Genomic DNA, 107,708 nt, shown 5'->3' with positions numbered 1-107,708 from the left:
CGCTATCTCTCCGCATCAGCGGCGGCGACTCGAACTACTTTACACACCAACCCGACCCCAAACAAATCGGCCCCCCTGGCACGAAGATCCGCGGAAAGACGGGCCTAAACTGGCCGCCAACGCCCTTACCGGGGCAGCCGGCGTCGAATGTTGGCGTGTGTGCTCCGTCACCGCAGCGCCTCCGATGAAAGCCGCACGGCGGGCACGGCGCTTAACGCGAGAAGGGCCGGCACCCAAACGGGTGCCGGCCCTTCTTCAAGCCACTGGATTCAGGAGTGCTGAATTACCAGGAAGACTTCGTGATGCCCGGGAGCTCACCGCGGTGAGCCATGTCGCGGAAGCGAACACGGGAGATACCGAACTTCTGGAACGTACCGCGGGGGCGGCCGTCGATGATGTCGCGGTTACGCAGGCGGACCGGCGAGGCGTTGCGGGGCAGCTTCTGCAGGCCGAGGCGTGCGGCTTCGCGTGCTTCATCGGTTGAGTTGGGGTCAACCAGAGCCTTCTTCAGTTCGAGGCGCTTTGCAGCGTAACGCTCGACGATGACTTTACGCTGTTCGTTCTTAGCGATCATTGACTTCTTAGCCATGTGTTTAGCGCTCCTCTCGGAATTCGACGTGCTGGCGGATTTTGGGATCGTACTTCCGCAGGACCATACGGTCCGGGTCGTTACGACGGTTCTTGCGCGTCACGTAGGTGTAACCCGTGCCCGCGGTCGACTTGAGCTTGATGATCGGACGTACGTCCTTGTCCTTTGCCACTAGAGCTTCACTCCTCGTGCCAGGATGGCGGCGACGACTACGTCGATGCCGCGTACGTCGATGGTCTTGATGCCACGTGCAGAGACCTGCAGGGTGACATTACGGCGCAGGGACGGAACCCAGTAGCGCTTCTTCTGGATGTTCGGGTCGAACCGGCGCTTGTTGCGGCGGTGCGAGTGCGAAATGCTGTGTCCAAAGCCCGGCTCGGCTCCGGTCACCTGGCAGTGTGCTGCCATGACGACTCTCCTCGTGAAAATAAAATGAAACGGTCGGCGGAGTTCCGCGTAACCGTGCGATCGGCAGCGTCCGTATCCAGCTCCCACATGCGTCCGGCGGTGCTGCGGCAGCCGGCTGAACCGGTTGCAGTCATCACTGCGGCGACGATTGTGGGTCTCGGGCACGGGGCGGAGGAAACCTTTGAGGTAGCCACCGCGGAGTGCCCGGAAACTGGGCGAATACAGGAGTGCACGCAACTTGAGCCCCTAACTACCGGCCACCGGAAGAGCCTGATTTCGCAGACTTTCCCGCCAACCGGAGCAATTGCACACGCTCCGCGCCACCTAGCGCCTACCAAGTCTACGAGTTTGGCGAATTAAAGACCAATCCGGGTCTCCGGGGTGTATAAGCGGCGGCGGCCCCCGCAGCGAAGTCATAACAGGGGCGCAGTCCTTTCACAGCAAAATGATAGGCACCGGGCAGAGTCTTGGATGCATGAACACATCAACCCAGACCGCCGTGCGCCCCGCGGTCCGACGGGCCCCCGGTAACGCTTTCAAGGGACAACACCGCCGGCGGATGATTCAAGCAGACCTCCTGACGGTGATTGCCTGGACCTCCGTGGCCGGGGCCGTGGCCTTGTGGCTCGCCGACGGCAGTGCCGCGGGCTTCTCAAGCGTTGCCGGAGCCATCACGGCACCGGGGATCGTGGCCGGTCTCGCCGGGATGGACCTGGTCCTGCTGATGCTGCTCCTCGCGGCCCGCCTGCCGATCATCGACGGCGCCGTGGGCCATGACCGCGCCCTTGAATTCCACCGCAAACTCGGAAAACCCTCCCTCTACCTCCTGCTGGCACACGGCGTCCTGCTCGCGACCGGCTACGGACTGGCCGAAGGGCTCGACCCGGTCAGCGAAGCGGTGGCCCTGTGGGTCCTCGTGCCCGACATGTGGCTCGCGTTCGTTTCGCTGGCGTTGTTCATCGCCGTCGTCGTGACCTCGCTGGTGGCCGTCCGCCGTCGTTTTCCCTATGAGTTCTGGTACGCCGTCCACCTGCTGACCTACGCCGCGGTGCTGACGTCACTGCCCCACCAGTTCAGCGTCGGCGGCCTCTTTGCCGAGGGCACCTGGCAGCGCTGGTACTGGCTTGCGGTCTGCATCGGCACCGGGGCGGCGCTGGTGCACTACCGGGTCCTCGAGCCGGTCGTGGCCACGCTCCGGCACCAGCTGCGCGTCAGCCGGGTGGTGGCCGTGGGCCATGGGGCGGTCAGCATCGAAATGGCGGGCCGGCACCTCGACGAGCTGTCCGGCAGCGGCGGCCGGTTCTTTATTTGGCGGTTCCTGGCCCCCGGGCAGTGGTGGCACCCGCATCCGTTCAGCCTCTCCGCGGAGCCGCTGCAGGTGGACGCCGACGGCGGCGGGCGGTTGCGGATCACGGTCCGCAACCTCGGCCAGGGCTCGGCGGCGCTGGCGAGGCTGAAGCCCGGCACCCGGGTTGCGGTCGAAGGACCCTACGGGCTGTTCAGCACCGCGGCCCGCAGCCGCCGGCACGTGGTCATGATCGGCGCCGGCATCGGCATCACCCCCATCCGCGCCCTGCTGGAGCGGACTCCGTTCGAGCCGGGGGACGCCACCGTCATTCTCCGCGGCCACAGCACGTCCGGGCTGTACCTCGGCGACGAGATCCTCGAGCTCTGCCAGCGCCGCGGCGCCACCTTGTTCCACCTGACCGGGCGCCGGCCCCGGGGAGCGCAGACCTGGCTGCCGGAGAGCGAGGCGCGCGCCGGCTACCGGCTGGCAAGCTACGCGCCCAACCTGGCCGACGCCGACGTCTACGTCTGCGGGCCGGCCGGATGGGCCCGCAACGTCCTCGATGACGCACGCCGGGCCGGCGTGCGGGAAGAGCAACTCCACTACGAAAGGTTCGACTGGTGAGAATCCGCGCAATAGTTTCAGCAACCCTGGCCTCCGCCGGGATCCTGGTGGCCGGCTGGCAGTCGGGAACCCACGTGGCGGACACGGCCAGCGCAACCGGCACCACGGCCGGCCCCGCCGGGGCCACTGGCACCGGGACCACCGGCACCACGGGGTCGGGATCCGGGTCAAGCAGCAAGGGCTCGAGCGGGTCGGCGGGGAGTTCCGCAGCTGCCTCCGGGTCCACCGGCTCGTCCGGTTCCTCGGGCACCGGCTCGAACGCGGCCGGTACCTTTGCCGGCAAGGTTGTACAGACCCGCTTCGGCGCGGTGCAGGTGCAGATCAGTGTCAGCGCCGGCACCATTACCGACGTCACCGCCCTGCAGCTCACCGATGACGACCGGAAGTCGGTGCAGATCAGCAACCGCGCCGCGCCGCTGCTGCGCGCGGCGGTCCTCAAGGCCCAATCGGCCAAGGTCCAGACCATCAGCGGCGCCACCGTCACCAGCTCCGCCTATCTGACCTCGCTCCAGGCAGCCCTTGATGCAGCCCACCTCTGACCTTGAGGTCCCGCAGCTGAAGGCAAAGACCTTCCGCTGCATGGGAACCGTCATCAGCCTCACCGTGCCGGTTGCTCCGGGCGAGCGGTCAGCTGCGGCAGAGGAGGCACTCACGGACGCCACCGGCGCCGTCGAACGGCTGTTCCAGGAACTCGACGCACGTTTCAGCCTGTACCGGACGGAATCCGAGGCCAGCAGGCTTGCCCGCAGGGAATTGACGCTGCGGGCGGCCTCACAGGACTTCCGGGACCGCTATGCCGAGGCCGCCCAATGGCGGCTCCTGACCGAGGGCGCCTTCACGCCGGAACGGCCGGACGGCGTTCCGGACCTGTCCGGGCTGGTCAAGGGCTTCGCGATCAAAGAAGCCGGAGCCGCCCTGCAGTCGCTGGGGCTCGGCGACTGGTGCCTGAACGCCGGCGGCGATGTCCTCGCTACCGGTTCGCCCATCGCCGGCAGCCGGGCCTCCTGGCAGGCCGGGATCGTCGACCCGGAGGACCGCACGACCTTGATCGCCGCCTACCCGCTCGGCGGCGGCACGGGCGTGGGGGCGCTGGCCACCTCAGGTTCCGCCGAGCGCGGCGACCACATCTGGACCAGCGGCGCCGGGGTCAGCGCATTCCGGCAGGTCTCGGTCGCCGCGGCGGACATCGTCACCGCCGATGTGCTCGCGACGGCCGTCGTGGCTGGCGGGGTTCCCATGCTCAACCGGGCCACCAGCGGCTGGGACGTTGAGGTTCTTGCCATCCGGAACGACGGCGGCATCCTCGCGACGCAGGGATTCCGCGCCTAGGCTGATTCGTCCATCGCCGTCAGGGCGTTGGACGCGGCGACGCGGGAGTACCACAGGCCGCTGGCCTTCGGGATGCGGCGCTGGGTGTCGTAGTCCACCCGGACCAGCCCGAAGCGCTGGTGGTAGCCGAAGGCCCATTCGAAGTTGTCCAGCAGGGACCAGGCGAAGTAGCCACGGACGTCCACGCCGTCGGCCAACGACGCGTGCAGGGCCCGCAGATGCTCGTCGAAGAAGGCAAGCCGCGCCTGGTCATCGACAAATCCCGCGGCATCCGGAACGTCCTCGAAGGCGGCGCCGTTTTCCGTGATGTAGATCGGGATGCCGGCCGGGCCGGTGTACTCGCGCTGCAGCCGGTTCAGCAGCCGGCGGAGGCCCTCGGGCTGCACCTCCCAGCCCATCCCGGTGACGGGCAGGCCGCGCGGCACCTGCCGGACGCCGTCGGCCGCAACCAGCGGGGACGCCGGCTGCGCCGGCCGCGGCTCGGGGTCGGTGGTGAAGGCGTCCCCGTGGTAGTAATTGACGCCCAGCACGTCGACGGGTGCCGAAATCACGTCGAGGTCCCCCGGCCGGACGACGTCGGCCATGCCGAGGTGCGCGACGTCGGCCAGCACGTCCGCCGGGTATTCGCCGCGGAAGATCGGGTCCAGGAACAGCCGGTTCGACTGTCCGTCCACCCTGCGGGCCGCGTCCACGTCCCCCTCCCGGTCCGGATCGGCAGGATCGGCCACCGTCAGGTTCAAGGTGATGCCCAGCGTCGCCTCCGGATCCCGCCGGCGGAGCTCGCGGACGGCCAGTCCGTGGCCCAGCAGCAGGTGGTGGACAGCTGCGAGCGCCGCGGCGGGCTCCCGACGTCCCGGGGCGTGGATGCCTGCGGCGTAACCCAGGAACGCGGAGACCCAGGGTTCGTTGAGGGTGGTCCAGATCCGCACCCGGTCCCCGAGCGCCTCGTGCATGAGAGCGGCGTAGGCGGCAAAACGCTCGGCGGTTTCCCGTGACGCCCAGCCGCCCTTGTCTTCCAGCGCCTGCGGCAGGTCCCAGTGGTACAGGGTGACCCAGGGTGTGATGCCGGCGTCGAGCAGCTGATCGACCAGGCGCGAGTAGAACGCGATGCCTTCGGGATTCGGCGTCACGCCGTCGGGCATGCAGCGGGCCCAGGAGATCGAGAACCGGTAGGCGGCCAGGTTCAGGTCCTTCATCAGCGCGATGTCCTCGGCCGTGCGGTGGTAGTGGTCGCAGGCGACACCGCCATTCTGGGCATCCGCGACGGCCCCCGGCACCCGGCAAAAGACGTCCCAGATGGATTCCCCGCGGCCTCCCTCCCGTGCGGCGCCCTCGATCTGGTAAGCGGCGGTGGCGGCTCCCCACAGGAAACCGGCCGGGAAGCTGAGGGCGCTGCGGGTCATCCTGTTGCTCCTTGCGTTGCTAAAGACGGGTGAGCTGAGGATACCGCGGCGACAGCCCGTCGCCGGAGGACTTTCCCGTGACGCGGCGCACCACCCACGGGCCAGCGAATTCGCGCACCCAGCGGGCGTTCGCGCGGATCGCCTCGGAGCGGCTGAGTTCCGGGACCGGCGTCATCGGCGGGACGTCGATCGAGTGCTCGTGCTCCAGCACGGTGAGGACCCGCTTGGCCATGTTGGCGTGGCCGGCGGCGGACATGTGCATCCGGTCGGTGGCCCACATGCCCCAGTCGTAGTACTCGCTGAACCGCCAGTAGTCCACCAGCAGGGCACCGTGATCGCCGGCGATGCCGCGGACCAGTTCGTTGTAGATCGCGGTCCGGCCGCGCATGGTCCCAAAAACCTTGGAGCCGCGGGCGTCGAAGCCGGTGAACATCACCACGGTGGCGCCGGTGGCCTTCAGTTTGCGGATGCCCGCATCGTATTCCACCAGAAGGTCATCGATGTCGATTTTGGGACGGAGGATGTCATTCGCACCGGCGTAGATGGTCACCAGAGTGGGGTTCAGCGCGACGGCGGCGTCCACCTGCTCGGCCATGATCTGGCGGAGTTTCCGCCCGCGGATGGCGAGGTTGGCGTAGCCGAAGCCCGGGTCGGCCGCGCCCAACTGCTCGGCGACGCGGTCCGCCCAGCCGCGTACCCCGTTGGGGCGGGCCGGATCATCGTCGCCGACTCCTTCCGTGAAGGAGTCTCCGAGTGCAACGTAGCGGGCAGTGAAATCCATGGACCCCAGTTTGCCATCTGTTGCTGAGAGCAACCAAGGGACCGTGCGGGCTGCCCTAGGCGGGGGGAAGCGTGTTGTCGCGCAGGATCCAGTGGTCGGTGTCGAGCCGGGACACGATCTTCTCGCCGATCCGGGCCAGGGCCGCGACGTCGTCCGGATCGAGGGCGTCCAGGAAGAGCGACCGGACGGCCTCCACATGGCCCGGCGCGAGCCCCGCAATGGTGGCCATGCCGGCGTCGGTGAGGTGTGCCGTGGTGACGCGGGCGTCGCCGGGGTGCGGCCGGCGCTCCAGCCAGCCGCGGTTTTGGAGTTTGGTCACCACGTGCGAGAGCCGCGACAGCGAGGCACTGGTGCGTGCCGCGAGTTCGCTCATGGGCAGGTAGCGCCCCTCCGCCTCGGACAGCATGGCCAGGACGTTGTAGTCGAACAGCGAGAGCTTTCCGGCCGCGTGCAGCTGCGTGTCCAGCGCGGCGGGCAGCAGCGTGTTGATGCTCAGCTGGGCCAGCCAGGCACGGCGTTCGTCGGCGTTAAGCCAGCGCGGTTCGGTCATGGCACCATTCTAGGAGACTCGAAGCTTGAGGGTTCAACCAGGCGCGGCACGGGCGGCCAAAGTACCCTCCGGGCCGCCCCGCGCAGGCGGTAGGCTGACGCTATGTACGTAGTCTCCCTGACCTACAAGGTGCCTGAAGAGATCGTCGACTTCCACCTGCCGGCGCATGTCGCCTGGCTGCAGGATGCCTTCGACCGCGGAGTCTTTATGGTGGCGGGCCGCAAGATCCCGCGCACCGGCGCCCTCCTGCTCTCCAACGCGGACCGCGCCGACCTGGACGCTGCGCTGGAACAAGACCCCTTCTACGTCAACGGCGTGGCGGAATTCGACGTCGAGGAGTTCCACGCCAGCCGCGTCGCACCGGGGTACGAAAACCTGCTGGACAGCTAGCTCACCCCGGCAGCAGCTTCTTCAGCCCGCCCTTGCGGGGGACCTTCACAGGTTGGGGCCACCGCGGGTTGAGCTGGTCTCCCAGCGTGACGCCGCGAAGTTTGCGGCCAAAGAGGGGCAGCACCCAGTCGTGCACCCAGCGGCGCTGCCGCCGCTCCCAATCCCGCAGGCCGAGCCTGGCCGGCGGCTCCCATTCTTTGGGGCTGATGTTGTGCGGCACGCCCAGATGGTCCAGCACCTGCGCGGCCAGGTACTTGTGGCCGGCCTTGGACATGTGCAGCCGGTCCGTATCCCACATTCGCGGATCGTGGAAAGCCTCAAAGCACCAGTAGTCGACCAGCACCGCGCCGTACCAGTGGGCCAGCTCGCGGACGCGCCGGTTGTAGAGGGTGTTGCGCCTCTTCAACGGTTCGAGCAGGACCGAGACCTTGACGTCGAAGCCCGTGAACAGCACCACGGTGGCCCCGCTGGCGGCGAGCCTTGAGACGAGGTACTCGTAGTCATCCATCAGGTCTTCTATGTCCGTGCCGAAGTCCAGGATGTCGTTCCCGCCGGCGTAAAGGGTAACCAGGGTCGGTTCCATGGCCAAGGCCGGTTCCAGCTGCTCCGCGATGATGTGGCGCAGGCGCTTGCTGCGGATGGCGAGATTGGCGTACTCCCACCCCGGGTCCGCCTTCGCCAGTTTCTCGGCCACGCGGTCGGCCCAGCCGCGGACCCCGTTGGGCAGCCTGTTGCTGCGGTCGCCCACACCCTCGGTGAAGGAGTCCCCGAGGGCAACAAAGACCCGCCGCCCGTTCGGACCCGGAGTCAGGAGATTCTCGGCCATGGCGCCACGGTAGCGCCGCCGGACGACGTCGGGGTTAACGTCCGGGGCACAAGTGGTGCGGCGGTTCCGCGGGAAACGGCCTAGAGCTCCGCCTTCCCCTGCCGCCAGTACCCCATGAACGCAACCTGCTTCCTGTCGATCCCCACGTCCCGCACAAGGTAGCGGCGCAGGTCCTTGACGGTGCCAGCTTCGCCCGCGATCCACGCGTAGAACGGGAGGGCGCCGGCCGGTTTGCCCGGGTTGCGGCCGGTGCGGAGCGCCGCCGCATCCAGCCGTGCCGGGGTGTCCCAGAGGATGTCCAGGTCCACGTTGACGTCCTCGGGTTCCGGGCCGGCGGAGGGATCCGGTGCGGTGACGCCCACCCAGCCCGGCGGCGGTACGNCCGTGCCGGGGTGTCCCAGAGGATGTCCAGGTCCACGTTGACGTCCTCGGGTTCCGGGCCGGCGGAGGGATCCGGTGCGGTGACGCCCACCCAGCCCGGCGGCGGTACGGCCGCGCGGACGGCCGCCTGGAGGCGCTCGCCGCGCGGCCGGGTCCCGTTCGCCGTACTGCGGGCCAGCCAGGTGACGGCGACGTCGGCGGGCGAGCCGAGGTCCTGGAAGTCGGCGGGCGAGGGGACCTCCAGCAGCGCCTGGCCGTTCAGGTACGGCGGGAGGCATTCGAGGATGGCGCCGATGGCGGGAACCGCTGTTTCATCGCCGGCCAGGAGCACCCTTTGGGCCAGGCCCGGCCGCCATTCGATGCCGGCGTAGCTTTCCGCCGTGACGCAGTGCGCTGCCCGGTTGTTGGGCCCGATCAGGACCAGCCCGTCGCCCGGCCGGGCACGGGCCGCCCAGTCGGCGGCGGGGCCGCCCTTGCCGGCTGCGTCGAAGTGCAGCACGAAGTCGACGTCGATCTCCGGATAGACGGAGTCGAGGCGCGCCTGCCGCACGGTGTAGGTGCGCATGGCGCCCCGGACAGCCGGGTCCAGGGCCAGCCATTCGCTGTACCAGGCGGGCTTTTCGGTCCGGAATTCGGGCAGCGGGAGGCCGGTGCCGTCGGCGGCCCGGGAGGGGATCATGAGCTTGATCCGCAGGTCCAGGGTGTTTCCGTGCACGCCGAAGTGGCGCAGCGAGTAGCCGCCGAAGGTGATCCGGCGGAAATTCGGGCTGAGCTGTTCCACGGCCGTGACGCGGACGTCGAATGCCCTGGTCATGGGCTCGGCGGCGGGCAGTGCCGTCACCGCCGCGGGAGCCGGGGACGGGGGACGCGTTGCGGTCATGGGATCAGCTCCAGCTGCGGGTTCGGTACGGAGGCGGGCGATGCATGGGCGGGCGCGGTGTGGTGGCGGCCGAGCGGGACAATCAGCGGGGTGCCGGAGACAGGGTCGGACACCACCCTGGACTCGAGCCCGAAGACGTCGCGGACCAAGGACTCCGTGATGACCGTCCCGGCGTCGCCCTCGGCGGCGATGCGGCCGTTCTTCATGGCGATGATGTGGTCCGCGTAGCGAGCGGCCAGATTGAGGTCGTGCAGCACGATCGCCACCGTGGTGCCCCGCCGGCGGTTCAGGTCCGTCAGCAGGTCCAGGACTTCCACCTGGTGCGCGAGGTCAAGGTAGGTGGTGGGTTCATCGAGCAGCAGCACCTCGGTTTCCTGGGCCAGGGCCATCGCGATCCATACACGCTGCCGCTGCCCGCCGGAGAGCTGATCGACGGTACGGTCGGCGATTCCCAGGGTGTCGGTAGCGGACATGGCCTCGTGCACGGCGCGCTCATCCTGCAGCGATGCTCCGCCGGACCAGCCGCGGAAGAAGCTCTGGTGCGGGAAGCGGCCGCGGCCCACCAGGTCCCGGACGGTGATGCCGTCAGGCGCCGTCGGATGCTGCGGAAGCAGCCCGAGGATGCGGGCCACCTCGCGGGCTGGCCTCGTGTGGATGTCCTTGCCGCCGAGGCTCACCGTGCCGGCCGCGGGCTTGAGCAGCCGGGACAGGGCGCGGAGCAGTGTCGATTTTCCGCAGGCGTTGGCGCCCACGATCATGGTCACCTCGCCCTCGGGGATCTCGGTGCTCAGCCCCTCAAGGACTATCCGCTGGTCATATTTCAGGGTCAAGCCGGAGGCGTGCAGGGTGGCCATGTCAGGCGTCCTTTCGGTTGGCGGTGACCAGGAGCCACAGGAGGAAGGGTGCACCCAGCGCGCCGGTAACGACGCCGACGGGCAGTACGGTCCCACTGAGCACGAGGGGTGCGAGGTTCGCCGCAAGGAAATCGGCGGCCAGCACGATCAGCATCCCGGCCAGGGCGGCCGCCGGCAGGCTTGCCTTGTTGACAACGCGGCGGGAGATCGGACCAGCGAGGAAGGCCACGAAGGCGACGGGTCCGGCCGCCGCGGTTGCCACGGCGGCCAGGCCCACTGCGGTCACGACGACGGCGAGCCGGGTGCGGCCCACGCTGACGCCCAGGCCCGCGGCGGTGTCGTCGCCGAGTTCGAGGATGCGCAGCGGCAGGGCGAGGACGGCCACGCCGGGGACCAGCACGAGCAGGGCCAGGCCGAGGACCCCGGCCCGCTCCCAGCTGGCGGCGTTGAGCGAGCCGTTGAGCCAGACGAGCACGTCGGCCGCGGTCCGGATGTCCGCCCGGGTCATGAGGAAACTGACCACGGCCTGCAGGGCGGCAGCGATGCCCACGCCGGCCAGGATCAGCCGGTTGCCCGCTGCGTCCCCGCGGCCTGCCGCCGCACCGAGGGCACCACGCCGGGAAATTGCGTAGATAAGGGCGGCGACGCCGAGCGCCCCCGCGAGGGCCGCCCCCGACACGACGGCCCCGGAGGCGCCGAAGACCACGATTGCCGCGACGGCCGCGGCGCTGGCGCCGTAGCTGATGCCGATCACGTCGGGGCTGGCCAGGGGGTTGCGCAGCATCGTCTGGAACAGGGCGCCGGAGAGGCCGAACGCCGCACCGGTCAGGCCACCGACCACGGCGCGCGGCAGCTTGTCTTCCATCACGATGAAGCTTGCGCCCGGGATCTTGGCTCCGCCCGTGAGGTGCGCCGCCAGAATCCTGAAGAAGTCCGGGATGGTCACGGTGTAGCTGCCCAGCAGCACGGCTGCGGCGAAGACGCCCACCACGGCGAGGGCCAGGAAAGCAGTGCGGGTGGGCATGCGGGCTGGCTTCCCGGTTGCGGGTGCGGCACTCACAGTCCGGCCCCCTTGCTCCGGCGGACCAGCCAGATGAAGACCGGCGCACCGGCAAGCGCCGTCATAATTCCGGCCGGAACCTCGCCCGGCAGCAGGATTACCCGGCCGGCGACGTCGGCCGCGAGCAACAGCACGGGGGCCAGGACCAGGGAGAACGGCAGGATCCAGCGGTAGTCGGGGCCGGTCAGGAAGCGGACGGCATGCGGAACCACCAGCCCCACGAACCCGATGGGCCCCGCCAGCGCAGTTGCCGAACCGCAGAGCAGAACGACGCCCAGGGCGGTGATACCCCGGGTCAGGCCCACGCGCTGGCCGAGGCCGCTGGCGACGTCGTCGCCCAGGGCGAGCCCGTTGAGGTTCCGTCCCGCCCCAAGCACAATGGCCGTGCCGAGCAGCAGGAAGGGCAGCCCGGCGTGGATCGTGGACCAGTCACGCCCGGCGATCCCGCCGACCTGCCAGAAGCGGAAGCGGTCCAGGCTGTCCTGGCTCGAGACCAGGATGACGTTCATGAGTGAATACAGTCCCGCGCTCAGGGCGGCGCCGGCCAGGGCCAGCTTCACCGGCGTCGCACCGTCCCGGCCCAGCGACGCGATGACGTACACGAGGGCGGCAGCCGCACCGGCTCCGAGGAACGCGAACCAGATGTATCCGGACAGCGAGGAAATCCCAAACACATATATGCCGGTGACGACGGCCAGGGCTGCGCCGGCGTTGACACCGATGATCCCCGGGTCAGCCAGCGGGTTGCGGGCAACCCCCTGCATCGCCGCCCCGGCGAGCCCAAGGGCCCCGCCCGCGAGCAGCCCAAGGACGGTGCGGGGGATCCGGGCATGGACGACGGCGTGGTCGCCGTCGTCCGGATTGAACGCGGCCAGCGCCTGCCACACTGTCCCGATGCTGAGGCCGCGGGCGCCAACGGCCAGGGACGCGGCGGCCACGAGCCCCAGCACGACGACGGCGGCCACCAGCCAGGCTGCCCGGCGGGCACCCGAAGCGCCGGCCGGCGCCGGTGCCCCCGGCGCCGCCAAGGCGGCGGGCGCTGGGAGGCGCGCCATCGTCGCAGGCATGCTCATGGGACGGGTCCTACTTTCCGGGGCCGGCAGCTTTGTCCGCCGCGCCCGCCAGCTTCGGCAGGAAGGCGTCCAAGGCCCAGGGCAGGCTCAGCGGGGAGGACGCCGAGATGGACAGCGTCAGGGTGTTGTCGGAATCGGCGACGAGGGCGCCGTTCTTGACGGCCGGAATCTGGCCCAGCAGGGCGTCGGCTTTGATGGAATCCGCTGCCTTCGCATCGGGGACCCAGCTCACGAAGACGTCCGAGCTGAGTTCGTTGGCCTTCTCGGCCGACCACGGGATGAAGAATTCCTTGGAGTTCCCGGACTTCTCCGCCACGACGGGGGCCAGTTTCATGCCGATCTCGCTGAGGAAGCGCGGGCGGTTGTCATTGGCAGTGTAGATGTTGATGCCGTCGCTCTTAGCCGGCTCGAGGTTGCCGTAGATAAAGGTCTTGCCCGCGAGCTGGGGGTACCGCGAGACCTTGTCCTTAATGGCTCCTTCGGTGTCGGCGATGAGCTTGGACGCCTCCGTTTCCTTGCCCAGGGCCTTGCCGATCATGACCGTGGAATCCTGCCACGACGTGCCGTAAGCGACCTCGGGCTGGGCTACGACGGGCGCGATTGCGCTGAGCTTTTTGTAGTCCTCCGCGGTCAGGCCCGAGTAGGCGCCGAGAATGACGTCCGGGTTGAACTTGGCGATCTCGGTGAAGTTGATGCCGTCCGCCTCGGAGTACTGCGCCGGGGCCTTCCCCGATCCGAACCCGGCGCCGAGTTTGTCCAGCGCTGCGTCCTTCCAGGGCGTGGACCCCTTGGCGTTGCCGCCCCACTCGTTCTTGGGCATTCCTGCCGGGACCACGCCGAGAGCGAGGGAGACGTCGTCGTTGACCCACGAAACCGTCACGACCCGCTGCGGCTGGTTTTTGATGGTCGTCTCGCCGAAGACGTGCTTGATGGTCACCGGGAACGCCGAGCCGGCGGCCGGGGCGGGGGCAGCCGCCGTCGACGACGCCGGGCCGGTGGAGCACGCGGTCAGGCCGAGGCCCAGGGCGGCAATGAGCGCGGCGGCCCGTACGGCGGTCTGGGGTCGGGGGCGGCGGGCGGTGCGGCCGGAGGGGCGCGGGAAGTCGGCGGAAGCCACGGAACTCCTTAGGTAAGTGATGCAAACCTAAGTAAGGCTAGCCTATCTTTCGCATAATTACGAAAGGTTTGGGTACCGTAATTATTTCGGCTGGAGCGCGTCCCGACGACGGCATGAAAACTAGACACGCGTCATGGACGTTTGCAAGGATGGGCGCGGCCGGCGAATCGGAACCGGCCCTGGAATTTTTTTGATGGGGAGTGAGCATGGGCATCGCCAAGATGACTGTTGCCGCGGTTAGCGGGGTGGCCGCTCTGGCCTGCACCGCGGCCGCACAGTCGCCGGCCCTTCCCGGACCCTCGGGTACCGCCGCGGCCTGATCCCGCGGTAGCACCCGATTTCACCCGGAGTCACAGGCTGGCAGAGCCCTGCCTATTTCCGCCCCGGCGCGCTAATCAGCCGTCGGGCCGGACCAACCGATTCCGAAAGTCACCCCCGTGCAAAAAATCACTGCCCAGCAGATCCGCTCCTCCTTTATCAACGCAAGCCGGTCAGAAGCCGCCAAACTCAATTTGCCCAAGAACTTCGATTCCCTGGACTGGGAGCGCCTCGACTTCCTCGGGTGGCGGGACGGGAAAATGCCGCTGCGCGGCTACCTGGTACTGCCCGGCCAGACCGGCCCCACCGGAATCATGCTCCGCGCCCCGGAAGGCGGGGCCAAGAAGAACCGTGCAGTCCTGTGCGAGCTCTGCCGCGACCTTTTCTCCAAGGACGACGTCGTGCTCTGGGTCGCCAAGCGGGCCGGACAATCCGGCCGCAACGGCAACACCGTGGGCACCCTGATCTGCGCCGACTTCGGGTGCTGCGGCAACGTCCGGGTGGCGCCTCCGGTGAACGAGATCAACCCGGACCCCGCTGCCGTCGTGCTGCGGCAGATCGACGGCCTGGCGGCGCGCACGGTCCAGTTCCTGGAGCGCGTGCGGGGACAGTAGCGCCGGGCACCAGCAACGCGGGGTCAGGAATCAGCGCAGGACGATGTCCACCGGGTTCGCCTCGGACCGCCAGCTCCCGCCGGAGCCGGGGCCCGGGGCGATCACCGGGGCCGTGAGGACGCCGGAGCGGTTGGTGCGCTTGTCCCGCAGGATCTCGGTGACCGAGCCGAGGTGCCTCGACAGGTCGATCACGTTTTCCGGCGCGGCCAGAAGCAGCTGAAAGCCGAATTCGTGCAGCGCCTTGATTCCGGCGCCGGCGAATTCCTCCGAGGCGAGCACAAAGGCCTCGTCCATCATCACCGTGCCGTAGGTGGTGAAGCCCTGCTCGGCGATGCCCAGTTGGTAGCTCAGCGCCGCGGCCATGATGAAGGCGGTGAAGCGTTGCCGCTCGCCGCCGGACATCGAGCCGGTGTCCGCGTGCATAAACACCTCGGTCCGTTTGCCGCCGCGCTTCGCTGCCTTGGAGGCCGGCGCCTGCACCTCGCGGTGCTCCTTGCACTGGATGAACAGGTGTCCGCGGACGTCCAGCACCTCGGCACGCCAGCGCCGGTCCTCGGGCGTCTGCGAGCCGAGGCGCTTCACGAGCGTTTCGAGCGATTTGTAACGGGTGGTGAGCTCGGCGTCGTCGTCCGGGTCCGTGCCGGTGGTCGGCGCTGCGGCTTTCCCGGGCCGGGTGTGCCGGACCTTGAGCGCGTTCTGGATGGCGTCCTTGAACTGCTTGGCGGTGGCGGGCAGTGTCTGCTTGATGTCGAGTTCCAGGAAGCTGCCCTCGTGGAAGTTCACCTCGGAGAGAATCCCGTTCAGCGGCAGGATGCGGCTGGTGATGGAGCGGCGTTCCTCGTCCAGCAGGTGCAGCAGCGTGGAAAAGGATTCGTGCGTGCGCTGGTTGAAGAACTGCCGGAACTCGGCCTCCTGCGCAGGCAGGCCGTCGCTGACGATCGCGTGGTAACGGGATTCGAACTCGCCCGCGGCGCCGATCGACGTGCCGTGGTCGGCCGAGATGGCCGTGCCCCATTCGCGGACGAAGCCCTCGAAGATCCGGGTGAGCCGCTCCGAGGTGGCCTGCCCCCGCGACTCGGCCGCGTGCAGTTCGGCCAGCAGCCGGGTCCGAACCTGGTTGGCGAGGTTGTCCAGTTCGTGCATCTCCAGGACCTCGCCGAAGTCCGCGAAGTACGGTTCCAGCGCGACGGCGGTGGCCTCCGACGGCGGCGACTGCTCCAGCCGCGCCCGCGCGGCGTCGAGCAGCGAGTCCGCCGTGGTCAGCTGCGAGTCGAGGGCCTTGTATTCACTCTGGAGCACAGCGGCGGCCTCGGTGCTGGACTGGTGTTTGTGCCGGGCAACCTCGATGTTGGCGCGCAGCGGTTCCAGGTCCGCCTGCGCGGCGAGGGCATCCTTCAGCCGCTGCTCGATCCGCCCGAGCTCGTCCGCGGCCACCGCGGCCGAGACCTGCTCCCAGGGTCGGTGGTCCTCCGCCACGCGGCGCAGCGCCTCAAGCTGCCGGGTCATGCCCTGGTGCGACTCTTCCCGGCTCTGGGCCAGTTCGGCGGCCTTGGCGAGTTCCTGCTGGAGGTCCTCCACCTGCGCGGCGACGAGTTCAAGCTTGGCGGCGTTGTCGAAGCCGAGGACGTAGTCCTGCCGTGAGGTGAAGCGGTCGTCCTTTTCCACAGTGTGGCGGTTGCGTTTGACCACGCCGCCCAGGCTCAGGCCCTTGTCCAGCCGGGCCAGCTCGTCCGGGTCCTCCACGCAGGGGTAGGCGAAGTCCAGGGCGATCCGCTCGCGGATCCACTCGCCCGCCTCGGCGGCCGGACCGGCGGTGAGGATGTCCAGCTTGGTCAGCAGGTCGCCGTCGGCCGCGTCCTCCACGGCCAGGGCCCCGCCGGCCAGCGGCTTGGAGACGTCGACGGCGCGCAGGGCGCCGCGGACGGGATGGTCGTTCAGGTAGCGGGTGACGGCGGCGAAGTGCTCGCCGGGGACCAGCAGTGTGGTGGCAAGGCTGCGCAGCGCGCGCTCGGCGGCCGGCCGCCACTGCTCCTGGCCCTCCGCGAGGTCGATCAGTTCGCCGCCGAACGGCATCTGCTCCTCCGGGACGCCGGTGGTCGCCGCAATGGCGCTGCGGTTTTCGATGCTCGACGGCGGCAGCAGCGACTTGCGCGTCTTGAGCGAGACGAGTTCCTGCTGGGCTGCGGCGAGCTCCCGTTTCCTGGTCGCGTGGCCGTCAAATGCCTCGAAGCGGAGTTCCTTGAGCGCTTCCGAGTCATCCTTGAGCTCGGCCGAGCGGGCGGCCGCATGTTCGTGCGCCTGCTCCCAGCCGGCGGCGGTCCACTGGAGCTCCAGTCCGGCGTCGGTCAGGGCCTTGCGGGCGGATTCCTCGACCTGTTGGCGGAGTTTGAGGCCCACCCGGGCGTTTTCCAGCGACTGCTCGATCGCGGAGATCGCGTTGCCGCCCTGGTTGTTGTAGTCCGCCTCGAGCTGGCGGAGTTCCTTGGCCAGGGAATCCCGGACGCCGCGTTCGGCGCCGAGTTCCTTGGCTTTCGCCTGGGCCAGCGCCTTGAAGCGCTCCAGCGTTTTCTCGTGCACGGTGACGGCCAGCTGCTGCTTGTAGGCCTCGAATTCCTCGCCCGCGAGGTCCCGGAGCCGGTTCGCGTCGAGCAGGGACTGGGCGTATTCCTTGTTCAGCCCTGGGACGGGTGCCAGCTGGTCGCGCTGCTGCCGGACGTCCTCGAGCCGCTGCCGGATGGACATCAGGTTGCTGAACTCCTCGACGACGTCGTCCGCGGCGGCCAGCGTGGCGGGCGCGTCCAGGACCTGGTCGCGGAAGAAGGTGTTGACGCTGCCGCCGAGGCCCTTGCCGGCCTGGATGACGCGCAACAGCGGCAGGGCCTGGTCCGAGTTGATGCCGAGCAGGCGCCGGAACCGTTCCGCGAAGGCCTTGTGCACGTCGAAGATCTGGGCGTCCGGGAAGATCGCATCCAGCGCCGACTTGGTAAAGCGTTTCTCCGCGATGCCCTCGACCGCGGCCAGGTCCAGCGGTTTGTTGTCGATCAGGTAGTACCGGCCGACGCTTGATTCGGTGCCGTTCTTGGGCAGGTCAAAGAGCGCGGAGATGGTCACGCGGGTTCCGGCGGCGTTGTCGAAGGTCAGCGCGACGGCGGACCAGGTCGCCCCGGGCCGCTGGAAGGCGCTGGCCGAGCCCTCGCCGACGGCCTTGTCCCCCACCTTGCCGCGCATGTACGTGAACGTGGTCCGCTTGTCCTCCACCGCACCGCCGGCGCGCTGCGCCGCGGCCTCGTTGGACCGCGGACGGGCGTCGAAAACCCGGAGCATCGCGTCGAACAGCGTGGACTTGCCGACGCCGGAATTGCCGGTCAGCAGGGTGCCGTTGCGGTCCACGTGCATCGTGTGGGCGCCATGGAACGTGCCCCAGTTGACGACCTGGACGAGGGCGAGGCGCATCTGGCCGGGGTTGGTGAGCTCGCCCAGCGGCAGCATGGTTGCGATGCTCATTCGGCTGCCTCGGTTTCTTTGTTGGGGTCACCTATCGCGATGCCACCGGCGACATGCTCTGCATGCTCGCTCGTTCCTCGCTTAGACGCATGCTGCCGCATGTCCCCGGCGTCACCGCTGTCGTTCGGGTTCAGGAGCGACGGCGGCGATGCCGCCCAGGGAGTGGCATCGGGCCTGTCGGAGCCGGGCGGCTCGCTGCTTGCAGCGGAGCCGCCCGGCGAAGGGGCGGGGGCGGCATCGCCGTCGTCGTCCGAGTCCTCTTCCACCTGAGCTGCCGTGTCGAGGTCGAGGAGGGGTTCGGTGCCGGCGGGGTCGGTGGAGGCGGCTATGAGGGATTCGATTTGGGCCGGGATGTCGCCGATGTTTTCGAAGGGGAGGGCCAGCGGGAGGGCGTTGGAGATGGTGTAGACCTCGTCCAGGCCAGTCGTGAGGAGGAGCTGGCGGGCCAGGAGTTTGGTGATGGCGCGGGTGACGACGTCGGAATCGCGGAGGGCGTCCTGCTGGCCGGCGGGCTGGTAGTGGGCCACAAGGTCCGCGATTTCCTCGCGCGTGATGGTGGGGTCGGTCTGGGCGGTGACGTGGCGGTCCAGGAGCAGGCGCAGGCGCAGCAGCACGATGGTTTCCACGCGGCTCAGGGCGCGCTGCTGGCGCAGGATGCTGGAGCGGGTGCTGCCGCCGATCGCTTCGGGGTCCACCGGGCGCAGCACGGCCACCTTGCGGTCGTGGTCCAGCTGCAGGGTCAGGAAGAGTTCGGAAAGGCGGCTGCGCAGGATCAGCTGGTTGTCCAGCAAGGTGGTCCAGAGTTTTTCGTCCCGGCCGCCGTCGATGTACGGACCCTTGAGGAGCTTGACGAGGGCTTGGCGGACCTTCATCGGGAGCACGCCGGTGTCCCCCGGGAAGAGGGCTGCGCCGTCGACGAAGGTGTCGCGCGGGGTGACGGTGAAGGGGGCAGCGTGGACGTGCTCCGGTTCCGCTGCCGCCGTCGTGGTCTCTTCGGTCATTGTCAATCCTTTTTGAGCGTGACGACGGGCAGGTACGCGGTGCGCGTGGAGCCGTCGATCTGTTCGAAGTCCAGCGGCGCCCAGGCACCACGGTCGAAGCCGGCGCCCTGGTGCAGCGCGTGCGAGAGCAGCGCGCGGATGGAGTTGATGTGGCGTTCGGTCTCCGGGAGCTGTTCCCAGGCCTCGGTGAGCGTGGACGCCCCGGCGGCGGCGGTGCGGATGGCCTCGGGGCTGGCCTTGCCGGTCCGCGGCGAGCGCACCCGGTCCGAGTCGCTGAACGCGATCGGGTCTGCCAGCTTCGGCGGCGCGGCGAACTCGTCGGGGTCGAAGAGCTTCACCATGGCCAGGGACTCGAAGCCGGCGTTAAAGAGCACGGGGCCGCGGACCAGGCCGGGCCGTTCCCGTTCGTAGGGCAGCGAACGGATGGCCTGCTCGGCCTCCCGCAGGACCTTGCGGAGCCGGACGGACTGGCGGTAGTCGTCGCTCTGGACGTAGGTGTTGAGGCTTTCGCTGAGCTTGCCGTAGATCCGCTGGATCTGGCTGTGCTGGGTGCGCAGTTCGGCCACGAGGTTCTTCAGCGTCTCGCGTTCGTCCTGGCTGAGCTCGTCGGCGAACTGCCGGCTGAGCACTTCGCCGATCGCGGAACGGAAGCGGAGCTGCTGCTGCGGGTCCTCCAGGAACGCGGTGAAGGACCGGAACGTCCTGCCTTCCGGGCTCTGCCGCAGCCGCTTGTCCGCCTCCAGCACCTGCGCCATGGTGGCGCCCTTGCTCACGGACTCCTCGATGATCTGGTTGCGGAGCTCGCCCACCAGCTCCTCGATCCGGTCACGCATCTTCTTGTAATCCGCAGGCAGGCTCGCGGCGAGGTCCAGGATGTTGCCGGCGGCCTCCACGGCCTCCTCGTCGTCGAGCAGCCCGTCGAACTCGCCGGAGCTGATCTCCTGGATCAGCTGGCGGCGTTCGCCGATCTCCTCCTCGAGGGACTCGAGCCGGGCGCTCTGGTCCGGGTTGGTCTCGTTGGCGAGCTTTTCGACGTCGCCCAGCAGTGTGCCGAGCCGGGAACCGTTCAGCGTGGAGCGTTCGCTGGAGAGGCTGTCCAGGAACGCGAGGACGCGGGCCGCGGGCTCGGTGACCTCGTAGACGATCTGGCCGGACTGGTTGCGCCGGGTCAGGAAGTTCTTGCGGGTCCACTCGTCGCCGAACCCCTTGCCGTTGGCGGAGCCACCCAGCCCCGGGTCCTGGCGGCGGAGCTGCTCAAGGAAGGCGTCGACGTCGGCGTGGAACTGTTCCAGCGGAAGCTGCGGCCGGGTGCGGGTGAAGGATGCCTGCAGCACGGCGATCACCCACGGCGCCGAGCGGGTTAGCGCCCACGCAGGCCCCTTGGTGAGCAGTTCAAGGTCCCGGAGCCGGGCACTGATGGCGTCGGCGGAGGACACGGCGGAACGGGACACGCAGTTCTCCAATCGCTGCCGGGGAGTGGGGTCGGGCAGCGGATCAAAGAAAAACTGCCAGCTCCTAGGTTAACGCAGGGTCCGGGGAAAAACCGTTGAACCTGCGGCGCCGCGGGAGCACACTGGGAGTACCACGTGGGAGGAGACCGTCATGCTGACCAAGACTGCATGGATCATAGGAGCGGCGACGACGGCGGTAGTCCTGGGCGGCGCCACGGTGGCCGTCGCGGCGGACGGCCTGCTGGGTCCCGGCAACCCGGTACCCGGCGTGAGCATCGCGCCGCAGCCGGACGACGATTCGCACGATTCCGACGCGGACGACGCCGGCCTGGCACCCCTCACCGGCGGGGACCGGGACCAGGCCGCGAGCGCGGCCGTGGCCAGGGTCGGGCAGGGCAGCGTCACGGAAGTGGAGCGGGAAAACGACGGCAGCACCGCGTACGAGGTGAAGGTGCGCCTCGACGACGGCCGGACGGTGGAAGTCCAGCTCGGGGCGGACTTCCAGGTCCTGGCGCAGGGCGCTCCCGAGACGGACGACTGACGTCCCCGGGTCCAACGAGGGCGCCGCCAACACCGGCGCCGTCTGTTACCCCTGTTGCTGGTGAGGTTTCCGCGACCTCTCCGTGACCTACGCCCGGGTAGCATTTCGATCCCGTATCAAGACCCTCCGACGCGGCCCGCAACTCTGGCTGGGCCCCCTTCCGGCGCCCTACGCTCGGGCTACTGATTCAGCCGAAGCGACGGTGCAGGAGGAAGAATGCAGTTCGATCTCAGCGCGGTGGAAACCGCCACCATGGTGTTCTTTGGGACCCTGGTGTTCGCCCTCCTCCTGACATTCTTCATCACGACGGCGGCGTTCGTAGCGCTGGCCCTGCTGGGCGTCGGCCGGCTGGGCTGGTTCATTGCCGCCAGCCTCCTGCTCGGCGCTGTCCACGGCATCAACCACGCCTGGGACCGGCTGGTCCACCACGCCGGCGCCGTGGAGCTCCCGGGCGATTTCCCCGGCGACCTGATAGGGCAGTCCTCCCCTAGTACCGGCACCTACCCGCGGGTAGTATTGCGGGACAGCTGAAGGGTCCACCACCCGCGGCGGATCCAGGGCTCGAGCCGGCCAACCCGGTTAGAGGAGATGCCCCGTGAGCTCCGCCGTCGATAACCCAGCCACCGAAGATCCCGCCGCCGACAGCCCCGCCGCCGAGGTGCCGGTGGCCGCGCAGAAGATCGGGCCCGAGGCGACCGCCGCCGACGCCCGCGCCGTCGCCGAGGCCGCCCGCGATACCAGCTGGGACCGGCCCAGCTTTGCCAAGGGCCTGTACCTGGGCAGCTTCGACCTCAGCCTCGTCCACCCCTGGCCGCAGGCGCCCGCGGACGACGTCGAACGCGGCGAAGCGTTTATGGCGCGCCTGACCGCATACTGCCGCACCATGTCCGGGCGCCGGATCGAGCGCGACGCGAGGATCCCCGACGAATACCTGTCCGGGCTGGCCGGCCTCGGCGTCTTCGGCATGAAGATCCCCCGCGACTACGGCGGCCTCGGCCTGTCGCTCGTGTACTACGGCCGCGCACTGGCCCTGCTTGGATCGGTGCACCCCAGCCTCGGGGCCCTCCTCTCCGCGCACCAGTCGATCGGCGTTCCGGAGCCGGTGAAGGTGTTCGGCACACCCGAGCAGAAGCGGGAGTACCTGCCGCGCTGCGCTGCCGGCGCCGTGACCGCGTTCCTGCTCACCGAGCCCGACGTCGGCAGCGACCCGGCCCGGATGGGCAGCACCGCCGTACCGTCGGAGGACGGGTCGTCGTACGTACTGGACGGCGTGAAGCTGTGGACCACCAACGGCGTGATCGCCGAACTTGTGGTGGTGATGGCACTGGTCCCCGCGCACATCGGCGCGGACGGCACCGAACACAAGGGCGGCATCAGCGCCTTTGTGGTGGAGATGGACTCCCCCGGCATCACGGTGGAGAACCGCAACGCCTTTATGGGCCTGCGTGGCATCGAAAACGGCGTCACCCGCTTCCACCAGGTCCGGGTGCCGGCCGCCAACCGGCTGGGCCGCGAGGGCCAGGGCCTGAAAATCGCGCTCACCACGCTGAACACCGGCCGGCTCTCCATTCCCGCGCTCTGCGTGGCGTCCGGCCGCTGGAGCCTGAAGATCGCCCGCGAATGGTCCAACGCCCGCACCCAGTGGGGCCGCCCGGTGGGCCAGCACGAGGCGGTGGGCAAAAAAATCGCTTTCATTGCCGCGAGTGCCTTTGCCCTGGACGCCGTGTTCGAGCTCTCCGCCGAGCTGGCCGACGCCGGCCAAAAGGACGTCCGGATCGAAGCAGCCCTCGCGAAGCTCTGGTCCACCGAGATCAGCTGCCGGATCGCCGACGAACTCGTACAGATCCGCGGCGGCCGTGGCTTTGAAACGGCCGACTCCCTCGAGGCCCGCGGGGAGCGCGCGGTCCCGGCCGAGCAGCAGCTCCGGGACCTGCGAATCAACCGGATCTTCGAGGGTTCCTCGGAAATCATGCGGCTCCTGATCGCGCGTGAGGCCGTGGACGCCCACCTGGCCGCCGCCGGCGCCCTCGCCTCGGAGGATGCCAGCCTGTCCGAGAAGGCGAAGGCCGCTGTCGGCGCCTCCGGCTTCTACGCGCGCTGGCTGCCGAAGCTGGTGGCCGGCACCGGCATGGATCCGCGCTCCTACGGCGATTTCGGCCGGCTCGCGAGGCACCTGCGCTTTGTGGAGCGGGCATCGCGGCGGCTGGCGCGGCAGACCTTCTACGGCATGGGCCGCTGGCAGGCGAAGCTGGAGCACAAGCAGGCCTTCCTGGGCCGGATCGTGGACATCGGCGCCGAGCTGTTCGCGATGGCGGCGTGCTGCTCGCGGGCGGAAATGCTGCTGCGGACCGCCCCGGAACGGGGCGGCTCCGCCTATGAACTCGCCGACGCCTACTGCGAGCAGGCCCGGGTCCGGATCGAGGAGTATTTCGACCAGCTCTGGCGCAACACCGACGACGGCGACCGCACCCTGACGCGCGCGGTGCTCGCCGGCGACTACGAGTGGCTTGAGGCCGGGGTGCTGGACCAGTCCGAGGGGACCGGGCCGTGGATTGCGGACGCCGGCCCGCGCGCCTCGGTGAAGGAGAACCTGCACCGAAAGTACCGCTGACGTGCGTCGATGCCTGCGCTGCGGGGCCGCCGGCTAGATAGTAAGCATCCTTGCTATTGATGCGGTGCCGTGGTTAGGTGGTGCCAAGACCTGATGACGGTCGAAGCATTGCCGTGCCCGGCTCAAACAATGAGTACGGGTCAATCAATGAAAGCGAGCAGCCATCATGAGCAGCACAGCAGGCCCCGAAGACCGCACTCCCCGCCGCGCACGCGAGGAAAACGGAACCCTGGACCGAGAGGCCCGAATCCACGACGCGCGCCAGGACGGCGTGACCGCGGAAGGCCCCGTTGTGGCCGACGAGCGCGCCGAGCGCCGCGCCGAAGCATCCCGCACCGAAGCCCGCACCGAAGACCGGTCCGAGAGCCTGGCCGCGGACCGGGCGGAGGGCCGGGCGGACGAGCGTGCCGAGAGCCGGGCGGAACGCCGCGCCGAGGACCGCGCCGAGCGGACCAACGACACCCGCGCCTTCCCCGCTGCGCCGCTGGCCGGCGCCGCCGCAGGCTCCACTGCCGGCGCTGCAGCCGGCCGTGACAACCGGGTGATCCACGGGACCCGCGACGACCACGACCGCCACCACGACGTGGTTGTGGAAGAGGTGCCCACCCGCGAGACGGTGGTGGCCCGCGAGAAGGAGCAGTTCGGCGGTATCAAGATTGGGTCCGCATTCTTCGGCTGGCTCGCCGCCACCGGCATGGCCGTGCTGCTGACCGCGCTGGTCGCCGCCGCCGGCACCGCCGTCGGCCTCGCCACCAACACGAACGTCAACGACGCCGTCAACCAGGCCTCGCGCAACCAAAGCGTCGGGATCGTCGGCATCATCACCCTCCTCGTGGTCCTGTTCGTGTCCTACTACTGCGGCGGCTACGTGGCCGGCCGGATGGCCCGCTTCAACGGCGCCCGGCAGGGCCTGATGGTGTGGATCTGGGCACTGATTGCGGCGATCATCGTGGCCGTCCTGGCCCTGACCGCCGGCCAGCAGTACAACGTCCTGGCCAACCTGAACAGCTTCCCCCGCATCCCCGTCAACGAGGGTGACCTCACCACCACCAGCATTGTCGCCGCGGTTGTCGTCGCGGTGGTTGCCCTGATCGGCGCCATGCTCGGCGGCCTGGCCGGCATGCGATTCCACCGCAAGGTGGACCGCGCGGGCTTTACGCCGGTGGAGACCGTCGAAGAGCGCTAAGCAAGCGTGAGAGCGTCGACGTAGTACCAGCGGCGTTCCTCGCGCCGGAACCGGCTGATTTCGTGGTGGACGCCGGCTTCGCCGTCGTGCCGGAAGTAGGCCTTGAACTCGACGGTGCCTTCCGTGTCCAGCGGGCCGCCGCGGCTTCCGGAGACGATGTCCAGGCGCCGCCACTGCATGGCCGGATCCAGCTCCAGAGCGGCGGGCCGGGTGTCCGGATGCCAGGTGCGCAGCAGGTAATCGGCGTCGAGCACCACAAAGGCGCTGTAGCGGGAGCGCATAAGCTGCTCCGCGGTCGGTGCCGCCGCTTCACCGCGGTGGTACCGGCCGCAGCAGTCTTCGTACTGCTCACCGGAGAGGCACGGGCAATGTCCCTGGCGTGACGTCAAAAAGGGTCCTTCCGGCTGGCCGGAGACCTCCGGCATGGGCTGCTTCCGACTATAGACGCCGGCCGAAGGTATCGGCTTGGACACATCCTGCCGGCCCTGCCGCTTTGCCCGCGTGTCAGTCCGAGATTGTCCGTATGGTTAACAGGGGCCGTAGCCCGGCGCGACCATGACGGCACGGACCTCACTGCAGGCTGGAAGAGGAGAGGCGAAGTGGAAGACCCGACGACGATCGCCATGCACCTGACGTTCTTCGGCACCCTCGGGGTAGCCCTGGTTATGTTCCTCGGCGTCTTCCTCGCCTTTGTCATCACCCTGCTGCTGGCCGGACTCGGACGGCTGCTGGCCGCGGGCGTCACCGCCCTCCTGCGCGGCCGGCGGGCCGCTCCTGAAGCGGCCGCCGCGAAGCCTGTCGCCGCCCCGAATGTGGTCCGCCCCGCGAAAGCCGCCCGCCCTGCCAGGCCGGCCCGCACCCCCAAGCCTGCCCGCAAGGAACCGCAGCTGTCCCCCGAGTGGACCGCCGCCGTCGCCCGCGCCGATGCCCGCGCCACCGCCCGGGCCAGGGCGGAAGCCGCGCCGGAGGTCAAGGTTTCGGTCCGCGAACTGCCCAGCCCGCAGGCTCCGGTGCGCGAGATCAAGGAGGTCGGACCGCTGATCGAGTCCGCGACGGACCGCAACGGCGCCCTCACTGCGGCGCCGCGGGCTTTCACGAAGCCCCCGCTGCCGGCCGCGAGCCCGGTGCTGGACACCGGATCGCTGACCGCTCTCAAGCACCAGCGACCGCAGGCAGCCCAGCGACTGGACCAGCAACGCAAGGCCAGCTGAGCCCTTACCCCCAGCGGTCATCTGGGCTACGTTGGAACCCATGGAATTCAGATACCTCGGGCACAGCGGCTTCAAGATTTCGGAAATCACCTTCGGCAACTGGCTCACGCACGGGTCGCAGGTGGAGAACGACGTCGCCACCCAGTGCGTGCGGGCAGCGCTCGACGCCGGGATCAGCACCTTCGACACGGCGGATGTCTACGCCAACACGGCGGCGGAGACGGTCCTCGGCGAGGCCCTGAAGGACGAACGGCGCGAATCGCTCGAGATCTTCACCAAGGTCTTCGGCCCCACCGGCCCCAAGGGCCATAACGACCTCGGGCTCTCCCGCAAGCACATCATGGAATCCATCAACGGCTCCCTGACCCGGCTGCAGACCGACTACGTGGACCTCTACCAGGCGCACCGTTACGACTACGAGACGCCGCTGGAAGAGACCATGCAGGCCTTCGCCGACATCGTCCGCCAGGGCAAGGCGCTGTACATCGGCGTCAGCGAGTGGACGGCCAGCCAGATCCGCGACGGCCACGCCCTCGCCAAGGACCTTGGTTTCCAGCTGATCTCCAACCAGCCGCAGTACTCCATGCTGTGGCGGGTGATCGAGGCCGAGGTGGTCCCGACCTCCGAGGAGCTCGGCCTGTCCCAGATTGTCTGGTCCCCCATGGCCCAGGGCGTGCTCAGCGGCAAGTACCACCCGGGCAAGCCCGCTCCCGAGGGCAGCCGCGCCACCGATGCCAAGGGCGGCGCCCGGATGATCGAGCGCTGGATGTCCGACGAGGTCCTCACCGGAGTTCAGCAGCTCAAGCCGATCGCCGAGGAGGCCGGGCTGACCATGGCCCAGCTGAGCATCGCCTGGGTGCTGCAGAACAAGAACGTGGCCTCGGCGATCATGGGCGCGTCCCGTCCGGAACAGATTGCCGGAAACGTGGCCGCAGCCGGGGTGAAACTGGACCCGGTCATCATGGACAAGATCGACGCCGCCATCGGGTCGCTCGCCGAGCGCGACCCGGCCCAGACCAAGTCGCCCGCCTCCCGCGAGGCCTGAGCCGTGGGGACGCTTCCGGACCTCGCCGTCACCGGCTCCACGGGCCAGCTCGGCGGACAGGTGGCCCGGCTGCTCGCGGCGGCTGGCAGCCCCCAGCGGCTTCTGGTCCGCGACGCCTCCCGCGCCCCAGACCTTGAGGGCGCCGTGCCGGCGGTCGCCAGCTACGCCGACGCGGCGCAGGCGAGGTCAGCCTTGGCCGGCGTGAAGACCCTGTTTATGGTTTCCGCGGCCGAGGCCGAGGACCGGCTGCAGCAGCACTACACCTTTGTCGACGCGGCGGCCGAGGCAGGCGTGCGGCACATCGTGTACACCTCCTTTTTCGGGGCCGGACCCGACTGCACCTTCACGCTGGGGCGGGACCACTACGCCACCGAGGAACGGATCAAGGCGTCCGGCATGGACTACACGATCCTGCGGAACAACTTCTATCTGGACTTCCTGCCGCTGCTGGCCGGCGAGGACGGGGTGATCCGCGGCCCGGCCGGGGACGGCCTGATGGCGGCTGTCGCCCGGGCGGATATCGCCCGCTCCGCCCTGACGGTGCTGCGCGATCCCGCGCTGCACGTGGGCCGGAGCTACGACCTGACCGGGCCGGAAAACCTTTCCTTGGCGACCGCCGCGGAGCTGCTGACCGCCGGCACCGGACGCACCATCAGCTACCACAACGAGACTCGGGACGAGGCGTACGCCTCCCGGAAATCCTATGGGGCGCCGCCCTGGCAGGTGGACGCCTGGGTCAGCACCTACACCGCCATTGCCGTCGGCGAACTGGCGGGGCCGACGTCGGCCGTGCACGAACTGACCGGGCAGGAACCGCTGGGACTGGCTGATTTCCTGGCCGAGGCGCATACCCTGTAGACACGTTTGCCCCGGCCGGGGCGCGGGCCCGGTATTGACGGGGCAGGGACCGCGGCGTAGACCTGAAAGCACCTGGCGCCGGTGCACAGCCGGGCTGGTCCGGAACAGAATCGCAGTCCCATGCCCAAGCAAATGTCCAAGCACACCTCCCCCGTTATGGCCCGGCGCCGGCAGGCGCAGACGCTGGCAGCGCACCCCGGTGAACCCAGCCACGGACCGCTCACGGCCGAGGAGCTCCAGCTCGCCCTCAGGAACCATTCGATGCCGCTCGAGGCCCTCAGGAACGACGTGACTCCGCCCGGCCTGCACTATCTGCTGGACCACTTCGACATCCCGGCGATCGACGGTGAGAGCTGGCACCTGCGGATCGGCGGGGCCGTGCAGCGGTCGCTGGAACTGAACCTCCGGGCCTTGCGCCGGGCGCCGAGCATCAGTGTCCCGGTCACCTTGGAGTGCGCCGGCAACGGCCGGTCGCTGCTGAAGCCGCGGCCGCTGAGCCAGCCCTGGATGCTCGAAGGCGTCGGCACCGCGGTCTGGACCGGGGTGCCCCTGGCCTACCTGCTGACCCAGGCCGGTGTGGACGAGGACGCCGTCGAGGTTGCCTTCACCGGGGCCGACGCCGGGATCCAGGGCGAGGTGCGCCAGCAGTACGCCCGGAGCCTGCCGGTCAGCGAGGCACTGAGGCCCGACGTCGTGCTGGCGTACGCGATGAACGGCGCCGCGCTGCCGCCGCAGCACGGTTACCCGCTGCGGCTCGTGGTCCCCGGCTGGTACGGCATGGCCAGCGTCAAGTGGCTCTCCTCGATCAAGGTCCTCGCCAGGCCCTTCGACGGTTTCCAGCAGTCCGTCGCCTACCGCTACCAGCAGGACGCGGACGACCCCGGCACTCCGGTCACGTGGATCAAGGTCCGCTCACTGATGGTGCCGCCGGGGGTTCCGGATTTCTTCACCCGGCAGCGGTTCCTGCCTCCCGGACCCGTGATGCTCACCGGGCGGGCCTGGTCCGGCCACGGCGCGGTCCAGCGGGTGGAGGTGGGGATCGATGGCCAATGGTCCCCGGCCCAGCTGGAGCACCCCGCGGCGCCCTTCGCGTGGTCCGCCTGGTCGATGCCATGGGTGGCAGACCCGGGTCAGCACGAACTGTCCTGCCGGGCCACAGACGCGAGCGGCTCCACCCAGCCGCTCGAGCCGGTGTGGAACTACCAGGGCATGGGCAACAACGTGGTGCAGCGGATCAAGGTCACCGTGGAGTAGGCGCTAGCGGCCGCGTCTCAGGTGCTCGGCGTTCAGTTCGTCGAGTTGGCTGTCGGTCAGCTGGTCGAAGCCCCGCGCCTCGCGTTTGTCAGTCCGGGAGAACCGCATAAACATCAGGATGATGAGCGGCAGGTCCACGATTTCACAGATGAACCATAAGACGTCCCCCGCGAGTTGCTGGTCGCGCAGGGCATCCGGAAACCAGGCTGGCCCCGCCTGTCGCGTTGCAACGTGATCGAGTACCTGTCCATTCAGGCGCAACAGGATTCCGGGCACCGCATCGATCAGCAGCTCAATGAAGACGAAGACAAACTCCAGGGTGATAAAAGCGCTGGAACGATGGAAGTCCGCCTCTTCGATGATGGGAAGCGCCATCAGCAGCCCAAGCAAGGGAATGCCAAGAGTCAGGAGCGCCTCGGCCACTGGGTTCGTGCGCAACGTGTAGAAGGCCGGAGTCAGAAAGGTTGAGAACAGGGCGAGCCCCAGCAACGGCGCCGCCAGCGAGTTGCTCACGAACCGGACCAGCCGGTTTGACAGCACGGCGTCCAGCCGGGCTATCCCCCCGCCGCTGAGTGCCGAGCGGGCTAGGGAGATGGGTTTCCCCAACCCGATCAGGAGCGGCACGACGAACAGCATCAGCGTGATTTTCAAGGTGAAGGCCCAGCGGAGCTCGGCACTATACACGCCCGGGAATCCGCATGTAAGCACTGTGAGGGAGCCCAGACCCAGGACGTAGAACGCCCCGGTCCGCCACAGCGGCCAGTTCCGGCCCTTGTTCGCCGCAGCTTTAAGTGCGAGACCGTACAGTACGCCGAAGCACACAATGACTGCCGCGGCGGTCCAGTCAATCTGCCAGGAACTTATCACGACATCGAAAGGTGGCACGGGGCGAGGGTAGCTGAGCTTCCTAGGAGTTTGCCCGGAAAGCGACCCCGGGGGCGCTTACCTCGCCGTCGCTCACTCCGAAGCGCGTCCTGGCTCCGCAACGGGTTGCTGCGCCGCCTGCTCGATGACGGCGGCGATGTGCTCCAGAAGGTATCGTTGCCCGGCGACGGTGGGGTGGTCGCCGTCGGGTCCGATCAGGTCCTCGACGTCGTCACTGATCCAGCCCTCCGCAATCGGATCGACAAATTCGGCGCCCGCCCCCTGAGCCGCGGACTTGAGCTGCCCGCGGATCTCCAGGAGCCCCTGGTCCGCGTCGGTCGAGTACGACGGCGGCCCCACCACGATGATCTTCGCAGCGGGGGCCACGGCTTCGGCGTGGGTGATGGCCGCAAAGGCCGCAGCGCCGACGACCGCCGGGTCGTAGTCAAGGTCGTTCTCGGAGCCGAAGAACACCACGACGCCGGTGTCCCGGGTGACGAAATGGTCCACCTGGCTGCCGAAGGTACCGTCGGTGTCGCCGGGCCTGACGTAGCCGCTGCCGTTCTCTGCGGCATTGACCACCTGGAATCCGGCGAGGCGGGGGTCCGTCCGGATCAGGGCCGGCCACGCGTAGCGGGGCGAGGTCCCATGCCCGGTGCTCAGCGAATCGCCAACAACCACCACCCGGACCGCCGGGGCAGCCGTGACCACCGGCTGCGCCGAGCAGGCCAGCGCCGCAGCTGCCAGGCAGGCCACCACGCCCGCCGCAACCGGCCAACTGTGTCGCCTGTATCGTGTATGCGGCAGTTGGCTGATCACCATGGCTCCCGCCTCCCGACTGAAATTCGCAGACGCCCCATGCGGTGCCGCCTTGCAATCATTGTCCCTTGTTGAATGTTTCGTGGGTATTGCCGGAGGCTGCGAGAATCCCGGTCAGTAGTCCACGATGGCGCCGCTGGAGAGGTTGATGGTGGCGTCCGTGATGGCGCCGGCCTTGTCCGAGGCGATGAAGCTGGCCACGTTGCCGACGTCCGCCAGCGTGGCCGTGCGGTTCAAATGCGCGGCCGTGGCGATCTCCACCACGATCTCCTCCCGGCCCTCCACCTGCCAGGGAATGGTCTCGATGATGCCGCCGCTCACCATGGTGACCACCCGAACGCCGTACCTTCCCAGCTCCAGCGCCCACTGCCGCCTCAGCCCCTCCATCGCATCCAGGGCCACCTTGAACCCGCCGAGCCCGGCCACGGTCTGCGGGCCGGACCCGCCGAACATCAGCACCACGCCGGACTTCTGCTTGAGCATGTGGCCGGCAGCGGCCCGGGTGGTGAGGAAGTGGGTACGCGTGGCCAGGGTGATCGGCTGGGTGAAGTCGTTGACGTCGATTTCCATCAGCGGCTGCTGGATGTCGCCGAAGGAAATTGCATTAAACGAAATGTCGATCCGTCTAGCCTTCTTGGCCGCGGCATCCACGAAGGCGTCCACCTGCTCCTCGTCCAACGCATCGACGACGGCGGTTTCCGCCCGTCCGCCGTCGTCCCTGATGTCCCGGGCGACTTTCTCCAGCCGGGACTCGGTACGGCCAGCGAGATAGACGGTGGCTCCCTCGGCGGCGAAGGAGCGTGACACCGCTCCCCCGATCGAGCCGCCGGCGCCGTAGATCAGTGCGGTTTTGCCTTGCAGCAGGCCGCCGGCCGGCACCTGGTTAGTCAGCATCTGTCCCTGCCTCCCGCCCCGGAGTGGTGAATTCTCTCAACTATGTTCTCGCCGGGGTCCGGTGGCAAGGGGCGGGGCGGGCAGCCTGGCCGGGTCAGGGGCGTGGCGGGGGACTCTCCGGGCCGCCGCGGCCTTCCCGGACCTCCGGCGGAACTGACGCAGGGGGACCGCCGATGCCGTAAAAACCCGGGGGCTGGGACGTCTGGCCCGGCTGCGGCGGGCCCGACGCAGGGGCTGGCGGGCCCGACGCAGGGGCGGTTTGGCCGTATGCGGGGGCTGCTTGTCCGTACGCGGGGGCGGCTGGGGGCCCGGCGGGCGCCAGCGGCTGCAGGTCACCGGGGTCGCTGGGACCCATGTCCAGATGGAACGGCGGGTACTCGTCGCGCATCAGGGCCACGTAGGTGATGACCCGGTAGATCCAGCGGTTCAGGCCCATCAGGAGGTCAAACAGGCCGCGCCAGTACTGGCCGGTGAAGAGCAGGATGACGCCGGCGATGAGCACCAGGAGCCCGATCAGCGAGATGCCGGCGTTCTGCTGGATCCACCGTCCGTCGTCCCAGTAACCTTCGCGGCCGCCCCAGCCGCGCATGGTCCCGGTCAGCACTCCGACGATCAGAAGTTGCGGGATTGCCAGCAGCCAGGACTTCACCAGCACCAGCCCGTGGGAGAGCTTCTCGGGATAGTCGACGTCGAAGTCCGCGGGATACCCGGTGCGGGCGAGGGTGAATGGCGGATACTGGTCCGTGCCGATCGCCGAGTAGGAATAGAAGGCGACCCTCCAGTTCCAGCGGATCACCCCCACATTGAAGTTGAACAGCGAGCGCGGGTAGCGGCCGGTGAAGAGGATCGCGAACCCGGCCACAATCGTGGTGATAACGAAGGCGAACCACAGGAAGAACAGCACAATGTAGTGCGGAATGGCCAGGAACCACTTGACCAGCCACAGCCAGCGGGAAAGGTTCGGGTCAAGATAGCCGCTGAGGCGCGCCGGGTAGACGTAGCTGCCCGCCGGCGGCTGGCCGCCGGCGTAGGGCTGCACCGCCGAATTCGCGTAGGCAATCCCGGGCTGCGGCCCTTGTCCCGGCCCCTGCGGCGGATGCCCGCGGCCCAGCCCGGCCGCCCCGGCCACAATCAGCGGGACGCCGACGGCGAGCAGCACAATGCCGCCGATCAGCAGCCCGAGGAACACCGGCCAGAGCAGGTCCGAGCGCGCGCCGCCGCGGAGATCGACGGAGACCGGGGTGCTCGCGTCCGCATTCATGATCACCACGGCCCAGTTCCCGGGGCGCAGGTCCCACTTGAGTTCCTGGCTGCCGGCGCCGGTGGCGGACGCCGTCCAGAACGTCTGGTCGGCGGGCCGGGCCGGCGGTTTGGTGCCGGCTACGTCCCGGTATTCGGCCCGGAAGGGCGAGAAGCGGACCTCGGTGAGCTCGGAGTGCCTGACGTCGGTCAGGTACCGTGCCGCATCCGCCTGTGGCGCGATGCCGATGAAGATCTGCTTCGCGGAGTCCGCCGTGGAGCCGCGGAGCATCACGCTTCCGGGGATCACGGCCGGGTCGATGCCGGGCCTGGCGTCGGTCATGATGTCCAGCCGCGGCGAGGTCAGGGCGTAGGAGTCCGCCGAGTACCGTTCCGACGGGGTGGTGAAGTAGCCGCCGTCGCGCTGTTGATAGTTGGCCCAGCCGGTGAAACCGGCCCCGGCCAGGAGTCCCAGGCCCAGCAACGCGGCAAGCGTGCCGAGCACCAGCATGACAATCCGGCCCGGTTTCATGGCCGTTCCAACGCCTCCCGCAGTGACTTGCCCCATCGTGCTGCCTTCTCGATTTCGCCGGGACGCAACGGCCCCTCGCTGCCCTGAACGTAGAACGGCATGGGCTCGGAGATGATGTCGGCGCCGCTGTCCCGCAGCGCATGCGCCATCTTCTTCGCCGCGTCGCCGTGGATGAACATCCGCACGCGGGTGTCGAAAGCGGCCGCCTTGACGCCTTTGAGGTGGCCGTCGCCCAGGGTCGAGAGCAGTTCGGTGATTTTCGGCGTCGGACGCCAGCCGTTGATGGGGCTGCCGAGGACCAGCAGGTCCCCCGCGGCCAGGTCGTCGGGACGGAAGTCGCTGACGGCTACGGGGGTGGCATCGAGGTCGCCGAGCGAGCCGGCGACGGCCTCCGCCACGGACTTGGTGTTGCCAAACGCCGAGTCGTAGACGACGTGCGCCTTCATGCCGTGATCACCACTTTCAAGGCTTTCGTTTCAGCGGCACGGGCAAAGGTGTCGTAGGCATCCAGAAACTGGTCGAAGGTGAAATGGTGGGTGGCGAACTTCTCCGCCGGCACCTTCTTCTGGGCCACGAGTTTCAGCAGCATCGGGGTGGTGTTGGCATTGACCAGGCCCATGCTGATGTTGATGTTCTGGATCCAGAGGTTTTCCACGTGCAGTTCCACAGGCTTGCCGTGCACCCCCACATTGGCCACGTTGCCACCGGGCCGGACGATGTCCGTGCACATGCTGAACGTTGCCGGGATGCCGACAGCCTCGATGGCCACATCCACTCCCTGCCCGTCGGTGAGGGCCAGCACCTGCTCCTTCCAGTCGGCGTCGCCGGAGAGCACAACGTCGGTGGCGCCGAACTCGCGGGACTTTTCGAGCCGGTTCGCGTCAAGGTCGACGGCGATGATGGTGGCCGCGCCGTAGAGCCCCGCGGTGGCGATGGCGGCAAGGCCTACCGGGCCTGCGCCGATCACGGCTACGGTGTCCCCGGGCTTGACCCGGCCGTATTGCACGCCGATTTCAAACCCCGTGGGCAGGATGTCCGAGAGCATCACGGCCTGTTCATCGCTCACGCCCGCCGGCAGCAGGTGCAGCGAGTTTTCCGCATACGGGACGCGGACGTATTCGGCCTGCGTGCCGTCGATCAGGTGGCCGAAGACCCAGCCGATTCCGGCTTGCCCCTCCTCGCCCATGCAGTGCGAGTAGAGGCCGGTTTTGCAGTTGGCGCAGTGTCCGCAGGACTTGATGCAGGAAATGATGACCCGGTCTCCCACCTTGAGTCCGGTCACGGAGGACCCGGTCTCGGTGATGGTGCCGACGCCCTCGTGCCCGAGGATCCGGCCCTTGGTCACGGCGGGCACGTCGCCCTTGAGGATGTGCAGGTCCGTGCCGCAGATGGTGGTGGTGTCCACCTTGACGATCACGTCCGACGGATGCTGGATCGTCGGATCAGGGACGTCCGTCCAGGATTTCTGGCCCGGGCCGCCGTACACGAGTGCTTTCACGCAAGCTCCTTGGTTCGGAGGATGACCGGCGGATCGACGATCCGCAGGCGGCACGGGGTGACCGAGGTGTCGATGCCGGAGGAGACGATGGACTGGCGGGCGTGCTCTCGGAGTTCCTCGAAAGCCGCGGCGGTGACCCGGGCATGGGCTAAGTCCACGACGAGCTCGTAGCCGGCGAGTTTGGACGTGACGCGGCGGCAGACGACGTAAAGGGCGCGGATGTTGGCGGTTGTGACGACGCCGCGCACCTCCACCCGCGCGGATTCCTCCGCGGTGTCGATCCGGATAACGACCTTGATCCGCGGATCGCCGTGGGAGGGGTGCGCGTGGTAGGCGCGGGCCCGGCTGGCGTGGTTGAGGTGGCGCAGCGGGCTCACAGGGCATCAGCGCTCCGGGCGCCGACGACCGCTGCTGCTGGATGATCCAATTCTGTTGGGAATTCGGTACATATCATGGCCGGTCTCCTGCCTTTCCTGCCCAAGCTGGAAAGTGCAATTGCCATTTCCTCACCCCAGGTACTAGCGAGACCGATACTTCGCTTCGAGCGGTTCATCCCCCAATTGCCGTGCAGGAACCGCCCCAACTCCAGAATGACCGCACCGCCCGCCGCGGGCAAGGGGGCGAAAGTCCCTTGCGGGCCGTACCGCGCGGCCGGGCTGGGATCGGTGTGGGAGCAGTGGCCAGTGTGGTGCGGATTGCTGCCGCCCGGATGCGCCCCTAGCCTTGTCCCTATGCCGAAACCCGCCTCCCACGCCGCCCCGTCAGGTCTTGTTCTCGCTGCGGCCCGTCAGCCGGGCGAAAAAACGCTTTGTGACATTTTCATTACAGACGGCAGGGTTGCGCAGATTGTGCCATCGGGGTCGGCGGCCTCGGTTCCAGACGGCTCACGGGTGGTGGACCTGGACGGGCGCTGCGTCATCCCCGGACTGTGGGATGAGCATGTCCACATGACCCAGTGGGCCCTGGCCGCCGGCCGGATCGACCTCTCCGGCGCGACGTCGGCGCGCGAGGCGGCCGCCGTCGTGCGTTCCCGTCTGGGAAATTCCACTCCGGCGGACCCCGGCGGCGAGGCGGACGGCGGCCGTCCCCTGGTGGGGGTCGGCTTCCGCGACGCAGTGTGGGCGGACGCGCCCAGCCTTGAACTGCTCGACGGCGCGACGGCAGGCGTCCCGACGGCGCTGATCAGCCATGATCTGCACTGTGTGTGGCTCAACAGTGCGGCGGCCGCCCGCTACGGGGTATCGGTGGGCGCTGACGGGCTGCTCCGCGAGGATCCGGCCTTTGAACTGACCCGGGAGCTGGGGCGCCTGCCCGACAAGGCGGTGGACGCCATGGTCCGCGACGCCGGGAGGGCGGCCGCGGCCCGCGGAATTGTGGGGATTGTCGACTTCGAGATGGTCTGGAACCGGGACACCTGGCTCCGGCGGATCACCGCTGGCTTTGATTCCTTGAGGGTGGACGCCGGCGTCTATCCGCAGGACCTGGATCGGGCCATTGGCGAGGGGATGCGGACCGGGCAGCCGGTTCCGGGGGGCGGGGAACTGCTGCGGGTGGGGCCGCTGAAGGTGCTGATCGACGGTTCCCTGAACACGCGCACGGCCTACTGCGTGGACCCGTACCCGCACGGCGGCCGCGGCCTGCTCACGGTCAACGAGTCGGAGCTGCTGGGCCTGCTGGTCAAGGCCCGCGCGGCCGGGTTCGTCCCGGCGGTCCACGCGATCGGCGACGGCGCCAACCAGGTGGCGCTGAATGCCTTCGAGACGGCCGGGGTCCGCGGCCGGATTGAGCATGCCCAGTTTGTCCGGCGTCAGGATTTTGCGCGGTTCGGCGAACTGGGCATCACCGCCAGCGTGCAGCCGGCTCACGCACTCGATGACCGCGACGCGGCGGACTCCAACTGGGCCGGGCGGACGGAGCGGGCGTTCCCGCTGCGGTCCCTGCTCGACGCCGGGGCGACGCTGGCCCTGGGTTCTGACGCGCCGGTGGCCCCGCTGGAACCGTGGACGGCGATGTCCGCCGCCACCACCCGCGCCGGGCAGGACGGCCGGGAACCCTGGCATCCGGAGCAGGCCCTCACCCGGCGGGAGGCGCTGGCGGCATCGTCGCGCGGGCGGCGCCGGATCAGCGTCGGCGACCCCGCCGACGTCGTTGTGCTCGACGCCGACCCGCTGGCCGTCTCCGACGGCGAGTTTGCCGCGATGCCGGTGGCGGCGACGCTGGCGGCGGGGCGGTTCACGTACCGGGGCGGGGTGTAGCCGGCGGCGATTGGTCGGGCTCCCCTGACGGTCAGGCGCCCTTGACCGCTAGGCGCCTTTGACGCGCGCCTGGACCAGGTTGGCGAACGGCAGCCTGCCGTATTCCTCGACGAATGCGGCGTGGTACCCGGCCTCGGCAGCGGCGAGCTGTTCCACCGGCACCTCTTTCCACGCGATGACCAGCTTGTTGGCGGCGGCGAGCTGCCAGATGAGCCGCCCGTCCCAGTGGCCCGGCGGCTTGCCCCGGCCGAAGTCGACGAACTCCTGGATCTGTCGCCGCAGCCCCCGGTTGCCCTTGCTCCCCGGGCCGGCCTTGCCCACATAGAGGACATCGGCGCCGTCGATCCATTTGGCGGCCAGCGCATCCGGTATCAGGGTGGGGTCCTTCTTTTTGAAGACGCCTGCCGTGCTTTTGGCGAGGAACTGGGGGCCGGCGGTGCCGGGTGCGCCGGCATCCGGCCGGAGCACCGCGAAGATGCCGGGTTTCTGTGGGATCCGGTTGATGTCCAGCTCCCCGATCGGCCGGAATCCGGTGAAGCCGTCCTGTTTTAGTGACTGTCTGTTGGTCGGCATGGGTTCCTTGATTGGAGGCGCTTTCCTTAAAGCTTACGGATGGCGGATTCCGCGGCCGCCTTTATTGTCACAGGTGACCGATAGCGTGTTTTTATGGACGTCAAGCAGTGGTCCGCGGAGGCTCCGGCAGCAGAGGGGTGTACCTGCGCCTGCCGTTGCGAGGTGACGCCAGCTACGTCTGGAGCGGCCGTGGCACTGCGCGCGGAAGCCGCAGTCGTGTCCGAGGTCGCGCCGAACGCGGACGGCGCCATGTTGATCGCTGAGATCCGGGCGCTTGAGGACCGGAAGTCTGCCCTGGCCGCGCGTCAGGCCCGTCTGTCCGTCGCGTTCGATGTGCTCCAGCGCCGCGAACAAGCCGGCGTCGGCGTGCCCGCCGAGCAGCTCGGGGCCGGTGTGGGCGCGCAGATCGCCCTCGCCCGGCGCGAATCCCCCGCCCGCGGCGGCCGGCTCCTCGGCTTCGCCAAGGCGCTCGTCACCGAAATGCCGCACACCCTCGCCGCCCTCGAAACCGGGCAGCTCAACGAATGGCGCGCCACGCTGCTGGTCCGTGAGACCGCATGCCTGTCCGCGGCCGACCGCGCCGCCGTGGACGAGGAACTCGCCCCCGACGCCGGAGCTTTCGATGGCGCCGGGGACCGCGCGATCGTCGCCGCGGCGCGGTCCGCCGCCTACCGGCGCGACCCGCGCCCCGTCACCCAGCGTGCCGCACATGCTGCGGCCGAACGCCACGTCAGCCTCCACCCGGCGCCGGACACCATGTGCTATCTCACCGCCCTGCTTCCCGTCGCGGCGGGGGTCGCCGTCCATGCGGCACTCACCCGGGCCGCGGATGCCGCCCGCTCCGACGGCGACCCCCGCTCCCGCGGCCAGCTGATGGCCGACACCCTGGTCGAACGCGTAACGGGCAAGGCCGGCGGGGTCAGCGGCATCGAAATCCAGCTCGTCATGACCGACCGCACCCTCTTCCAGGGCGACAGCGAACCCGCCCGGCTCCCCGGCTACGGCATCGTCCCCGCCGGATGGGCCCGGACACTCGCTGGCCCGGACCAGAACCAGAACCGGAACGAGGCGATGAGGGTCTGGCTCCGCAGGCTCTACACCGCCCCGGCCACCGGCGACCTCGTCGCCATGGACTCCCGTGCCCGGCTCTTCCCGCCCGGACTGCGCCGCTTCATCCAGGCCCGCGACCACACCTGCCGCACCCCGTACTGCGATGCCCCGATCCGCCATCTGGACCACATCGTCCCTTGGCACAACGGGGGTACCACCAGCCTCGTCAACGGCGCCGGACTCTGCGAAGCCTGCAACCACACCAAGGAAACCCCCGGCTGGAGCGCCCAGGCTATGCCCGGCCCCAGAAACACGCTCCAACTCACGACGCCGACCGGCCACAGCTACCACTCCACCGCACCGCCGCTCCCGGGAACGGCGCTGCTGGCGGCACCCCGCCAGCGCCGCGAAATCCGCCGCATTGTCAAGACGCTGAGGTGCTGAGGCGCGCGAGGGTCAAAGGTGGCGCGGTCTAGCCCCACCGCCCGCCGCTACCACGTGCCCTACCGCTTACCTAGGCCGGGCAAGCCACCTTGGATGACCCACCGGGGCTCTCTCGGCTCCAATGTCTGTGTCACCTTGGGCATTTCCGCTCCACGCACAGCGCTCAAGAGTCCGCGTAGCTTGTGCACTCGTCGTTGGTTCACATTCCAAATCTTCTGGTTTTCCAGCAGGTACGTCATCTCTGCTACGAGTTGAGCCTGTTGCGAGCGAAACCTCAGGGCGCCTGGCTCAAGGAAGTCGTTGGCTCGCCTCATCACACGGTTGATGGCTGAGTAATCGTCGAGTGCGTCGGTGTTTCCCAAGCCTCCCGCGCCGATTTCGTCGCCAGCTTGGCCCGTACGCGAGCGCCGAACGGAGCTTTGTCTCACTGACTTCAGGTCTGCAAGCACGTTCTCCGCCGCTGCGGTTCCCCCAAGGCTGTCGCGCCAAGTCTGCACGTTCTGGTGCTGGCGCCTGTCCGGAATTCGATTGCGCTCAGCGAAGTCGGCAAGCCGGAACACCTCGTCTTGGAGTTCTTGCAACTCTGAGCCCGAAAGGGGCAGCCGCCCGTGACGCTCCATGCGCCGCAGCGCCGATCCATACATCACGTCAAATTTCGCTTGCGCAGGACTTCTCTGCACTTTGCCCCCATGGCCCATCGTCGTTGACTGAACGTTGCCCAAATCCTAGCGCCGAGAAGAAGCAATCCTTGCGTCGTTCGTTACTGTGCAGTCGTGCCGGTTCCAGTGTGACCAACCAACGTCACCCCTCCCCCATACAATGCAAGGGCAAGTACGTGCGTGATCGATTGAACGCTGCACGGCAATGGGGGCGCCGCGGTCGGCCATAAAGCGATCGGCCAAATACAGCGCACCCCACTGCCCGCAGCAAGGGAAGCGGGAGCAGTGGCCGGCAACAACAACGCCAACCTGGTGTGGAGCATCGCGAATATTCTGCGGGGCACCTATAAACCGGCGCAGTACGGCTCGGTGATCCTCCCGTTCACCATCCTCCGCCGCCTGGACTGCGTTCTGGAAGCCACCAAGGATGCCGTCCTGCAGGAAGCAGAAGCCAAGAAGGACCTGAACATCCCGCTGGACACCTTCCTGCAGAAGGCCTCGGGCCACAGCTTCTTCAACACCTCCAAATTCAACTTCGTCAAGCTCCTCGATGACCCCACCAACATCAAGGCGAACGTCCTCAACTACGTCCAGGGCTTCTCCGAGAACACCCGGGACATCTTCGAGCGCTTCGAGTTCTACAAGACCCTCGAGAAGCTGGACAGCTCGGACCTGCTGTACCACGTCACCAAGGACTTCACCGCGATCGACCTCCACCCGGAGACCATCAGCAACATCGAGATGGGCCTCATGTTCGAGGAACTCATCCGCCGCTTCGCCGAAGCCTCCAACGAGACCGCCGGTGAGCACTTCACCCCGCGCGAGGTCATCCAGCTGATGGTCCAGCTCCTGCTTAACTACGACGACGACGTCCTCACCAAAGAGGGCATCGTCCGGTCCATCTACGACCCAACCGCCGGAACCGGTGGCATGCTCACCGTCGCCCAGGAACACCTCCACGCGCTCAACCCCAGCGCCTCCCTCGTCGCGTACGGCCAGGAAATCAACGACGAGTCCTACGCCATCTGCAAGTCGGACCTGCTGATCAAGGGCCAGGACATCTCCAAGATCTCGGTCGGCGACACCCTTGCCAACGACCAAAACATCGGCCAGCAGTTCGACTTCATGCTCTCCAACCCCCCCTTCGGCGTTGAGTGGAAGAAGATCCAGCCGCAGATCCAGAAGGAACACGAACTCCACGGCTTCGACGGCCGCTTCGGCCCGGGCCTGCCCCGCGTGAGTGACGGCTCGCTGCTTTTCCTGCTGCACCTCGTACGGAAGATGCGCCCAGCACACGACGGCGGCTCCCGCATCGGCATCGTCCTGAACGGCTCGCCGCTGTTCACCGGCGGCGCCGGCTCGGGCGAGTCGGAGATCCGCAAGTACCTGATCGAGAACGACTTCGTGGAGGCCATCATCGCGCTGCCCACGGACATGTTTTACAACACCGGCATCTCCACGTACATCTGGATCCTCTCCAACAGCAAGAAGCAAAAACACCCAGAGCGCGTCGGCAAAATCCAGCTCATCAACGGCGTCGACTTCTTCCAGAAGATGCGCAAGAGCCTCGGCTCCAAGCGCAAGGAACTCGGGGCCAAGGACATCGCGAAGATCGTCCAGCTCTACGGCGCGTTCGAGGACGACGGCGAGACCTCCAAGATCTTTACCAACCAGGACTTCGGCTACTCCACCATCACCGTGGAGCGCCCGCTCAAGCTCAACTTCGCGTGCAAGCCAGAGAGGATCGAGGCGGTTCTGGCGCAGAAACCCGTCGAGAAACTATCCGACGACGACCGGCAGCTTCTCGAAAAGACGCTCACCCGGCTTAGCGAAGACGAGACGAAGCTTTGGAAGAACCGAGAGGCTTTCCTCAAGGTCCTCAGGCCTGCCATCGCAGGCGCCGGCCTCAAGCTCGGCGCACCGGTCCTGAAAGCCGTCATTGCCGGGCTCTCCGAACGCGACGAGACCGCCGACGTCTGCAAGGGACCCAAAGATGCACCCGAAGCGGATGCGGACCTGCGCGACACCGAGAATGTCCCGCTAGGCGAAGACATCCGTGCCTACTTCGAACGGGAAGTCCTCCCCCACGTCCGCGACGCCTGGATCGACGACACCAAGACCAAGGTCGGCTACGAAATCCCCTTCACCCGCCACTTCTACAAGTACGTCGCCCCCAGGTCACTGGACGAGATCGACGCCGACCTCAACGGGCTCATCTCCGAGATCACGAAGCTGCTGGCCGAGGTCGAGAAGTGACCTACCCTGTATTGCGCCTCGGTCACGTGGCCTCCATCAAGACAAGCAACGTCGACAAGAAGTCCTACGACGGCGAAGTCGTCGTGCGTTTGTGTAACTACACCGATGTCTACAAGAACGACACGATCACGTCAGAAATGGACTTCATGGTTGCCACGGCCACGCAGGATCAAGTTGGCAAGTTCGGGCTGAAGGTTGGGGACACGGTATTCACAAAGGATTCCGAAACTGCCGATGACATCGGTATCCCCGCATACGTCGTGGATAGCGCTCACGATCTTGTCTGTGGGTATCACCTTGCCATTGCGCGTCCCCTCGAAGGGGCGACAGATCCCCGATTCCTGTATTGGTGCCTCGCCGGCCCTGAGGCCGCACAGCAGTGGTCCGTTCTTGCGGCCGGGGTGACTCGCGTAGGTCTGCGACAAGCCGACATCGGCAAACTCGAAATCCCGGTCCCCCCAATCAAGACCCAACGAAAAGTTGCTTCCTTCCTCGACCGCGAAACAGCCCAGATCGACAAGCTGATCCGCAAACAGGAGCGGCTCATCGAGCTGCTCGCCGAGAAGCGCCAGGCGACGATCACCCACGCCGTCACCAAAGGCCTCGACCCCTCCGCCCCCACCAAACCCTCCGGTGTTCCTTGGCAGGGCCCCGTTCCGGAGCACTGGACAGTTCAGCCGCTGAAGAATCTGATTCGAATGCAGACCGGCGTTACGCTCGGCAAGGATTTCTCTGAGGTTGAGACGGAGACGTATCCGTATCTGCGAGTGGCCAACGTTCAAATCGGATATGTCGACCTTAATGAAGTCAAGGAAATCGACCTGCCCAAAGACTTGGCCGCGACGTCCATGCTGCGGGCTGGTGACGTGCTCATGACAGAAGGCGGGGACCGAGACAAGTTGGCCCGCGGCTGCATTTGGGAAGCTCAGATAGCTCCATGCGTGCACCAGAACCACATCTTCGCGGTGCGAACTGGCGATCAATTACTCAATAAGTTCTTGGTTCTGGCACTGGACGCTGATCCTGCGCGAGCCTACTTCTATCTCACTGGCAAACAGTCGACCAATCTGGCGTCAACGAACTCTACGACGGTCAAGAACTTCAGGTTTGGTGTTCCACCAGTGGTTGAACAACACCGGATTGTCGATCAACTCGGACGAAAGACCCGGCTCATCGACGACCTCGTGGATAAGGCAAATGCGGTTATTTCCACTCTGAGGGAACGCCGCTCGGCCCTCATTTCCGCTGCCGTGACCGGCAAGATCGATGTTCGTGAAGGAGTTGCTTAGGTATGACGTTGCCTCAGTGGCACGGATTCGTTGATCCGGTTCTGCGGATCATGTCAGACGGCCAGATCCGCAGGAACGCTGAAATCAGGACATCTGTGGCTGAGCGTACTCGGCTGACCGAAGAGGACATGGCGGAGGTCATGTCCTCCGGTGAGGCCCGCTGGGCCAACCGGATCAACTGGGCCGTCTTCGATTCCATGAAGGCCGGCCTGCTGGTCCGCGAGGCACGGGGGCAATACAAGATCAGCGACGAGGGCCTCCGCCGGGTGTCCTCGACTGCGGAAATCACATACCAGACGCTACAGGAATACGAGTCCTACCGGGCGTACCAGAACACGTCGAAGGCTCCCAAGAACACGCTCCTGCCCGGCGTAGAACCGGCTACCGCTATCGCCGAAGTAGCGGTCGACGCAGATCCCTCCGAGGCCCTCGAGCAGTCCGCGGACCAGCTCAACCGGGTGGTCATCGATGAGATCTACCGCAATCTGCTCGAACTCTCTCCCGACGCTTTCGAACGCCTCATTCCCTTTGTCGTGAGGGCGCTTGGCTACGGAACAGACCGTGAAGACAACCTGAAACCCACTCAGCGTTCCGGCGACAAGGGCATCGACGGAATTGTCTGGCAGGACGCGCTCGGCTTCGACCGGGTCTATCTGCAGGCCAAGCGCTATTCCGAGGGCAACAACGTCGGAGCACCCGAAGTCCAGGCGTTCAGCGGAGCGTTGGGCCAGTTCCGCGCCACCAAGGGCATCTTTATCACCACCTCGACATTCACCACCGGGGCGCGAGCGGTCGCCCGCGACACGGCGCACTACACGTTGATTCTTATCGACGGGCAACGGCTGGCGTCGCTCATGTTCGAGTACGGCGTCGGTGTCCAAGTCGACCGCACGGTGGTCGTGAAAAAACTGGACCAGGACTTTTTCGACAGTTTCTAGGGGGAACCGTATGGCGCAGCACAATGAAGTGACCTTCGAGGATGAGATCTGCCACGCTCTTGCCGCCGAGGGATGGATCTACGAGCCGCACCGCAAGGCCAGTGAACTCTACGACGCAAGCCGCGCGCTTGCGCCGGAAGATGTATTCGCTTGGCTGGCGGACACCCAGCCGGAGCAGCTGGCCAAGGTCTTGAAGCCAACGGACTCCCCCGCCGAGCACGAGGTGGCGAAGCGGCTGCTCCTGGACCGGCTGTGCAAGGTCTTGGACAAGCCGGCGACCAAGGAAACCGGCATGCTCTCCGTGCTGCGCACCGGTTTCAAGGACGTCGCCACGAAGTTTGAGATGTGCCAGTTCAAGCCTGCCATGGGCCTGAACCCGGAAACGCTGGAGCGGTACGGCAAGGTTCGCCTCCGGGTGATCCGGCAGGTCCACTACTCCACTGTCGACACTATGAAGAGCATCGATCTGGTGTTGTTCATCAACGGGCTGCCAGTCGCGACCATCGAGCTCAAAACGGACTTCACGCAGAACATCAATGACGCCGTCGAGCAGTACCGCAAGGACCGGCTGCCCAAGAATGGCAAAAACAAGGACGAGCCGCTGCTGTCCTTCGGCCGCCGCGCCCTAGTGCACTTCGCCGTCAGCAACGACGAGATTCAGATGACCACCGAACTCAAGGGCAACGACACCCACTTCCTGCCCTTCAACCTCGGCAATGACGGCCACGCCGGCAACCCGGTCAACCCCAAGGGTTCGGCCACCAGCTACCTGTGGGAAGAGGTCCTGCAGCGGGACTCCTGGCTGAACATCATCGGCAAGTTCCTGCACCTGCAGATCAGCGACAAGACCAACCCGGTCACCGGCGACCGTGAAGTCCGCAAGTCCCTGCTGTTCCCGCGCTACCACCAGTGGGACGTAGTCAATCAGCTCATAGAGACCGCCCGCGCCGAGGGGCCGGGCCACCGCTACCTGGTCCAGCACTCCGCCGGTTCCGGCAAAACCAACTCGATCGCCTGGACCGCGCACCAGCTCAGCTCCCTGCACGGCGCCGGCAACGAGAAGATCTTCGACTCCGTCATCGTCGTGACGGACCGAACCGTGCTGGATGCCCAGCTGCAGGACGCGATCTACCAGATCGAGCACAAGTCCGGCGTCGTCGTTCCCATCCGCGGCAACGCCGGCTCCAAGTCCGCCGAACTCACCGCCGCGCTGGCGGCGCGGACGCCGATCATCATTGTCACCATCCAGACCTTCCCGTTCGCGCTGAAGGCCATCGCCGAATCGCAGGCACTCAAGGGCCGGAATTTCGCGATCATCGCGGACGAGGCGCACTCCTCGCAGACCGGATCCACCGCGAACAAGCTGAAGAAGGTGCTATCCGCGGAGGAACTGGCGGACGTCAACGACGGCGGCGAGTTCGACGTCGAAAGCTATCTGGCCGCCGAGATGGCCGAGCGTGCCGACGCCAAAAACATCAGCTACTTCGCCTTCACCGCCACGCCCAAGGCCAAGACACTGGAGCTGTTCGGCCGGAAGGGCCCGGACGGGCTGCCGCAGCCGTTCCACCTGTACTCCATGCAGCAGGCTATCGAGGAACGATTCATCCTGGACGTGCTGCAGAACTACACCAGCTACAAGGTGGCCTACCGGCTCACTCACGAGGGCAGGGACTACGACTCGGACGACGCCCAGGTGGAGAAGTCGGAGGCGCTGAAGTCGCTGATGAACTGGGTGAAGCTGCACCCGTACAACATCAGCCAGAAGGTCCAGGTGATCGTGGAGCACTTCCGCGCCAACGTGGCCTGGCGCCTCGACGGCAAGGCTAAGGCCATGGTGGTCACCGGCTCCCGCAAGGAAGCTGTCCGGTACAAGCTCGCGATCGACAAGTACATCCACGACGCCGGCTACTCCGGGCTGGGCACCATGGTCGCCTTCTCCGGCGAAGTGAACGACGACGAATCCGGCCCGGAGGCGTTCACGGAGATCAACATGAACTCCGGGCTCAAGGGGCGCACGCTGCCCGAGGCGTTCTCTACCGACGAATACAAGATCATGCTGGTGGCCAACAAGTTCCAGACCGGCTTCGACCAGCCGCTGCTCGTGGCGATGTACGTGGACAAAAAGCTCTCCGGTGTCTCCGCCGTGCAGACGCTCTCCCGGCTCAACCGCACCGCCGTCGGCAAGGACCAGACCTTCGTGCTGGACTTCGTCAACAACCCGGACGAGATTCTCGCCTCCTTCCAGCCCTACTTCCGCGAGGCCGCACTGGAAGGCGTGTCCGATCCGAACGTCGTTCACGATCTCCAGAACAAGCTCGACGCCGCCCAGATCTACCTTGAGTCCGAGGTGGACGGCTTGGTGAAGTCCTATGTCCTGGAGGCCGGCAACAACGCGCTCTCCGGCTGGGTAGCCCCGGCGAAGTCGCGCTTCAACACCCGGTACAACGCCGCCGTTGCCGAGGGGGATAAAGCCGCCCAGGACGAGCTGGACCTGTTCCGGAAGGACCTTGGCTCGTTCGTCCGCGCCTACGACTTCCTCTCCCAGATCGTCGACTTCGCCGACACGGACCTTGAGAAGCGCTCGATCTACTACAAGCACCTCCTGCCCGTTCTCCGTGTGAACGACGCGAAAGTGGCCCTTGACCTCTCCGGAGTGGTGCTGGCCAAGTACGCGCTCAAGGACAAGGGGCAGGCCCAGCTGCAGCTCTCCGGCGAGGACGCGATGCTGAAGCCGCCGACGGAGGTGGGCACCGGGCAGGCCAAGGATCCCGTCCTGGCGACGTGGGAGGAGATCATCCAGCAAGCCAACTTGCCGTTCGAAGGCGAGGAACTGGACGCGGTGGCGCACTTTGTGGAGGGCGTGCGTCGCGAGCTTGTGAAGAACGAGACGCTGCAGAAGCAGGCTCAGAACAACTCCAGGAGCCACTTCGGCAGCAGCCCGCATCTGGAGAAGGCCGTCAGCGACGCGGTGTCCAACTCCATGGACAGCCACTACAACCTGAGCCTCCAGGCTTTGGGGGATAAGACGAAGATGCAGGCACTGCTCAAAATGCTCAGCGAATTGGTTTACGAGGAGCTACAGGCGTGAGTACCAACATTGAGCCGAGCGCCGGCGTGGCGCAACTGGAAAAATGAACGGTTGCTGAAGCGACTAGTAGATGATGGGTCCATGGGGATTATGGATGGCGCCGCAAATGGACTCCGAACACGGCTTGAGAACGTTGGAGTACGCCCCGACTTGGCGTTTGCAATCGGGCAAGTGGCGTACTTGCCACCGCGCAAGATACCGTCTTGGGTCGCCCCTGCGTCGACTTCAAAATCCGAGACTACGTGGCTGGTATCTCAGTACGAAAAGCAACTCCGCGCTACACCTGACGGACTCGCATCGATCGCTTTGATTCAGGGACTCTGTAACCGCGTATTCGGACCTCACGGCGAGCAGATGTTCATCGGGTCGTACCCTGAATTCTCCGAGGACAACTGGGAGGAAACCGTCGCGCAAGAACTCGGCCACAGCGTCAACGTCGATAGCATCGCTCGTAGCAAACGGGCTGCCTTCACCCGCGATTTCATCGACTCGGACATCTACTGGAACGGCGAAGAATGGGTTTCTTCGCAGACCGCTGGCCCTGGCACGACCGACGGCCTCTCCGAGGCCTTGCGCACCACGATGACCGCGTCCCGGGCTATAGCTATGCTGTGCCGAAAATACTTTGATACTCCTCGAAATGGGCTCGGCCGGTACTTCCCTGAAGCGGCCATCGACGAATCCCGGGAAGTAGACGACCTCTCCCTGGTCTGTCATCTTATGGGACCGGAAGGCCAATCCTTGGAAGGATTTCTAGTTCAGTCGGGAGATCGTTTCGGGTTCTTTGATGGCGCCGATCTCATGGTTGAGGATCTCAACGAAGGATCCCCCATCCTCTTCAGCGCCGAATCCGTCACTGACATTTTCTGCGGGATGGATGCGAGCCTCTTGGATGCCGCCGAAGGCTGGGACCGAATCATTCCGGTTCCAATGGACGAAAGTCTGGAACTTGCGATTCAGTTTGAAGGCGGAAAGGCCCTGCGCCTGCAGGTCAAGCCTGAAAATGTCCTCACAGATGTCTATAGGTCGCGCTACTACTGCGCGCTCTATTTCCTCAGTGAGTGGGATGGTCGACTTTCTGGATCGAAATAACGAGAGCGGGTCATGGGCATGTTCTCGGACCTGCTAGCCGGGTCGACGCACGCCAGCATTCCCAGGTTTCAACGATCCCACACACCACCCTTAAACACAGGACCTGCAGGTACCTTCGCGATCTCGCTATGAGACGGCCCGGACATTTTCATGTCCTGATCAGCCCGGCTTAATCAAGTGGTTACCTGCAGGCGCTTTAAGCGTACGCCCGTCGCCGGAGCGGTGGCTAGGGGTCCGGCGCCTCTTCCGTGACGGCCGGGAACGCGCCCGGAAACAGAAGCGTAGAGTGGAACAAGACGCCTGATTCTGGACGCCGAGTGCTGAGGGAGAAATCGTGACGATTGACTGGGACGAAAAGAAGACCCTGCTGCAGGAACCGAACATCGCGGCTGTGACCCAACTTTGCGACGAACTGATGGAGAAGAAGCCGGGATCTGTGGTCCCCTACATCGACCCCGTCCATGACGAGGACGAGTGCCGGATCGTCAGCCTCCATATTGCGCCCGGCAAGGGCTGCGAGTCAGGGTTCGTCTCCCACTTCAACGAGGACGAGGCCGCCCGCCGCGCCACCTCCATCTACGAGGCCGTCGAGCTCGACCCGCGCTACGTGATGCCGTGGAACGCCTACCCGTGGGTCCGCGACCCGGAACTTCCCTCCGCCTTGAATGTCCAGGAGAAGACCGACGGACTGCGGCCTTTCCGCCAATTCATGAAGATCAACAAGCGCACTTCCGCGATCATCGCCCACGGCGCCGACGCCCACGCCTTCCTGACGCTCTTCGAGAAGACCTACCACTCCTCGCTGAAGAACCGCGGCGTGAAGATCTACAAGGCCACCGCCCTCGGCGGCCGCGCGTTCGCCGTCTCCCCGGCCAAGCAGGAGGAACTCCTGGCCAAAAACGTCGCCGTCTACCAGGACGCCATGCAGCGGGCCGGGATCCAGCACCTCTAACGAACCCACGACGCCGGCCCGCACCCGCCGGCCGCCTTCGCCCTTGGGCCCAACGACCCTGCCCAACCCCGACTTCCGCGGCCATGCTGGGAGGGCTGGCCGGATGTCGGCCGGCCCGTCGCGGACTCCTGCAGCGCCGACGGTTGCGGCTCGGAAGGGACCAGCATGGGACGGTTGGACGGCAAAGTCGCCCTGATCAGCGGCGGCGCCCGCGGCATCGGCGCGGCCATCGCGCGGCGCTTCCTCGCCGAGGGGGCCAGGGCCGTCGTCGGCGACGTCCTGGACGACGACGGCGCCCGGCTGCTTGCGGAACTCGGCGACGGCGTCCGTTACGTGCACCTGGACGTGACGAAGCCCGCGGACTGGGACGCCGCCGTCAGCGAGGCGGTCACAGCGTTCGGCGGCCTGAGCGTCCTGGTGAACAACGCCGGCATAGTGAACTTCGGCCGGATCGACGAGTACCCGCACGATCAGTGGGCGCGGATCATCGACGTGAACCTCACCGGCGTCTTCAACGGCATCAAGGCCGCCGCCCCGGCACTTGCTAAGGCGGGGTCAGCCTCCATTATCAACGTCTCCTCCATCGCGGGCCTGCGCGGCTACGAAAGTCTCGCCGGGTACACCGCCTCTAAGTTCGGCGTGCGGGGCCTGACCAAAGCCGCGGCGCTGGACCTGGGACGGGACGGGATCCGGGTCAACTCCGTGCACCCCGGCGTCATCCAGACCCCCATGACCGAGGGCATGACCTTCGATACCGGCCACGTCCCGCTGCACCGGATCGGCCAGCCCACGGAGATCGCCGACCTCGCCGTGTACCTGGCCGGCGGCGAATCCTCCTTTGTCACAGGCGCCGAATTCGTCATCGACGGCGGCGAAACGGCCGGAACCGTCGGAACCGCGGCCGGCTGACCGCCCGCGATGGAGACGCTGATGTCCGTACATTCCGGTTCCAAACTCGCCGTCGTCGGCGCCGGCAGCGTCGGCACCTCGCTGGCGTACGCCGCCCTGATCCGCGGTTCGGCCAGCCACGTCGCCCTCTACGACGTCAACGCAGCCAAGGCCGAAGCCGAGGTCCTGGACCTGGCCCACGGCACCCAGTTCACCGCAGCCGCGGCCACCGTCAACGGCGGTGCGGACATCAGCGTCACGGACGGCGCCGACGTCGTGGTCATTACCGCCGGGGCCAAACAGTCTCCCGGCCAGACCCGGCTGGACCTGGCCGGCACCAACGTCCGCATCCTCGAACAACTCATGCCGCAGCTGCTCGAACACGCCCCGGACGCGGTCTACGTGCTGGTCACCAACCCCTGCGATGTACTGACCGTCGCCGCGCAGAAGATCACCGGGCTGCCGACGTCGCGCATATTCTCCTCCGGCACCGTGCTGGACACCTCGCGGCTGCGCTGGCTGCTGGCCCACCGCGCGGGTGTGTCGGTGAGCAGCGTCCACGCCAGCATGGTGGGCGAGCACGGCGACACCGAGTTCCCGGTCTGGTCCGGCGCGACGATCGGCCCGGTGCCGATCCGGGACTGGAAGGTCGACGGCGACCGCATCTTCACGCCCGGCTACCTGGCCGAGACCGCCCGCGAGGTCACCCAGGCCGCCTACAAGGTGATCGCCGGCAAGGGCGCGACGAATTACGCGATCGGGCTCTCCGGCGCCCGGATCGTGGAGGCGCTGCTGCGCTCCGAGAACGCCGTGCTGCCGGTCTCCACCGTGCTGGCCGGCCAGTACGGAATCGACGGCGTGGCCCTGTCCCTGCCGAGCATCGTTGGCCACGGCGGCGTGCGGGCGGTGCTGGAGACCCCGATGGACGAGGGCGAACTGGCCTCGCTGCACCACTCGGCCGAGACCCTCCGGCAGAGCCTGGCCTCCCTCGGGATCTGACCCACCCGGGCGGGGAACACAATCCCCGGGTCCGGCGTTGAACAGCGGTAGCCTGAACTGCGGAACCACAGCCCGGACGGAGGTAGGTCATGGTCGCAGCACGCACCCGGCATCACGCCGCCGGGCTCGTCCGGGCCGCCCTGCTTGCCGCAGTCCTGGCCGTGCTCGCGGGACTTCTGGGCATGCATGTATTTTCGGCGTCCCACGCCGCGCACGCGTCCGCGGCCGGAGCGCCGTCCGGGGAAGTGGCGCTGGCGGCAGCGTCCGGCCCCTCAGCATCCGGGCACGCGGAAGCCGGGCACTCCGGCTCCGGCCACTCCACCGCCGGGCACCCCGCATCAACCCACCCCGGTACGGCGCCCCGCCACAAAACTCCCGCCCCGCCGTCGTGCGGCGGCGCCGGAGACTGCGGCGGCCAGAGCTCCACGCACGTCTCGTGCACCCCCGCACCGTCGGGGGCATCCCTGCACGCGCCGGCACCCGGGACCACACTGCTGGCGGTCCAGCCGCGCACCGCGCCTTCAGCCGAGCCGGCCTCCGCTTGCTCCCACCATCCGGCGACGCCCACGCCGATCGAGCTGTCCATCAGCCGGACATAAAGGGACTCCGTGCCGCTCTCCGCCGGCACCCCTTGCCCTCCCGGTGCGCGCACCTATGCCGCGCACCGTCCGACGCCGGCACCTGCCGGATTCCCAAAGGACAGATTCTTCGTGAACAAAGCACTGACAATTTCCGCCACCGCCCTAGCCGCCGTCATCGCCCTGGCCGGCTGCTCGACCGGTTCCGGTTCCGCCGGCAGCAGCATGCCCGGGATGGACCACAGCTCCGGCCAGGCCATGCCCGGCACAAGTGCCGCGGCCGACCACAACGCTCCGGACACCATGTTCGCCCAGGGGATGATCCCGCACCACACCCAGGCCGTCCAAATGAGCGAGATGATGCTCAAGAAGCCCGGCATCGACGCCAAGGTGACCGCCCTGGCCGGCCGGATCAAGGCGGCCCAGGGCCCGGAGATCGACCGGATGACCGGGTGGCTCCGGGACTGGAACGAATCCACCCAGATGCCGGGCGGCCACGCAATGTCCGGCATGCTGGGCGACGACGAGCTCAAAAAGCTCGACGCCGCCACGGGGACCGAGGCCGCCAAGCTGTTCCTGACCCAGATGATCGCCCACCACGAGGGCGCCGTCGAGATGGCCAACGCGGAGGTCCGCGGCGGCAAGAACCCGGAGGCGATCAAGCTGGCCAAGGACGTCGCAGCGTCCCAAACGGACGAGATCAAGGAAATGAAGGACCTGCTGGCCGCGCTCTAGTCCCGGGCAGGCGGAGGTGGCGGCGTAATGCTGCGCTGCCACCTCCCCGGTTCGCCTAAGCTCGGAGGAAAGTAGTTCCACCTGGCTCAGCGACGAACCACCCGGGAGACACCTCATGACCAACTGGCGAATCAGGGATTTCCACTCGGCCGATCTGGACGGGATCCTGCACCTCTGGGAATCCCTCAAGGCCACCAACGTCGAGCCGGTCTACGCGCTCTCCGAGGTCCTTGCCTCCTGCGAGAAGGACCACGCCGTCGTCGCGGTGCAGGGCGAGCAGGTGGTGGGCGCCGCCGTCGGCCGCGCCGCGCACGACCAGGGCTGGATCGTTTTCCTGGCCACCCTCCCCGAGTTTCGCGGCCGCGGGATCGGCACCTCGCTGCTGGCCGCGGTCGAAAACCGGATGGCGCCGCACGGGCTGAACAAGCTCTCCGCGCTCATGCCGGAATCCGAAACCCGCGTCGAGGCCTTCCTGAGCCGCGGCTTCGTGCTGAAGAAAAACCTGCGCTACTTCGAACGCAAAATCCCGGTCCAGCGGCAGGAGCTCGAACCGCTGAGCCAGCTCGGCGGCCGGATCCTGGCCCGCGACCTCTGGGAAAACGTTGCCGGCATGCGGAACGAAAAGGAGCTCCTGGAGCGCCGTCTGGTGCTGCCGCTGGCCGAGGCGGACCTCGCCGACGAATACGGTGTGGTCCCGCCGCGCGCCGTTGTGCTGTTCGGGCCGCCCGGCACCGGCAAGACGACCTTCGCCAAGGCAATCGCTTCCCGCCTGGAGTGGCCGTTCGTGGAGGTCTTCCCGTCCCGGCTGGCCTCCGATCCAAAGGGTCTGGCCGGCGCGCTGCGCGAGACCTTCCTGGAGATCGCCGAGCTGGAGCACGCCGTGGTGTTCATCGACGAGGTGGAGGAAATCGCCTCGCAGCGGGCCGGGGATCCGCCGTCGCCGCTGCAGGGCGTCACCAACGAGCTGCTGAAGATCATCCCGGCGTTCCGCGAACAGCCGGGCCGGCTGCTGGTCTGCGCCACCAACTTCATCCGCGCCCTGGACTCCGCGTTCCTGCGCCACGGCCGCTTCGACTACGTCATCCCGATCGGCCTGCCGGACCGCCTGGCCCGCGAGGCCATGTGGCAACGCTTCGTCCCGGCAACCGTGGTGGACGACGTGGACGTGGAGCTGCTGGTGGACCGTACCGAGGGCTTCTCCCCCGCGGACATCGAATACGCGGCGCGCAGCGCCTCCCAGCGGGCGCTGGAAAAAGCGGTGTACGACGACGGCGGGGCCGCCTCCGCTGGCGGGGCCTCAGTCCGGGAGGCCGTCCGGAAGGGACCCGCCACGCAGGACTACCTCGACGCGATCGCGGACACCCGGACCACCGTCAGCGCCGAGGTGCAGCAGGAGTTCCTCGAGGACATCGACCTGCTGGGCCGCGTCTAGCCTCTACGGGGCGTCGTCGTAGGAGAGGTTTTCGTAGTCGGTATCGTCGGCCTCGTCGAGCATGTCGTCGAGTTCCTCCAGCAGCCACGGGTTGATCCGGGCCAGGATCTTGCGGGTTTCCTCTACCGGGACCGCGGCGTACAGCACCGGCCGGGCGTCGGCGTAGCGGGTGACCGGCGGCTTGTCCGGCCACTTCTCGGCCAGCGCCCGGACCCGTTCGGGCAGGGAGTTGTGCGCGTTGTCGGCGATCTTGACCAGGGTCGCGTCGTGGTCCTCGGCGATGTACCGGATGCCAGCCTGGTAGTCGTCCGGATTCTCGTGCAGGCGCTTCGTGACCCGCTCGATGATGTCCACGGCCCGCTCGGACACGCCCATGTCCAGCAGCGCCTGCCGCGTCATCGGGGTGTCCTCCGCGATGTCGTGCAGGTACCCGGCGATCCGGATGTCGTCGTCGAAGTCGGCCAGCGCATCGCCGACGGCGATCACGTGCTCGCGGTAGGGCCGCTTGAGCTTGTCCTTCTGCCGGTTGTGGGCCACCTCGGCGAGGACCTTGGCGGTCTCGACGGTAAATCCGGGCCGCGGGGAGGGCGCTTCGCTGAACTCTGGTTCTGACATGCTTCCAGCCTACGCGCCGCGCCCGCCCAGCCCCGGCCACACCCACGGCTCCCGGGGCAGTGCGGCGGGGGCAAACGCGGCCAGCGCGCTCTCCAGGGATCCCGCGGGCAGGCCCAGCGAGCCCAGCAGCGCATCCCGCACCTCCTCCACGGAAACCCCGGCGGCGGCGAGGTCCGCGAGCGTGACCGCCCCGTCGCGCTTGGCGAGACGGGCGCCGTCGGCGTTCAGCACGAGCGGCACGTGGGCATATTCCGGAACGGGAATATCTAACAGGGTGGCCAGGTAGGCCTGCCGCGGGGTGGAGGGGAGCAGGTCGTCGCCGCGGACAACCTGGTCAATGCCCTGCGCCGCGTCGTCCACCACGACGGCCAGGTTGTACGCGGCGACCCCGTCGTTGCGGCGGAGCACAAAGTCATCCACGACGCCGGTGAAACTGCCATGCAGCACGTCCTGCAAGGTCGCCTCGGCAACCTCCGCGCGGAGCCGGACCGCCGCGGGCCGGACGGCGCGCTTCGCCGCGCGGTCAGTCTCGGACAGGTCCCGGCAGGTGCCGGGATACGCGCCCTGCGGGGCGTGCGGCGCGGAAGGTGCCTCCTGGATTTCGCTGCGGGTGCAGAAGCATTCGTAAGTCAGGCCGGCCGCGGTGAGCCGCTCGATTGCCTCCGTGTAGAGGTGCTCACGCTCCGTCTGGCGGACGACGCCGCCGTCCCAGTCCACGCCGATCGCCGCCAGGTCGCGGAGCTGCTCCGCCTCGGCACCGGCCCGGGCCCGGTCAAGGTCTTCCACCCGCATCAGGAAGCGCCGGCCGGTGGACCGGGCGAAGAGCCAGGCGAGGATGGCGGTGCGCAGGTTGCCCACATGCAGTTCCCCGGAGGGGCTGGGGGCGAAACGACCGGCTGCTGTCATGACACCAGCCTATGCCGGACAACACAAGAGCCCCTCAGCCACCGACTTCGGAGATCCGACGTCGGGGGCTCAGGGGCTCTTGCCGAAAGGGTGTGCGGAATGACGATGCGTGAACAAGAGTCAATCAGCGGCGGGCTCCTCGCGGGGGCCTGATCGGGATTCCGGGTGGTGTGCCGGGGGATCCGTAGCCTTCGGGGTGCCGGCGGTGGCCCGCATCCTTGTTGCCACTATTTGAGCAGGAGCCATACAGTTGGTGCAACGGACATCGCGCATACTGGTCAGACTGACCAGAGCGCATCTCAATGATTGGCAGGAAGTGGTCAGATTGCAGCAGCTGGACGCGACGGACCGGCGGATCCTTCTGGCTCTCGACGCGGACCCCCGGGTCCCCATCATGGTGCTGGCCCAGAAACTCGGCCTGGCCCGCGGAACCGTGCAGTCCCGCCTGGAGCGGATGACGGCGTCGGGCGCGCTGCGGCCCAACAGCAGCAGGGTGCTTCCCTCCGCGCTGGGCCGCGGGGTGGCGGCGGCGGTGAGCGCGGAACTGGACCAGAGCCATCTGAATGAGGCGATCGCCGCGCTGCGGAACATCCCGGAGGTGCTGGAGTGCCACGCGCCCGCCGGAGACACCGACCTGCTGATCCGGGTGGTGGCGACCAGCCCCGACGACCTTTACCGGGTCTCCGAGGAAATCCGCCTCTGCCCGGGCATTGTGCGGACCTCCACGAGCATGTTCCTGCGCGAGGTCATCCCCTACCGGACCACGGCACTGCTGGACGGGTGAGCGGAGCCGACTCACAGATAGCGCAGATCAGACCGGCGGCCCGGCGTTTGCCTTCAGGTTCTTCATCACCAGGGTGGAGGTCAGCCGCTCGACGCCGGGCAGCGAGGTGAGTTCGGCGTCGTAAAAGCGCTGGTACGCCGGCAGGTCCTCCGCAATGACCTTCAGCAGGTAGTCGGGTTCGCCGAAGAGCCGCTGCGCCTCGACGATGTTCGGGTTCTCCGCCACCCGGTTCTCGAAGATCTCCATGGTGGCGCGGTCCACCTGCCGCAGCGTGACAAAGACAATGGCCTCGAAGCCGAGGCCGACCGCGGCCGAGTCGATGTCGGCGCGGTACCCCCGGATCACGCCAGTGGCCTCCAGTTCACGGAGCCTGCGGTGGCACGGCGCCACGGTCAGGCCCACCTTCGCGGCGAGCGCCGTGGCAGTCATCCTCCCGTCCTCGCGGAGGTGACGCAAAATACTTCTGTCAATGTGGTCGATCACGCAATAACCTTACCGTGGGCGCGGATTTCTGAGCGAAATCAGTGAACACTTATGGGCCGGAAATTCCTAGGCTTGGCTCTGTAGCCGCAGCCTCAGGAGACCGCCATGAACCCCCAGCTCTTTTTCGCTTTCATTGGCGTCGCCGTGGCCCTCGCCTGCACGCCGGGCGTGGACTGGGCCTACTCGATTGCGGCCGGGCTGAGGGAGCGCAGCTTCGTGCCCGCGGTTGCCGGCCTGTGCGGCGGGTACGTCGTTCATACGGCACTTCTGACCGCCGGGCTGGCCGCGGTGATCACCGGCATGCCCGGACTCCTTGGCTGGCTGACGGTGGCGGGTGCGGCCTACCTGCTGTGGCTGGGCGCCGGCACGGTGCGGTCGTGGCGGGGCGCCAGCTTCGGTGCTCCTTCACCCGCCGGATCCACGGCCCCCGCCCCGGCACCCGCCAACCAGTTCCGGATCTTCCTGGAGGGCATGGGTACGAGCGGCATCAACCCGAAGGGGCTGCTGTTCTTCCTCGCCCTGGTCCCGCAGTTCGTCAGCACGGACGCCGCCCTGCCGGTGCCGCTGCAGTCCGGCCTGCTGGGCCTCACCTTTGTGCTGCTGGTGGCCGTCATCTACAGCTGCGTGGCGCTGCTGGCCCGCAAGCTCCTGCATTCCCGCCCCGGCGCGGCAAAACGGGTGACACTGGCCAGCGGGGTCATCATGGTTACCCTGGGGCTGGTGCTGCTGGCCGAGCAGCTGGTTCCGGTGCTCGCGGGGATTGCCTGGCAGTAGCCCGCCGCATCCGCCCGCAACGGATCATTCCCCGTTCAGCGCCTTCCATTCCTGTTCCCAGAGCCTGCGTTCTTCCGCGTCCTTGCGGATGACGTCAAAAGTTTCGAGCTCGGCGGGCCTGCCGCGCAGCCAGTCGCGGGGATTCAGTGACTTGCGGCCGTTGTCCAGGAGCAGCAAGGCGCGGTCCGTCAGGGCATCATTGCGGAACGTCAGGTGGGTCTTCCGCCGCCGGAGAACTTCCTTCAAGGCCGCCTGGGAGGCCTTGGACGCACCGAGGCGGCGCAGCGACCGGGCCCGGATCAGCAGCAGCGCGGCCGAGAGGTCATCGGCATTCGACAGCCCCTCGGTCCAGACGGTCACTTCCTTGTCCCGGCCCAGCGCAAACGCTACCGAGCACCGGGCCAGAGCCGCGGGCAGCGAAGGCGGCAACGAGGCAACGGTCTGCAGCGCCGCCTCGAGGTGGCCTGTCTCGCGCAGGGAGTGCGAAAGCGCCAGGAACACCGCTTCCTCGCTGAAGAGAACGGGAACCTCAAGGCGCTCGGCCACCTCAACCCGGGTGACCACCCGGGTCAGGTAGCCGGACGCGAACTGGTTGGCGTCGTCGTCGTTCCTGGTGGTGAGGCCGCGCTGGAGGAGTTCCGAGGCGCGGAGGTAGCCGCCTTGCTGGTGCGCGAGGAGCCCGGCCAGCACATAGCAAAGGCCGGCCCAGCCGGGGTAGGCGCGGCCCGCGGCGATCAACCGGTTGGGGTCGGTGTTGTGGAAGGTCGCCTCGTACACCGCCCTGGCTGCCTTCCCGGAGATCCGCTTTAGCCGGGGGATGGTGCCGTCCACGCTAAGCAGTGCCCCGCTCCGGCCGCCGAGCGCCGTGTGCAGCATGCCGCCGACGCCGTCCGCGATATCCCGCACCGGCGTGCGGACCTGCGGGCTACCGAACGGCGTGAGGTCGCGGGTGTCGCGATAGATGGGTCCCAAGGACTGTCCGGCGCTCATTCTTCCATGCTAATAGGGCCCCTGGGCCGAACGGCTAAGCGGCGGCCGCCACCCAGACGCCGATCACCCAGGTACTCGCGGCCAGGCACGCCAGCCCGAACTCGGTGATCATGCCCAGGCCGGTGGCCTTTAGCGCAGCCCAGCTGGAGGTGACCGCGGTGCGCCAGGCGCGGGTGCGGTGCAGTTCGCTGAGCAGCAGCCCGGCCGCGAAGCCGACGAAGAGCCCCACCACCGGAATGAGGAACATGCCGACGACGCCGAACACCAGGCCGGCGACGACGGACCGGCCGGGAATGCTGTGCTGCTTGAGCTTCCGGCCCGTGAGCACGGCACTGGCGGCCATCCCGGCCAGCACCAGGACCACGCCGACCCCGAACACCACCCAGCCCGTGGTGCCGGCCCCTCCCCAGATGGCCCAGGCCAGCAGGCTCAGGGCGATCAGGATGCTGCCGGGCAGCACGGGGATGATGATGCCGGCCACGCCCACCAGGATGGCCAGGCCGCAGAGGACCGTCACAACAGTCTCGGGGTTCATCGCCCCAGTCTAGGGCCGGCGACGGCGCCGGTTATTTAGCCCGCCTCCACCGCAGCGGCGACGGCGGCCGAGACGGCCGGGGCGACGCGCGGGTCCAGCGGGCTCGGCACGATGTAGTCGGCGGAGAGCTCGTCCTCGGCGAGTTCGGCGATGGCGCGGGCCGCGGCCAGCTTCATCTCCGGGGTGATCCGGCGGGCGCCGGCGTCGAGGGCGCCGCGGAAGATGCCGGGGAAGGCCAGCACGTTGTTGATCTGGTTGGGGAAGTCGCTGCGGCCGGTGGCGACGACGGCCGCGTACTTGGACGCAACCTCCGGCAGCACCTCGGGGTCCGGGTTGGAGAGGGCGAAGACAATCGCGCTGTGGTTCATCAGCTTGAGGTGCTCTTCGTCCAGCCGGGACGAGGAGACGCCGATGAACACGTCGGCGCCGAGCAGGGCCTCGCCGGGGCCGCCGGTCACGCCGCGGGGGTTGCTGCGGGCCGCGAGCTGGGCCTTCTTGCTGGCCGGGTCCGCGGCGATGTCGGCACGGTCCCGGTTGATCACGCCGCGGGAGTCCAGCAGCACGACGTCGTCGATGCCGGCGGTCAGCAGGATTTCGGCGACGGCGATGCCGGCCGCGCCGGCGCCGGACACGACCACGCGGAGCCCCTCCAGCTCGCGGGAGGTGACCTTGGCGGCATTGGTGAGCGCGGCCAGGACGACCACGGCGGTGCCGTGCTGGTCATCGTGCATGACGGGGCAGTCGAGGGCTTCGATCAGCTTTTCTTCGAGTTCGAAGCAGCGGGGGGCGGAGATGTCTTCGAGGTTGACCGCGCCGAAGCTGGGGCGGAGCCGGACCAGGGTCTCGATGATCTCGTCGACGTCGGTGGTGTTGAGGACCAGCGGGATGGAGTCCAGGTCGCCGAACGTCTTGAAGAGGGCGGATTTGCCTTCCATCACGGGCAGCGAGGCGCTGGCGCCGATGTCGCCGAGGCCCAGAACGGCGGTGCCGTCGCTGACCACAACCACGAGGCGCTGGGCCCAGGTGAGGGTTTTGGCCAGCTCCGGGTTGGCCGCGATGGCGCGGCTGACCTGGGCGACGCCGGGCGTGTAAGCGATGGAGAGATCGCGTTTGCTCTCTAGCGGGACGGTGCTGGCGATGGAGAGCTTGCCGCCCTGGTGGGAGGCGAAGATTTCCTCGTCGCTGAGCGCCGTTACGGGCGCATTTGCGGCCGAGTCCGGGGCGGTGGAATTGGCGGGAATGATGGTTTCAATGGACACGTCGTTGTCTCCTGGGGCTCACCGTGGGCGTACGGCACTTGGCTGCTGGGGCACGCGCAGTGGTGCCCGAGATGGTCGGGGGGGAACTTCGCGGGCGGCCCCGGGGTGGCGGGCCTGCGGTGAAGCTCCCGGAAGTGCTGGCTCGCGCCGCTCCGGTTCTGCCATGGTAGACAACGCAGGGCCGGCGCGAAGATTCACCCGGACACATTGGGGTAACTGGTCTAGACCAGCTACGCGGCCCCGTGCTCCCGGGAAAGCAGGGAGCAGGCCTTCTTCAGGTCTTCCTCGGCTTCGAAGAGCGAGAGCCGGCGGCAGCGGACCGACTGGACCAGGCCCGTGACGGTGAGCAGCAGGACCCGCGAGACGGCGGGGTCGCCGCTGACCACGGTGACGGCCTTCTCCGCGGTCGCGTCGATGTCCCGGAGCAGCCGGGTGGTGTCCGTGTCCTTGGCGTAGACCACCCGGTTCAGGCATTGCTCCACGGCAGGCTGCATAAGGCGCATGTGGAAGATCTCCATCACCACCCCCACCAGCGCATGCGCCGGAACCTTGGCCCCGGACGGCCACTCGCCGAGGTGCAGCTCGCCGAGCTGCTTGCGGTAAAGAGCCAACATCAGCTGGGTCGGCGAGGGGAAATAGCGGTACAGGGTGCCCAGCGGGACGTCCGCCTTGGCCGCCACCTCGGAGAGCACCACGGAGTCCAGGCCCTTCCGGGCAAAACCAGCCGAGATCTCGAGGATCCGCGCATAGCGACGCCGCTGCCGGGGCAGGGTGGGCGGCGGGGCCATTGGCGGAAGATCCGAAGGGAATTCAGGCATCAGCAGCGTTCCGGGGTCGTTTTTCTCGGCAGCCGGCACGTTCAGTCCACAGCGCTGCCTCGGGAATCCCGTCCACTATACGTCACGGAACCGGGCCCGATGCCAGTCAAACGGGACCCCGAACCCCTAGTCCACGCCCTTGATCTTCACCACAAAGACGGCGCCCAGCAGGCCGATCGCCGCGGCCGCCAGGTAGAGCGAAACGTACCCGCCCCACAACGCCACAAACGGGTAGGCGATGAGCGGCGCGATCACCTGGGGCAGCGAATTGGCGATGTTGATGACGCCCAGGTCCTTGCCCCGGTTCAGTGCGGTGGGCAGCACCTCGGTGATCAGGGCGAAGTCGACGGCCAGGTAGGCGCCGAAGCCGATGCCCAGCACCGAGGCTCCGATCAGCGCCCCGGGCCAGGTCGGGGCCACGGCCAGGACCAGCGCGGCCACGGCGATGACCGCCGAGGAGAGGATAACGAGCGGTTTGCGCCGGCCCATCCGGTCGCTCAGCCGGCCGCCGATCACACTGGTGATGATGACCATAACCGCGTACAGGCCGGTGAGGATCAGGACGCCGGTCTCCGCCGCCAGGCCCTGCGTCTGGGGCAGGCGCACCGCGTCGGTGAGGAAGAACAGCAGGTACAGCGTGATCATGTGGTTGCCGATGTTCACCAGCAGCCGGGTCAACCAGGCCCAGGCGAAGTCCGGGTACCCGGCCGGAGAAATCCAGAAGTTCATCGCAAATTCCGCCAGCCGGAAGGGCGGCCGCCCGTCCCGCGGCAGCGCGACGTCGTCGTTCTTGAAGAAATACAGCACGACGCCGGCCAGCAGCGCCAGCGCGCACACCAGGTAGCCAAGCGCGAAGTTGCCGGAGACGACGGCGGCGATCACCGCGCCGGCGAGGATGCCCACCGTCTGGCCCATCGCGGCGAGGCCTCCCACCGTGCCGCGCTGCGGCGCGGGCACCCGGTCCGGAATGGCGGCGGTGATGGCGGCGTAGGCGCCGTTGCAGCCGGCCTGCACGAGGCACCAGAGGATCGTCATCACGGCGACGTTCGGGGCGCCGGCGAGCGCAATCAGGGCGGCCGCGCCGAGGATGGCGCCGAAGAGTACCCAGGGCACCCGGCGGCCGCGGCGGGCCACGGTCCGGTCGCTGAGTGCGCCGAACAGCGGGTTGGCCACGAGCGACACCGCCGCCCCTGCCCCGGTCACGAGGGCGAGGATGGCCTCTTTCTCGCCCTCATTGAAGGCCGCGGCCTGCTGGCCGAGGAGCACCTGCAGCGGGCCGAAGAACGCCGCGTTGATCCCCACGTTGACCAGCACGACGCCGGCGGTCCACACCGGGCGGACGCGGCGTTCCGGTTCGGCAAGCGCCGCCGGAGCGGTGTCGGACAGGCTCATGTGGTTCCCCCCGGAACTGATGACTGCAGCTGATGATCAGTGTGGGCCCAGACTATCGTGGGCATCAACACCCGCCAGCTATTGCCGAGAACGAGGAGAACCCGTGCCCGACTCCCCCGCGAACCCCGCGAACCAGATCAACACCGCCGACCTCTTCGACGAGCGGGGCGATGAGCTGGACTCCATCGCCTTGCAGTTCCAGTCCCTCGGCGGCCTCAGCCACTTCAGCGGCCCGGTGCGCACCATCCGCTGCCGGGAGGACAACGCCCTGGTCAAGGCCTTGCTGGGCTCCCCTGGCAACGGCGCCGTGCTGGTGGTCGACGGCGGCGGCTCGCTCCGCACGGCGCTGATGGGGGACATGATCGCGGCGAGCGCCGTCGAGAACGGGTGGGCCGGCGTCGTGATCAACGGTGCGATCCGGGACCGGGTGGCGATCGCCCGACTGCCGCTCGGGGTGAAGGCACTCGGCAGCAACCCGCGCAAGAGTGCCAAGGCCGGGGCCGGCGAGACCGACGTGGAGCTGGACATCGACGGCGTCGCCGTCCGGCCGGGCCAGCGGATCTGGTGCGACCCGGACGGGATCCTGCTGGAACGCTGAGCGGCTCCCCGGCCAGCGCGCCGGGGGCGGGGAGGCGGACGGGGATGCGGCCGGGAACAAAGCAGCCGGTAAGATAGTTACTGAAAGCAACCATCACGCTTGACCCCCACAAACTTCCCCCTGGAGCAGTTATGTCCAAAACCCAATCCTCACGCCTGCCCGGCGAGGTCCTGACGCACCGTCAGACCATCACCGTCATGGTGGGCCTGATGCTCGGCATGTTCCTGTCGTCGCTGGACCAGACCATTGTGTCCACCTCGATCTACACCATCGCCAACGACCTGGACGGCCTCTCGCTGCAGGCCTGGGCCACGACGGCGTATCTGATCACCTCCACGGTCAGCACCCCGCTCTACGGCAAGCTCAGCGACATCTTTGGCCGCCGCCCGCTCTACCTCGCCGCCATCCTGATCTTCCTGGCCGGCTCGTTGTACGCCGGCTCGGTGCACTCGATGACCGAACTCGCCATTGCCCGCGGCATCCAGGGCATGGGCGCCGGCGGCCTGCTGGCCCTCGCGCTGACCATCATCGGGGACATCGTGGCGCTGAAGGACCGCGCCAAGTTCCAGGGCTATTTCATGTCGGTCTTCGGCATCTCCTCCGTGCTGGGGCCCGTCATCGGCGGCGCCTTCGCCGGCACCACTACGATCCTGGGCTTCGACGGGTGGCGCTGGGTCTTCTTCATCAACATTCCGATCGGCCTGGCCGCCCTGGCCGTGGTGTTCCTGTACTTGCACCTGCCGGCCAAGCACCTCAAGCAGAAGATCGACTACTGGGGCGCCGCCGCCATCACCCTGGCGATCGTGCCGCTGCTCCTGGTCGCCGAACAGGGCCGCACCTGGGGCTGGACCTCTGCGGGATCCTTCCTCTGCTATGGCCTTGGCGTGCTCGGCATCGTCGCGTTCCTGCTCGCCGAGAAGCGTGCCGGCGACTACGCCCTGATCCCGCTGCGGCTGTTCCAGAACATCACCTTCGGGCTCTCCTCGCTGCTGAACTTCATCATCGGCGTCGGCATGTTCGGCGCCATCGCGATGCTGCCGATGTACCTGCAGCTGGTCAAGGGCCTGACCCCCACCGAGGCGGGCCTGATGATGATCACCTTCACCGTGGGCATCCTGACCGGCTCCATCACGGCGGGCCGGACCATTTCGGCGTCGGGCACCTACCGGATCTTCCCGATCCTGGGCACCGCCGTCCTGACCGCTGCCGCCGTCGTGATGGGCCTCTCCCTCGGCGTGGACACCCCGCTCTGGGTGCCCGGTGCGATCGCCGTGTTCTTCGGCCTGGGCCTGGGCTTCTGCATGCAGCCGCTCACCCTGGCCATGCAGGTCTCCGTCCCGGCCAAGGACATGGGCGTGGGCACCTCCTCCGCCGCGTTCTTCCGCTCCATGGGCGGCGCCGTGGGCACGGCCGTGCTCATCTCGATGCTGTTCAGCCTCGCCGCGGACAAGATCGCCACCGGGATGAAGGACGCCGTGCAGAACGCGGACTACCTCAAGGTGCTCAAGGACCCGGCCGTGGCTGCGGACCCCGCCAACGCCAAGCTCTACGAGTTCTTCAAGAACGGCGCCAGCAACGACTCGCTGAACGACACGAGCTGGCTGCACACCGCCAACTCGGCGCTGACCCGGCCGATCACGGAGGGCTTCGCCCAATCGATCGACGCCGTGATGCTCACCGCTGCCGTGCTCACCAGCGTTGCCTTCCTGATCAGCTTCGCGCTGCCGAACAAGAAGCTCACCGACCCGAAGGCCGCCGCCAAGGAGTCCGTCCCGGCGCACTAAAAACCCGGGCCATACGCAAACGGCAGGCAGTCTATTGGACTGCCTGCCGTTCGCGTCTGCCGGCCGGCCGCTAACTGTATGTTTCATCTCACTTTCGGCGCCCTGTGACAGGGACCGCAGTGGCACCGGTGTAAGACTGGGTAGTTGCGGCGCGAGCCGTGGACCACGAATTGCCGAGGGAGCCACATGACCACCACCCAAGACCAGACCGTCGCCAAGATCCCCAAACGGGTCATTTGGCTGGCCGTGGCGGGCGCCGTTGGCGGCTTCCTCTTCGGCTTCGATTCCTCGGTCGTCAACGGCGCCGTCGACGCCATCAAGGACGAATTCGCGCTCAGCGAGGGCGTGACAGGGTTCGCCGTCGCCGTGGCCCTGCTCGGCTGCGCGGCCGGCGCCTACCTCGCCGGCAAGGTCGCGGACCGCTACGGCCGGATCCCCGCCATGAAGATCGGCGCCCTGCTGTTCCTGGTGAGCGCCATCGGCACCGGCTTCGCCTTCGGCGTCTGGGACCTGATCTTCTGGCGCCTCATCGGCGGCCTGGGCATCGGCCTGGCCTCGGTGATCGCGCCGGCCTACATCTCCGAGATCTCGCCGCGGCACGTCCGTGGCCGGCTGGCGTCGCTGCAGCAGCTCGCCATCACCACCGGTATCTTCGCCGCCCTGCTCTCCGACGCCGTGTTCGCGAACTTCGCCGGCGGCGCCGACCAGAACCTGTGGTTCGGCGTCGAGGCCTGGCGCTGGATGTTCATCGCCGGCGCCGTCCCCGCCGTCGTCTACGGCTGGATCGCCTTCACGCTGCCCGAATCGCCGCGTTTCCTGGTGTTCAAGGGCAAGGACGAGGAAGCCCTCAAGGTCTTCGAATCCATCGCCCCGGACGACGACACCGACCGCCACCTGCGGGACATCAAGAAGGCCATCGAGGAGGACCAGCTCGCGGGCCAGAAGGGGTCGCTGCGCGGCAAGGCGCTGGGGCTGCAGCCCGTGGTGTGGATCGGCATCATCCTCTCCGTGCTCCAGCAGTTCGTCGGCATCAACGTGATCTTCTACTACTCCACGACACTCTGGAAGGCCGTGGGTTTCCAGGAGAAGGACTCGCTCACGATTTCCGTGGCCACCGCGATCACGAACATCCTGGTGACCCTCGTGGCGATCGCGCTGGTGGACCGGATCGGCCGCCGCCCCATCATGCTTGCTGGCTCCATCGGCATGGCCGTTTCGCTGGCGACCATGGCCGTCGCCTTCGGTTCCGCCACCGGTTCCGGCGACGCGATCACCCTTCCCGGCGCCTGGGGCCCTGCCGCCCTGGTGGCCGCCAACGTCTTCGTCATCAGCTTCGGCGCCTCGTGGGGCCCATTGGTCTGGGTGCTGCTGGGTGAGATCTTCCCGTCCCGCATCCGCGCCCGCGCCCTGGGCCTGGCCGCGGCCGCCCAGTGGATCGCCAACTTCGCGATCACGCTGAGCTTCCCGGTGATGGCGGCGGCCTCGCTGCCGCTGACGTACGCCATGTACGCCTTGTTCGCGGCGGCGTCGTTCTTCTTTGTGATGTTCAAGGTGCCGGAGACCAACGGCATGGCCCTGGAGCACGCGGAGACGCTTTTCGTCCCGAAGGGCTCCGCCAGGAAGTAATCCGCTCCGGCGAAGCAACAAGTGAGGCCCATGTTCCCGCGGGAACATGGGCCTCACTTGTTTGAGTCCTGGGCGCGGCCTACACGAGCTGCGGCTCGTGCGCGGCCAGGTAGCGGCGGCCGCCGAGGACCACCGCGATCGCCAGCCCCATCGCCACGGCCGCGGCGAAGAACGGAACCTGCGGCCCGAAGTGCTCGCCCAGCTGCGCCGCGGCGAACGGGGCCAGCGCGCCGCCCATCCAGCGCACGAAGTTGTAGCCGGCGGACGCGACCGGCCGCGGCGAATCCGAGACGCCCATGGCCAGCTCGGTGTAGATCGTGTTGTTGATCCCCAGCAGCGCGCCGGAGGCCACCACCAGGACGACGACGGCGGGAACCGAGTGCCCCGCCGCCAGGCCGAGGCCGGCGAGGTCCAGCAGCAGCAGCGCCAGGGTCCCGCCCAGCGCCCGGACCGCGCCGAAGCGCCGTTGCAGTACCGGGGCCACGAAGACCGAGAAGACGGCGACGGCGACGCCCCAGCCGAAGAACACGGCGCCGATCCCGTACGCATCCATGCCCAGGATGAACGGGGTGAAGGCCAGGATGGTGAAGAAGCCGTAGTTGTAGAACAGCCCGCTGGCCGCCGTCGTCCGCAGCCCCTTGTGGCCCAGGGCCAGCAGCGGGTCCCGGAGCCGGACCTTGCGCGCGGGCAGCGGGATCTTGGGCAGCAGTGCGATCAGGGCGATGAAGGCCGAGGCCATCAGGACCGCGGTGCCGAAGAACGGGGCGCGCCACTGCCAGCCGCCGAGCAGGGCGCCCAGCAGCGGGCCGAGCGAAATGCCCAGGCCCAGCGCGGCCTCGTACAGGATGATGGCGGTCCCGGCGCCGCCGCTGGCGACGCCGACGATCACGGCCAGTGCGGTGGCCACGAACAGCGCGTTGCCGAGGCCCCAGCCGGCGCGGAAGCCGACCAGCTCGCTCACGCTCCCGGAGAAGCCGGAGAGCGACGCGAACACCACGATGATGGCAAGGCCGGCCAGCAGGGTCCGCTTGCCGCCGATCCGGGAGGAGACGAACCCGGTGATCAGCATGGCGACGGCGGTGACCAGGAAGTAGCTGGTGAAAAGCAGGGATACTTCGCTGGGGGTGGCGTCGAGGTTCTTGGCGATGGCGGGCAGGATGGGGTCCACCAGCCCGATCCCCATAAAGGCGAACACCGCCGCGAGGGCCGTGGCCCAGACCGCCTTGGGCTGCTTAAGCAGTGAGGCTTTTTCGGCCTCGAGGGTTGATGTTGCTTCCGGCGCTGGCGCCGTGAGCTGGCCGTCCATGGAGGGCGCTCCTAATGTCGTTGGTTTGGTCTGCTGTGGTGCCCTGCGGGCCGGGGGGGCTGCCGTCAGGGCTGCAGGGACGCGTTGATCCTGCCGATCACCGGGATGGCGGCCGCCAGGGCCTCCCGTTCGGCCGCGGTAAGGGAACCGAGAATGCCCGCCATAACCGCGTTGCGGCGCTCGTTCGCGGAGTCGACGGCGGCGTGACCCTCGCGGGTCAGCTTGACCCGGACGGCCCGGGAGTCGGCCGGATCGGCGTCCCGGCGGACCAGCCCGGCGCGTTCGAGCTTGATGATCTGCTCGGTGGCGCTCGGCACCTTGACGCCGAGGTTGCGGGCAATCTCCCCCACCCGCACGCCGCCCTGGTCGGCGGCGTCGAGCAGCATCTTGAGCGTGCTCAGCTGCGCGGCGCTGAGTTCGCCGTCGGCGTCGAGTCGCCGGACCAGGTAGATGCTGTGGCGCAGGGCCTCGCGGAAATCGCCGGCGAGGGCGAGCAAGCCGGCGTCGGGCAACGGTTTTTCATTCATAGTTAGGAAGCCTAACAGTTAGGCGCCCTAAGAGTCAATGAAGCCGGTGGTGCGGGAGCTACAGCAGGAGCTTCATGCCCTCATGGCTCGCCACGAACCCCAGCCGCTCGTAAAAGCGGTGCGCCGCCGTCCTCGATTTGTCCGTGGTGAGCTGCACCAGCGAACAGCCCCGGCGCCGCGACTCCCCAAGAGCCCACTCCACCATGGCGGCGCCGACCCCCTGGCCGCGCAGCTCGCCGGCAACCCGGACGGCCTCCAGCTGCGCCCGCCACGTACCGCGCCGGGACAGGCCCGGCAGGAAGCTGAGCTGGAACGTCGCCACCACACGGGGTCCGGACCCGTCCGCCGGCGCCAGCTCCCCTGCCAGCAGCAGGTGGGCCGGGTCGGCGTCGATCGCCTCGAAAGCCGCTTCATAGGGGGTCAGATCCGCCGCATCCTCCCGCGCGGAGCCCAGCTGGTCGTCGGCGAGCAGCAGCAGAATGGCTGGCAGGTCCGCCCGAACCGCGCGGCGGAGGCGGAACGTCCCGCCGTCGACGCCGAATGTTAGCAGTGCGTTCTGGCCAGCCGAAGTGGAAGTCATCCGACCAGCCTGCCATGACGCTGCGGAGAACGTTCGATAGCGCACCACGATTTCCAAACCTGTACTTTGGAAAGGCTGATTTGTAACCGCCGTCACCTTCGGCGGACCACCCAAAGGATTGTTGACATGCCCCAACAGACAACCGCGGAGCAGAGAACTGCCTCCAGCCGGGACACCGAGCCCCACCTTGCACGCTCGTTGAGCAACCGGCACATCCAGCTGCTGGCCATCGGCGGCGCCATCGGCACCGGCCTCTTTATGGGCTCCGGCAAGACCATTTCAGTCGCCGGTCCCTCCGTGATCTTCGTGTACATGATCATCGGCTTCATGCTGTTCTTCGTCATGCGCGCCATGGGCCAGCTGCTGCTCTCCAACCTGAGCTACAAGTCCTTCAGCGACTTCGCCGGCGACCTGCTGGGCCCCTGGGCCGGCTTCTTCACCGGCTGGACCTACTGGTTCTGCTGGGTGGTCACGGGCGTGGCGGACGTGATCGCGATCGCGGGCTACGCCGAGGAGCTCTGGCCCGGCATCCAGCTCTGGGTCCCGGGCATCGCGACCATCATCATCCTGCTGCTGCTGAACCTGCCCACTGTCAAGGCTTTCGGCGAGACCGAATTCTGGTTCGCGCTGATCAAGATCGTGGCGATCGTGGCGCTCATCGCGGTGGGCCTGGTCATGATCTTCACCGGCTTCCAGTCCAACGCCGGCGCCGCGAGCTTCAGCAACCTGTGGAGCCACGGCGGCCTGTTCCCCAAGGAGTTCATGGGCTTCGTGGCCGGGTTCCAGATCGCCGTCTTCGCGTTCGTGGGCATCGAGCTCGTGGGAACCGCTGCGGCCGAGACCAAGAACCCGGAGCACAACCTACCGCGCGCCATCAACGCCATCCCGCTGCGCGTCATGCTCTTCTACGTCGGCGCCCTCATCATCCTGATGTCGGTGACCCCGTGGACCGGCTTCAAGGCCGGCCAAAGCCCGTTCATCGCCATGTTCTCCCTCGCCGGCCTCGGCATGGCCGCCACCGTCGTGAACCTCGTCGTCCTGACCTCCGCCATGTCCTCGGCCAACTCCGGCATCTACTCCACCTCCCGGATGGTCTACGGCCTGGCCAACGACGGCGACGCCCCCAAGCTCTTCGGCCGCCTCTCCAGCCGCAAGGTCCCGCAGAACGCCCTGTTCCTGTCCTGCGTGCTGCTGCTCGCCGGCGTCGCCCTGCTCTACGCGGGCAAGGACGTGGGCGTGGCGTTCGACATGGTCACCACCGTCTCCGCCGTCTGCTTTATGTTCGTCTGGAGCATCATCCTGGCCAGCTACCTGGTGTTCCGGAAGCGCCGGCCGGAGCTGCACGCGGCGTCGACGTTCAAGATGCCCGGCGGTGTCCCGATGGTCTGGGTCGTGTTCGCGTTCTTCGCGTTCCTTATCTGGGCCCTGACCACGCAGCCGGACACCCTCGTCGCCCTGCTGGTCACGCCGCTCTGGTTCGCGGTCCTGGCCGCGGCGTTCGCCGTCGTCCGCCGCACGCCGCTGCACCAGGCCCGGGTGGCCGAATGGAAGGCAATGGCCGACGCCGAAACGGCCGCCGCCGGCTCCCGACGCTCCCGCAGATCCGGCGCGTCTAGAAGCGACGCTCCCTCAGATCCGGCGCGTCTAGAAGCGACCCTCCCTCAGATCCGGGGCTTAAACGACGGGCCTTCCCTCACATGATGTGAGGGAAGGCCCGTCGATTTTCCGTCAAAAGTGAGGGAGCGTCAGCCCCAACCGCACCCAACGTGAGGGAGTGTCAGTCAGAAACCCACCAAAGGTGCGGGAGGGTCGATCGGAATCGTGCGAAACGTGAGGGAGCGTCCGGCTAGACGGCGGCCTTGGCCTCCTCGACGAGGGCACGGACGGCCGGGAACAGCGGGTGCTGCGCGTCCAGGCCGGTGATCCGCGTGGTGGCGTCCTCCGGGGTGGCGGAGTTCAGGAGCTGGGCCAGCTCCACGGCCTCGGCGTCGGCCGGGTCGTTGAAGCGCAGCGCGGCGGCGATCGCGCCGAGCAGCGCCTCAGGCACGATCCCGCGCTCGGCCAGCTCAGCGGCGGGGCCGATGAAGCGTTCGTGCCGGCTGAGCTTGCGCAGCGGTGCCCGCCCCACCCGGTTCACGGTGTCCGGGAGGTGCGGGTTGGAGAAGCGGCCGAGGATTTTCTGCACGTAGGCTTCCTGCTCCTCGCGGTTGAAGCCGTGCTTGGCCACCAGGAGCTCCTTGGTCTCATCCAGCACGGCGCGCACGTCCGCGGCGACGTCCTGGTCCGCCATCGCCTCGGAGATCTTGCCCAGCCCGGCCTCGAACCCGAAGTAGGCGGCCGAGGCGTGCCCGGTGTTGACCGTGAAGAGCTTCCGCTCGATGTAGGGCGCCAGGTCGTCCACGAAGGTCGCCCCCGGAATGACCGGCTCCTTGCCCGCGAACGGCGTCCGGTCGATCACCCACTCGTAGAAGGTCTCCACCGTGACGTCCAGGCCCTGCCCGGCCTCCTGGTTGGGCACGATCCGGTCCACCGCCGTGTTGGCGAATACGGCGGCGTCCTCCAGGGACCCGGCCGCCGGGTCCCACTGCGCGGCGATTTCGGACTTCAGGATGTCGGTCGCGTTGATGGCGTTCTCGCACGCCATCACCTGCAGCGGCGCCAGCCCCGCCGCCCTGGCCGCGATCCCCTTGGCGATCACGGGCGCCACGAACTTCAGGATGTGCGGGCCCACGGCGGTGGTGACGAGGTCCGCCGTCGCGATTTCCGCGACGACGTCGGCTTCCTGCGTGCCGGAGTTCAGCGCACGGAAGTTGTCCACGGTGCGCACGGCGGGGCTGTCCCCCACCTCGTGCACCTGGTAGCTGTCCGCCGCGGCGAGTGCGGTGATGAGGGCGTCCGCGACGTCCGCGAACACCACCTCGTACCCGGCCTCGTGCAGCAGCAGCCCGACAAATCCGCGGCCGATGTTGCCGGCTCCGAAATGAACAGCCTTCACTAGGAATTGACCCTTCCGAACAGGTCGAGCACTTCGTCGACGGTGGTGGCCGCCTCCAGCTGCGCGACCTGGGCCTTGTTGGTGAAGACCTTGGCGATCGAGGACAGGATCTGGAGGTGCTCGTTGTTGATGCCGGCGACGCCGACGACGAACTTGACCTCCTTGCCGTTCCAGTCGATGCCGTTCGGGTAGCGGACCACCGACACCGCGGACTTCATGATGTGGTCCTTGGCGGCGTTGGTGCCGTGCGGGATCGCGAGAAAGCTGCCCATGTAGGTGGAGACGGATTCCTCGCGCTCATGCATGGCGTCCAGGTAGCCGGCGTCGACGGCGCCGCGGTCCAGCAGCAGCCGGCCGGCCTCGTCGATCGCGGCGTCGCGGGTGGTGGCGGTGCCGCTGAGGACCACACTGTCGGCCACCAGGATGCCGGACGGGCCTGCTTCGGTTTCCGCGGCGGCGGCTGTGCCGGCGCCGGCCACGGCACCGCCCGCCACCGCGCCGGACGCATCCGCCGGCGCGTTGCTGCTTTTGACCAGTTCCACGATCTCGTCGTACTTCGGCGAGTTCATGAAGTTGTCCACCGACACGTGCACGGCGCTGGAGGTCGCGGGCTTGGCCCGTTCGGTCAGGTCCTGGTGCGTGATGACGACGTCGTAGGTGTCGCTGAGGTTCGCGATCGCGGAGTTGGTGACCTTGACGTCCGGGTAGCCGGCGGCCTTGATCTTGTTCCGCAGCACCGAGGCGCCCATCGCGGAGGATCCCATCCCGGCGTCGCAGGCGAAGACGATGTTCTTAACCGGTCCGGCCAGGACCGCGACGCCGCCCGCACCGGCTCCAGCCAGCGCGGAGGAAACGGAGCTCTTTTTGCCCTTCATGGCTTCCATCCGGGTGGTGGCGGCACCGAGCTCGTCACCCTCGACGTCCTTGCTGGCCTTGAGGATCACCGAGGCAATCAGGAAGGACACGGTAGCGGCCAGCAGCACGGACAGTGCCACCCCGAGGAAGCTGTCCGCCGGCGTCGCGGCGAAGACCGCGATGATGCTGCCCGGGGCGGCCGGCGAACGCAGGCCGGCGCCGGTGAGCACCAGGGTGAAGATGCCGGTCATGCCGCCGCCGATCGCGGCGAGGATGATGATCGGCTTCATCAGCACGAACGGGAAGTAGATTTCGTGGATGCCGCCGACGAACTGGATCAGCGCGGCGCCGGGGGCCGAGGCCTTGGCCATGCCCTTGCCGAAGATCATGTAGGCGAGCAGGATGCCGACGCCCGGGCCGGGGTTGGCCTCGAGCAGGAACAGGATGGACTTGCCCTGGGCAAGGGCCTGCTCGGTGCCGAGCGGGGTCAGGATTCCGTGGTTGACGGCATTGTTCAGGAACAGGACCTTCGCGGGCTCGATGAAGACGCTGGTGAACGGCAGCAGTCCGTTGTTGACGAGGAACTCGACGACGGCGCTGGCGCCGTTGCTGAAGGCCTTCACCACCGGGCCAATCACCAGCATGCCGAAGATGGCCATCACGGCGGCGACGATGCCGGCGGTGAAGTTGTCGATCAGCATCTCAAAGCCGGGCTTGACCTTGTTCTCCCAAAGGCTTTCGATCTTCTTCATGATCCAGGCCGTCAGCGGGCCCATGATCATGGCGCCGATGAACATCGGGATGTCCGTTCCGACGATCACACCCATCGTCGCGGCCGCGCCGACGACGCCGCCGCGCACCCCGTAAACCATGCGCCCGCCGGTGTAGCCGATCAGCAGCGGCAGCAGGTAGGTGATCATCGGCCCGACCAGCTTGGCCAGGTCCGTGTTAGGGGTGAAGCCCGCCGGGATGAAGAAGGCCGTGATGATGCCCCAGGCAATGAAGGCCCCGATGTTGGGCATGATCATTCCGGAGAGGAACGTGCCAAATTTCTGTACGCCGACCCGCACGCTGCTCCGGGGTTTCGCCACTGTCTCTGTTGCCATGTGATTTCCTAACCGTGATCCCTGCTGCACCGCAGGATTGTCCGATATTTCGTCGAGCTAGCTGGTGGAACTGGTGGAGATCCGATGAAGCCATTCGAGGAAGAGCTTGAGTTCGGAGCTGGAGAGCTGGTCCGAGTGCGAGGCCTGCAGCGCCGCGTTCAGGGCGATCGCCGCGACCACCACCGGGGACTTCCCGGAGTCTCCCGGCCCGGCCTGCCTTGCCTGCTCCGTGGAGACGGCAAAGATCATCGCGTCCCGGGTCATGCTGGAGAGCTCGAGGTTGCGCTCCGGCGCCTTTTCCGTGATGAGCATGAGCGTCACGCCCACGTTGGCGGCCAGGATACTCCGGGCCGCCTCCTTGGGCGGGACGGCCAGCTGGCCGGCGACGGCCGCCTTGTTCAGCATTTCCTCCATCAGCGCCTCGGCGTCGGCGACGACGGCGGGACGGCTCTCGGGACGGATATTGCCGAACATCACGAGGTACAGCTCCGGCTGCTTGAGCCCGAACTGCACATGCTGGTCCCACATGCGCCGGATGTCCTCCAGCGGCTCCCCGGACGGGGCGAAGTCGCGTTCGCCGGCGACGTATTCCTCAAAGCCGGCGGCGACGACGGCGTCGAACAGCCCTTCCTTGTCCCCGAAGTGGTGGTACAGGGTGGGCGCGGTGACCCCCGCCAGCTGCGTGATCTGGCGGGTGGAGACCGCGGCGCCTCCGGATTTGGCCAGCAATCCCGCCGCTGCGCGGAGCAGCCGGATCTTGGGCGGTAGCTGGCCATCGATACTCATAACCGCTACCCTAGCACCTATAGCAACGCTATATGAAGTGCATCACATACACTTTCTTTACTGGCTCACCGCAGAGAACGAGGACTTTCAGTGCAGAACTTCCAAGGAGTAGGCGTCAGCCCCGGCCGGATCATCGGCACCATCCGTCAGATGCCGAAGCCGGTCAGCGAGCCCCCGGCGGGCGAGCAGCTGCCGGCCGGCGTCTCCGCCGAGGACGCGACGGCGGCGCTGAAGGCGGCGGCGAAGTCCGTGCACGACGAACTCAAGGCCCGGTCCGAGACGGTCAGCGGCGACGGCAAGGCCGTGCTGGAGGCCACGGCGCTGATGGCCACGGACACCATGCTGCTGAAGTCGGCCGCCAAGCTGATCGGCCGGGGGACCTCCAACCAGCGGGCCATCTGGGAGGCCGGCGCGTCGGTGTCGGAGATGCTGCACAACCTGGGCGGTTACATGGCCGAGCGCGCCACCGACGTCCTGGACGTCCGGGCGCGGATTGTGGCCGCGCTGCGCGGTGTGCCCGCCCCGGGCATCCCGTCCCCCGCGACGCCGTTCATCCTGATTGCCGAGGACCTCGCCCCGGCGGACACGGCCACGCTCGATCCGGCGAAGGTGCTGGCACTGCTTACCGCCGGCGGCGGACCGCAGTCCCACACCGCGATCATCGCCCGGTCCCTCGGCCTGCCCGCCGTCGTCGCCGCCGCGGGGGTCGACTCCCTGCCGGACGGCACCGAGGTCTATGTCGACGGCGCCGCCGGTACCATCACGGCGGAACCGGAGGACGCGCAGCGCGCCGCCGCGGAGCACTGGGCCGCCACCGCGTCGCTGCTGGCGGACTTTGACGGCACCGGCACGACGGCGGACGGCCACCTCGTGCCGCTCCTGGCCAACGTCGGCGGGGCCAAGGACGCCGTGGCCGCCGCCGGGCTCAACGCCCAGGGTGTTGGCCTGTTCCGCACCGAATTCTGCTTCCTGGAACGGGACACCGAACCCTCCGTGGACGAGCAGGCCGCCGCGTACAAGGGCGTCTTCGACGCTTTCCCCGGCAAAAAGGTGGTGCTCCGCACGCTCGACGCCGGCGCGGACAAGCCGCTGCCGTTCCTCACCGACGCCACCGAGCCGAACCCCGCGCTCGGCGTCCGCGGCTACCGCACCGACTTCACCACGCCGGGGGTGCTGGAACGCCAGCTGCAGGCCATCGCCCGGGCGGAGCAGGACTCCGAGGCGGACGTCTGGGTGATGGCGCCAATGATTTCGACGGCGGAGGAAGCCGCACGGTTCGCGACGCTATGCGCCGAGGCCGGGATCAAGACGCCCGGCGTGATGGTGGAGGTCCCGTCCGCGGCGCTCACCGCCGAGGCCATCCTCCGGGAAGTGGCCTTCGCGAGCCTGGGCACCAACGACCTCACCCAGTACGCGATGGCCGCGGACCGGCAGCTCGGCCCGCTCGCGGCGCTGAACACCCCGTGGCAGCCGGCCGTACTCCGGCTCGTGGGCCTCACGGTTGAGGGTTCGGCCGCGGAAGGGCACGGCAAGCCGGTGGGGGTCTGCGGCGAGGCCGCAGCGGATCCGGCCCTCGCCGTCGTGCTGACCGGCCTGGGCGTCACCACCTTGTCCATGACGGCGCGTTCCATCGCCGCCGTGGCCGCGGTGCTGAAGACGGTCACCCTGGCCGAGGCGCAGGAGCTGGCACGGCTGGCCCTGTCCGCCCCGAGTGCCACCGAGGCGCGGGCCTGGGTCCGGGCCAAGCTGCCGGTGCTCGAAGACCTCGGCCTGTAACGGGCGTGTGAGCCCCGGCCCGGGGCGCTAGGATGCACTCCATGACACTGATTGCGCCCCGGGTGACGGCCGGGCTCCCGGCCGAGGATGCACAGAAACTCCGGTACGCGCTCAACGGCAGCAGCGACATCACCGTGTTCGTCGACGGCACCGTGCACCGCGTGCCGCCGGCGGCGAGGGACGCCGTCGTGGACCTGCTGGGCCGCTTCAGCCGGGGCGAGTCGGTTACGGTCAGCAGCGTGGAAGAGATGCTGACCACTTCGAAGGCCGCGGAGCTGGCGGGGATCTCGCACACCTACCTGCGCAACATGACGGACCGCGGCGAGATTCCGGTGGAGTACCGCGGAACGCACCGGCGGATCCGGCTGGCCGACATCATGGCGTGGCTTGAGACGCAGAAGAAGAACACGGCGGCGGAAAAGGCGGCCCAGCCGGCCGGCGGCGGGGACTCTTCCGGGAGCAAAGATGACGGCGGCGCGGATGTTGCATGACGGCGTGATAAGGATCAAACAACGATCCCGGCCCCGCGCGGAAACGCGGCAGAGGCCGGGGTTACGCTTGAATTGTGGGTAAGTTCAGAGGGTGGCACATCCTGGCCGGCATCGCCGCCATGGTGCTCACCGGCATCCTCGGAACCGTGATGGGGCTGAACTACACGGCGGCTTTTATGGCCAGCTGCGTCGCGTTCGTCGCCGTCGCCCTGTGGACCGACAGCCGGATAACTCGCCGCAGGCGGGAAACAGCGCGAGAGGCACAGCGGGACACAGCGCGAGAGGCACAGCGAGACACAGTGCGGGAGCCGGCGCAGGATCCCGCCCTCCGGGATGACCACTAGGCACCCGGCACGTCAGATCCTCGGCCGGTCGGCCCAGCGCCGCGCCTTGAGCGCCGCATGCAGTTCCAGCCGGACCATCCCCTTGAGCGGATCGACGCCGAGCACCTGCCGGATCCGGCCCAGCCGGTTGTAAACGCTGCTCCGGTGCAGGTGCAGCTTGGCCGCCACTTCCTGGACCGAGCTGTCGTTGTCGTAGAAGAGTTCCAGCACCGGCAGCAGCTCCCCGTTGCGGTCGTGGTCCTCGAGCATCCTGAAATACACCGAGCCGGCGTCCGCCCAGGCGCCGGCCCCGCCGCCGGCCGAGGCCAGCAGCTGGTAGAGGCCGGTGGCCCGGCAGTCCACAAGCTCCCCAAGCTGGGGGTCCACCGCGGCGGCCTGCGCCGCCTGGCGGGACTGGCGGTAGGCCTCGGCGAGTTCGCGCGGCCGGGAGAAACCTTCTGAGGTGCCGAGGATGATCCGGCGGACCGGGCGCCCGGCACGCTTGGACAGTTCCAGCTGGTAGTGGACCAGGACCTGGGCGTGGGCCGCGCGGCCGGAGGACTCCTTGAACAAGACGACGGCGTGCGTCTCGGTCCCGGCGCTGAAGAGGGCGGCGTCCACCCCGATGGTGGCCTGCAGCGCGGCGGAGCGGTGGATCAGGGTGGAGGCGATGGGGTCCGATCCCTCGGCCCAGCCGTCGGCGTCGAGAACGGTCACCAGCTGCCACGGCCCGCGGCCCTGGACTTCCTTCCAGCCCGCGACGGCGGCGACGGCGTTCACCTCGCCCCGGCAGGCGGCCAGGAACTCCTGTTCGCGGCGGCGGCGGAACTCGGATTCGGCGGTGTTGGAGTCCAGCAGCAGGGCCGAGAGCTGCTCGAGCTCGGGCGCCACCTCCGGGAGCCGGGCCAGGACGGCGCCTGCGGTGGGTTCCTCGGCGTCGAGCTGGACCCAGAGGTACCCCACCCGGAACCCGCGGACCAGCAGCGGGACGCACACGCGGCCCAGCATGCCCAGTTCCTCGTTGGCCGGCACCACCACCGGGCGCACCGCCGTCGCGATCCCGTGCGAGAGCTGCCAGGCGCTGACGTCCACTGCAACACGTTTGCTGAGCAGGAAATTGACCCGGACCCGGTCCGCCTGGGACTGGTTGGAGCTGTAGGCGAGCAGGACGCCGTCGAGGTCTTCGAGCGAGAGCCCGCGCCCCAGCCGCTGCGCCACGCTCTCCACGAGCTGCTCCGCGTCCTGCTGCTGCATGCTGCCACCTTACTGCCCCGCCGGGTCCGCCCACGAGCGGCGCGGCGGCGGACAGCAGGCGACACCTGACGCTCGGGGAATCGACAAATGTCGAGCCAGTTTTTTCCAGAACCGCGGAATGACGGGGGCGGCGCCGCGGACGGTTCCGGAGGCACTGTCGCCTGCCTCACAGCCGGTCCTATTCTGGAATCACGACTTCCCCCGTACATCCCGGCCCACAAAGCCGCCACCATTGGAGCCCACAAATGATCATCGGTGTCCCCAAAGAAATCAAGAACAACGAATTCCGCGTGGCCATCACGGCCGCCGGGGTGCATGAATTCCGCCACCACGGCCACACCGTGCTGGTTGAGCGCGGCGCAGGCCTGGGCTCCGGCATCACCGACGAGGAATACGCCATTGCCGGCGCCGAGATCGTCACCGAGGCCGACGACGTGTGGGCCCGCGCTGACATGGTTATGAAGGTCAAGGAGCCGGTCAAGGCCGAATACCACCGCTTCCGCAAGGGCCTGGTCCTCTTCACCTACCTGCACCTGGCGGCCGAGCCGGAACTGACCCAGCAGCTCATCAACTCCGGTGTCACGGCCATCGCCTACGAGACCGTGCAGGAGGGCCGCTCGCTGCCGCTGCTGGCCCCGATGTCCGAGGTTGCCGGCCGCCTGTCGGTCCAGGTCGGCGCCACCTCGCTGATGGCTCCGGCCGGCGGCAAGGGTGTGCTGCTCGGCGGCGTTCCGGGTGTCCGCCCGGCCAAGGTGGTTGTCCTGGGCGCCGGCGTGGCCGGTACCAACGCCGCCGCGATGGCCCTGGGCCTCGGTGCGGACGTCACCATCCTGGACATCAACATCAACCGCCTGCGCGAACTGGATGCCCTGTACCAGGGCCGCCTGAAGACCGTCGCGTCCAACGCCTACGAGATCGAGAAGTCCGTCGTCGACGCCGACCTCGTGATCGGTTCCGTGCTGATCCCCGGCGCCAAGGCCCCCAAGCTCGTCACCAACGAGCTCGTGTCCCGGATGAAGCCCGGCTCCGTGCTGGTGGACATCGCGGTGGACCAGGGCGGCTGCTTCGAGGACACCCACCCGACCACGCACCAGGAGCCGACCTACAAGGTCCACAACACGATCTTCTACTGCGTGGCCAACATGCCCGGTGCCGTGCCGAACACGTCCACCTACGCGCTGACCAACGTCACCCTGCGCTACGCCGTCTCGCTGGCGAACCTGGGCGTCAAGGCCGCGTTCGAGCGCGACGCCGCCCTCGCCGCCGGCCTGAACATCGCCGGCGGCAAGGTGGCGCACCGTTCGGTCTCCGAGGCGCACAACCTGCCCCTCGTCGCCGACTGGCACGAGCTCGTCTCCGCGTAAGCCTCACCGGTCCCGGCCCAGCCGGACACAGCAAGCGACTGTTCCATTGGAACAGTCGCTTGCTGTTTAATTCCCGGTCAGCCCCCGATCGCGCGGAGGGCGTTCACCTGGCCCTTGCCGTAGAAGCCGTTGCCGCCCGTGCCGCCCTGGCAGACCTGCGGTGCGCCGTTGGACTGCGAGGGGAACGGGGCATACATGGCGGTGTCCGGGCAGGCCATGCCGTCGGCGGTGCCGCTGATCCGCGCGGCCACGGCGCCCGGGGTGGTGACGCCGCTGCTGACCACCAGGGCCGCAATGCCCGCGACGTGGGGGGAGGCCATCGAGGTGCCCTGCAGGTAGCAGTACACCGCACCGGCCTCGACCACCTTGAGCGCTGCGGAGCACGGCTTGGACGACGGCCAGGTGGACAGCACACGGCCGTTGACGGCCGCCGGTGTCACTTGCAGGCGGCGGTCCCCGCCGGGAGCCACGACGTCGGCGCTGCCCACGCCGTAGCTGGAGTAGTAGGACTTGAAGCCCTTGTTGCCGTTGGCCGTTACACCGATCACCCCGGAAACCTCCACCGGCACTACGGCGCAGGCGTTGGTGATCTCACGCGAGACGGGCGCGGCGTTGTCCGGGCTCATGACATCGCGCGTGGGGTGGGCAAGGTCGTCCGAGAAGTTGCCCTGGGCGGCAACCACCGTGGTGCCGCTCTGCTGGGCGAAGCGGATGGCCCGGCGTTCGGCCTCCCAGATGGCGCGCTGCTCGGGGTCGTTCTTGCAGTTGAAGAGGTACGGATCCGCGAAGTAGCTGTTGTTGGTGACCTGGATGCCCTTGGCGGCCGCCCACATGAAGGAGCAGACGATGGCCTCGGGGTAGAAGAAGCCGTCCGCGGTGCTGGCCTTGATCCCGGCGATCTTCACGTTCGGCGCCACTCCCACCATGCCGATGCCGTTCTTGGCGGCCGCGATGGTGCCCGCGGTGTGCGTGCCGTGGCCATGGTCGTCCATCCAGGCGGACGGGGACTGGTTGGGCACCCCGCCGACGCAGGAGACGCTCTTGCCGAAGTCGACATTGGCGGCCAGGTCCGGGTGCGTGTAGTCGAGGCCGGTGTCGATGTCGCCGACCACCACGGACGTGCTGCCGCCGTTGAGGGCACGGGCCGCGGGCGCCTGGATCTGGTCCATGTCCCACTGCAGGCCCGACAGGCTGTCGCCTCCGGGGGCCGGGGTTCCCGGAGCGACGGGCGCCTGGGCGTCGGCATCCTCCGCGGCGCCCTCGCCGGCGGCGACCCCGAGGGCGGTCGTGGAGGCCGCGCCCTGGACCGAACTGTCACGGGCCTTCAGGGCCGGGCCGAAGCCGGCGCGGTCCGACTTTACGATCGCCACGCCGATTTCCGGGTAGCTCTGGACTACGGTTCCGCCGGCCGCAGCGACGGACTTCAGCGAGGCATCCGAGACCCCGTTGGCCGTGTACAGAACAACGTAGTTCTGCATGGGGCCGGCCGCGGTCTCCGCTGAGGCGGCAGGATTGGCCGCACCGGCCAACAAGCCCACTGCGAGGCCGACTGTGCTCAGCGGTGCAATGAGCCTTTTGAGTTTTTGCATCGTGCTGCTCCATTTCTGCCAGGGCAGCGGGACACGGTAGCGGCCGGCTGCGCTGGGTTCGCTCTCCAATCGGCCGAGGGCGTCGTTGCCGAAGGCCGCTTCCGGGGTTCACCCGACCAAGTCTGGTGAAGGCCCACGGCTTCGACCATAGTGACGCAAGTTACAGTTGTGAAGCCCTGAGGGTAAACGAGCCAGCGAAAAGCCGGTCAGACGAGGGTCCGCACCCGCTCGATCAGCTTCAGGACCTCGACGGCGTCCTCCGGATCGACGGGGAGCGGGAGACCCGAGGCGGCCCCGCCGTCGGTGATCTTGTCCGCCAGGATCCGGTAGAACGCCGGGTAGGCGCCGCGTTCGGTGGGCAGGCGGTCCAGGTGGCCGTCGCGGCCCAGCTGGCCGGCCCACCCCCGAGCCTCCACGCCGTAGTCGGCGTCGAGCGGGCTCCCACCGGCGGCGAGATAAGGCTCCTGCGGGTCGACGCCGTGCTTGGTGAAGCCGCCGTCGCTGCCCAGCACGCGGTACCGCGGGCCCTGCTGGGCGCAGAGCAGGTTCATCCAGAGGTGGCTGGTGGCCCCGGAATCGTGCCGCAGGGCCACAAAGACGTCGTCGTCCGCCCGTTCCCCGGGCCGGCGGGCCGCCAGCTCCGCGTGCGTCACGGCGGCGGGGCCAAAGAGTTGCACGGCCTGGTCCAGCAGGTGCGTGCCGAGGTCGAACAGCACCCCGCCGCCGTCGTCCGCCGTGGCGGCGGCTTTCCAGGCCTTCGTAACCTCCGGGGACCAGCGTTCGAAGCGTGATTCGAAGCGCGTGACGGTGCCCAGGAGGCCGCGCTCCAGCAGGCCGCGCACAGTCAGGAAGTCGCCGTCCCAGCGCCGGTTCTGGAACACGGTCAGGACCCGGCCGAGCCGCGCGGCGAGGTTGATGAGTTCCTCGCCCTCGGCGCTGTGCACCGTGAAGGGCTTGTCGACGACGACGTCGAGGCCGGCTTCCAGCGCCGCCTTGGCGAGCGGATAGTGGGTGGCCGGCGGGGTCCCCAGCACCAGCAGGTCCAGCGCGCCGGCGCGGGCGAGGAGATCGGCCGGGGTGTCGACGATGCCGGCCGCGGGGTGACTTGCGGTGGCGGCAGCCTTCCGGCCGGCGTCGGAGGTGGCGATGGCGTCCAGCGAGTAGGCGGGGTTGGCCGCGATCAGCGGCGCGTGGAAGACGCTGCCGGACAGGCCGAAGCCGGCGATGCCGGTACGGATGGGGGCGGTGCGGACGGGGGCGGTGGAGTCGGCGGGCATGGTTCCACGCTACTCCGGCCCCGCACGACGCTCCCGCAGCTCTGACAACAAGTCAGGCGACGCTCCCCCACGAAGTGAGGAAGCGCCGCCCGAAAAGCCGCTATAGCTGAGGGAGCGTCGGAAGGGAGGAAAGAGTTACTTCTTTTCCCAGCCGATGGTGGTCCAGTCCGGAACCTGGGACAGGCTCTTGAACAGGGACGGGCCGTAGTTGGCCAGGCCGGTGCGGACGAAGGAGATCTGCGGGCCGTTCATCACAACACCCATGGAGAAGTACTTCTCCATGTGCTTCTTCTCAACGTCCATGGCCGCCTTGTTGCGCTCGGCGTTGTCCGGGATCGTGGAGAGCTTCTGGATAGCAGCGTCGAGCTCGGCGTCGCCGAGCTTGTTCGCGTTGGTCTTGGAGTCGTAGAACTGCTTGACGGCGTCGGTTGCATCCGAGCCAACGGTGTAGCCGGAGATGCTCAGGAAGAAGTCGCGGCTGCCCACAACCTTGCCGAAGTCCGCGGAAGCGCGCTGGTCGATGCCGACGTCCATGCCGGCCGCCTTGAGCTGGTTCTGCAGGGTCTGTGCGAAGGCCAGCGTGGTGGGGTCGTCACCGAAGTTGCTGATCTTGAAGGCGGCGGGAACGCCGGCCTTTTCCATGATGCCTGCGGCGTTGGCCTTGTAGCCGGCGTCCGTCAGGACCTTCTTGGCTGCGTCGGCGCCGGATTCCTTGACCGGGTAGTTGTCCTGGTAGTACTTGGAGAACGGCAGGAGCATCATCGAGCCGGAGCTCTCTTCTTCCCAGTTCAGGCCGTTGAAGCGGACCTTGCGCAGCGCCTGGCGGTCGACGGCGGTGAAGATCGCCTTGCGGATGGCGACGTCGGTCAGCGGGGCCTTCTGCGCGTTGAGGTTCAGGCCACCGGCGAAGAGGCGCTGGCCACGGCGGATCTCGGAGTTCTTGGTGCCGCCGAGCTGCTTGTACGGGGTGATGGTGTTCGCGGAAACACCGTCGATTTCACCGTTCTTGAAGGCGGCGATTGCGGCGCTGCTCTCCAGCTGGCGGAAGACGACCTTTTCCAGGACCGGCTTGTTGCCCCACCACTTGTCGTTCTGGGCGAGGGTGACCGTCTTGGCGGCGCTGTCGTACTTGTCGACCTTGAACGGACCGGCCATCCACTCCGGGTGCATCTCGCCGGTGAAGCCGTCGTTGAAGATCGCCGGGGTGTTCACGGCCGGGTGCACAAAGCCGGTGAAGAGGGAGTCCAGCGGGTAGACCGGCTGGGTGGTGGTGACGATGACTTCCTTGGCGCTGGAGCCGGCCTTGACGGAGTCAACGAACTCGTACGCGCCGGAGCTGACGATGTCGATGTCCTTGTTGGTGCCCTTGAGCATGTTCCAGGTGTTTTCGAACGTCTTGACGTCGATCGGCGTGCCGTCGTTGTAGGTGGCCTTCGGGTTCACCTTGATGGTGATGGTCTGCTTGCCGTCCTTGACCTCGCTCTTGACGTCTTCGCAGAAATCCTTGTTCGGCGAGGCGGTGCCGTCGAAGTCGAAGTTCCAGCAGCCCCAGGTGCCGGCCTGGTCGATCGGGCGGTGCAGGGCGGTGTTGTCCGCGCTGTTGCCGTTGTTGGAGAACCCGTTGAAGTCCGGCCCGAGGTTGCCCAGCGGCAGGGTGACGGTGCCGCCCGGCTGCAGGTCCTTGGCGTCCTTGGCGTTGATGCTGACGAGCTTGGCCAGGTCGCTGCCGGCTTCCTGGCCCTTGGCGGCCTCGGGCCCCTTTGCCGCGCCGCCGCCACCGCCGCAAGCGGTGAGCGCAAGCGCTGCCACGACGGCGGTAACGCCGCCGATCTTGGTCAGATTCTTCATGTGTTCCCCTTTTTTCTTATTTTGGTGCGAGTTGATGCGGGTGCGTAAATCAGGTGGTTTCGTGGACAACGAGCATGTCCGCGTCCAGTTCGCCGTCCGGGTAGAAACAGGCGAATTGCTGGTCTGTGGGGGCCGCGGCAGCGGCCGGGGAAGGAGCCTTGGCCGTTTCCAGCGCGGGCTCCAGGGTCAGGCACTTCTCCTGCTTCGCCGCCGGCAGGGCCGCGAAGACCGGGCAGCGTGTGGCGAAGTTGCAGCCCTTGGGTGCTTCCAGCGGCGAGGGCAGGTCGCCTTGGAGAATGATGCGTTCGCGGGTGCGTTCCAGGACGGGGTCCGGGACCGGGATCGCGGAGAGCAGTGCCCGGGTGTAGGGGTGGCGCGGATTGTCGAAGACGCTGTCGACGTCGCCGATCTCGACGATTTTGCCCAGGTACATCACGGCTACGCGGTTGGAGATGTGCCGTACCACGGAGAGGTCGTGGGCCACCATCAGGTAGCTGAGCCCAAGTTCCGCGCGGAGCGAATCCAGCAGGTTGATCACGCCGGCCTGGACGGAGACGTCGAGGGCGGAGACCGGCTCGTCGAGGACCACCAGCTTGGGGTTCACGGCGAGGGCCCGGGCAATGCCGATGCGCTGCCGCTGGCCGCCGGAGAACTGGTTCGGGAACCGGTTGACGTGGTCCGGCTGGAGACCTACCAGTTCCATCAGCTCCATGATCCGTTTCCGGATCTGGGGTTTGGCCATGCCCGCGTTCTCGAGCGGCTCGGCGAGCACTTCGAAGACGGTGAACCGCGGGTCCAGGGCGCCGGTGGGGTCCTGGAACACCATCTGGAGTTCCTTGCGCATGGCGCTCTTGGTCTTCGCGTCGGAGGCCTGCTTGTTGCTGAGGCCGCCAATGACCACCTCGCCGTCCTGGTCCTTGTGGAACTCCATGATTTCCAGCAGGGTGGTGGTTTTGCCGCAGCCGGATTCGCCGACGATCGAGAAGCACTCGCCCTCGCGGATGTCGAAGCTCAGCCCGTCCACCGCCTTGACGGTGCCGATGCGGCGTTTGATCAGGGCACCCTTCAGCAGCGGGAAGTGCTTCTTGACCTCCCGGAGTTCCAGCACGCTGTGGCGGTCCGCCCGGGGGATCGCGTCAAAGCGCGACACCGGCACGGCGGGTGCCTTGAACACCTCGCGGGCGTCCACGTCCTCGCCCAGGGAGTCGGTCTTGATGCAGGCCGCCCGGTGCGTCGAGTCGCCGCCCGCATTCCCGCCGGCGACCGGCCACAACTCCGGCTCGCCCTGCAGGCAGGCCTCGCTCACCAGCGGGCAGCGCGGAGCGAAGGAGCAGCCGGTGGGGGTGTGGATGAGGTTCGGCGGAATGCCCTCGATCGGCACGAGGGACGTTTTCTCTGCCACGTCGACGCGCGGCACCGCGCCGAGCAGGCCGATCGTGTAGGGCATCCTCGGGTTGTAGTAGATGTCGTCGACACTGCCGGTCTCCACCGGCTTGCCGGCGTACATCACCATGATGTCGTCGGCCATGCCGGCCACCACGCCCAGGTCGTGGGTGATCATCACGACGGCGGCGCCGGTTTCCTCCTGCGCGGTGTGCAGCACTTCGAGGACCTGCGCCTGGATGGTGACATCCAGCGCCGTCGTCGGTTCGTCGGCGATCAGCACGCGCGGATTGTTGGCGATGGCGATGGCGATCATCACGCGCTGGCGCATGCCGCCGGAGAACTCGTGCGGGAAGGCCTTCAGCCGGTCCTTCGGGCTGGGGATGCCGACCATGCCGAGCAGTTCGACGGCGCGCGCTTCCTTGGCCTGCCTGCTCATGGCGGGGTTGTGGACCGTGAGGGCCTCGATGATCTGGGTGCCGACCGTATAGACCGGGGTCAGCGAGGACAGCGGGTCCTGGAAGACCATGGCGATGTCGTTGCCGCGGAACTGGCACATGGCCTTGTCGCTGAGTCCCAGCAGTTCCTTGCCCTGGAGCCGGACCGATCCGGTGATCTCCGCCGTCGGGGGCAGCAGGCCCATGATGGCCATCGAGGTGACGGATTTTCCGGAGCCCGACTCGCCCACGATGCCCAGCGTCTTGCCGGCGCGCAGGTCGAAGTCGATGCCGCGGACCGCGTGCACCACCCCGTTCTCCGTGTTGAACCGGACGTTCAGGTCGCGGACGGACAGCACGGCGTCCGTGTTGTGCCGGTTGGCGGGGTGCAGCCCGGCGACATGCAGGCGCTCGGCGGTGGAGAGGTCGGCGGATCCGCTGGCGGTCATTTCGTGGCTCATACCGTCTTCTTTTTCTTCTTGGCGCTGCCTACGGAGCTGGAGCTGGGATCGAACGCGTCACGCAGGCCGTCGTTCATCATGGCGAGTGAACCGGTGAGCAGGAACATCACGGTCAGCGGGACCCAGAACATCCACGGGAAGGTGGAGACCTGGGAAGTGGCCTGGCCGATCAGCACACCCAGGCTGACGTCCGGGACCTTGATGCCGATGCCGATGAAGGAGAACGCCACCTCGGCCAGGATGGCGCCGGTGACGCCGCGGGTGATGTCCAGGACCAGCAGCGAGCCGATGTTCGGGACCAGGTGCCGCCAGACGATGCGCCGCGGCGGGATCCCCATGTACTGGGCCGCCTTGACGAAGTCCCGCGTCATGAGGGACATCGAGAGCGAGCGGATGAGGCGCGCAGTGCCCATCCAGCTGAAGACCAGCAGGACGATGATCAGCAGGAGCCAGCTGGGCAGCGTCTGCTGCAGTCCGTTGCCCCCGCCGCTCGTCGCGACGGCCACCACCAGCAGCGCAGGCATCATGATCAGCGCTTCGAGGATGAACAGCATGACCTTGTCCACCTTCCCGCCGAAGTAGGCCATGGTGCAGCCGTAGACGGCGGCGATCAGGACCGAGACGAGTCCGACAACGAGGCCGATCAGGATCGAGATCCGGGTCCCCTCCACGGTCAGGGCGTAGAGGTCGATTCCGGCCTGGGAGGTGCCGAGCAGGTGCTCGGACGACGGCGGCATGCCGATGTTAAACGGGTCGATCGTCTCCTTGTCCCAGCTGTTGAAGAAGCCGCCGACAAAGGAGAACAGGGCCAGGGCCAGGAAGATCACCAGTCCGGCCACGGCTGTTTTGTTGCGCAGGAAACGGCGCAGGATGATCGAGGACTTGGCGATGACGACGTCGTTGTTCTCGATTTTTGCTTCGTCGGCGACCGCTGCGGGGTCGATGGCATTGAGGTTGGTCATGGTTACTGCACCCGCACTCTCGGGTCGACCAGCGTGGTGGCGAAGTCGGCGAGGATCGCACCGATCGCGAAGATTACGGAGCCGTAGGCGAGGGTCGCCGTCGCGGCGTTGACGTCCTGCAGCGCGATCGCGTCGATACTCCAGGAGCCGACGCCGTGCCAGGCAAAGATCTTCTCCGCGAAGAAACCGCCGGCGAAGATGGCCGGGATGGTGAACGCGATGCTTTGCGCGACCGGAATGAAGGACACCCGCAGCGCGTGGCGGCTGATGGCCTGGTTGCGGGTCAGGCCCTTGGCGCGGGCGGTGCGGACAAAGTCGGCGTTGACGTTGTCCAGCAGGTACTGGCGCTGCGCGATCTGGTAGGTTCCCCACCCGACGATCGTGATCGCAAAGGTGGGCACGGCGTAGTGGGCCAGCATGTCGATGAACTGTGCCCAGCCGTTGCCCTCCATCCCTGGCGTGGAAATGCCGGTGACGAAGAAGATGCGTTCGCCGACCGTCTCGTTGATGTTGATGGCACCGAGCTGCACCAGGAAGTACGCGATCGGCGCCGGGACAATGTGGACGAGGTAGCTGTAGGACGTGATGACCCGGTCCGAGGCCTTGTACTGCCGGGCCGCCGTGTACACGCCCAGTGCGACGCCGATAATCAGGGTCAGGATGATGGAGGCGAGGAACAGCCGGGTGGAGATCCAGACTCGGTCACCGAACTCGGCGTTGATGAACGCACCATTGGGGCTGCGTCCCCAGTCCCAGCGGGTAACGATCGCCGTGAGCCAGTCGACGTAGCGTTCCCACGGGCTGAGCTCCGGGTCCAGTCCCTTGAGCCGGAAGGAATTGACCACCTGTTCGGGGGTGGGCCGCGGAATCCGTTCCTGCTCCAGCAGCGCCGGCTGCAGGGTGTTCACGGCCAGGAAGTACCCGGCGGTGGTGGTCAGGAAGATCATAAAGACGTACGTGAGGGCACGTTTGGCGAGATATCGGAGCATGGGACGACTAGTTCTGGATCGCCGGTGTCTTTACCGTGCCTGCCGCTGCCGGGGCGGTCTTTTCCGTCGCGCCGCGCGCACGGGTCTTAACGAGATTCACAGCATGGATCCTTCCGTTATCCCCCCCGTATGGCAGGGGGTTTCCGCTGCCGATCCGGGATCACGGCCAGCGGGTGCCTGGCCCCCCGCAGGCCGTCCGGCCAGTCCTTGTGGACTATGTTGCGGGTCACATTCCAGAGGAAACTATCACAAAGAAATTGCGGGCCGCCGCGCGAAATGCGACGAAACGGTATACCCACTACCAGATCGTTATGAATAACTCATTTGAATTGATTTGACTTGGCAGCCGTGGATCCGATCGGCTAGCCTACGCGCCTTTAACCACCCGGGTGGCCAGCTCCCGCCAGGACTCGACCAGCCGGGCCGGCGCCACGCCGTGGACCCGGACGGAGTGCAGGATGCGCTCCGGCTCGAGGGTGACGCTCAAGGCCCCCGCCATCAGCCAGGGGTCGGCGGTCACCCCGGCCTGGCGCAAGAGCCACTCTAGGTGGCGGTGCCAGAGGACGGCGGCGGGCACATCGAAGCGGTTATAGGCCGACACGTCCGCGGCGCGGGCGAGCTCGCCGTATTCCAGCACCCAGCCGATGCGTTCGGCGCCGAAGGCCACCAGCCGCTCGAGCGCCGGGGCGCCCGGGCCCAGCGGCGGCGGGCCGAACATAAACCTGCCCTGGAACTGGGCCTCGGCGTCACTGAGCAGGGTCATCATCAGTCCCGCCCGGCTGCCGAACCTGCGGAACACGGTCCCCTTGCCCACCCCTGCCCGCTGGGCGAGGGTGGCCATCGTGAGGCGGTCCACCCCGCACTCGTCGATGAGCTCGCGGGCGGCCCGGAGCAGCAACTCACGGTTGCGGGCGGCATCCCGGCGCTCGGACTCGGCCGCGGGCCGGGACGTCAGGCCCCCCTGGCCGTCAGCCGGGCCCGCGTGTGCGCCGGGGCGGATTGGGATTAAGCTCACAGCGCCCATTGTAGCGCCGGGGAATATTAAACGGACCACAGTCCGTTTAGCATGGGTGAAGGCCCCCCAAAGCCTCCGCGACCACCCAGCCGCCGGAACCTCCGCGGCGCGATACAAGGAGTTCACATGAGCACCAACACCGTTCTCACCCTGGTCGGCAGCCTGCGCGCCGGCTCCACCAACGCCCAGCTCGCCGAGGCCATCCAGCTCCACGCCCCGGAGCAGGTGGACGTCGTCATTCACGAGAGCCTCGGCAACATCCCGTTCTACAACGAGGACATCGACGTCGAGGGCCAGGTTCCCGCCGCCGCCGCTGCCCTGCGTGCCGCCGCCAACGATGCGGACACCCTGCTGCTGGTCACCCCGGAGTACAACGGCACCGTGCCCGCGCCGCTGAAGAACGCCATCGACTGGCTGTCCCGCCCGTTCGGCGCCGGCGCCCTCAACGGCAAGCCCACCGCCGTCGTCGGCACCGCCTTCGGCCAGTACGGCGGAGTCTGGGCCCAGGACGAAGCCCGCAAGGCCGTCGGCATCGCCGGCGCCCAGGTCCTGGAAGACGTCAAGCTCGCCGTCCCCGGCTCGATGGTCCGCTTCGCGGAGACCCACCCGAAGGACGACGCCGAGGTCGTGGAGCAGATCAAGGGTGTCTTCGCCGCCCTCGAAGAGGCCCGCGGCACCGAAGCAACGTAGTCCCCACTGCAGACCGACACCCCCGGCAGTCCCCACTGCCGGGGGTGTCCTGTATCCGGACGCGTCCGGGGCACCTTTGTGAACAAAAGTTTTCCCACTGGCAACGACGCCCTGTATCCTAGGATTGTGAGCCACGAAACACTTGATGCCGCCGCAGAGCTACTTCCGGCCGAGGCAATTGACGCAATCGAACGAGCGGCTACGTCCGCCCACCGCCACGAGAGGCTATTCTCGGAGCGCGCAGCAAACATCAAGCAATCCGCCGTCCGGGACGTCTTCGACATCTCCCTGCGCCCCGGCCTCGTGTCGCTGGCCGGCGGCAGCCCCTATCTGCAGTCACTCCCCCTGGAGCGCCTCGGCCAGTCCGCCGCGAAAATCATCGCCGAACAGGGCCTGACTGCCCTGCAGTACGGCGGCGGGCAGGGCACCGAGGAGCTCCGCACGCAGATCTGCGAGGTTATGGCAGCCGAGGGCATCCTCGACGCGAAGCCCGAAAACATCGTGATCACGGCGGGTTCGCAGTCCGCCCAGGACGTCGCCACCAAGGTGTTCTGCAACCCGGGGGACGTTGTGCTGGTGGAGGATCCCACTTATGTCGGGGCGCTGAACACGTTTGAGGCGTACCAGGTGGAGGTCGGCACCGTGCCGATGGACGAGAACGGGATAATTCCGGATCTCCTGCAGGCCGAGATCGCCGCCCTGCAGACTGCGGGCAAGAGCATCAAGTTCCTCTACACCATCCCGAGCTTCAACAACCCTTCCGGTATCACGCTGGCCGCCGAGCGCCGGCAGCAGGTCGTGGATATATGCCGTAATGCGAATATTCTGGTGTTGGAGGACAACCCCTACGGCCTGCTGCGCTTTGACGGCAAACCGCTGACCCCGTTGCGGGCCGGCAACCCGGACGACGTGATCTACATGGGTTCCTTCTCCAAGATCTTCGCCCCTGGCCTGCGGATCGGCTGGGCCCTGGTCCCGGCGCATCTGCAGCGCCGCTACTACCTGGCCTCGGAGGCCGTCACCCTGTGCCCGCCGACCCTCAACCAGATGCTGGTCTCCGCGTACCTGCGGGACTACGACTGGCGCGGGCAGATCGCCACCTACCGCGGGCTCTACCAGGAACGCTGCGAGGCGATGCTCGCGGCCCTGGCCAAGTACATGCCGGAGGGGCTGAGCTGGACGCGGCCCGAGGGCGGCTTCTTCGTCTGGGTGACCCTGCCCGAGGGCGTCGACACCTATCCCTTGCTGCAGAAGGCCATCGACGCCGGCGTCGTCTTCATTCCGGGGGCGGCCTTCACGCACTCCGATGAGCCCTCCAACAAACTGCGGCTCGCGTACAGCGCGGTGCCTCCCGACGCCATCGAAGAAGGTGTCCGGCGCCTGGCGCCGGTGCTGGGGGAAGCCGTCGCGGCGTTGTAGCCTGAATCATTGCTGTGGCCCGCACCGTGCCTGACCCTACTTTTGCTTGACCAGAGGAGTCCCCATGACCGGAATCATCGTTGTTGGCGTCGATGGCAGTGAGACTGCCCTCAAGGCCGCACACACGGCCCGGGACCTGGCGGTCTCCCTGGGAGCCACGCTGCACGTGGTCAGTGCGTTCGATAGCGACCGGACCGAGGTGTTCAGCAGCGGCAGCGACCGGTGGATTGTTTCCGACGCCGACGACGCCGAGAAGGTCGCCAAGTCCGTCGCGGAGAGCCTGCGCACGGCGGAGATCAACGTCACCTACGCCGCCGCCCGGGGCAAGCCCGCCGAGGCCCTGATCCACGAGGCGGAGCGTTCCGGCGCGCAGATGATCGTGGTCGGCAACCGCCGGATGCGCGGCCTGGGCCGGGTGCTGGGGAGCGTTGCGAACAGCGTGGCTCACAACGCCCCCTGCGACGTTTACATCGCCAAGACCGACTCCTCCGACTAGGGCGACCAAACCGCCATCGCGTGGATGAAACGATTTTCCGGGCTACCCGCGTGACGCCTGCGCGCGCTCGGCATAGACAGCGCGCCGAGGACGGTCAGACGTTGATGTTGAAACCGAGGTCGTAGTCGCTGGCAGCACGTCCGCCTGCGCCCCAGTTCTCCGGCGCGCTCTCACGAAGGAGAATTGAAATGTTTTTCTTCGGAATACCGAGCACTTCCAAGCGCTCGACAATTTCCCTGTAGAGGCTTCGCTTGGCATCGATCGAGCGTCCTGAGAAGTAGTCGATCGTTACGCGCGTGTAGCTGTCCGCGACGCCCTCGGCGAGCCCATTCACCATCGCGTGCGGCTCATAGGCGAGAACTCGGATGAACCGGTCTTCCTCCGGAATCTTGAACGCAGCCACGAGCGCTCCATGTACCGCATCGATAAGGGCAACTTGCTGCTGCGGCGTGTACTTCTGGCGAACCTCGATCAAGGTGCTGGGCATGCAGACATCCTGCCATACCGCGAATAGTCAGACACGCCCTACGCACTAGCCCGGCCGGACGGCCCGCGCGGCGCGGGCGGCGGGCCTAGGCCTGCGGCGCCCGCTGTGCCGTCTTCAGCATCCGGCGCAGGATCTTTCCGGAGGAGGACTTCGGCACGGCATCGATGAACTCGACGCGCCGGATCTTCTTGAACGGCGCCACCCTGGCGGCCACAAAATCCTGCACGGCGGCCTCGTCCAGCGCCTCGCCGTCCGGGCCCGGCTGGCGCACAACGAACGCCATCGGCACCTCCTGGCCGTCGGCGTCGGCCGTTCCGATCACGGCGGCGTCCGCGATGCCGGGGTGGGTCAGCAGCAGCGCTTCGAGCTCGGCCGGGGCGATCTGGTAGCCCTTGTACTTGATCAGTTCCTTGAGCCGGTCCACCACCGTCACGACGCCGTCCGCCCGGACCGTGGCGATGTCGCCGGTGTGCAGGAAGCCGTCCGCGTCCAGGGTGTCCGCCGTTTCCTCGGGCCGGTTCAGGTAGCCGAGCATCACGTTCGGCCCGCGGCAGAGCAGGTGCCCCGGGGCGCTGGTTCCCTCGGCGGGGACCTCGACCTCCTCCCCCGTGGCCGGGTCGAGCAGCCGGCATTCCATGTTGGGCACCGTGTAGCCGACCGAGCTGACGGGTACGTCCGTGGCGTCGACGGGGATCAGGTGGGAGACGGGGCTCATCTCGGTCATGCCGTAGCCCTGCAGCACCCGGCAGTCGAGCCGCTCGGCCAGCCGCGCGCCGAGTTCGCCGTCCAGCGGCGCCGCGCCGGAGAGGGTGGTGTGGACGGAGCTGAGGTCGTAGTCCGCCACCATGGGGTGCTTTGACAGCGCCACGGCCACCGGCGGGGCGATGAAGAGGTAGCTGCATTTGTGGTCCTGGATCATGCGCAGGAACTCCGCGAGGTCGAACTTGGGGATGGTGACGAGGCGGGCCCGCTCCCTCAGGGCCAGGTTCAGCAGCACGGTGAGTCCGTAGATGTGGAAGAACGGCAGCAGGGCCAGCAGCCGGTCATCCGGGGTGACCTTGAGCAGCCCGCGCGACTGTTCCACGTTCGCCACGAGGTTCCGGTGGCTGAGCATCACGCCCTTGGGCCGGCCGGTGGTGCCGGAGGAGTAGGGCAGGACGGCGATGTGGGTGGCCGGATCGAAGCTGACGTCCGGGGCCGGGGCGCCGGAGGTGAGCAGGTCCGTCAGCGAGGGGTGGCCCTCTGCGCCGTCGAGCACCACCAGCCGCTCCGCACCGATTCCGACGCGTTCGGCGGCCTCGCGGGCCGCGGGCAGCAGGGCGGAAATCGTGAACAGCCAGGTTGCCCCGGCGTCGGTGAGCTGCTTTTCGATCTCGTCCGCTGTGTACAGCGAATTGATCGGCGTGACGGTGGCGCCGGCCCGGAGCAGGCCGTGGAAGACCACGGTGAACGCCGGGATGTTCGGGCACAGGATGGCGGCGACTCCGTGGACGCCGAGGCCCTGGGCGGCAACGGCACCGGCGAGGGCGTTGATCCGGCCGCGTAGCTCGCGGTAGCTCGTTGCCGCGCCGCTGGTGCCGTCGACGACGGCGACCCGGTCCAGGTCTTCCTCCGCCAAACCGCCGAAGAGGTACTCGTAGAGGCTGACGTCGGGGATATCCACTGCGGGGAACGGGCTCGAGAACACGCAAAATCTCCTTTGATCGGCGTCCGCCGGCTCGGCGGCGGCTGGTGCCACTCTAGTGCCGCTGGGCTGGCCAGGACAGGCACACGCCACCTGGGGGACTGTGAGATTCCGAACGGGAACAGAGGGGGACACGGGGTGCGGCGTCCCACCGCTGTTAGTCCTTAGCGCTGAAGGCGGCGTCGAAGCTGATGTTTGAGGCCGGAAAATCGTATTTCTTGAGCGTGGCGAGGGCTTCGGGCGCGCCGTGGAGGCGGTCCATGCCGGCGTCCTCCCATTCGATCGAGATGGGCCCGCTATAGCCAATTGCGGTCAGGGCGCGGAAGGACGACTCCCAGGGCACATCGCCGCGGCCGGCGGAGACGAAGTCCCAGCCCCGGCGCGGGTCGCCCCAGGGCAGGTGTGAGCCCATGACGGTGTTCCGGCCGGTGGGGCGCAGCTTCGTGTCCTTGCAGTCCACGTGGTAGATCCGGTCCTTGAAGTCCCAGATGAAGGAGACCGGGTCGATGCCCTGCCACATGAAGTGGGAGGGGTCCCAGTTCAGCCCGAAGGCCTCCCGGTGGCCGATCGCTTCGAGGGTGCGGACGGTGGTCCAGTAGTCGTAGGCAATCTCGGACGGGTGGACCTCATGGGCGAAGCGGACGCCGCATTCGTCGAAGACGTCCAGGATGGGGTTCCAGCGGTCGGCGAAGTCCTGGTATCCGGCCTCAATAACCTTCTCGGGCACGGGCGGGAACATGGCGACGTACTGCCAGATGGAGGAGCCGGTGAATCCGACGACGGTGTCCACGCCGAGCGCGCGGGCGAGCCGGGCGGTGTGCTGCATTTCCTCGGCGGCGCGCTGCCGGACGCCTTCGGGGTCGCCGTCGCCCCAGACCCTGGCCCCGACGATGGCTTCGTGCCGGAAGTCGATCGGGTCATCGCAGACGGCCTGGCCCTTGAGGTGGTTGGAGATGGCCCAGACCTTGAGGTTGTACTTTTCCAGCACGGCAAGTTTGGCCTCGACGTAGCCGGGTTCGTCCCAGCGCCAGGCGTCCAGGTGGTCCCCGGACACGGCGATTTCCAGGCCGTCATAGCCCCAGCCGGAGGCCAGGCGCGCGACCTCCTCGAAGGGCAGGTCGGCCCACTGGCCGGTGAAGAGGGTGTACGGGCGGGGCATGTCAGGCTCCTTCGGTGACGGGGGTGCTGTGAATGTCCTGTTTCGAACTAGACGATGGGACGAAGCCTGTGGACATTCAAAGGCTCGGCCATATGTTCCGCTGCGGATGCCAGGAAGTCGATAACGTGCTGTTTCTCGTTGTGGAGGACCAGCGCGCCGGCATCCGTCCACTTCTCGTAGAGCAGGAAGGAGTGGGGATCCTGTTCGTCGTTAAAGACGGAGTACTCGATGCAGCCGTCATCCTGGCGGCTGGCGGTCTGCAGGGCGGCTAGCAGTTGCTCCAGCTCCCTGGCGTGACCGGGTTTGGCCTTGAAGACAGGAAGGAGATAGGTGGCCGTTTCGCTGGCCGGTGCTGGTGCATTCGTCATTCAGGAGCTCTCTTCGTTCACGCTGGTGCGCGGGTGAGTGCAGGTGCGGCGCGGTCTGCTCTGGGACGCCGCACCTGCTTCTGGTGCGGGTTAGGCCTCGATGCTGGGCACTTTCACCCAGTTTCCGGATTCCGCGGATTCGATGATGGCATCGTCGATCAGGGCAGTCTGGTAGCCGTCGGCAAAGTTGGGGCTGACGCTTCCGCCTTCAGCGATGGCCTTGAAGAAATCGTGGGCCTCGATGATTTTGGTCTCACCGTAGCCGATGCCAAGCGCCGGGATGGGCCACAGCGCGTCTCCATAGGGGTGTGCGGGGCCGGTGTAGACGGTTCGGAAACCCTTGCGGTCGCCGGGGTCGCTGGCGAAGCAGACTTGGAGTTCGTCGCGGCGTTCGTAGTTGAAGATGATGCTGCCCTCGGTGCCGTGGATCTCGAACGTCAGGAAGTTGTTGCGTCCATGTGCGTTGCGGGTCGCTTCGACCGAGCCGATGGCGCCGTTGGCGAACTTCACCATGGTGAGGACCTCGTCATCCACGTCAACGGGCCCGCGGGGGCCTGCGTCGCCGGAGACGTTCCCCAGGCTGTCCGCGCCGCCCGACTGCAGCGGCCGCTCGGGGATCCAGGTGGACATTATTGAGTTGACGGAGGCGAACTCTCCAACAAGGTAGCGTGCCATATCAATGACGTGTGTTCCGATGTCACCGAGGGCGCCTGACCCTGCGATGGACTTCTGGAATCGCCAGGAGAGGGGAGAGTCGGGGTCCGCGCTCCAGTCCTGCAGGTAGGTCCCGCGGAAGCTGATCACGCGCCCAATTGCGCCTTCATCAATGTACTTCTTGGCGAGTGCTACTGCGGGCGTGCGGCGGTAGTTGAACGCGACCATGTGGACGAGGTTGGTGTTTTTGACGGCGTCGTACATGGCCTTGGACTCTTCACCGGTCCTGGCCAGCGGCTTCTCGCAGATGATGTGCTTTCCCGCCTGGGCGGCTGCGATGGCGATTTCGGCGTGAAGGTGGTTTGGCGTCGCGATGTCGACGACGTCGATATCAGGATCCTCGATAATCCTGCGCCAGTCTGCAGTGGAGTTTTCAAAACCAAAGCGGCTTGCGGCCTGGGCTGCGAGATCATCAGTGGCTTCCGCAATAATTTTGCGGACCGGCATGGCCGGGGCGGGCCAGAAGAACATGGGCATGGCAGCATAGGCGAGCGAGTGGGCCTTGCCCATGAAGCCGCCGCCGATGAGGCCGACGTTAAGTTTCTGCATGGCGTGTTCCTTTTCGTTTAGAGGCCGGTGTCGGCGAGGATTTTGTCGAGGTATTTTTTGCTGATCTCGGCGGCCTTCTTGGGATCGCCGTTGTACGAATCGAGTTCCACCATCAGCCAGCTGTCGTAGCCGCTTTCCTTCACCGCGCGGATGATGTCCGGGAAATCCAGATCGCCTTCGCCGAGGGGGAGGAACGCAAACGGATCCTGACGGAAATCCTTGAGGTGCACGTGGCGGATACGGTCCGGGTATTTCCGGATTGCTGCCGCCGGATCGCAACCGCCGGCAGCAAGGTGGGCGGTGTCGGGGCAGAATCCGATGCGCGTTCTGGTCATGAGGAGATCGAGTTCGTCGGGGCTCTCCACGATGGTGCCGAGGTGAGGGTGGTAGCTCGCCGTAAGGCCGAAGCTCTCAGCGATGTCAGTGACCCGGTCCAGGCCCTTGGCCAGCAGTGTGTAGTCCTCGTCGCTGGTGCCCGCGGCGCGGCGTGCGCCGCCGCCGACGACGAGGCGTTCGGCGCCGAAGGTGGCTGCCAGCTCCGCGGCGTGATTGATGCGGTGCAGTTCCTCAGGGAGGATGTCGGCGAAGATGAAGTTGGCGCCGGAGTACACGGAGACGAGTTTGAGACCTGAATCGCGGAGCAGTTCCTTCAGGTCCTGCGGACGGTCTTCATAATCCACGAGGTTGCCGTCGAACATCTCTGTTCCTTCATAACCGACCGCGGCAATGTCCCGCACGGCATTCTCCATGGAGCCGTTGGACCGGTAGTAAAGGTCTTTGACACTGGTGACCCCTGCCGGGTGGCCGGTGACGCCGCCCCAGGTGATTGAGTGGTAGCCAATCTGCATTATCTTTGCCTTTCGGGTGTTAGTTCGTCAGAGATGCTGGAGCGTTCCGGCAGGCCTGGCACATCGACCCAGGCATTCGTTGCTGCGGAATCCACGACTGCCTGGGTGATCAGTGCCGCGCGAAGTCCGTCGCGGAAGGTTGGAAGCCCGTCGACATTCCCGCCACGGGCAGCGGCGTAGACGTCGGCCATGAAAGCATTGAAGCTGTCCTGGTAGCCGTGCGGGTGGCCAGCCGGGAGCCGGGCGTACCGCTGCGATTCCGGGTAGGAAAGCGTGTCGGGGCCGCTCGGTACGCGGGTGCTGCCGCGGACGCTTCCCACCCAGAGAGTTTCCGGCTCTTCCTGGTTGAAGCTCAAGGACGCCTCAGTACCGTCGAACGAGAACCAGAGCCGGTTCTTTCTCCCCGGCGTGACTTGGCTGACGACCAGGGACCCTGTGGCGCCCCTATCGGTTTCAAACAGCAGCGTCGCACCGTCCTCTGTTCCGACGTTCAGCATTCCGCTTTCGCTGGCACGTTGCGGAAACGCTTTGGACGTGTTTGCGATGAGACGAGTGATTTGGTGACCGGTAACGAATTCCATCAGGTCGCACCAGTGCACCCCAATGTCGCCGAATGCCCTGGACGCTCCGCCGGAACCAGGGTCCACTCGCCAGTTGGTCGCTGAGCTGCTCGCTAGCCAGTCCTGCAGGTAGGAACCGTGCAGGAGCCACAATTCGCCGGCCTCCCCGTGGGTCAGCCGTGCCTTGGCTTCGCGGATTGTCGGGTAGAAACGGTAGATAAAAGGTACTGCCGCTACGGACTCGGTGCCATCTGCCAGGGTGCTGAGCTGTTCCGCATCCTCAACCGTTGTAGCCAAGGGTTTTTCACATACGACGTGCTTGCCTGCTTCAAGCGCCAGCCTGGCCAGGTAGGCATGGCTGGCGTTCGGAGTGCAGATGTGGACAACGTCGACATCGTTGCTCCGGATCAGCGCTTCCGGGGACTCGGCGGCTTTCGCGGCCTGGAGCCGGCCCGCTGCAGCGCGTGAACTCTCCGGCGTGCGTCCGGCGACTTCGCTCAGGACGCCTCCGGCGGCGCGCACGGCATGGGCGTGGACTTCCCCCATGAATCCCGTGCCGATGATTCCGGCCCTCATTTGCCGGGTCATGCGGCGCTCATTTCTTTCGGGCCAAGGCGACGGCCAGGATGATAATCGCACCGCGGACAACCTGCTGCTGGCTGCTGTCCAGTCCCGCGAGGATCAGGCCATTGTTGATCAATCCGATCAGGAGGGCGCCGAAGAGCGTGCCGACCACCGAACCGGCACCGCCGAACAGGCTGGTTCCGCCCAGGATCACTGCGGCGATCGCTGAGAGTTCGTCGCCGCTGCCCCACTGGAAGCGTCCGGACTGGAGTCGGCCGGCGTAGAGCATGCCGGCAACACTGGCGACGAGGCCGGAGATGAGGAGGACCTGGAACTTAATGCGCCTGGTGTTGATGCCCGTGAAGTCAGCTGCGGTTCGGTTGCCGCCGGTGGCAAGGACCTGGCGCCCGAACTTGGTTCGGGAAAGTACCACGGCGCCGATCGCCACGAAGATGGCGCTCCAGACAATAAGTCCGGGAACGGGACCGAAATTACCGGAGCCGAACAGCATGTTGAAGGTGTCGTTGAGAATGGGCTGCGGCGCCGAAGCCGTGATCCATTGGGCCACGCCGACTGCGATGCCAAGCATGCCCAGGGTTACCAGGAAAGAAGGGATACCCAGCAGGCTGACAAGGGCGCCGTTGATCGATCCGACGACCAGGCCAACGGCGAGACCTGCCAGGATGCCCGGGACGATTCCCCATTGGGCCAACGCCATGGCCGTGCAGACGCTTGAGAGGCCGGCGACCGAGCCAACGCTCAGGTCAATTTCGGCGCACGCGATGACGTACGTCATGCCGACGGCGATGACAGTAATGGTTGCTGTCTGGCGGAAGATGTTCAGCAAATTGTTGGGCGACAGGAAGCCTTGGTCGCGCAACAGCACCGCGAAGAAGATGAACACGACGACAAAGCCGATGTAAATGACGTAGCGGCGCCAATCGAGCTCGCCAAGGGTGCGCTTCAGGTTGAAGAGCGGTTTCTCCTCGGAAGCCTTCGCTGAGATGGTTGGGTTGTTCATGATCAGACTCCCTGAACTGCGAGTTGTAGTGATTCTTCGTCGTCTATTTCGCTGCGCTTCAAATCCCGAGTGACGGAGCCATCCCTGAGAACCAGGACCCTATCGCTGACGGCGAGCAGTTCCGGGTATTCGGAGGAAATGACGATGACGGCCTTGCCTGCGTTGGCCAGATCGCGGATCATGTCGAGGATTTCGCTCTTCGTGCCGATGTCGACGCCCGCAGTCGGTTCGTCCAGGATCAGGACGTCCGGGTCCGTGCCCAGCCACTTGGCCAACACGACCTTCTGCTGGTTTCCGCCGGACAGCAGCCGTACGGGCTTGTTGGGGTGGGCAACCTTCACTGCGAATTTCTTGATGAGAGAGTTTGAAAGATTCTTTCCTTCTCCCGGGTCCAGAAAGGGTCCGCGCCGGATCTGGTCGAGCAGCGGCAGCAGCAGGTTTTCCCGAACGGAGTGGTCCAGGACCAGCCCCTGCGCACGCCGGTCCTCGGGAATGAGAGCCAGTCCGGCTTCGATGGCCTTGCGCGGGTTTGAGATCGAGCTTTTCCGCCCGCGGAGCAGTAGCTCCCCGCTTTCAAGGGGATCGATGCCGAACAGCACCCTGGCGAGCTCCGTCCGGCCGCTTCCCATCAGTCCAGCCAGCCCGAGGATCTCGCCGGCGTGAAGTGTGAAGGAGACGTTGCGGACGCGCTTGCCCGACGTAAGGCCCCGGGCCTCGAGGACGGGAGCTGCAGTCTCCGAGTCGTGATCGCGCTGCTGGTAACTCATCTGACCCTCGATCTTCTTGCCCACGATGCCTTCCACGATCTGTTCGGGCGTGACATTGGACAAAGGTTCCGTGAGCAGGCGTTGTCCGTCACGCAGGATCGTGATGCGGTCCGCAATACGGTAGACCTCGTCCATGCGGTGCGAGATGTAGATGATGGATATGCCGCGCTTCTTGAGCCGATCCACGAGATCGAAGAGCGCCTCCGTCTCGTGCCGGGCCAGGCTGGCGGTCGGCTCGTCCATGATCAGCACCTTGGCATCTTGTGCGAGGGCCTTCGCGATTTCCGTTAGCTGCCAATAAGCAGTGCCCAGACGCGAAACATGGGCGCGCGGATCGACCTCGACTTCCATTTCCTTGAAGACTTCGCGGGCCTTCCGGACAGCTGCCCGGTCATCGATCAGACCGCTGCGGCCTTGCGGTTCTGCCGCGAGGAAGATGTTCTGCGCTACGGTCAGGCTCGGGACCAGGCTGAATTCCTGGAACACCATGCCGATTCCGGCGGCCTTGGCATCCTGAATGGTTTTGATGTCAACTTGCTGTCCTCCGACGAGGATGGTTCCTTCATCAGCGTGGTAGACGCCCTGGAGAATTTTCATCAGCGTGGACTTGCCGGCGCCGTTTCCACCGGCAAGCGCGTGCACTTCCCCTGCGCGGACTTCGAAGTCCACGTTGTTGAGGACATTGACTCCGTTGAATCCTTTTGAGATCGACCGCATTTCAACGGCGAGGGCTCCTGAGTTCATGGTGAGATCGCTTTCACTGGGTGGGCTAGGCCGAAACCCTGCCCCACGCCTGCTATTTCTTGAAGGAGTCCTGAATGTCCTTGGGGGCGTCCTCGTGGTAGACCTGCTTCCAGGCTTCGAGGACGTTGTTGTGGTCCACGGGTACAGCGCTCAGTGCCACATAGGCCGGCGTTGTCTTGCCGAGCAGGGCCATCGCTGCGAGGCGGGCTTCTGTGACGCCTTGGTCGAAAGGCACCTGTGCGCCGAGGCCGACGACGAGCTCGTTTTTGGCGAGAGCAATGGCAACGTTCTTGCCCAAGTCTTCCGTGGCGATTTTCAGGTCGGGACGGCCGGCCGCACGGGCTGCCGCCATGACGCCTTCGGCCGGGACATCCCAGACGGCCCAAATACCGGAGAGGTCGGCGTACTTGCTGAGCATGGCGTTTGCAGCGCCCTGTGCGTCACCGGCGAAGTCGGGACCGGCGATGCCCTTCTCTACGACGATCTGGATGTCCGGGTAGTCCTTGGTAATGGTCTCCTTGAATCCCTGGTAGCGCTGCTTGGTAACAAAGAAGTCCGCTTCGTGGAAGATCAGGCCGATCTTGCCCTTCCCGCCGAGAGCCTTCGCCATCTGGTGGGCGGAGACAACGCCGTTGCCGAAGTTGTCGGCTGACACTGCAGAGACGTAGTCCTTACCGGCGGTGAGTCCCTTGGGAACGTTGTCCATGAAGACGATCTTGGCGCCGGCCGCCGCGGCTTTCTTGTAGGCCGAAGCGGTGGCCACAGGATCAGTGGGGATGGAAACAATGACGTTGGGGTTCTGGGTCATGACCGTCTCAAGATCGGAAACCTGCTTGTCCGGCTTGAAGTTTGCATCCGTAGTGGCAATGATGTTGATCCCAAGACGCGAGAATTCACTCTTGAGGCCCGCGATCTGGGCATTCGCCCAGTCATTGCCGCCATAGTGCATGACGATTGCAGCCTTGGCTCCAAGGGCCTTGACCTTCGTGATGTCTTCCTCGCTCAGTTCTGCGACCGAGGCCGGAGACGGCTCCTCGCCATTAGGTCCTTTGCTGAGAACCTGGCCTTTGATTTTAGCCAGTGCGGCTTCGGCCTTTTCCGAGACACCCGCATCCTGGGCTGTGGTGGTGGTTCCGGAAGAGCTGCAGCCGGTCGCAGTCAGAACGAGTGCGGTGGCGAGAGCAACAAGCGGGAGCTTGTATTTCATGACTATTCTCCAATGAACATGAGGCTGGGTACCGCCTTGGACCATCAGCCGGGGGCCGTCGGTGTCACCTCGTCGTGTGACTGGCACAACATCAAGTTATGCACGTAACGTGCATAAGTCAACCCTTTGGGGGATAATGGTTGGAGGTCATCAGCAGAAGGAGCTACGAAGTGACGACGAAGAACTCGAATATGGCGCTCGTCGGGGAACAAATTGCTTCCTTGGTCGCCGTGCTGAATGCAGTGCGGTCTGGGCAAGCTCTGACGAGGCCGGAGGTCGTCAGGGTCACTGGATTGGGCCGGAATGTCGTCTCTCAGAGAGTGGAGTACCTCCTTGACTCAGGACTCTTGGAAGAAGGACCTACCGGACCTTCACAGGGGGGCCGGGCCCCGAGGCAGCTTGCTTTTAAAGCCGCCGCCGGACAAGTGCTGGTTGCGGAACTTGGGGCAACCAGCCTGGGCGTGGCACTGACAGATCTTGACGGGCGAATCGTTTCGGCTGCTGAGGAACCTGGCGACATCAATAGCGGGCCGGAAGTGATACTCAAGCGCGTAGCACAGCTCTTTGACGAGCTGCTGGAGAGCCACGACGGGAGTCCCCGGTTGTGGGGTATCGGTATTGGGCTGCCCGGCCCGGTGGAGTTCGCGACAGGGAAGCCGGTGGTGCCGCCAATTATGCCCGGTTGGGACGGCTACGACGTCAGGGCGTTCTTCCAAGGCAAATTCTCGGCCCCCGTATGGGCGGACAACGAGGTAAACCTCATGGCGTTGGGGGAATTTCGGGACGGTCTAGGGCAGGACCACTTAGAGATCGTGTACGTTAAGGTAGGGACAGGCATTGGCGCAGGTCTCATATCCCAAGGCCGCTTGCACCGTGGCGCTCTTGGAAGCGCCGGCGACATCGGTCACATTCGGTTGGGTCCGGACTCCGTGGTTTGCCGCTGCGGAAAGCGCGGCTGTTTGGAAGCCGTGGCCGGCGGCGCCGCAATTGCACGTCAGGGACAATCGCTTGGGAAATCCGGAAAGAGCAGGCTGCTGGCAACAACGATTGCGGATCACGGCTCTGTTAACGCTCGTGATGTCGCGGACGCGGCCCGCCGGGGCGACGCCGACGCGACCGATTTATTGCTCTACTCGGCCAGGGAGGTTGGCGAGGCCATCTCCCTGCTGGTCAACATTTTCAACCCGTCACTGGTCCTTGTAGGCGGCGGGGTCGCCGACTCCGGAGACCTCTATCTTGCAGAAGTCAGGAAGACGGTCTTGGGAAGCTCGCTTCCGCTGGCTACGCGGAACCTCAGCATCATGTCGTCGCCGACCGGAGATCAGGCTGGCCTCCGCGGCGCTGCCTTCATGGTCATCGACCAATTACTGTCAGCACACCTGCTCGAGCGTTGGATCCAAGGTGGAAGCCCCTCCGGCCGCACCGACCTCACGTGAAGCGCCGGCGCACTGCGCGGCGGAAAAATTGGGGTGTCCCCGATCGTGGTAGACAACTCGTCGGCCACCGCGTCCTCCGGATGCCCGATGCGGTCCAGAGCATCCTGCGTAAGGACTGGAAGTTCCTCGGCACAGTTACGGCCATTCCGCGGGCGCCGGGTGCGCAGGACCAAAGTAACTGGGCAGGAGGCTCGCGCCGGGGGTCGAACTCAGTCCAGCAGCAGGGCCGGTTCCTCCAGGATGGCTGCGACGTCGGCCATGAACCGTGCCGAGAGGTCCCCGTCCACCACCCGGTGGTCGAAGGAGCCGCCGAGGGTGGTGATCCAGCGCGGGATCACCTCGCCGTCCAGGACCCAGGGCTTCTGCTTGATGGTCCCGAAGGCCACGATCGCGACCTCGCCGGGGTTGATGATCGGCGTGCCAGTGTCGATGCCCAGGGCGCCGATGTTGGTGACCGTCAGGGTTCCGCCCTGCATCTGCGCCGGCTGGGTCTTGCCCGCCCGCGCCGTGGTGGCCAGGTCATTAAGGGCCAGCGCGAGTTCCTTGAGCGAGAGGTCCTGGGCGTTCTTGATGTTCGGCACCATCAGGCCACGCGGGGTCGCGGCGGCGATGCCCAGGTTCATAAAGTGCTTGACGTGGATCTCGGCCGAGTCGCTGCCGTCCTCGGCATCCACCCAGCTCGCGTTGACGCTGGGGTTGCGCGCCGCGGCCCAGATGACGGCCTTGGCGAGGATCAGCAGCGGCGAGACCTTGATGCCCTCGAAGTCGCGGGAGGCCTTGAGCCGCTTGACGAACTCCATGGTGCGGCTGGCATCGACGTCCACAAAGATGGACACATGCGGGGCCGCGAAAGCCGACTCCACCATGGCCCGGGCGGTGGCCTTTCGGACGCCCTTGACCGGGATGCGCTCGATCCGCTGTTCCTGGGGCCGGCCGGTCTTGCCCCAGAACGAATCCGCCTGGTCCAGCTCGGCGTCGCGCTGGGCCTGGTAGCTGACCAGGTCCTCGCGGGTCACCTCGCCGCGCGCGCCGGTGGGCACGACGTCGGCCAGGTCGATGCCAAGGTCACGGGCGAACTTCCGGACCGGGGGCTTGGCCAGGACCCGGCTGACGAGTCCGGTGATGGCGCCGCCCAGCGTCGGGCGCTGGTCGATCGCCTCGGCTGCTGCCGGGGCGGGACGCTCGGCGCTGGCGACAGCCTCCGGGCTGATCCAGATGTCGTGCGCCTCGACGGGTTCGACGGCGGGAGCCGGGGCGGCGGGAGCCGGGGCGGCGGCAGGGGCCGAGGCGGCGGCCGCCGGAACTGCCGGCGCGGAGATCCGGCGTCGGCGCTTAACAGCGTCGGCTTTAGGGCCGGAACCGACCAGCGGGCCGCCGGCCGGGGGCCCGCCGGCGTCGGACGTCTCCGGCTGGAGCGTGCCGTACATCGGCGCGGGCGGCGCAGGAGGAGCGTCGGCCGCTTCGGGGGCTCGCGCGGGCGGCGCAGGCGGGGCGGTGGCGGGCTCCGGAGTCGCCGTGTCGGAGACACTGATGATCGGCGTCCCGACGTCGACCGTCACGCCCTCCGGAACCAGCAACTCGGTGACGGTCCCGGCGTACGGGGAGGGGAGCTCCACGAGGGACTTGGCGGTTTCGATCTCGCACAGCACGTCGTTGACGGCCACGGTGTCGCCGGCCCTGACCTTCCAGGAGACGATTTCGGCCTCGGTCAGGCCTTCGCCCACGTCGGGAAGGTTGAACTTGTTCACGGTCATGGAGATCCCCGTCAGTAGGCGAGGGCGCGTTCCAGCGCCTCAAGGATGCGGTCGATGTCGGGGAGGTAGTCTTCCTCCACCTTGGCCACCGGGTAGGGCATGTGGAAGCCGCCGACGCGCATGACCGGGGCCTCGAGCGAGTGGAAGGCCCGCTCGCTGACGCGGGCGGCGATCTCGCCGCCGATGCCGCCGAAGGTCGGCGCCTCGTGCGCCACGATCAGCCGGCCCGTCTTCCGGACCGAGTCCGTGACGGTGTCGAAGTCGATCGGCGAGATGGAGCGCAGATCGATCACTTCCACGCTGAGGCCGTCCTCGGCGGCGGCGGAAGCGGCGGCGAGGGCCACCGGTACCAGCGGGCCATACGCCACGACGGTGGCGTCCGTTCCGGCGCGCAGAACGTGGGCCTGGAACGGGTCCGCGGACTGGCCCGGTGAGGTGGTGTCCACCTCACCCTTGAGCCAGTAGCGCCGCTTCGGTTCGAAAACGATCACCGGGTCCAGGCAGTCGATGGCCTGCTGGATCATCCAGTAGGCGTCGTGCGGGTTGGACGGGGTGATGATGCGCAGCCCGGCGGTGTGTGCGAACAGCGCTTCCGGCGACTCGGAATGGTGTTCGATCGAGCCGATGCCGCCGCCATAGGGGATCCGGATGACGACCGGGACGGTGAGGTTGCCGTTGCTGCGCGAATGCATCTTGGCCAGCTGGGTGGTGATCTGGTTGAAGCCCGGGAAGACGAAGCCGTCGAACTGGATCTCGCAGACCGGCCGGTAGCCGCTCAGCGCCAGGCCGATGGCGGTGCCGATGATGCCGGACTCCGCCAGCGGGGTGTCGACGACGCGGTCGGCGCCGAATTCGCCGATCAGGCCGTCCGTGACGCGGTAGACGCCGCCCAGCGGGCCGATGTCCTCGCCCATCAGCAGGGTGCGCGGGTTACCGGCCAGCGAGGCCCGGAGGCCCTCGTTGATGGCCTTGGCAATGGTCATGGTGGTCATCAGTTGGCCGCCTCCGTATCGGCAGGCTCCGCCTCGTCGGCGAAGCCGGCACTGTACTCCTCGAACCACGCCAGCTCTTCGGCCACCAGCGGGTGCGCCTGGGCGTAGGTGTTGGCGAACGCCGTCCGGATGTCCGGGGT

The 107,708-nt window shown here is 67.3% G+C and carries 98 protein-coding genes and 3 pseudogenes (1 of these 101 only partly in view); 40 read left to right on the top strand and 61 right to left on the bottom strand.

Annotation, left to right across the window (positions count from 1 at the left end; all coding sequences use genetic code 11):
* Nucleotides 1-283 precede the first annotated feature (283 nt).
* From rpsN to rpmB, 3 genes are read right to left on the bottom strand one after another with little or no spacing between them, the layout of a single operon-like run.
* Nucleotides 284-589, bottom strand: a complete 306-nt coding sequence (rpsN, locus tag ABLI39_RS07740; protein WP_043485315.1) for a 30S ribosomal protein S14 — start codon at nucleotides 587-589, stop codon at nucleotides 284-286.
* Nucleotides 590-593: 4 nt separating this feature from the next.
* Nucleotides 594-761 (bottom strand): 50S ribosomal protein L33, encoded by a 168-nt coding sequence (gene rpmG / locus ABLI39_RS07735; RefSeq protein WP_056737121.1) that lies wholly within the window; start codon nucleotides 759-761, stop codon nucleotides 594-596.
* On the bottom strand, nucleotides 761-997 hold the full coding sequence (gene rpmB / locus ABLI39_RS07730; protein ID WP_011693744.1) for a 50S ribosomal protein L28: 237 nt from the start codon (nucleotides 995-997) through the stop codon (nucleotides 761-763). The genes rpmG and rpmB overlap by 1 nt, the downstream gene beginning before the upstream one ends.
* A 559-nt stretch (nucleotides 998-1,556) precedes the next feature.
* Between rpmB and ABLI39_RS07725 the strand changes: the two genes are divergently transcribed.
* From ABLI39_RS07725 to ABLI39_RS07715, 3 genes are read left to right on the top strand one after another with little or no spacing between them, the layout of a single operon-like run.
* Nucleotides 1,557-2,909, top strand: a complete 1,353-nt coding sequence (locus ABLI39_RS07725) for a ferredoxin reductase family protein (RefSeq protein ID WP_349412856.1) — start codon at nucleotides 1,557-1,559, stop codon at nucleotides 2,907-2,909.
* The gene (locus ABLI39_RS07720) at nucleotides 2,906-3,448 is read left to right on the top strand and encodes an FMN-binding protein (RefSeq protein ID WP_349412855.1); all 543 of its coding nucleotides are present in this window, start codon (nucleotides 2,906-2,908) and stop codon (nucleotides 3,446-3,448) included. Before ABLI39_RS07725 ends, ABLI39_RS07720 begins: the two co-directional genes overlap by 4 nt.
* Nucleotides 3,432-4,238, top strand: coding sequence for an FAD:protein FMN transferase (locus ABLI39_RS07715; protein WP_349412854.1), 807 nt, complete (start codon nucleotides 3,432-3,434; stop codon nucleotides 4,236-4,238). The genes ABLI39_RS07720 and ABLI39_RS07715 overlap by 17 nt, the downstream gene beginning before the upstream one ends.
* Here ABLI39_RS07715 and ABLI39_RS07710 read toward each other — a convergent pair.
* From ABLI39_RS07710 to ABLI39_RS07700, 3 genes are read right to left on the bottom strand one after another with little or no spacing between them, the layout of a single operon-like run.
* Nucleotides 4,235-5,641 (bottom strand): GH1 family beta-glucosidase, encoded by a 1,407-nt coding sequence (locus ABLI39_RS07710; RefSeq protein WP_349412853.1) that lies wholly within the window; start codon nucleotides 5,639-5,641, stop codon nucleotides 4,235-4,237. The genes ABLI39_RS07715 and ABLI39_RS07710 overlap by 4 nt on opposite strands.
* Before the next feature lie 19 nt (nucleotides 5,642-5,660).
* Nucleotides 5,661-6,422 carry an SGNH/GDSL hydrolase family protein gene (locus ABLI39_RS07705; RefSeq protein ID WP_349412852.1) on the bottom strand — a complete coding sequence of 254 codons (762 nt, stop codon included), beginning with the start codon at nucleotides 6,420-6,422 and terminating at the stop codon, nucleotides 5,661-5,663.
* Between the two features lie 55 nt (nucleotides 6,423-6,477).
* Nucleotides 6,478-6,972, bottom strand: coding sequence for a MarR family winged helix-turn-helix transcriptional regulator (locus ABLI39_RS07700; RefSeq protein ID WP_349412851.1), 495 nt, complete (start codon nucleotides 6,970-6,972; stop codon nucleotides 6,478-6,480).
* 102 nt (nucleotides 6,973-7,074) lie between these two features.
* On the opposite strand from ABLI39_RS07700, the gene ABLI39_RS07695 reads away from it, so the two are divergent.
* A complete protein-coding gene (locus ABLI39_RS07695; RefSeq protein ID WP_349412850.1) occupies nucleotides 7,075-7,362 on the top strand; it encodes a YciI family protein in 288 nt (95 codons plus the stop codon).
* 1 nt (nucleotide 7,363) lies between these two features.
* Here the strand turns inward: ABLI39_RS07695 and ABLI39_RS07690 are convergent, their stop codons facing one another.
* From ABLI39_RS07690 to ABLI39_RS07660, 7 genes and pseudogenes are all read right to left on the bottom strand, one after another.
* On the bottom strand, nucleotides 7,364-8,188 hold the full coding sequence (locus ABLI39_RS07690) for an SGNH/GDSL hydrolase family protein (protein ID WP_349412849.1): 825 nt from the start codon (nucleotides 8,186-8,188) through the stop codon (nucleotides 7,364-7,366).
* Nucleotides 8,189-8,268: 80 nt separating this feature from the next.
* Nucleotides 8,269-8,637: pseudogene (locus ABLI39_RS17410) on the bottom strand (SIP domain-containing protein); the annotation flags it as partial.
* Nucleotides 8,638-8,726: 89 nt separating this feature from the next.
* A pseudogene (locus ABLI39_RS07680) lies at nucleotides 8,727-9,383 on the bottom strand (siderophore-interacting protein); the annotation flags it as partial.
* A 62-nt stretch (nucleotides 9,384-9,445) separates the two neighbouring features.
* Nucleotides 9,446-10,303 (bottom strand): ABC transporter ATP-binding protein, encoded by an 858-nt coding sequence (locus ABLI39_RS07675; RefSeq protein ID WP_349412848.1) that lies wholly within the window; start codon nucleotides 10,301-10,303, stop codon nucleotides 9,446-9,448.
* 1 nt (nucleotide 10,304) lies between these two features.
* A complete protein-coding gene (locus tag ABLI39_RS07670; RefSeq protein ID WP_349412847.1) occupies nucleotides 10,305-11,327 on the bottom strand; it encodes a FecCD family ABC transporter permease in 1,023 nt (340 codons plus the stop codon).
* 32 nt (nucleotides 11,328-11,359) lie between these two features.
* Complete coding sequence (locus ABLI39_RS07665; RefSeq protein WP_349412846.1) at nucleotides 11,360-12,436, bottom strand: FecCD family ABC transporter permease; 1,077 nt, start codon at nucleotides 12,434-12,436, stop codon at nucleotides 11,360-11,362.
* Nucleotides 12,437-12,446: 10 nt separating this feature from the next.
* Nucleotides 12,447-13,553 (bottom strand): iron-siderophore ABC transporter substrate-binding protein, encoded by a 1,107-nt coding sequence (locus ABLI39_RS07660; protein ID WP_349412845.1) that lies wholly within the window; start codon nucleotides 13,551-13,553, stop codon nucleotides 12,447-12,449.
* 437 nt (nucleotides 13,554-13,990) lie between these two features.
* Here ABLI39_RS07660 and ABLI39_RS07655 point away from each other — a divergent pair, with 437 nt between their 5' ends.
* Nucleotides 13,991-14,485, top strand: a complete 495-nt coding sequence (locus ABLI39_RS07655; protein WP_349412844.1) for an FBP domain-containing protein — start codon at nucleotides 13,991-13,993, stop codon at nucleotides 14,483-14,485.
* Between the two features lie 30 nt (nucleotides 14,486-14,515).
* On the opposite strand, the gene ABLI39_RS07650 is transcribed toward ABLI39_RS07655, so the two are convergent.
* The 3 genes and pseudogenes from ABLI39_RS07650 to ABLI39_RS07640 all read right to left on the bottom strand — a co-directional run bounded on the left by ABLI39_RS07650 (nucleotide 14,516) and on the right by ABLI39_RS07640 (nucleotide 20,441).
* Complete coding sequence (locus ABLI39_RS07650) at nucleotides 14,516-17,989, bottom strand: ATP-binding protein (RefSeq protein ID WP_349412843.1); 3,474 nt, start codon at nucleotides 17,987-17,989, stop codon at nucleotides 14,516-14,518.
* Nucleotides 17,990-18,219: 230 nt separating this feature from the next.
* A pseudogene (locus ABLI39_RS07645) lies at nucleotides 18,220-18,990 on the bottom strand (DUF4194 domain-containing protein); the annotation flags it as partial.
* A 2-nt stretch (nucleotides 18,991-18,992) separates the two neighbouring features.
* On the bottom strand, nucleotides 18,993-20,441 hold the full coding sequence (locus ABLI39_RS07640) for a DUF3375 family protein (protein WP_349412842.1): 1,449 nt from the start codon (nucleotides 20,439-20,441) through the stop codon (nucleotides 18,993-18,995).
* Between the two features lie 151 nt (nucleotides 20,442-20,592).
* Here ABLI39_RS07640 and ABLI39_RS07635 point away from each other — a divergent pair, with 151 nt between their 5' ends.
* The 4 genes from ABLI39_RS07635 (at nucleotide 20,593) to ABLI39_RS07620 (ending at nucleotide 24,779) form a co-directional block, all read left to right on the top strand.
* Nucleotides 20,593-20,982, top strand: coding sequence for a PepSY domain-containing protein (locus ABLI39_RS07635; RefSeq protein ID WP_349412841.1), 390 nt, complete (start codon nucleotides 20,593-20,595; stop codon nucleotides 20,980-20,982).
* A gap of 216 nt (nucleotides 20,983-21,198) precedes the next feature.
* Nucleotides 21,199-21,513: a hypothetical protein gene (locus ABLI39_RS07630; RefSeq protein ID WP_349412840.1), complete on the top strand. Its 315-nt coding sequence runs from the start codon at nucleotides 21,199-21,201 to the stop codon at nucleotides 21,511-21,513.
* A 127-nt stretch (nucleotides 21,514-21,640) separates the two neighbouring features.
* Nucleotides 21,641-23,593 (top strand): acyl-CoA dehydrogenase family protein, encoded by a 1,953-nt coding sequence (locus tag ABLI39_RS07625; RefSeq protein ID WP_349412869.1) that lies wholly within the window; start codon nucleotides 21,641-21,643, stop codon nucleotides 23,591-23,593.
* Between the two features lie 166 nt (nucleotides 23,594-23,759).
* Nucleotides 23,760-24,779, top strand: coding sequence for a hypothetical protein (locus ABLI39_RS07620; protein ID WP_349412839.1), 1,020 nt, complete (start codon nucleotides 23,760-23,762; stop codon nucleotides 24,777-24,779).
* On the opposite strand, the gene ABLI39_RS07615 is transcribed toward ABLI39_RS07620, so the two are convergent.
* Complete coding sequence (locus tag ABLI39_RS07615) at nucleotides 24,776-25,168, bottom strand: YchJ family protein (RefSeq protein ID WP_349412838.1); 393 nt, start codon at nucleotides 25,166-25,168, stop codon at nucleotides 24,776-24,778. The two genes, ABLI39_RS07620 and ABLI39_RS07615, sit on opposite strands and share 4 nt — an antisense overlap.
* Nucleotides 25,169-25,378: 210 nt before the next feature.
* Between ABLI39_RS07615 and ABLI39_RS07610 the strand changes: the two genes are divergently transcribed.
* From ABLI39_RS07610 to ABLI39_RS07595, 4 genes are all read left to right on the top strand, one after another.
* Nucleotides 25,379-25,990, top strand: coding sequence for a hypothetical protein (locus ABLI39_RS07610; RefSeq protein ID WP_349412837.1), 612 nt, complete (start codon nucleotides 25,379-25,381; stop codon nucleotides 25,988-25,990).
* A 40-nt stretch (nucleotides 25,991-26,030) separates the two neighbouring features.
* A complete protein-coding gene (locus tag ABLI39_RS07605; protein WP_349412836.1) occupies nucleotides 26,031-27,035 on the top strand; it encodes an aldo/keto reductase family protein in 1,005 nt (334 codons plus the stop codon).
* Nucleotides 27,036-27,038: 3 nt separating this feature from the next.
* A complete protein-coding gene (locus ABLI39_RS07600) occupies nucleotides 27,039-27,893 on the top strand; it encodes an SDR family oxidoreductase (protein WP_349412835.1) in 855 nt (284 codons plus the stop codon).
* Between the two features lie 132 nt (nucleotides 27,894-28,025).
* Nucleotides 28,026-29,147: a sulfite oxidase gene (locus tag ABLI39_RS07595; RefSeq protein WP_502935205.1), complete on the top strand. Its 1,122-nt coding sequence runs from the start codon at nucleotides 28,026-28,028 to the stop codon at nucleotides 29,145-29,147.
* A gap of 3 nt (nucleotides 29,148-29,150) precedes the next feature.
* Here the strand turns inward: ABLI39_RS07595 and ABLI39_RS07590 are convergent, their stop codons facing one another.
* From ABLI39_RS07590 to ABLI39_RS07560, 7 genes are all read right to left on the bottom strand, one after another.
* Nucleotides 29,151-30,032, bottom strand: a complete 882-nt coding sequence (locus ABLI39_RS07590) for a cytochrome c oxidase assembly protein (RefSeq protein WP_349412834.1) — start codon at nucleotides 30,030-30,032, stop codon at nucleotides 29,151-29,153.
* 72 nt (nucleotides 30,033-30,104) lie between these two features.
* Nucleotides 30,105-30,767 carry an SGNH/GDSL hydrolase family protein gene (locus ABLI39_RS07585; protein WP_349412833.1) on the bottom strand — a complete coding sequence of 221 codons (663 nt, stop codon included), beginning with the start codon at nucleotides 30,765-30,767 and terminating at the stop codon, nucleotides 30,105-30,107.
* Nucleotides 30,768-30,944: 177 nt separating this feature from the next.
* Nucleotides 30,945-31,724, bottom strand: a complete 780-nt coding sequence (locus tag ABLI39_RS07580) for an SDR family NAD(P)-dependent oxidoreductase (RefSeq protein ID WP_349412832.1) — start codon at nucleotides 31,722-31,724, stop codon at nucleotides 30,945-30,947.
* 94 nt (nucleotides 31,725-31,818) lie between these two features.
* Complete coding sequence (locus ABLI39_RS07575; protein ID WP_349412831.1) at nucleotides 31,819-33,495, bottom strand: DUF4389 domain-containing protein; 1,677 nt, start codon at nucleotides 33,493-33,495, stop codon at nucleotides 31,819-31,821.
* Nucleotides 33,492-33,941 carry a flavodoxin family protein gene (locus ABLI39_RS07570; RefSeq protein ID WP_349412830.1) on the bottom strand — a complete coding sequence of 150 codons (450 nt, stop codon included), beginning with the start codon at nucleotides 33,939-33,941 and terminating at the stop codon, nucleotides 33,492-33,494. The genes ABLI39_RS07575 and ABLI39_RS07570 overlap by 4 nt, the downstream gene beginning before the upstream one ends.
* Nucleotides 33,938-34,993 carry a zinc-dependent alcohol dehydrogenase family protein gene (locus ABLI39_RS07565; RefSeq protein ID WP_349412829.1) on the bottom strand — a complete coding sequence of 352 codons (1,056 nt, stop codon included), beginning with the start codon at nucleotides 34,991-34,993 and terminating at the stop codon, nucleotides 33,938-33,940. The genes ABLI39_RS07570 and ABLI39_RS07565 overlap by 4 nt, the downstream gene beginning before the upstream one ends.
* Nucleotides 34,990-35,370: a hypothetical protein gene (locus tag ABLI39_RS07560; protein WP_349412828.1), complete on the bottom strand. Its 381-nt coding sequence runs from the start codon at nucleotides 35,368-35,370 to the stop codon at nucleotides 34,990-34,992. The genes ABLI39_RS07565 and ABLI39_RS07560 overlap by 4 nt, the downstream gene beginning before the upstream one ends.
* A 354-nt stretch (nucleotides 35,371-35,724) precedes the next feature.
* Here ABLI39_RS07560 and ABLI39_RS07555 point away from each other — a divergent pair, with 354 nt between their 5' ends.
* The gene (locus ABLI39_RS07555) at nucleotides 35,725-37,248 is read left to right on the top strand and encodes an amidohydrolase (protein ID WP_349412827.1); all 1,524 of its coding nucleotides are present in this window, start codon (nucleotides 35,725-35,727) and stop codon (nucleotides 37,246-37,248) included.
* A gap of 48 nt (nucleotides 37,249-37,296) precedes the next feature.
* On the opposite strand, the gene ABLI39_RS07550 is transcribed toward ABLI39_RS07555, so the two are convergent.
* A complete protein-coding gene (locus tag ABLI39_RS07550; RefSeq protein WP_349412826.1) occupies nucleotides 37,297-37,821 on the bottom strand; it encodes a hypothetical protein in 525 nt (174 codons plus the stop codon).
* A 93-nt stretch (nucleotides 37,822-37,914) separates the two neighbouring features.
* On the opposite strand from ABLI39_RS07550, the gene ABLI39_RS07545 reads away from it, so the two are divergent.
* Entirely contained in the window at nucleotides 37,915-39,315 is a 1,401-nt protein-coding gene (locus ABLI39_RS07545; RefSeq protein WP_502935203.1) for an HNH endonuclease, read from the top strand.
* Between the two features lie 59 nt (nucleotides 39,316-39,374).
* On the opposite strand, the gene ABLI39_RS07540 is transcribed toward ABLI39_RS07545, so the two are convergent.
* The gene (locus ABLI39_RS07540) at nucleotides 39,375-40,037 is read right to left on the bottom strand and encodes a hypothetical protein (protein ID WP_349412825.1); all 663 of its coding nucleotides are present in this window, start codon (nucleotides 40,035-40,037) and stop codon (nucleotides 39,375-39,377) included.
* Between the two features lie 222 nt (nucleotides 40,038-40,259).
* Between ABLI39_RS07540 and ABLI39_RS07535 the strand changes: the two genes are divergently transcribed.
* From ABLI39_RS07535 to ABLI39_RS07485, 11 genes are all read left to right on the top strand, one after another.
* Nucleotides 40,260-42,230, top strand: coding sequence for a type I restriction-modification system subunit M (locus ABLI39_RS07535; protein ID WP_349412824.1), 1,971 nt, complete (start codon nucleotides 40,260-40,262; stop codon nucleotides 42,228-42,230).
* Entirely contained in the window at nucleotides 42,227-43,519 is a 1,293-nt protein-coding gene (locus ABLI39_RS07530) for a restriction endonuclease subunit S (RefSeq protein WP_349412823.1), read from the top strand. Before ABLI39_RS07535 ends, ABLI39_RS07530 begins: the two co-directional genes overlap by 4 nt.
* A 2-nt stretch (nucleotides 43,520-43,521) precedes the next feature.
* Entirely contained in the window at nucleotides 43,522-44,457 is a 936-nt protein-coding gene (locus tag ABLI39_RS07525; protein WP_349412822.1) for a restriction endonuclease, read from the top strand.
* 10 nt (nucleotides 44,458-44,467) lie between these two features.
* Nucleotides 44,468-47,545 carry a type I restriction endonuclease subunit R gene (locus tag ABLI39_RS07520; protein WP_349412821.1) on the top strand — a complete coding sequence of 1,026 codons (3,078 nt, stop codon included), beginning with the start codon at nucleotides 44,468-44,470 and terminating at the stop codon, nucleotides 47,543-47,545.
* Between the two features lie 81 nt (nucleotides 47,546-47,626).
* Complete coding sequence (locus ABLI39_RS07515) at nucleotides 47,627-48,637, top strand: hypothetical protein (RefSeq protein ID WP_349412820.1); 1,011 nt, start codon at nucleotides 47,627-47,629, stop codon at nucleotides 48,635-48,637.
* A gap of 334 nt (nucleotides 48,638-48,971) precedes the next feature.
* Nucleotides 48,972-49,589, top strand: coding sequence for a uracil-DNA glycosylase family protein (locus ABLI39_RS07510; RefSeq protein ID WP_349412819.1), 618 nt, complete (start codon nucleotides 48,972-48,974; stop codon nucleotides 49,587-49,589).
* Nucleotides 49,590-49,754: 165 nt separating this feature from the next.
* On the top strand, nucleotides 49,755-50,498 hold the full coding sequence (locus tag ABLI39_RS07505) for a glucose 1-dehydrogenase (protein WP_349412818.1): 744 nt from the start codon (nucleotides 49,755-49,757) through the stop codon (nucleotides 50,496-50,498).
* 21 nt (nucleotides 50,499-50,519) lie between these two features.
* Nucleotides 50,520-51,476, top strand: a complete 957-nt coding sequence (locus tag ABLI39_RS07500; protein ID WP_349412817.1) for an L-lactate dehydrogenase — start codon at nucleotides 50,520-50,522, stop codon at nucleotides 51,474-51,476.
* Between the two features lie 89 nt (nucleotides 51,477-51,565).
* The gene (locus ABLI39_RS07495; RefSeq protein WP_349412816.1) at nucleotides 51,566-52,075 is read left to right on the top strand and encodes a hypothetical protein; all 510 of its coding nucleotides are present in this window, start codon (nucleotides 51,566-51,568) and stop codon (nucleotides 52,073-52,075) included.
* Between the two features lie 111 nt (nucleotides 52,076-52,186).
* Complete coding sequence (locus ABLI39_RS07490; RefSeq protein WP_349412815.1) at nucleotides 52,187-52,789, top strand: DUF305 domain-containing protein; 603 nt, start codon at nucleotides 52,187-52,189, stop codon at nucleotides 52,787-52,789.
* 115 nt (nucleotides 52,790-52,904) lie between these two features.
* A complete protein-coding gene (locus ABLI39_RS07485; RefSeq protein ID WP_349412814.1) occupies nucleotides 52,905-54,221 on the top strand; it encodes an ATP-binding protein in 1,317 nt (438 codons plus the stop codon).
* A 3-nt stretch (nucleotides 54,222-54,224) separates the two neighbouring features.
* Here the strand turns inward: ABLI39_RS07485 and ABLI39_RS07480 are convergent, their stop codons facing one another.
* Both ABLI39_RS07480 and gluQRS read right to left on the bottom strand, forming a co-directional pair.
* Nucleotides 54,225-54,836: an HD domain-containing protein gene (locus ABLI39_RS07480; protein ID WP_349412813.1), complete on the bottom strand. Its 612-nt coding sequence runs from the start codon at nucleotides 54,834-54,836 to the stop codon at nucleotides 54,225-54,227.
* A 9-nt stretch (nucleotides 54,837-54,845) separates the two neighbouring features.
* Nucleotides 54,846-55,742 carry a tRNA glutamyl-Q(34) synthetase GluQRS gene (gluQRS, locus tag ABLI39_RS07475; protein ID WP_349412812.1) on the bottom strand — a complete coding sequence of 299 codons (897 nt, stop codon included), beginning with the start codon at nucleotides 55,740-55,742 and terminating at the stop codon, nucleotides 54,846-54,848.
* A 325-nt stretch (nucleotides 55,743-56,067) separates the two neighbouring features.
* Here gluQRS and ABLI39_RS07470 point away from each other — a divergent pair, with 325 nt between their 5' ends.
* Nucleotides 56,068-56,526: an Lrp/AsnC family transcriptional regulator gene (locus ABLI39_RS07470; protein ID WP_349412866.1), complete on the top strand. Its 459-nt coding sequence runs from the start codon at nucleotides 56,068-56,070 to the stop codon at nucleotides 56,524-56,526.
* Nucleotides 56,527-56,553: 27 nt separating this feature from the next.
* On the opposite strand, the gene ABLI39_RS07465 is transcribed toward ABLI39_RS07470, so the two are convergent.
* Nucleotides 56,554-57,009, bottom strand: coding sequence for an Lrp/AsnC family transcriptional regulator (locus ABLI39_RS07465; protein ID WP_349412811.1), 456 nt, complete (start codon nucleotides 57,007-57,009; stop codon nucleotides 56,554-56,556).
* A gap of 105 nt (nucleotides 57,010-57,114) precedes the next feature.
* On the opposite strand from ABLI39_RS07465, the gene ABLI39_RS07460 reads away from it, so the two are divergent.
* Entirely contained in the window at nucleotides 57,115-57,783 is a 669-nt protein-coding gene (locus ABLI39_RS07460; protein ID WP_349412810.1) for a LysE family translocator, read from the top strand.
* A gap of 24 nt (nucleotides 57,784-57,807) precedes the next feature.
* On the opposite strand, the gene ABLI39_RS07455 is transcribed toward ABLI39_RS07460, so the two are convergent.
* The 5 genes from ABLI39_RS07455 to ABLI39_RS07435 form a co-directional block, all read right to left on the bottom strand.
* Complete coding sequence (locus ABLI39_RS07455) at nucleotides 57,808-58,773, bottom strand: hypothetical protein (RefSeq protein ID WP_349412809.1); 966 nt, start codon at nucleotides 58,771-58,773, stop codon at nucleotides 57,808-57,810.
* Nucleotides 58,774-58,807: 34 nt separating this feature from the next.
* Complete coding sequence (locus ABLI39_RS07450) at nucleotides 58,808-59,308, bottom strand: DUF456 domain-containing protein (RefSeq protein WP_349412808.1); 501 nt, start codon at nucleotides 59,306-59,308, stop codon at nucleotides 58,808-58,810.
* A 35-nt stretch (nucleotides 59,309-59,343) separates the two neighbouring features.
* On the bottom strand, nucleotides 59,344-60,567 hold the full coding sequence (locus ABLI39_RS07445; RefSeq protein ID WP_502935202.1) for an NAD(P)-dependent malic enzyme: 1,224 nt from the start codon (nucleotides 60,565-60,567) through the stop codon (nucleotides 59,344-59,346).
* A 230-nt stretch (nucleotides 60,568-60,797) separates the two neighbouring features.
* On the bottom strand, nucleotides 60,798-61,385 hold the full coding sequence (locus ABLI39_RS07440) for a TetR/AcrR family transcriptional regulator (protein WP_349412807.1): 588 nt from the start codon (nucleotides 61,383-61,385) through the stop codon (nucleotides 60,798-60,800).
* A gap of 126 nt (nucleotides 61,386-61,511) precedes the next feature.
* The gene (locus tag ABLI39_RS07435; protein ID WP_349412806.1) at nucleotides 61,512-62,777 is read right to left on the bottom strand and encodes an MFS transporter; all 1,266 of its coding nucleotides are present in this window, start codon (nucleotides 62,775-62,777) and stop codon (nucleotides 61,512-61,514) included.
* Nucleotides 62,778-62,880: 103 nt separating this feature from the next.
* On the opposite strand from ABLI39_RS07435, the gene rraA reads away from it, so the two are divergent.
* The 3 genes from rraA (at nucleotide 62,881) to ABLI39_RS07420 (ending at nucleotide 66,785) form a co-directional block, all read left to right on the top strand.
* On the top strand, nucleotides 62,881-63,375 hold the full coding sequence (gene rraA, locus ABLI39_RS07430; protein ID WP_349412805.1) for a ribonuclease E activity regulator RraA: 495 nt from the start codon (nucleotides 62,881-62,883) through the stop codon (nucleotides 63,373-63,375).
* A gap of 131 nt (nucleotides 63,376-63,506) precedes the next feature.
* Nucleotides 63,507-65,159, top strand: a complete 1,653-nt coding sequence (locus tag ABLI39_RS07425; RefSeq protein ID WP_349412804.1) for an MDR family MFS transporter — start codon at nucleotides 63,507-63,509, stop codon at nucleotides 65,157-65,159.
* A 186-nt stretch (nucleotides 65,160-65,345) separates the two neighbouring features.
* Nucleotides 65,346-66,785, top strand: a complete 1,440-nt coding sequence (locus ABLI39_RS07420; protein ID WP_349412803.1) for a sugar porter family MFS transporter — start codon at nucleotides 65,346-65,348, stop codon at nucleotides 66,783-66,785.
* Nucleotides 66,786-66,864: 79 nt separating this feature from the next.
* On the opposite strand, the gene ABLI39_RS07415 is transcribed toward ABLI39_RS07420, so the two are convergent.
* The 3 genes from ABLI39_RS07415 to ABLI39_RS07405 all read right to left on the bottom strand — a co-directional run bounded on the left by ABLI39_RS07415 (nucleotide 66,865) and on the right by ABLI39_RS07405 (nucleotide 69,198).
* On the bottom strand, nucleotides 66,865-68,091 hold the full coding sequence (locus ABLI39_RS07415; protein ID WP_349412802.1) for an MFS transporter: 1,227 nt from the start codon (nucleotides 68,089-68,091) through the stop codon (nucleotides 66,865-66,867).
* 65 nt (nucleotides 68,092-68,156) lie between these two features.
* Nucleotides 68,157-68,618, bottom strand: a complete 462-nt coding sequence (locus ABLI39_RS07410) for a MarR family winged helix-turn-helix transcriptional regulator (protein ID WP_349412801.1) — start codon at nucleotides 68,616-68,618, stop codon at nucleotides 68,157-68,159.
* 58 nt (nucleotides 68,619-68,676) lie between these two features.
* On the bottom strand, nucleotides 68,677-69,198 hold the full coding sequence (locus tag ABLI39_RS07405) for a GNAT family N-acetyltransferase (RefSeq protein WP_349412800.1): 522 nt from the start codon (nucleotides 69,196-69,198) through the stop codon (nucleotides 68,677-68,679).
* Nucleotides 69,199-69,324: 126 nt separating this feature from the next.
* Here ABLI39_RS07405 and ABLI39_RS07400 point away from each other — a divergent pair, with 126 nt between their 5' ends.
* Nucleotides 69,325-70,899, top strand: coding sequence for an amino acid permease (locus ABLI39_RS07400; RefSeq protein ID WP_349412799.1), 1,575 nt, complete (start codon nucleotides 69,325-69,327; stop codon nucleotides 70,897-70,899).
* A gap of 145 nt (nucleotides 70,900-71,044) precedes the next feature.
* Here ABLI39_RS07400 and ABLI39_RS07395 read toward each other — a convergent pair whose 3' ends face one another.
* Genes ABLI39_RS07395 through ABLI39_RS07385 form a run of 3 tightly spaced genes read right to left on the bottom strand, consistent with a single transcriptional unit; the run spans nucleotide 71,045 to nucleotide 74,940 of the window.
* Nucleotides 71,045-72,193: a mannitol-1-phosphate 5-dehydrogenase gene (locus tag ABLI39_RS07395; protein WP_349412798.1), complete on the bottom strand. Its 1,149-nt coding sequence runs from the start codon at nucleotides 72,191-72,193 to the stop codon at nucleotides 71,045-71,047.
* A complete protein-coding gene (locus tag ABLI39_RS07390; RefSeq protein ID WP_349412797.1) occupies nucleotides 72,193-74,154 on the bottom strand; it encodes a PTS mannitol transporter subunit IICBA in 1,962 nt (653 codons plus the stop codon). Before ABLI39_RS07390 ends, ABLI39_RS07395 begins: the two co-directional genes overlap by 1 nt.
* Before the next feature lie 57 nt (nucleotides 74,155-74,211).
* On the bottom strand, nucleotides 74,212-74,940 hold the full coding sequence (locus ABLI39_RS07385) for a TetR/AcrR family transcriptional regulator (protein ID WP_349412796.1): 729 nt from the start codon (nucleotides 74,938-74,940) through the stop codon (nucleotides 74,212-74,214).
* Nucleotides 74,941-75,030: 90 nt separating this feature from the next.
* Between ABLI39_RS07385 and ptsP the strand changes: the two genes are divergently transcribed.
* The 3 genes from ptsP to ABLI39_RS07370 all read left to right on the top strand — a co-directional run bounded on the left by ptsP (nucleotide 75,031) and on the right by ABLI39_RS07370 (nucleotide 77,551).
* Nucleotides 75,031-76,716, top strand: a complete 1,686-nt coding sequence (gene ptsP, locus ABLI39_RS07380; protein ID WP_349412795.1) for a phosphoenolpyruvate--protein phosphotransferase — start codon at nucleotides 75,031-75,033, stop codon at nucleotides 76,714-76,716.
* Between the two features lie 41 nt (nucleotides 76,717-76,757).
* Nucleotides 76,758-77,207: a helix-turn-helix domain-containing protein gene (locus tag ABLI39_RS07375; RefSeq protein ID WP_349412794.1), complete on the top strand. Its 450-nt coding sequence runs from the start codon at nucleotides 76,758-76,760 to the stop codon at nucleotides 77,205-77,207.
* 74 nt (nucleotides 77,208-77,281) lie between these two features.
* Complete coding sequence (locus ABLI39_RS07370; RefSeq protein WP_349412793.1) at nucleotides 77,282-77,551, top strand: hypothetical protein; 270 nt, start codon at nucleotides 77,282-77,284, stop codon at nucleotides 77,549-77,551.
* 12 nt (nucleotides 77,552-77,563) lie between these two features.
* On the opposite strand, the gene ABLI39_RS07365 is transcribed toward ABLI39_RS07370, so the two are convergent.
* Nucleotides 77,564-78,784 carry a PucR family transcriptional regulator gene (locus ABLI39_RS07365; protein ID WP_349412792.1) on the bottom strand — a complete coding sequence of 407 codons (1,221 nt, stop codon included), beginning with the start codon at nucleotides 78,782-78,784 and terminating at the stop codon, nucleotides 77,564-77,566.
* Between the two features lie 245 nt (nucleotides 78,785-79,029).
* On the opposite strand from ABLI39_RS07365, the gene ald reads away from it, so the two are divergent.
* Entirely contained in the window at nucleotides 79,030-80,148 is a 1,119-nt protein-coding gene (gene ald, locus ABLI39_RS07360; protein ID WP_349412791.1) for an alanine dehydrogenase, read from the top strand.
* 77 nt (nucleotides 80,149-80,225) lie between these two features.
* Here ald and ABLI39_RS07355 read toward each other — a convergent pair whose 3' ends face one another.
* The 7 genes from ABLI39_RS07355 to ABLI39_RS07325 all read right to left on the bottom strand — a co-directional run bounded on the left by ABLI39_RS07355 (nucleotide 80,226) and on the right by ABLI39_RS07325 (nucleotide 90,109).
* The gene (locus tag ABLI39_RS07355; protein WP_349412790.1) at nucleotides 80,226-81,737 is read right to left on the bottom strand and encodes a S8 family serine peptidase; all 1,512 of its coding nucleotides are present in this window, start codon (nucleotides 81,735-81,737) and stop codon (nucleotides 80,226-80,228) included.
* A 206-nt stretch (nucleotides 81,738-81,943) separates the two neighbouring features.
* Nucleotides 81,944-83,014: a Gfo/Idh/MocA family protein gene (locus ABLI39_RS07350; protein ID WP_349412789.1), complete on the bottom strand. Its 1,071-nt coding sequence runs from the start codon at nucleotides 83,012-83,014 to the stop codon at nucleotides 81,944-81,946.
* 135 nt (nucleotides 83,015-83,149) lie between these two features.
* Nucleotides 83,150-84,862: an ABC transporter family substrate-binding protein gene (locus ABLI39_RS07345; protein WP_349412788.1), complete on the bottom strand. Its 1,713-nt coding sequence runs from the start codon at nucleotides 84,860-84,862 to the stop codon at nucleotides 83,150-83,152.
* Nucleotides 84,863-84,911: 49 nt separating this feature from the next.
* Entirely contained in the window at nucleotides 84,912-87,143 is a 2,232-nt protein-coding gene (locus ABLI39_RS07340; protein ID WP_349412787.1) for an ABC transporter ATP-binding protein, read from the bottom strand.
* On the bottom strand, nucleotides 87,140-88,105 hold the full coding sequence (locus ABLI39_RS07335) for an ABC transporter permease (protein WP_349412786.1): 966 nt from the start codon (nucleotides 88,103-88,105) through the stop codon (nucleotides 87,140-87,142). The genes ABLI39_RS07340 and ABLI39_RS07335 overlap by 4 nt, the downstream gene beginning before the upstream one ends.
* Nucleotides 88,106-88,107: 2 nt before the next feature.
* Nucleotides 88,108-89,094, bottom strand: a complete 987-nt coding sequence (locus tag ABLI39_RS07330) for an ABC transporter permease (RefSeq protein ID WP_349412785.1) — start codon at nucleotides 89,092-89,094, stop codon at nucleotides 88,108-88,110.
* Nucleotides 89,095-89,461: 367 nt separating this feature from the next.
* Complete coding sequence (locus ABLI39_RS07325) at nucleotides 89,462-90,109, bottom strand: TetR/AcrR family transcriptional regulator (RefSeq protein WP_502935201.1); 648 nt, start codon at nucleotides 90,107-90,109, stop codon at nucleotides 89,462-89,464.
* A 126-nt stretch (nucleotides 90,110-90,235) separates the two neighbouring features.
* Between ABLI39_RS07325 and ABLI39_RS07320 the strand changes: the two genes are divergently transcribed.
* The 3 genes from ABLI39_RS07320 (at nucleotide 90,236) to ABLI39_RS07310 (ending at nucleotide 92,714) form a co-directional block, all read left to right on the top strand.
* Nucleotides 90,236-90,799 (top strand): NAD(P)H-dependent oxidoreductase, encoded by a 564-nt coding sequence (locus tag ABLI39_RS07320; RefSeq protein WP_349412783.1) that lies wholly within the window; start codon nucleotides 90,236-90,238, stop codon nucleotides 90,797-90,799.
* 126 nt (nucleotides 90,800-90,925) lie between these two features.
* Nucleotides 90,926-92,218, top strand: coding sequence for an aminotransferase-like domain-containing protein (locus tag ABLI39_RS07315; protein WP_349412781.1), 1,293 nt, complete (start codon nucleotides 90,926-90,928; stop codon nucleotides 92,216-92,218).
* Nucleotides 92,219-92,282: 64 nt separating this feature from the next.
* Nucleotides 92,283-92,714: a universal stress protein gene (locus ABLI39_RS07310; RefSeq protein ID WP_349412779.1), complete on the top strand. Its 432-nt coding sequence runs from the start codon at nucleotides 92,283-92,285 to the stop codon at nucleotides 92,712-92,714.
* 94 nt (nucleotides 92,715-92,808) lie between these two features.
* Here ABLI39_RS07310 and ABLI39_RS07305 read toward each other — a convergent pair whose 3' ends face one another.
* The 10 genes from ABLI39_RS07305 to ABLI39_RS07260 all read right to left on the bottom strand — a co-directional run bounded on the left by ABLI39_RS07305 (nucleotide 92,809) and on the right by ABLI39_RS07260 (nucleotide 103,386).
* Nucleotides 92,809-93,201 carry a tautomerase family protein gene (locus ABLI39_RS07305; RefSeq protein WP_349412778.1) on the bottom strand — a complete coding sequence of 131 codons (393 nt, stop codon included), beginning with the start codon at nucleotides 93,199-93,201 and terminating at the stop codon, nucleotides 92,809-92,811.
* Nucleotides 93,202-93,286: 85 nt separating this feature from the next.
* Nucleotides 93,287-94,888, bottom strand: a complete 1,602-nt coding sequence (locus ABLI39_RS07300) for an AMP-binding protein (RefSeq protein WP_349412777.1) — start codon at nucleotides 94,886-94,888, stop codon at nucleotides 93,287-93,289.
* Nucleotides 94,889-95,042: 154 nt separating this feature from the next.
* The gene (locus ABLI39_RS07295) at nucleotides 95,043-96,044 is read right to left on the bottom strand and encodes a sugar phosphate isomerase/epimerase family protein (RefSeq protein ID WP_349412775.1); all 1,002 of its coding nucleotides are present in this window, start codon (nucleotides 96,042-96,044) and stop codon (nucleotides 95,043-95,045) included.
* Nucleotides 96,045-96,091: 47 nt separating this feature from the next.
* Complete coding sequence (locus tag ABLI39_RS07290; RefSeq protein WP_349412774.1) at nucleotides 96,092-96,412, bottom strand: putative quinol monooxygenase; 321 nt, start codon at nucleotides 96,410-96,412, stop codon at nucleotides 96,092-96,094.
* Between the two features lie 90 nt (nucleotides 96,413-96,502).
* Entirely contained in the window at nucleotides 96,503-97,675 is a 1,173-nt protein-coding gene (locus ABLI39_RS07285; RefSeq protein ID WP_349412772.1) for a levoglucosan dehydrogenase, read from the bottom strand.
* A 17-nt stretch (nucleotides 97,676-97,692) separates the two neighbouring features.
* Nucleotides 97,693-98,523 (bottom strand): sugar phosphate isomerase/epimerase family protein, encoded by an 831-nt coding sequence (locus ABLI39_RS07280; protein ID WP_349412771.1) that lies wholly within the window; start codon nucleotides 98,521-98,523, stop codon nucleotides 97,693-97,695.
* Complete coding sequence (locus ABLI39_RS07275) at nucleotides 98,523-99,671, bottom strand: Gfo/Idh/MocA family protein (RefSeq protein WP_349412769.1); 1,149 nt, start codon at nucleotides 99,669-99,671, stop codon at nucleotides 98,523-98,525. The genes ABLI39_RS07280 and ABLI39_RS07275 overlap by 1 nt, the downstream gene beginning before the upstream one ends.
* A gap of 7 nt (nucleotides 99,672-99,678) precedes the next feature.
* A complete protein-coding gene (locus ABLI39_RS07270) occupies nucleotides 99,679-100,668 on the bottom strand; it encodes an ABC transporter permease (RefSeq protein WP_349412768.1) in 990 nt (329 codons plus the stop codon).
* Nucleotides 100,669-100,670: 2 nt separating this feature from the next.
* Entirely contained in the window at nucleotides 100,671-102,179 is a 1,509-nt protein-coding gene (locus tag ABLI39_RS07265; protein ID WP_349412766.1) for a sugar ABC transporter ATP-binding protein, read from the bottom strand.
* Nucleotides 102,180-102,231: 52 nt separating this feature from the next.
* The gene (locus ABLI39_RS07260; protein WP_349412765.1) at nucleotides 102,232-103,386 is read right to left on the bottom strand and encodes a substrate-binding domain-containing protein; all 1,155 of its coding nucleotides are present in this window, start codon (nucleotides 103,384-103,386) and stop codon (nucleotides 102,232-102,234) included.
* 140 nt (nucleotides 103,387-103,526) lie between these two features.
* Between ABLI39_RS07260 and ABLI39_RS07255 the strand changes: the two genes are divergently transcribed.
* A complete protein-coding gene (locus ABLI39_RS07255; protein ID WP_349412763.1) occupies nucleotides 103,527-104,822 on the top strand; it encodes an ROK family protein in 1,296 nt (431 codons plus the stop codon).
* Between the two features lie 209 nt (nucleotides 104,823-105,031).
* On the opposite strand, the gene ABLI39_RS07250 is transcribed toward ABLI39_RS07255, so the two are convergent.
* The 3 genes in view from ABLI39_RS07250 to pdhA are tightly spaced (at most 11 nt apart) and all read right to left on the bottom strand, a layout consistent with a single transcriptional unit that may run on beyond the window.
* Nucleotides 105,032-106,576 (bottom strand): dihydrolipoamide acetyltransferase family protein, encoded by a 1,545-nt coding sequence (locus ABLI39_RS07250; protein ID WP_349412762.1) that lies wholly within the window; start codon nucleotides 106,574-106,576, stop codon nucleotides 105,032-105,034.
* An 11-nt stretch (nucleotides 106,577-106,587) separates the two neighbouring features.
* Nucleotides 106,588-107,568 (bottom strand): alpha-ketoacid dehydrogenase subunit beta, encoded by a 981-nt coding sequence (locus ABLI39_RS07245; protein WP_349412761.1) that lies wholly within the window; start codon nucleotides 107,566-107,568, stop codon nucleotides 106,588-106,590.
* A protein-coding gene (gene pdhA, locus ABLI39_RS07240) for a pyruvate dehydrogenase (acetyl-transferring) E1 component subunit alpha (RefSeq protein ID WP_349412759.1) crosses the window boundary here: on the bottom strand, nucleotides 107,568-107,708 show its 3' portion. The gene runs 1,107 nt beyond the window's last position; only the last 141 of its 1,248 coding nucleotides appear in the window; its start codon lies off the right edge, out of view; the stop codon is at nucleotides 107,568-107,570. The genes ABLI39_RS07245 and pdhA overlap by 1 nt, the downstream gene beginning before the upstream one ends.

Source organism: Pseudarthrobacter sp. B907 (assembly GCF_040137805.1).
Lineage (GTDB): Bacteria > Actinomycetota > Actinomycetes > Actinomycetales > Micrococcaceae > Arthrobacter.
This window is presented reverse-complemented; position numbering and strand designations above follow the sequence as displayed.

Coding starts and splice junctions, on each gene's coding strand:
- rpsN (WP_043485315.1), bottom strand. CDS start 589: ATGGCTAAGAAGTCAATGATCGCTAAGAACGAACAGCGTAAAGTCATC.
- rpmB (WP_011693744.1), bottom strand. CDS start 997: ATGGCAGCACACTGCCAGGTGACCGGAGCCGAGCCGGGCTTTGGACAC.
- ABLI39_RS07725 (WP_349412856.1), top strand. CDS start 1,557: ATGATTCAAGCAGACCTCCTGACGGTGATTGCCTGGACCTCCGTGGCC.
- ABLI39_RS07715 (WP_349412854.1), top strand. CDS start 3,432: ATGCAGCCCACCTCTGACCTTGAGGTCCCGCAGCTGAAGGCAAAGACC.
- ABLI39_RS07710 (WP_349412853.1), bottom strand. CDS start 5,641: ATGACCCGCAGCGCCCTCAGCTTCCCGGCCGGTTTCCTGTGGGGAGCC.
- ABLI39_RS07705 (WP_349412852.1), bottom strand. CDS start 6,422: ATGGATTTCACTGCCCGCTACGTTGCACTCGGAGACTCCTTCACGGAA.
- ABLI39_RS07700 (WP_349412851.1), bottom strand. CDS start 6,972: ATGACCGAACCGCGCTGGCTTAACGCCGACGAACGCCGTGCCTGGCTG.
- ABLI39_RS07695 (WP_349412850.1), top strand. CDS start 7,075: ATGTACGTAGTCTCCCTGACCTACAAGGTGCCTGAAGAGATCGTCGAC.
- ABLI39_RS07690 (WP_349412849.1), bottom strand. CDS start 8,188: ATGGCCGAGAATCTCCTGACTCCGGGTCCGAACGGGCGGCGGGTCTTT.
- ABLI39_RS07675 (WP_349412848.1), bottom strand. CDS start 10,303: ATGGCCACCCTGCACGCCTCCGGCTTGACCCTGAAATATGACCAGCGG.
- ABLI39_RS07670 (WP_349412847.1), bottom strand. CDS start 11,327: ATGCCCACCCGCACTGCTTTCCTGGCCCTCGCCGTGGTGGGCGTCTTC.
- ABLI39_RS07665 (WP_349412846.1), bottom strand. CDS start 12,436: ATGAGCATGCCTGCGACGATGGCGCGCCTCCCAGCGCCCGCCGCCTTG.
- ABLI39_RS07650 (WP_349412843.1), bottom strand. CDS start 17,989: ATGAGCATCGCAACCATGCTGCCGCTGGGCGAGCTCACCAACCCCGGC.
- ABLI39_RS07635 (WP_349412841.1), top strand. CDS start 20,593: ATGCTGACCAAGACTGCATGGATCATAGGAGCGGCGACGACGGCGGTA.
- ABLI39_RS07630 (WP_349412840.1), top strand. CDS start 21,199: ATGCAGTTCGATCTCAGCGCGGTGGAAACCGCCACCATGGTGTTCTTT.
- ABLI39_RS07620 (WP_349412839.1), top strand. CDS start 23,760: ATGAGCAGCACAGCAGGCCCCGAAGACCGCACTCCCCGCCGCGCACGC.
- ABLI39_RS07605 (WP_349412836.1), top strand. CDS start 26,031: ATGGAATTCAGATACCTCGGGCACAGCGGCTTCAAGATTTCGGAAATC.
- ABLI39_RS07595 (WP_502935205.1), top strand. CDS start 28,026: ATGTCCAAGCACACCTCCCCCGTTATGGCCCGGCGCCGGCAGGCGCAG.
- ABLI39_RS07580 (WP_349412832.1), bottom strand. CDS start 31,724: ATGCTGACTAACCAGGTGCCGGCCGGCGGCCTGCTGCAAGGCAAAACC.
- ABLI39_RS07575 (WP_349412831.1), bottom strand. CDS start 33,495: ATGAAACCGGGCCGGATTGTCATGCTGGTGCTCGGCACGCTTGCCGCG.
- ABLI39_RS07570 (WP_349412830.1), bottom strand. CDS start 33,941: ATGAAGGCGCACGTCGTCTACGACTCGGCGTTTGGCAACACCAAGTCC.
- ABLI39_RS07555 (WP_349412827.1), top strand. CDS start 35,725: ATGCCGAAACCCGCCTCCCACGCCGCCCCGTCAGGTCTTGTTCTCGCT.
- ABLI39_RS07550 (WP_349412826.1), bottom strand. CDS start 37,821: ATGCCGACCAACAGACAGTCACTAAAACAGGACGGCTTCACCGGATTC.
- ABLI39_RS07545 (WP_502935203.1), top strand. CDS start 37,915: ATGGACGTCAAGCAGTGGTCCGCGGAGGCTCCGGCAGCAGAGGGGTGT.
- ABLI39_RS07525 (WP_349412822.1), top strand. CDS start 43,522: ATGACGTTGCCTCAGTGGCACGGATTCGTTGATCCGGTTCTGCGGATC.
- ABLI39_RS07520 (WP_349412821.1), top strand. CDS start 44,468: ATGGCGCAGCACAATGAAGTGACCTTCGAGGATGAGATCTGCCACGCT.
- ABLI39_RS07515 (WP_349412820.1), top strand. CDS start 47,627: ATGGGGATTATGGATGGCGCCGCAAATGGACTCCGAACACGGCTTGAG.
- ABLI39_RS07505 (WP_349412818.1), top strand. CDS start 49,755: ATGGGACGGTTGGACGGCAAAGTCGCCCTGATCAGCGGCGGCGCCCGC.
- ABLI39_RS07500 (WP_349412817.1), top strand. CDS start 50,520: ATGTCCGTACATTCCGGTTCCAAACTCGCCGTCGTCGGCGCCGGCAGC.
- ABLI39_RS07495 (WP_349412816.1), top strand. CDS start 51,566: ATGGTCGCAGCACGCACCCGGCATCACGCCGCCGGGCTCGTCCGGGCC.
- ABLI39_RS07485 (WP_349412814.1), top strand. CDS start 52,905: ATGACCAACTGGCGAATCAGGGATTTCCACTCGGCCGATCTGGACGGG.
- ABLI39_RS07480 (WP_349412813.1), bottom strand. CDS start 54,836: ATGTCAGAACCAGAGTTCAGCGAAGCGCCCTCCCCGCGGCCCGGATTT.
- gluQRS (WP_349412812.1), bottom strand. CDS start 55,742: ATGACAGCAGCCGGTCGTTTCGCCCCCAGCCCCTCCGGGGAACTGCAT.
- ABLI39_RS07460 (WP_349412810.1), top strand. CDS start 57,115: ATGAACCCCCAGCTCTTTTTCGCTTTCATTGGCGTCGCCGTGGCCCTC.
- ABLI39_RS07455 (WP_349412809.1), bottom strand. CDS start 58,773: ATGAGCGCCGGACAGTCCTTGGGACCCATCTATCGCGACACCCGCGAC.
- ABLI39_RS07450 (WP_349412808.1), bottom strand. CDS start 59,308: ATGAACCCCGAGACTGTTGTGACGGTCCTCTGCGGCCTGGCCATCCTG.
- ABLI39_RS07440 (WP_349412807.1), bottom strand. CDS start 61,385: ATGCCTGAATTCCCTTCGGATCTTCCGCCAATGGCCCCGCCGCCCACC.
- ABLI39_RS07435 (WP_349412806.1), bottom strand. CDS start 62,777: ATGAGCCTGTCCGACACCGCTCCGGCGGCGCTTGCCGAACCGGAACGC.
- ABLI39_RS07425 (WP_349412804.1), top strand. CDS start 63,507: ATGTCCAAAACCCAATCCTCACGCCTGCCCGGCGAGGTCCTGACGCAC.
- ABLI39_RS07420 (WP_349412803.1), top strand. CDS start 65,346: ATGACCACCACCCAAGACCAGACCGTCGCCAAGATCCCCAAACGGGTC.
- ABLI39_RS07415 (WP_349412802.1), bottom strand. CDS start 68,091: ATGGACGGCCAGCTCACGGCGCCAGCGCCGGAAGCAACATCAACCCTC.
- ABLI39_RS07410 (WP_349412801.1), bottom strand. CDS start 68,618: ATGAATGAAAAACCGTTGCCCGACGCCGGCTTGCTCGCCCTCGCCGGC.
- ABLI39_RS07405 (WP_349412800.1), bottom strand. CDS start 69,198: ATGACTTCCACTTCGGCTGGCCAGAACGCACTGCTAACATTCGGCGTC.
- ABLI39_RS07400 (WP_349412799.1), top strand. CDS start 69,325: ATGCCCCAACAGACAACCGCGGAGCAGAGAACTGCCTCCAGCCGGGAC.
- ABLI39_RS07390 (WP_349412797.1), bottom strand. CDS start 74,154: ATGGCAACAGAGACAGTGGCGAAACCCCGGAGCAGCGTGCGGGTCGGC.
- ABLI39_RS07385 (WP_349412796.1), bottom strand. CDS start 74,940: ATGAGTATCGATGGCCAGCTACCGCCCAAGATCCGGCTGCTCCGCGCA.
- ABLI39_RS07375 (WP_349412794.1), top strand. CDS start 76,758: ATGACACTGATTGCGCCCCGGGTGACGGCCGGGCTCCCGGCCGAGGAT.
- ABLI39_RS07365 (WP_349412792.1), bottom strand. CDS start 78,784: ATGCAGCAGCAGGACGCGGAGCAGCTCGTGGAGAGCGTGGCGCAGCGG.
- ald (WP_349412791.1), top strand. CDS start 79,030: ATGATCATCGGTGTCCCCAAAGAAATCAAGAACAACGAATTCCGCGTG.
- ABLI39_RS07355 (WP_349412790.1), bottom strand. CDS start 81,737: ATGCAAAAACTCAAAAGGCTCATTGCACCGCTGAGCACAGTCGGCCTC.
- ABLI39_RS07350 (WP_349412789.1), bottom strand. CDS start 83,014: ATGCCCGCCGACTCCACCGCCCCCGTCCGCACCGCCCCCATCCGTACC.
- ABLI39_RS07345 (WP_349412788.1), bottom strand. CDS start 84,862: ATGAAGAATCTGACCAAGATCGGCGGCGTTACCGCCGTCGTGGCAGCG.
- ABLI39_RS07340 (WP_349412787.1), bottom strand. CDS start 87,143: ATGAGCCACGAAATGACCGCCAGCGGATCCGCCGACCTCTCCACCGCC.
- ABLI39_RS07335 (WP_349412786.1), bottom strand. CDS start 88,105: ATGACCAACCTCAATGCCATCGACCCCGCAGCGGTCGCCGACGAAGCA.
- ABLI39_RS07330 (WP_349412785.1), bottom strand. CDS start 89,094: ATGCTCCGATATCTCGCCAAACGTGCCCTCACGTACGTCTTTATGATC.
- ABLI39_RS07320 (WP_349412783.1), top strand. CDS start 90,236: ATGAGCACCAACACCGTTCTCACCCTGGTCGGCAGCCTGCGCGCCGGC.
- ABLI39_RS07310 (WP_349412779.1), top strand. CDS start 92,283: ATGACCGGAATCATCGTTGTTGGCGTCGATGGCAGTGAGACTGCCCTC.
- ABLI39_RS07305 (WP_349412778.1), bottom strand. CDS start 93,201: ATGCCCAGCACCTTGATCGAGGTTCGCCAGAAGTACACGCCGCAGCAG.
- ABLI39_RS07295 (WP_349412775.1), bottom strand. CDS start 96,044: ATGCCCCGCCCGTACACCCTCTTCACCGGCCAGTGGGCCGACCTGCCC.
- ABLI39_RS07290 (WP_349412774.1), bottom strand. CDS start 96,412: ATGACGAATGCACCAGCACCGGCCAGCGAAACGGCCACCTATCTCCTT.
- ABLI39_RS07285 (WP_349412772.1), bottom strand. CDS start 97,675: ATGCAGAAACTTAACGTCGGCCTCATCGGCGGCGGCTTCATGGGCAAG.
- ABLI39_RS07280 (WP_349412771.1), bottom strand. CDS start 98,523: ATGCAGATTGGCTACCACTCAATCACCTGGGGCGGCGTCACCGGCCAC.
- ABLI39_RS07275 (WP_349412769.1), bottom strand. CDS start 99,671: ATGACCCGGCAAATGAGGGCCGGAATCATCGGCACGGGATTCATGGGG.
- ABLI39_RS07270 (WP_349412768.1), bottom strand. CDS start 100,668: ATGAACAACCCAACCATCTCAGCGAAGGCTTCCGAGGAGAAACCGCTC.
- ABLI39_RS07265 (WP_349412766.1), bottom strand. CDS start 102,179: ATGAACTCAGGAGCCCTCGCCGTTGAAATGCGGTCGATCTCAAAAGGA.
- ABLI39_RS07260 (WP_349412765.1), bottom strand. CDS start 103,386: ATGAAATACAAGCTCCCGCTTGTTGCTCTCGCCACCGCACTCGTTCTG.
- ABLI39_RS07250 (WP_349412762.1), bottom strand. CDS start 106,576: ATGACCGTGAACAAGTTCAACCTTCCCGACGTGGGCGAAGGCCTGACC.
- ABLI39_RS07245 (WP_349412761.1), bottom strand. CDS start 107,568: ATGACCACCATGACCATTGCCAAGGCCATCAACGAGGGCCTCCGGGCC.